This is a genomic window from Pseudomonas sp. B14(2017), from assembly GCF_002113255.1.
Taxonomy (GTDB): domain Bacteria; phylum Pseudomonadota; class Gammaproteobacteria; order Pseudomonadales; family Pseudomonadaceae; genus Aquipseudomonas; species Aquipseudomonas putida_Z.
This window is the reverse complement of record NZ_NEJY01000001.1, coordinates 55752-170147: the sequence shown is the minus strand read 5'-3', so window position 1 is coordinate 170147 and position 114396 is coordinate 55752. Positions and strand designations below refer to the sequence as shown.

Sequence of the window (114396 nt, the reverse complement as noted above, 5' to 3'; positions counted from 1 at the left end):
GGTAGTTGGTGACCGGGTGCCCCCAGCTTTTGTAGAACGGGGTAATCCCGGCCGCCAGCTTGGCCTTGCGGAACTTCAGATGGGTGATGCTGATGCTCGCCCAGTTGATCACCAGCGCCGACACCGCCAGGGCCATCAGCAAACCAAAGGCTTCACCCGGCATCAGGTAGTTGATCAGTACGCACAGCCCGGTGGCGAAAGCCGACACACCCAATGCGGTCAGCGGCACGCCGCTACGGCTTACCTTCAGCAACTGACGCGGTGCGTCGCCCTGGCTGGCCAGGCCGAACAGCATGCGGCTGTTGGCGTACACGCAGCTGTTGTACACCGACAGCGCGGCCGTCAGCACCACGATATTGAGGACGGTCGCCACCAGGTCACTGTCCAGTTCGTGGAAGATCATCACGAACGGGCTGCCACCCTGCACCACCTTCTGCCACGGGTAAAGCGACAGCAGCACCGCCAGGGCACCGATATAGAAGATGAGGATGCGGTACACCACCTGGTTGGTGGCCTTGGGGATGCTCTGACGCGGGTTGTCGGCCTCGGCGGCGGTAATGCCCACCAGCTCCAGGCCACCGAACGAAAACATGATCACTGCCAGTGCCATCACCAGGCCGGAGACGCCGTTGGGGAAGAAGCCGCCGTACTGCCAGAGGTTGGCCACGCTGGCGTCCGGGCCGCCATGGCCGCTGGTCAGCAGCCAGGCGCCGAAGCCGATCATGCTGACGATGGCCACCACCTTGACCAGGGCGAACCAGAACTCCATCTCGCCATAGACCTTCACCTGGGTCAGGTTGATCAGGTTGATCACCACGAAGAAGATCGCCGCCGTGGCCCAGGTGGGGAAGCCGGGCCACCAGTACTGCACGTAGATGCCCACGGCTGTAAGCTCGGCCATGCCGACCAGTACGTACACCACCCAGTAGTTCCAACCCGAAACAAACCCGGCAAACTCGCTCCAGTACTGGTGGGCGAAGTGGCTGAAGCTGCCGGCCACGGGCTCTTCAACAACCATTTCACCGAGCTGGCGCATGATCAGGAAGGCCATCAGGCCGGCAATGGCGTAGCCCAGCAGGACGGAGGGGCCAGCCAGCTGGATGGTCTGGGCAATGCCCAGGAACAACCCGGTACCGATGGCCCCGCCCAGCGCGATCAGCTGGATATGGCGATTCTTCAGCCCGCGCTGTAACCGCTCGGGCGTGCTCTGGTCTTGCATGAAGTGTCCTTTAGCTCAGTGAGGCTGTGTTTTTTGTGTTGTTTGCAGTCAAGGATCTAGATCCATCCGCCCCACTGCAAGATGAAAATACCAATGTTGGTGGTGATCGCCGCCATTAGCGTAGTAATCACGATGATCGACGCCGCCAGCTCATGGTTGCCGTTGGCCGCCCGCGCCATGACGTAGCTGGCCGCTGCGGTCGGGCTGCCGATGTACAGGAACAGGATGCCCAGCTCGGCCCCGCGGAAGCCGCATAGCCAGGCACCGAGGGTGCCGAGCAGCGGTAGCCAGACCATCTTCACCAGGCTGGCGTCGATGGCCAGCCTGCCACTGTCGCGCAGTGCCGCCAGCGACAGCGTGCCTCCGATGCAGATCAGCGCCAGCGGCAGGGTCATCTGCGCCAGGTAATCGCCCGAGGTCAGCAGCCAGTTGGGCAGCGGCACCTGGCCGTACGCCATGGGCGTGGCCACCAGCACACTGATGATCAGCGGGTTGCTGAAGATGCTCTTGCAGATGCTCCACGGGTCGGATTTCAGGTCCGGGCTGTAAACCGCCAGCACCACTGCCGACAGCGAGTTGTACATGAGGATGACCAGGCCGGCGAGCACCGCACCCAGGGAGATGCCGTAGTCGCCGTAGAGACTGGCGGCCAGGGCCAGGCCGATCACACCGTTGTTGCCGCGGAATGCGCCTTGGGTATAGATGCCCCGGTCGGCCAGCGGGCTGCGCCAGATGGCCAGGCCCCAGGCAATGGCGAAGCCGACCAGGGTGGCGACGATGAAATAGAGAAGGACCCCGGGTTTGACCGCCGTGGCCAGGTCGGCGTGATAGATACCGAGGAACAGCAGCGCCGGCATGCACACGTTGAACACCAGCTGCGAGGCGACGCGGTTGAAATTGTCGTCGATCAGGCGAATACGTTTGAGCAGCACGCCCATGAACAGCATGGCGAAGACCGGGGCCGTGATGTTCAGTGTCTGGATAAGAAGGGCGAGCATGCGCAAGCGATCCTGGAGGGGGTTGCCGTTAGGGGGCTAATGATACGCCAACGGCCGGGACTTGCGGGGATCGCGGGGTATTACAGAGAAATTTCTGTCAGTACCGGCCTCTTCGCGGGCTAGCCCGCTCCCACAGGTATTACACAAGCCGCAAGACCTGTGCAGTACCTGTGGGAGCGGGCAAGCCCGCGAAAGGCCGGTACAAGCCCAGCAGGAATCAACGCCGAACCGGGCGCTTCTGCAGCTTGCGCTGCAAGGTCCGCCGGTGCATGCCCAGCGCCCGCGCGGTGGCCGAGATATTGCCTTCGTGCTCGTTCAGCACCCGCTGGATGTGTTCCCACTGCAGGCGGTCGACCGACATCGGGTTTTCCGGCACCAGGGTGTCCAGGTCGGTGTGCTCCGACAGCAGCGCCGCCAGCACATCATCGGCATCGGCCGGCTTGCACAGGTAGTTGCAGGCACCGCGCTTGACCGCTTCCACCGCGGTGGCAATGCTCGAGTAACCGGTCAGGATCACCACGCGCATTTCCGGGTCCAGCTCCAGCAGCTTGGGCAACAGCACCAGCCCGGAGTCACCGTCCATCTTCAGGTCCAGCGTGGCGTAGTCCGGCAGGTCCTGCTGGGCCAGGATCAACCCTTCTTCGGCAGAGCTGGCGGTGCTCACGCGGAAACCGCGGCGGCTCATGGCACGGGCCATGACCCGGGTGAAGGTGGCATCGTCATCCACCAGCAGCAGGTGCGGCAGCTCTTCGCCTTCGACCTGGTTTTCTTCGCTCATCATTCATCTCCTCGCTTGCCATAGGGCAGGCGCAGTTCGGTCAGGGTGCCACCCTGTTCATGACTATAGAGTTTCACCGAACCGCCCGCACGGGTCACGCTGGCCTTGCTCAAGAACAGGCCCAGGCCGAAGCCTTTGCCTTTGGTGGTAATGAAGGGTTTGCCGATGGCTTCGGCGATGGCCGGCGGCACGCCGGGGCCATGGTCACGGATGCTGATGACGATGTCATGGGCGTCCCAGTCCAGGCGCACTTCAAGGTCATCGGGGCAGGCATCGGCGGCATTGTTCAACAGGTTCAACAGCGCCTGGGTCAGGTCCGGCGGCGGGGTCAGGCGCGGCACCTGGCCGTCGCGCAGGCGCTGGAAGCGGTAGCTGGCTTCCGGGCGCATCAGGTGCCAACGGTTGAGCGCCTCGTCCAGCCAGGCCGTCACATCCTGCTCCACCACGGCCAGGCGGCGGTTGGCTTCGGCGGCACGTACCAGCTGTTGCAGGGTTTCCTTGCACAGCTTCACCTGGTCCTGAAGGATCTGCAGGTCTTCCTGCAGCAGCGGGTCGGCGTGGTCCTGGCGCATTTCGTTCAGCAGCACGCTCATGGTCGCCAACGGCGTGCCCAGCTCATGGGCGGCACCGGCGGCCTGGGTAGCCACGGCCAGCAGCTGCTCGTCGCGCAGGCTTTCTTCACGCCGCTCGGAACGCAGCTGCTCCTGGCGGCGCAGCTCTTCGGCCATGCGCGCGGCAAAGAAGGTGATCACTGCGGCGGCCAGGGCAATGCTCAACCACATGCCGTACACCTGCATCTTGTCCCGCGCCATTGGCAGGCCTTCGAGCGGGTAGAACTGCACCAGCAGCAGGCTGTATGCGGTCAGGGCTATGCCGGAAAGGATCAGCGAATACAACCACGGCAAGGTCACCGCGGCGATCGCCAGCGGCACCAGGTAATACGACACGAACGGGTTGGTCGAGCCGCCGGAGTAATACAGCAAGGCACTGTGGATCAGCAGGTCGCAGGCCAGTTGCAGGGCATACTCCAGCTCGGTGACCGGCAACGACAGGCGCAGGCGCAGCGCCGTGAAGGCGCACAGCAGCGAAGACAAGGCCAAGGTGCCGGCCAGCGACAGCCAGGGCAAGGGCAGCAGTTCGGTCCAGTAGGCGACGCCCACGGAGCCGGCCTGGGCAGCCAGGACCAGGACCCGAATGACGGTCAGGCGCCAGAGGTTCTGGCGAGTAGCGGACAGCGGTTGTACGGCGGCGAGCATGAGCTCTCCTGATGAGTGCTCCAGAAAAATCGGCTGGAGTATACCGAAGCCAGGCGCCTCGCTGCAGCGATGCGGCAAAGCGCCACACTTTGTCACAGGTTGATGATGGCACTTTTGAACCCACTACACTGTTGCCGGTCTGATGGGCCATGCGTGGAATGGATGACCACAACCCACGCCTTATATTGCCAAGGAGTACCACATGCAAATCCCACGTCGCGGCACCGCCCTGATCCTGTCCTGCGGCCTGCTCGCCAGCCTGCCGGCGCTGGCTGCCGATGAGCCGCGCTACAATCAGGTCTCGCTGCGTGCCGAAGTCAGCAAGGAAGTGGCGCGTGACCTGATGGTCGTTACCCTGTACAGCGAAGCGCAGAACACCGACCCGGGCAAGCTCGCCAAGCAGATCACCGAAACCATGAACAAGGCCGTACAGCAGTCGCGCCAGGTCAAGGACGTGAAGATCAGCCAGGGCAGCCGCAACAGCTACCCGGTGTATGACAGCAAGGGCCAGAAGATCACCGGCTGGCGCGAGCGCGCCGAGCTGCGCCTGGAAAGCGCCAACTTCCCGGCCCTGTCGCAGCTGACCGCCGACCTGCTGCAAGAGCTGAAGATGGGTGGCATGGACTTCTCCATCGCCCCGGCCACGCGCAAGGCCAGCGAGGATGCACTGCTCAAGGATGCCGTGGATGCCTTCAAGGCGCGCGCCCAGCTGGCGACCGAGGCGCTGGGTGGCAAGGGCTACAAAGTGGTCAGCCTGAACCTCAACAGCAGCGGTTACCCACGCCCGTACCTGCGCAGTGCACCGATGGCGATGAAGGCCATGGGTGCTGATGAGTCGGCACCGGCGCCGGATATCGAGGCCGGGACCAGTGAAGTGAGCATGAATGCCGATGGCCTGATCGAAGTGCAGATGCCTTGAGTTCGCCGGGGGCGCGTTGCGCCCCTATCGCCGGCAAGCCAGCTCCCACAGATACACCACAGGTTTCAGCCCTTGTGTTGTACCTGTGGGAGCTGGCTTGTCGGCGATGAGGTCAGTCGAAAAACGCAGATTCAGACCTTTCCTACGCACCAAATAGGTGCTTCCTACACTAACCCCGCCTCGAAATATCCCGCAAAAAGCCATCATTTTGCCTACGCAAACGTTTAACTTCTTCGAAAGTTATATCAATGCGACATCCATGTACGACCGTACCACTTTTCTGACGTCAACTATCCCTCTGCATATTGCATTGGGAACAGCCCCTGCATAAGTATCCGCAGGTCGGCTCACGAGGCCACCTCAATCGAAAAATGACAACAATGAGGCCACCATGCTCAAACACGCAGTCATTCCGTTCCTGCTAGGCGCAGGCTTGCTCTCCGGCGCACCGTCGGCCCTCGCCGCGTCCAACCTGGTGTTCTGCTCCGAAGGCAGCCCGGCCGGCTTCGACCCGGGCCAATACACCACAGGGACTGACTTCGACGCCTCGGCCGAGACCGTGTTCAACCGCCTGACCCAGTTCGAACGTGGCGGCACTGCAGTCATCCCGGGTCTGGCGACCAAGTGGGAAGTCTCCGACGACGGAAAGACCTACACCTTCCACCTGCGCGAAGGGGTCAAGTTCCACACCACCGACTACTTCAAACCCACCCGCAACTTCAACGCCGACGACGTGCTGTTCACCTTCAACCGCATGCTCGACAAGAACCACCCGTTCCGCAAGGCCTACCCCACCGAGTTCCCGTACTTCACCGACATGGGCATGGACAAGAACATCGCCAAGCTGGAGAAGCTCGACGAGCAAACGGTCAAGTTCACCCTCAACGAAGTCGACGCCGCATTCATCCAGAACCTGGCCATGAGCTTCGCCTCGATCCAGTCCGCCGAATACGCCGACCAGCTGCTCAAGGACGGCAAGGCCGCCGACATCAACCAGAAGCCGATCGGCACCGGCCCGTTCGTGTTCAGCAAGTACCAGAAGGACGCGCAGATCCGCTTCAAGGGCAACAAGGACTACTGGCAACCCGATGACGTGAAGATCGACAACCTGATCTTCGCCATCACCACCGACGCCTCGGTGCGCATGCAGAAACTGAAGAAGAACGAGTGCCAAGTCACCCTCTTCCCGCGCCCGGCCGACATCCAGCCGCTGAAGCAGGACCCCAAGCTGCAGATGCCGCAACAAGCTGGCTTCAACCTCGGCTACATCGCCTACAACGTGATGGACAAGGTCAAGGGCAGCAACGAGGCCAACCCGCTGGCCCAGCTGAAAGTCCGCGAAGCGCTGGACATGGCCGTGGACAAGAAAAAGATCATCGAGTCGGTCTACCAGGGCGCCGGCCAACTGGCGGTCAACGCCATGCCGCCGACCCAGTGGTCCTATGACGACAGCATCAAGGACGCCTCGTTCGACCCTGAGAAAGCCAAGCAGCTGCTCAAGGAAGCCGGCATCAAGGAAGGCACCGAAATCACCCTGTGGGCGATGCCCGTGCAACGCCCGTACAACCCCAATGCCAAGCTGATGGCCGAGATGCTGCAATCCGACTGGGCCAAGGTCGGCATCAAGGCGAAGATCGTCAGCTATGAATGGGGCGAGTACATCAAGCGCTCCAAAGGCGGCGAACAAGGCGCCATGCTGATCGGCTGGAGCGGTGACAACGGTGACCCGGACAACTGGCTGGGCACCCTGTACGGCTGCGACGCCATGAGCGGCAACAACTTCTCCAAGTGGTGCTACAAGCCCTACGACGACCTGATCAAGCAGGCCAAGGCCACCTCCGACCAGGCCAAGCGCACCGAGCTGTACCAGCAGGCACAGCACATCCTCAAGGAGCAGGTGCCGATCACCCCGATCGCCCACTCCACCGTGTACCAGCCCATGAGCGCCAAGGTGAAGGACTTCAAGATCAGCCCGTTCGCGCTGAACTCCTTCTACGGCGTCAGCGTGGACAAATAGGCTAGCCAAGGCACCCGCCGAGCGGCGGGTGCCCCGCCATCCTCGTACCCTTTCATGTCGTCCCGCCGCCATCCGCAGCGGGGTCGGCGACCTGTTGCCGCCATTCGTACCCCGAGGCGGCGCAAACAGACGTAAAAGGACTTTCCATGCGCCATACCACCCGCCTTTCCGCCCTGCTGGCCCTGGGCCTGATCAGCCAGTCGCCGGCCCTGCTGGCCAACAACCTGGTGTTCTGCTCCGAAGGCAGCCCGGCCGGCTTCGACACCGCCCAGTACACCAGCGCCACCGACAACGATGCCGCCGAACCGCTCTACAACCGCCTGGTCGAGTTCGAACGCGGCGGCACTGCCGTGCACCCTGCCCTGGCGACCCGCTGGGAGGTGTCCGAGGATGGCCTGCGCTACACCTTCCACCTGCGCGAAGGGGTGAAATTCCACAGCAACAAGGCCTTTGCACCGAGCCGCGACTTCAACGCCGACGACGTGCTGTTCACCTTCAACCGCATGCTCGACAAGAACCACCCGTTCCGCCAGGCCTACCCGACCGAGTTCCCCTATTTCATCAGCATGGGCCTGGACAAGAACATCGCCCGTGTCGAAAAGACCGATCCACTGACCGTGGTGTTCACCCTGAACAGCGTCGATGCCGCGTTCATCCAGAACCTGGCCATGAGCTTCGCTTCCATCCTGTCTGCCGAATACGCCGAACAGTTGATGGCCAGCGGGCGCCCCAGCGACATCAACCAGCAACCGATCGGCACCGGCCCGTTCGTGTTCCAGCGTTATCAGAAGGATTCGCAGATCCGCTACAAGGGCAACAAGGCCTATTGGTCACCGCAGGACGTGAAGATCGACAACCTGGTGTTCTCGATCAACATCGACCCTTCGGTGCGTATCCAGAAGCTGCGCCGCAACGAATGCCAGGTCACCCTGCACCCGCGCCCCGCCGACCTGCCGGCGCTCAAGGCCGACAGCAAACTGCAGGTGCTGCAGCAACCTGGCTTCAACCTTGGCTATATCGCCTACAATACCCAGCACCCACCGTTCGACCGCCTGGAAGTGCGCCAGGCGATGGACATGGCAGTGAACAAGCAGGCGATCATCCAGGCCGTGTACCAGGATTCCGGCCAGCTGGCAGTCAACGCCATGCCGCCGACCCAGTGGTCCTATGACAACAGCCTCAAGGATGCCCCCTTCGACCCGGAAAAGGCCAAGCAGCTACTGCAGCAGGCCGGGGTCAAGCCGGGCACCGAGATCACCCTGTGGGCCATGCCGGTGCAGCGCCCGTACAACCCCAACGCCAAGCTGATGGCGGAGATGCTCCAGGCCGACTGGAGCAAGCTCGGCTTCAAGGTAAGCATTGTCAGCTACGAATGGGGCGAGTACCTCAAGCGCATGAAAAGCGGCGAGCACGATATCGCCCTGATCGGCTGGACCGGGGACAACGGTGACCCGGACAACTGGCTGGGCACCCTCTACAACTGCGATGCCATCGGCAGCAACAACTACTCGCTGTGGTGCGATCCGCAGTACGACAGCCTGGTCAAGCAGGCCAAGCAGGTCACCGACCGCACGCAGCGCACCGCCCTGTACCAGCAGGCCCAGCAGCGGCTCAAGCAACAGGTGCCGATTACCCCGGTGGCGCACTCCACGGTCAACCAACCGCTCAGCGTCAAGGTTTCCGAGTTCAAGGTCAGCCCGTTCGGGCGCAACGACTTTTCCGGTGTGAGTGTTGATTGATCTTTAGCCCTCAAGGGCCTCTTCGCGGGTAAACCCGCTCCCACAGGTACGGCGCACATGCCGAAACCTGTGGTGCCCCTGTGGGAGCGGGTTTACCCGCGAAAGGGCCGGCACAGCCAACACAACGCCCCGATTCTGCCCGGTGACCCCGGGCAACCCTGGCAACACCGCAGCAAGAAGCCCGGCCCACAAGGCCAGGCAATAACTAGAAGAACAGAAAGGGAGCTTTAACCTTGAGACTATTCACCTTGACCGCACTGGCGTTATCCATCAGTGCCTTATCCACCGTGACCCAGGCCGACCCGCAAAGCCAGGAATACGTGCCCATCACCCTCAAAGGCAGCAGCGAGCAGGAGCAGGCCAGCGGCTTCGTCGACGGCCAGAGCCTGTCCGGCAGCACCCGCAACTGGTACGCCCGCGAGCGCGCCGCACGCGCCCCGCTGTGGAAGTACTACAAGAGCGACGGCACCCGCCACGACACCCACAGCCGCGAGAACTGGGTGCAGGGCACCATCCTCAACTACAGCTCCGGCTTCACCCAGGGCACCGTCGGCTTCGCCGTCGAAGCCGCCGGCTACAATGCCATCGCCCTGCTGCAGAACCGCGAGGACGTCGCCGGCCCCAACAACCGCACCCTGACCCACAGCGACGGCGACCCGGTCGGCCAGTGGAGCAAGATGGGCCTGGCCAACGTCAAGGCGCGGGTGTCCAACACCACCCTCACCGTCGGCCGCCAATCGGTGGACACGCCGATGATTGCCTACATCGGCAACCGCGCCCTGCCCTCGAGCTTCCAGGGCGCGTTTTTGCACAGTGCCGAATTCGACAACCTGAGCTTCGACCTGGGCACCTTCGACCGCGTCTCGCCACGTACCGAACAGAGCCTCAGCAAGTTCCGCACCGAGTACAGTGCCACTGGCGTGGAAACCGACCGCGCCAGCACCGCCGGCATCAACTACCAGCCGTTCAAGAGCCTGAGCACCAGCCTGTACGCCACCAAGGTCGACGACTTCTGGAACCAGTACTACTTCGGCGCCAACCACGTGCTCGGCGACAGCGCAGTGCTCAGCCTGAGCACCGGCCTGAACTACTACAAGACCGTCGACGCCGGCAGCAAGAAGATGGGCGAGATCGACAACGACACCTACAGCCTGTCGTTCGGCCTGACCCACCAGGCCCACACCCTCAGCGCCTCCTGGCAGCAGGTCAACGGCAACGAGTACTTCGACTACCTGCACGAAACCAACGGCATCTACCTGGCCAACTCGCTGCTGTCGGACTTCAACGGCCCCAACGAAAAATCGCTGCAGATTTCCTACGTGCTGAACATGGCGCCGTACGGGGTGCCAGGCCTGAAGTTCAACCTGTACAACGCCCGCGGCTGGGGCATCGATGGTACCCATTACCGCGGCACCGCCTACGACGTGAACGGCCTGGATGGCGAAACCCACTACGAGTGGGGCTTCGGCACCAGCTACGCGGTACAGAGCGGGCCGCTGAAAGACACCAGCATCCGTGCCACCTACACCGCGCACCGCGCCAGCAAGGCCCAGGGCGATGGCAGCCTGGATGAGTTCCGGGTGGTTACCACCATTCCATTCAACATTCTCTGACCGCCGGCGCCACGGCCTGCTTCGCTGCGGGTCGTGGCGGCTACGCTGGAATCAATGCAAGCAGGGAGTCCACCCATGCAGAGAGCTTTCATGAAATCGCTACCGCTACGCCTCGCCCTGGCAGCGCTGGTACTGGGCAGCGCCACGCAGCTGGCAGCCAAGCCGCTGGTAGTGTGCACCGAGGCCAGCCCGGAAGGGTTCGACGTTGTCCAGTACACAACAGCAGTCACTTTCGATGCTGCTTCCGAAACGCTGTTCAACCGCCTGGTCGACTTCAAGCCTGGTACCACCGACGTCCAGCCGGCCCTGGCCGAAGGCTGGGACATCTCGCCGGACGGACTGACCTACACCTTCCACCTGCGCCGAGGAGTGAAATTCCACAGCACCGACTACTTCAAGCCCACTCGCGAATTCAACGCCGATGACGTGCTGTGGAGCCTGCGCCGCCAGCTCGACCCGGCGCACCCATGGCACGACAAGACCAGTGTCGGCTACCCGTACTTCGAAAGCATGGCATTCAAGAGCCTGCTCAAGTCGGTGGACAAGACCGACGATCACACCGTAGTGATCACCCTAACCCGCCCCGAGGCACCGTTCCTGCGGGACATGGCCATGGGCTTCACCTCGATCTACTCCGCCGAATACGGCGACCAGTTGCTCAAGGCCGGCAAGACCGCCGAGCTGAACAGCAAACCGATCGGCACCGGCCCGTTCATCTTCCAGCGCTATAACAAAGACGCCCAGGTCCGCTTCAAGCCCAACCCGGACTACTTCCGCGGCAAGCCACCAGCCGACGCCCTGATATTCGCTATTGCCACCGACAGCAATGTGCGCTTGCAGAAGCTTCGTGCCAATGAATGCCAGGTCGCGTTGTACCCAAAGCCGGAGGATGTGCCGTCGATCAAGGCAGACCCCACGCTAAAGGTGGCCGAGACCGAAGCTCTGGTCACCGGCTACATCTCGATGAATACCCAGCACAAGTACCTGAGCGATGTGCGTGTGCGCAAAGCCATCAACATGGCCTTCGACCGCCAGACCCATGTCGACCAGCTGTTCGGCAAAGGTAACGCTCAGGTGGGGGTGAACCCGTACCCCCCGAGCATGATCGGTTACAACAGAGAGAACAGGAACCCGCCCCGCGACTTGGCCAAGGCCCGTGAACTGCTCAAGGAAGCCGGGGTGCCGGAAGGCACAGTGATCACCCTGTTCACCCGCAACGGTGGCGGCCCGACCAACCCCAATCCGCGGTTGTCCGCCGAGATGCTGCAAGCCGACCTCAAGCAGATAGGCCTGAAGCTGGATATCCGCGTGATGGAATGGGCCGAAATGCTGCGCCGGGCCAAGAAGGGCGAAGCCGACCTGGTGTCCACGGGCTGGGCGGGTGACAACGGCGACCCGGACAACTTCCTCAGCCCCCTGCTCAGTTGCGATGCCGTCAAGAGCGGCGAGAACTACGCCCGCTGGTGCAACCCGCAATTCCAGGACCTGATCAGCCGGGCCCGCGAGGTGATCGACAACGACGAGCGCGCAAGGCTCTATAGCGAGGCATTGAAGGTGTACGATGATGACCAACCCTGGATCAGCATGGCTCACCCGAAGGTGTTCACGGCCATGCGTGACAACGTGGAGGGCTACATAGTCAGCCCTCTGACCAACAACAACTTCGCCACCACCAAGGTGAAGTAGAACAACAACGACCGCCGGCAACCCACACGGGGACCGGCGGCACCCCGTAGCGTGCTGCTAGCCGCACGGCCTGATGAGGTAACCCAGACAATGTTGAGCTTTATTGCCCGGCGCCTTGGCCTGCTGATACCGACCTTTTTCGGTATCACCTTGCTGACCTTCGCGCTCATACGCCTGATCCCCGGCGACCCGGTGGAAGTGATGATGGGCGAGCGCAGGGTCGACCCCGAAATGCATGCCCAGGCCATGGAGCGCCTGGGCCTGAACAAGCCGCTGCCGGTCCAGTACCTGGACTACGTCGGCAAGCTGGCCCAGGGTGACCTCGGTGAATCGCTGCGCACCCGCGAGAGCGTGTGGAGCGAGTTCCTCACCCTGTTCCCGGCCACCCTCGAACTGGCCTTTGCCGCCCTGTTGTTCGCCGGCATCGTCGGCCTGCTGGCCGGGGTGATCGCCGCGCTCAAGCGCGGATCGCTGTTCGACCACGGGGTGATGGGCATTTCCCTGGCCGGTTACTCGATGCCGATCTTCTGGTGGGGCCTGATCCTGATCATGTTCTTCTCGGTAAGCCTGGGCTGGACCCCGGTGTCCGGGCGCATCGACCTGCTCTACGACATCGAGCCGAAGACCGGCTTCATGCTCATCGACACCCTGCTCAGCGACGAGGAAGGCGCGTTCAAGGACGCGGTGATGCACCTGATCCTGCCGGCCATCGTGCTGGGCACCATCCCGCTGGCGGTGATTGCCCGCATGACCCGCTCGTCGATGCTCGAAGTGCTGCGCGAGGACTACATCCGCACCGCCCGCGCCAAAGGCCTGTCGCCGGCCCGCGTGGTGTTCGTGCACGGCCTGCGCAACGCGCTGATCCCGGTACTGACCGTATTCGGCCTGCAGGTCGGCACGTTGCTGGCCGGTGCGGTGCTGACCGAAACCATCTTTTCCTGGCCGGGCATCGGCAAGTGGCTGATCGAAGCCATCGGTGCCCGTGACTACCCCGTGGTCCAGAACGGCATCCTGTTGATCGCCTGCCTGGTGATCCTGGTCAACTTCGTCGTGGATATCCTCTACGGCCTGGCCAACCCACGCATCCGTCATCAGCGCTGAGGCCTTCGCCATGACTAGCCCGATTCCGAAATCCGTCACACCGGTCAGCCCGGTGGACCAGAGCCTGCTCTACCCCTCGCCATACAAAGAATTCTGGCAAGCCTTCGCCCGCAACAAAGGCGCGGTGATGGGCCTGGCCTTCATGTGCCTGGTAGTGTTCTGCGCGCTGTTCGCGCCATGGGTCGCCCCGCATGACCCGAGCGAGCAGTACCGTGAATTCCTGCTGACCCCACCGGTGTGGCTCGAAGGTGGCAGCTGGCAGTTCATCCTCGGCACCGACGAACTGGGCCGCGACCTGCTTTCGCGGCTGATCCAGGGCGCGCGGCTGTCGCTGCTGATCGGCCTGTCGTCGGTGGTGATGTCGCTGATCCCTGGCATCCTGCTGGGCCTGCTGGCCGGTTTCTTCCCACAACTGCTCGGCCCGTCGATCATGCGCCTGATGGACGTGATGCTGGCCCTGCCCTCGCTGCTGCTGGCAGTGGCCATCGTCGCCATCCTCGGCCCAGGCCTGATCAACACCGTGATCGCCATCGCCATTGTGTCGTTGCCATCCTACGTGCGCCTGACCCGCGCCGCCGTGATGGGCGAGCTGAACCGCGACTACGTCACCGCCGCACGCCTGGCCGGTGCCGGGCTGCCACGGCTGATGTTCGTCACCGTGCTGCCCAACTGCATGGCACCGCTGATCGTGCAGGCCACCCTCAGCTTCTCCTCGGCCATCCTCGACGCCGCCGCCCTGGGCTTCCTTGGCCTTGGCGTACAGCCGCCGACCCCGGAGTGGGGCACCATGCTGGCTTCGGCCCGTGACTACATCGAGCGCGCCTGGTGGGTGGTGAGCCTGCCCGGCCTGACCATTCTGCTCAGTGTGCTGGCAATCAACCTGATGGGCGACGGCCTGCGCGATGCGCTGGACCCGAAACTCAAGAACGCCGCCTGAGGAGAACGCCATGTCACTGTTGCAGATCAACAACCTGAACGTGCGCTTCGGCGACGCCAATGCGGTACCGGTGGTCGATGGCCTGGACCTTACGGTGGAGGCCGGCGAGATCCTGGCCATCGTCGGCGAATCCGGCTCGGGCAAGTCCGTGACCATGATGGCCCTGATGGGCCTGATCGACGCCCCCGGGCGCATCACCGCCGACTCGCTCACCTTCGACGGCACCGACATGCTCAAGCTCAGCGGTCGCCAGCGACGCAAGGTGGTGGGCAAGGACATCGCCATGGTCTTCCAGGACCCGATGACCGCGCTCAACCCCAGCTACACCGTGGGCTACCAGATCGAGGAAGTGCTGCGCCAGCACCTGGGCCTGAAGGGCAAGGCCGCGCGCCAGCGTGCCCTGGAGCTGCTGAAAAAGGTCGAGATCCCGGCTGCGGAAAGCCGCCTGGACGCCTACCCGCACCAGCTGTCCGGCGGCATGAGCCAGCGCGTGGCGATTGCCATGGCGATTGCCGGCGAGCCCAAGCTGCTGATTGCCGACGAACCCACCACTGCGCTGGACGTGACCATCCAGGCGCAGATCATGGAGCTGCTGGTCAACCTGCAGAAGGAGCGCAACATGGCGCTCATCCTGATCACCCACGACCTCGCCGTGGTCGCCGAAACGGCCAGGCGGGTGTGCGTGATGTACGCCGGCCAGGCCGTTGAAGTGGGCCAGGTGCCGGAGCTGTTCGACGTGCCCGCCCACCCCTACAGCGAAGCGTTGCTGGCGGCGATCCCCGAGCACAGCATCGGTGCCGAACGCCTGGCCACCCTGCCCGGCATCGTCCCCGGCCGCTACGACCGCCCCGTGGGTTGCCTGCTGTCACCGCGCTGCCCGTACGTGCAGGACAACTGCCGGCGCCAGCGCCCGCCCCTCGATCCCCAGGCCCATGGCTTGGTGCGTTGCTTCTACCCGCTGAACCAGGAGGTGGCGTGATGGCCGTCGTTCTATCCGCCCGGGAGCTGACCCGGCATTACGAAGTCTCCCGCGGGCTGTTCAAGGGCCACGCCCTGGTCCGCGCGCTGAATGGCGTGTCGTTCGAACTGGAGGCCGGCAAGACCCTGGCCGTGGTCGGCGAGTCCGGCTGCGGCAAGTCGACCCTGGCCCGCGCACTGACCCTGATCGAAGAGCCGTCGTCCGGCTCGCTGCAAATTGCCGGCACCGAAGTGAAAGGCGCCAGCAAGAGCGAGCGCAAGCAACTGCGCCGCGACGTACAGATGGTGTTCCAGAGCCCCTACGCCTCGCTCAACCCACGGCAGAAGATTGGTGACCAGCTGGCCGAGCCGCTGCTGATCAACACCTCGCTGAGCAAGGCCGAGCGGCGAGAAAAGGTGCAGAAGATGATGGAACAGGTCGGCCTGCGCCCCGAGCATTACCAGCGCTACCCGCACATGTTCTCCGGTGGCCAGCGCCAGCGTATCGCCCTGGCCCGGGCAATGATGCTGCAGCCCAAGGTGCTGGTGGCGGACGAGCCGACCTCGGCACTGGACGTGTCGATCCAGGCCCAGGTGCTGAACCTGTTCATGGATTTGCAGAAGGAGTTCAACACCGCCTACGTGTTCATCTCGCACAACCTGGCGGTGGTGCGGCATGTGGCCGATCAGGTGCTGGTGATGTACCTCGGCCGGCCTGCGGAGATGGGGCCGAAAGAAGATATCTACGAAAGGCCGTTGCACCCGTATACCCAGGCGCTGCTGTCGGCGACGCCGGCGATTCACCCGGACCCTTTGAAGCCGAAGATCCGTATTGCCGGGGAGTTGCCCAACCCGCTGAACCCGCCGGATGGGTGTGCGTTTCACAAGCGCTGCCCGTATGCGACCGAGCGGTGTGCCAAGGAGGTGCCGGCGTTGCGGCAGGTGAGTACGCGGCAAGTGGCTTGTCACTATGCCGAGCAGTTTCTTTAGCCTTTAGATAGCCGGGGCTGCGTTGCAGCCCATCGCGACACAAGGCCGCTCCTACAAGGGACCGCGATCTCCTGAGCGGCCTTGTGTCGCGATGGGCCGCAAAGCGGCCCCAAAAATCTCAATGCATGAAGAACCAGATCAGGATAATCACCGGAATCGGCACCCCAATCATCCAGAGCAGTATCGAGCGCATGGCCTTTCTCCTTGTTCGATGTTGAACAGACCGGTGCACTCGCCATGCCATCCCTGTCAAAAAATCACTCTCAACCGAATCAACGGCTTACTCCCCAAGCCGCTTGAAAAAACCGTGCAATATGCCGGATCCGCACCCTTGCAGCTGGGTGTTCTGCAATGCACTATCAGGCTCATGACCGCCACCACCCTCCCCGACGGCCCCGAGCAGACCCCGCTCACCGCCGACACCGTGCTGCGCTACCACCTGTGCTGGAAGCACCGCGACCTCGACGGCGTCATGGCGCTCTACCACCCCGACATCCAGTACCACGACTTCTTCCAGAACCGCGTGCTCGGCTACCAGGAACTGCGTGACTACGTACGCGCCTGCCTGCCCCATGAAGCCGGCGAAGATATCGTGCACAGCGACCGCATCCGCGTCGACGGCTGTACCGCGTTCATCCAGTACCAGGTCACGGTCCAAGGCGGCGACGGTCTGGTGGCGTTCCAGTCCAGCGAGGCGATTACCGTGAAGGGCGGCCTGATCTGGCAGGTCAACGAATACGCCACGCTGGTCCGCCGGAGCAGCAGTGGCCATGCCAGCAGCGGCCCGCGCCCGGCCACCAGCCGCCTGGGCCTGTCACCCCGACAGCTGTCGACCATGGCCCAGGACCTGGAACACTACTTCCAGCGCCAGCGCCCCTACCTGGACCCGGAGCTGGACCTGCAGCAGGTGGCCGACGCCAGCGGCTACAGCCGCAACCAGATCTCCTACCTGCTCAACCAGGTGCTCGGGCAAAGCTTCTACCGCTACGTCAACCAGGCCCGCCTGCAGCACCTGATGGCCAGCCTCGACGACGACAGCATCGAAGCCACGATCGACGAGCTGGCGTTCAATGCCGGTTTCAACTCGTTGTCGGCGTTCTACAAGTGTTTTCGCGAACACACCGGGCTTACGCCCAAGGCGTACCTGAAGCAAATTTCCCTGCGTGCACGCACGTAGGACAGCCGCCCGTCGACACCACTAGGATCGCCCACAGACCTTGACGGATGTGGAGCCGAACCCGATGCAACCCCTGCGCACGCTCAGCCTGTGGATGGACCAGCTCGACGAGCCGTTGTGCGCCCGCCCGGCCCTGCGCGAGGACCTGGACGCGGATGTGTGCATCATCGGCGCTGGCTACACCGGCCTGTGGAGCGCCTACTACCTCAAGCGCCAGGCGCCACAGTTGAACATCGCGGTAATCGACGCCAACATCGCCGGCTTCGGCGCCTCGGGGCGCAACGGCGGCTGGCTGATGGGCAACCTGCTCGGCGAAGACCGCCTGCTGGCCACCCTGTCGCCGCAACAGCGCCGCGCCAGCATCGACCTGCTGCATGGCATTCCCGATGAAGTACACCGCGTGCTGCATCGCGAGAGCATCGACTGCGACTACCGCAAAGGCGGCGTGCTGTACTGCGCCGCGCGCTACCCGGAACAGGAGCGCAGCCTGCGCGCCTACCTCGACGACCTTTATCGCCAAGGCATGACCGAGGACGACTACCGCTGGCTACGCCCCGAACAGCTTGACGCTCAGTTGCGGGTCAGCAATGCCTATGGCGCCATCTACAGCCCGCACACCGCAACCATCCAACCCGCCAAGCTGGCGCGTGGCCTGGCCCGGGCGGTAGAGGCGCTGGGCGTACCCATCTACGAAAACACCCCAGCCATCGACTGGCAGCCGGGTGAGGTGCGTACCCCGTTGGCGCGCATCCGTTGCCAATGGATGGTACCCGCCGTGGAGGGCTACGCCGCCAGCCTGCCGCCACTGGGCAAACATCAGCTGCCGGTACAGAGCCTGTTGGTGGCCACCGAACCACTGCCGGAGGCCACCTGGGAACAGATCGGCCTGAACCAGGGCCAGGCGTTCAGCGAAAGCAGCCGCCAGGTCACTTACGGCCAGCGCACCGCCGACAACCGCCTGGTATTCGGCGCCCGTGGCGGCTACCGCTTCGGTGGCCGCCTGCGCGAAAACTTCAACCTCGACGAACAGGAAATCGAGCTGCGCCGCTACCTGTTCAGCGAGTTGTTCCCGCAGCTGAAGCACGTGCGTATCACCCATTCCTGGGGCGGCAACCTGGGCATGGCTCGGCGCTTCCGCCCACACATGCTCTGCGACCGCCAGCGCGGCATCGCCCTGGCGGGCGGCTATGGCGGCGAAGGCGTCGGCGCCACCAACCTGGGCGGACGCACCCTGGCGGCGCTGATCCTCAATCAGCACAACGAACTGACCGCGCAACCCTGGGTGCTCGACAACCGCCCGCTTTCAAGCCTGGCCAGTTGGCCACCCGAGCCCTGCCGCTGGCTGGGCTACAACGCGATCATCCAGAGCTTCGTCCACGAGGACCGGACCCTCGCCAACCCCGCCAGCGCGCCTTGGAGGCGGCGCCTGGCCAGCAATCTTGCGGACTTCATGGAAGGCTTCATGCACTGACTTCCCTTTCCCCGACACAGGATTTACCGGTCATGAGCATCACCCATTTCAAGAACACCGACAGCGCCGTGCTCGATAGCTCCAACCCCGTTGCGGTACCACTCGGCGAGCCCGTGGCGGTAACGTCGGTCACCTGCGTGGAACGCAGCGACGACGTCGAAACCGGCATCTGGGAGTGCACCCCCGGGCGCTGGCGGCGGCAGATCGTGCAGCAGGAGTTCTGCCATTTCACCAAGGGCCGCTGCACCTTCACCCCAGACGGTGGCGAGCCGCTGCTCATAGAAGCCGGAGACGCACTGATGCTACCGGCCAACAGCACGGGCGTCTGGGACATCCAGGAGACCGTGCGCAAGACCTACGTCCTTATTTTCTGATCCGCTGATCGCCTGCCTTCGATAACAACACACAAAGCAAGGTAACCCCGACATGCGCACGCTCCTTCTCGCCCCCCTGATGCTGGCCGCCAGCGTGGCCGGCGCCGCCGAAACGGTGAAGATCTACAACTGGTCCAGCTACGTTGCCCCCGACACACTGAAGAACTTCCAGCAAGCCAGCGGTATCGTGCCCACCTACGACGTTTACGACAGCAACGAAACCCTCGACGGCAAGCTGATGACCGGCAACTCCGGCTATGACGTGGTGTTCCCGTCCAACCACTTCATGGCCCGGCAAATCCAGGGCAAAGCCCTGAAGCAGCTGGACAAGTCGCAGTTGCCCAACTGGCACAACCTCAACCCGGTGTTGCTCAAGGCACTGGAGGTCAATGACCCGGGTAACCAATACGGCTTCCCGTACCTGTGGGGCAGCACCGGCATCGGCTACAACGTCGACAAGGTCAAGGCGGTGCTCGGCGACAGCGCGCCAATAAACTCGTGGGACCTGATCTTCAAGCCTGAGTACATGAGCAAGCTGAAAAGCTGCGGCGTCGCCGTGCTGGACAACGGCCCCGAGCTGTTACCGATCGCCCTGCACTACCTGGGCCTGCCGCACCACAGCCAGAACCCGGCGGACTACGACAAGGCCAAGGCGCTGCTGATGCAGGTGCGGCCATACATCAGCTACTTCCACTCATCGAAGTACACCGGCGATCTGGCTAACGGCGATATCTGCGTGGTGGTGGGTTTCTCGGGGGATGTGTTGCAGGCGAAGAATCGTGCCGAGGAGGCGAAGAACGGGGTGAAGGTGGGGTATTCGATACCCAGGGAAGGCGCACCGATGTGGTTCGACATGGTTGCCATGCCGGCCGATGCACCGGATGAGAAGGCCGGGTATGCCTACATGAACTACCTGCTGCAGCCGGAGGTGATGGCCAACATCAGCAACCATGTGCAGTACGCCAACGGCAACCTCGAGGCGGACGGGCTGGTGGAACCAGCGATGAAGGGTAATACGATGATTTACCCGAGCGAGGAAGTAATGGGCAAGCTGTATGCGCTGGAGGCGATGCCGGCCAAGATCGACCGCATTCGGACGAGGATCTGGACCAGTATCAAGGCAGGGAATTGAGACCTGTGTCGTTTCACTGGCCTCATCGCCGGCAAGCCAGCTCCCACAGGGACTGCACAAGCCTTGATAGCTGTGGACATCCATTTGGAATGGAACACCACAAAGCTTCAGGGCTGTGGAGATTCCTGTGGGAGCTGGCTTGCCGGCGATAGGGCCAGATCAGACAACACAAAGTTCTGATCTGGCCTCGAGGATCAGTGGTGCTCGCGGGTAGCGCGGAACTTGATGTCTGGCCAGCGCTCTTCCATCAGCGACAGGTTGACCCGGGTCGGCGCCAGGTAGGTCAGATGCCCGCCACCGTCGATGGCCAGGTTCTCCATGGCCTTGTTCTGGAATTCCTCGAGCTTCTTCTTGTCGTCACAGCCGATCCAGCGGGCCGACCATACGGTGATCGGCTCGTAGGCGCACTCGACCTTGTACTCTTCCTTCAGGCGGCTGGCGACCACGTCGAACTGCAGCACACCGACTGCACCGAGGATGATGTCGTTGCTGCGCTCTGGGAAGAACACCTGGGTAGCACCTTCTTCGGCCAGCTGTTGCAGGCCCTGGCGCAGCTGCTTGGATTTCAGCGGGTCCTTCAGGCGCACGCGGCGGAACAGCTCCGGGGCGAAGTGCGGGATACCGGTGAAGCCCAGCGCCTCGCCTTCGGTGAAGGTGTCGCCGATCTGGATGGTGCCGTGGTTGTGCAGGCCGATGATGTCGCCGGCATAGGCCTCTTCCAGCTGCTCACGCTCGGAGGAGAAGAAGGTCAGCGCATCGCCGATACGCAGGTCCTTGTTGATCCGCACGTGGCGCATCTTCATGCCCTTCTCGTACTTGCCCGAGCAGATACGCATGAAGGCGATGCGGTCGCGGTGTTTCGGGTCCATGTTCGCCTGGATCTTGAACACGAAACCGGTGAACTTCTCTTCCACAGGCTCCACGGTGCGCTCGTGAGCCACACGGCCCAGCGGGCGCGGCGCCCAGTCGACGACGGCGTCAAGCACATGGTCGACACCGAAGTTGCCCAGCGCGGTACCGAAGAACACCGGGGTCAGCTGGCCGTTGATGAACTCTTCCTGGTTGAACTCGTGGCAGGCGCCCTGCACCAGCTCCAGCTGTTCGACGAACGAATCGTACTGGTCGCCCAGGTGGGCACGGGCTTCGTCCGAGTCCAGCTTCTGGATGATCTTGGCTTCGGTGCGCTCGTGGCCGTGGCCCGGGGTGTACACCACGATGTAGTCACCGGTCAGGTGGTACACGCCCTTGAAGTCGCGGTAGCAACCGATCGGCCAGGTGATCGGCGCGGCCTTGATCTTCAGCACGGCTTCGATCTCGTCCAGCAGCTCGATCGGGTCGCGGATGTCGCGGTCGAGTTTGTTGATGAAGCTGACGATCGGCGTGTCGCGCAGGCGGCACACGTCCATCAGGGCGATGGTACGCGGCTCTACACCTTTACCGCCGTCGAGCACCATCAGCGCCGAGTCCACCGCGGTCAGGGTGCGGTAGGTGTCTTCCGAGAAGTCTTCGTGGCCGGGGGTGTCGAGCAGGTTGATCATGTGCTCGCGGTACGGGAACTGCATCACCGAGGTGGTGATGGAGATGCCGCGCTGCTTCTCCATTTCCATCCAGTCGGAGGTGGCGTGGCGGTCGGACTTGCGCGACTTCACGGTACCGGCGACGGCAATGGCCTTGCCCATCAGCAGCAGCTTCTCGGTGATGGTGGTCTTACCGGCGTCGGGGTGGGAAATGATTGCGAAAGTGCGGCGCTTCGCGACTTCGGCGGCCTGGTTGGTCATGGGAAATCGCCTGACTGGGGGATTTAAAAGGGGCGATATCATACCTGAAGTTGGGCCGGGACCAAAACTTGCTGAACCGGCGGTGCCTGTTCCGGCCTCTTCGCGGGTAAACCCGCTCCCACAGGTATCACACCGTCTTTGAAACCTGTGCAGGACCTGTGGGAGCGGGTTTACCCGCGAAAGGGCCCGCCCAGAGGCCACAAATTCGCCAGGCAATCGCTTTATCACGACAAATGGCCAAAGAGCAGTTATTTCAACGCCTACAGCACATTAACCCGCTGCTTTTTCTCGTCAATTTTCCAACCAACCAGTGATTAACGCTGGCCAAATGCCGCCCCAGATGGGAACCTTTACACCCACGGAGACGTCCACTCCCCTGCAACCCGCTTCGGTTGGGGAGCTGGTTTCATCAGCTTTTTCGGGCCCGACGGGGTTCGGCTCATGGCCTGATCGCAGCCTTCGGCGTGCGTCACGCTGCTACTCGCGAACACACCACCCGCCGCCAGGACTGGCCGGCAACCAAGAAGTGTGCTCGCCGACTACACAAGGAGTCCGCCTGTGGCTGAACGCTACGGAAAAGGGCTGTTGGGATGGGCCGCCGTGCTCGTCATCCTGGCCCTGCTGGTCCACTGGATCGGCATCGACACGATCGCGCGGTATCGCGACGATCTTGGGTTCTACCTGCAAGCGCACCTGGTACTGGTGCTGGCTTCGATGGCGGCGGCGCTGGCCGTGGGCATCCCCGCCGGCATTGCGTTAAGTCGACCGCACCGGGTCGACGAAGCCGAGCGCTTCATGCAGTTGTTCAACGTTGGTAACACCATCCCTCCCCTGGCCGTTCTGGCCATCGCCCTGAGTATCCTGGGCATCGGCGCCGGGCCCGCGATCTTCGCGCTGTTCCTCGCCTCCCTCCTGCCTATCGTGCGCAACACCTACGAGGGCCTGAAAAACGTCCCCGCCTCGCTCAAGGAAGCCGCCACCGGCATCGGCATGACCCCGCGCCAGCAACTGTGGCAGGTGGAGCTGCCCAACGCCGTGCCGATCATCGTTGGCGGTGTGCGCGTGGCCCTGGCGCTGAACGTCGGCACCGCACCGCTGGCGTTCCTGATTGGCGCCAACAGCCTGGGCAGCCTGATCTTCCCCGGCATCGCCCTGAACAACCAGCCACAGCTGCTGCTGGGTGCCGCCTGCACCGCACTGCTGGCGCTGGCGCTGGACGCGGCGGTGAGTTTCTCCAGCAAGCGCTGGCTGGAACGTGGCCTGGCCCAATAAAGATAGGGAACGTATGAACAAGAGAATCGCCTTGCTGCTGGGCGCGGCCCTGCTGTTCGCAGGATTTGCCCAGGCGGCGGACAAACCACTGATCCGCATCGGCGCGCGGGTGTTCACCGAACAGACCGTACTCGCCGAAATCACCGCGCAATACCTGCGCGCCAACGGCTATGACGTGCGTGTCACCACCGGCCTTGGCAGCAATATCGCGCGCCAGGCCCAGGAAACCGGCCAGCTCGACCTGATGTGGGAATACACCGGCGTGTCGCTGGTGTCGTACAACCATATCGACGAGCGCATGCCCAGTGCCGAGGCAACCTTCGCCAGGGTGAAGGCGCTGGATGCGAAGAAGGACCTGATCTGGCTGACCCCATCGAAGTTCAGCAACACCTACGCCCTGGGCTTGCCCAAGCAGGTAGCCGAGGCCTATCCGCAGGTCAACACCATCAGCGACCTCAACCAGGTACTGCGTGACGAAAGCCACCGCAACCACCTGGTGGCACTGGACACCGAGTTCGCCAACCGCCCCGATGGCCTGGTCGGCCTGCGCGAGATGTACGGCCTGCCACTGGACCGCCGCAATATCCGTCAGATGGACGGCGGCCTGGTGTACACCGCGATGCGCAACAACCAGGTGTTCGCCGGGCTGGTGTACACCACCGACGGCCGCCTGAACGCCTTCGACCTCAAGCTGCTGGAGGACGACAAGCACTACTTCCCCGACTACACCGCCGCGCCGGTGGTGCGCAAAGCCGTGCTCGACGCCAACCCGCAGCTGGCCGGCCTGCTCAAGCCACTGGCCGAACAGCTGGATGACGCAACCATGCGCCAGCTCAACGCCAAGGTCGATGTCGAGCACCAGAACCCGACTGCCGTGGCCGCCACCTTCCTGCGTGAGCACCCACTGAACAGCGAGGGCCAGCCATGAACCTGATCGATACCTTCAACCACCTGGACTGGGCCCAGGTGCTGCAACTGACCTGGCAGCACATCATGCTGGTCGGCGTCGCCGTGGGCCTGGCGATCATCGTCGGCGTACCGCTGGGCATCCTCATGACCCGCTTCCCGGCCGTCGCCGGCCCATTGCAGGCCAGCGCCACGGTGTTGCTGACCATCCCCTCGATCGCCCTGTTCGGCCTGCTTCTGCCGTTCTACTCCAAGTTCGGCCAGGGCCTCGGGCCGCTGCCGGCGATCACTGCGGTGTTTCTCTACTCACTGCTACCGATCATGCGCAACACCTACCTGGCCCTGACCAACGTCGAGCCCGGCATCCGTGAAGCCGCGCGCGGCATCGGCATGACCTTCGGCCAGCGCCTGCGCATGGTCGAACTGCCCATCGCCGTGCCGGTGATCCTCGCCGGCGTGCGCACCGCCGTGGTGATGAACATCGGCGTGATGACCATCGCCGCCACCATCGGCGCCGGCGGCCTTGGCGTACTCATCCTCACCTCCATCAGCCGCAGCGACATGTCGATGCTGCTGGTCGGCGCCGTGCTGGTCAGCCTGCTGGCAATCATCGCCGACCTGCTCCTGCAAACCCTGCAACGTGCCCTGACTCCAGAAGGACTGCGCTCATGATCGAACTGAAGAACCTCAGCAAAACCTTCAACGTCAACGGCAAGGACGTCAAAGCCGTCGACTCGGTAAGCCTCACCGTCAACGAAGGGGAAATCTGCGTGTTCCTCGGCCCCTCGGGCTGCGGCAAGAGCACTACCCTGAAAATGATCAACCGCCTGATCACGCCCACTTCCGGCCAGGTGTTCATCAATGGCGAAGACACCACCGGGCTGGACGAGGTCACCCTGCGCCGGCACATCGGCTATGTGATCCAGCAGATCGGCCTGTTCCCCAACATGACCATCGAGGAGAACATCACCGTGGTGCCGCGCCTGCTCGGCTGGGACAAACAGAAGTGCCATGAACGCGCCCGCGAACTGATGCACATGATCAAGCTGGAGCCCAAGCAGTACCTGCAGCGCTACCCGCGCGAGCTGTCCGGCGGCCAGCAGCAGCGTATCGGCGTGATCCGCGCCTTGGCGGCGGAAGCGCCGGTGCTGCTGATGGACGAGCCATTCGGCGCGGTCGACCCGATCAACCGCGAGATGATCCAGAACGAGTTCTTCGAGATGCAGCGGGCCTTGAACAAGACCGTGATCATGGTCAGCCATGACATCGACGAAGCGATCAAGCTGGGCGACAAGATCGCCATCTTCCGCGCCGGCAAGCTGTTGCAGCTGGACCACCCGGACACCTTGCTGGCGCACCCGGCGGATGATTTCGTCAGCAACTTCGTCGGCCAGGACAGCACCCTCAAGCGCCTGCTGCTGGTACGTGCGGAGGATGCGGCAGACAACGCGCCATCGGTGAGCCCGCAGACGCCGGTGAGCGATGCGCTGGAGCTGCTGGACGAGCACGACCGCCGCTACGTGGTGGTGACCGATGCGCAGAACAAGGCGCTGGGCTACGTGCGCCGGCGTGACATGCATCGCCAGCAAGGGACTTGTGGCGACTTCCTGCGGCCGTTCAATGCCACGGCGTCGCATGATGAGCATTTGCGCATCCTGTTGTCGCGGATGTACGAGTTCAACCGGGCGTGGCTGCCGGTGTTGGATGCCGAGCAGGTGTTCTTGGGCGAGGTGACGCAGGAGTCGATTGCGGCTTATTTGAGTTCGGGGCGTTCGCGAGGGGCGAAGACCAGCATCGTGTCGCCGGCTGAGGCGGTGGTTTCTTGATCCCTGGGGGCGCTTTGCGCCCCATCGCCGGCAAGCGCGGCTCCCACAGGTCCTCTACAAGCCTACGGGGTGGCGCTGTACCTGTGGGAGCCGCGCTTGCCGGCGATGGGCCGCATAGCGGCCCCGACGATTTCGGCTCAGAACCCTACACTGGCCTGCACATAGAAGGTCCGCGGCTCACCCACATAGATGCCGGCATTGTTGTCGCTGGAGCGGGTGAAGTACTGCTTGTCGAACAGGTTCTTCACCCCTGCCGCCAGCTTCAGGTTGGACATCTGGGGCCCGAATTCATATCCGCCACGGGCATGCCAGGTCACGTAACCCGGAATATCACCGTACTGCCCATCCGCACTCGGCTCGGTGATGTAGTCGCCGTTGAAGCTGCCATCGGCATTGATCCCGGTACCCGGCGCGCGCTGCTTGGATTGGGCGTAGGCATCCAGGTTCCAGGTCCAGTGGTTGACCGCGTAACGCACCCCGGCAGTGGCCACCTGGCGTGAATAGAACGGCAAGTCACGGCCCTCGAAGCCAGGAATGTCCCCTTCATAAGTAGCGCGGGTATAGGTGTAGCCAGCGCTCACCGACAGCCCTTCCAGGCGCGGGTCCAACCCGTCCAGGTCATAGCGCACCGAGGCCTCGATACCCTGGTGCTTGGTCGCGCCGAGGTTGGTCCAGCCCACGTCGTTGCTGATGTACTGCAGTTCGTCATCGAAGTCGATGTAGAACGCCGTCAGCTCACCGGCAAAGCCGCCATTGTCATAGCGGGTACCGATCTCGTAGGTCTTGGCCTTTTCCGGCTCCAGGCCATTGGCCGTGCTGTTGCCAGTACCACCCTGGCCCAGCTGGAAGTACTGCAGGCTACCGAACGAGGTCTCGTAGTTGGCGAACACCTTCCACGCATCGGAGATGTGGTACATCACGCTCAGCGCCGGCAGTGGCTCGTTGCTGGTGATGCTGCGTTTCTTCTCCGGCACCGGCTGGCCGTTGGCACCGAGCACCGGGCGGTCGCGCCAGTCGGTGTTGATATGCTCGAAGCGGATACCTGGGGTGATGGTCCAGTTACCCACGTCGATCTTGTCGTCGATGTAGTAGGCGCTGGCCTCGGTACCACCGCTGCGGTCCTGGAACACATGGCCGTCGGAGGTCGGGGTCGGCGTCGGCACGTTGTCGATCAGCGCCAGGCGGGTCGACTGCTCACGCATCGCTTCCTTCAGGTAGCGGTAGCCCACGCTGACTTCCTGGGTGGTCGGGCCGGCGAAGAAGATCCGCGACAGCCGCGGTTCGATGGCAAAGGTGTGGTAGTTGCGCGGGTACGACGACAGGGTCTTCATGTCGCGCGAGGCAATGGAGCTGCCGCGGAAGCTGTCGGTGTAGTAGGTCAGCACTTCGAACTGGGTGGCGTCGTCGAGCTGGCGCTGCCACTTGAACGACACGTCCTTGCGTCGGCCGGCAAAATAGTCGTAGTCGCGCAGCGACTGGTACGGGTTGCTGTCGTATTGCGCCTGGGTCAGGCCGCCAGGCATGTCGGCGCGGCCGTCGTAGTAGTGGAAGTTGAGCCAGAACTCGTCAACGTCGGTCGGCGCCCAGTGGGTCTTGAGGATGACGTCGTCAATGTCGTTGCCGTTGTTGCTTTCACGGTAGCCGTTGCCATTCACCCCGGTGTACAGCAGCGCCACGCCCATGCCGTTGTCCGCCGTGCCGCCGACGAAGGCCGACTCGGTGTGTTTCCAGCCACCATGCTGGGAGGTTTCCAGGGTGGTGGACAGCTCGGCCGAGGCCTTCTCCGGGATCGCCCGGGTAACGAAGTTGATCACCCCGCCGACGTTCTGCGGGCCATAGCGCACGGAACCGGCGCCACGCACCACGTCGATGCTGTCGAGGTTGCCCGAGGAAATCGGCGCCATCGACAGCTGCGGCTGGCCATAGGGCGCGAAGGCGGCCGGGATGCCGTCGATCAGCACCGTGGAGCGTGGCGACAGGCGCGAAGTCAGGCCGCGAACACCCACGTTCAGCGACAGGTCGCTGCCGCCGGTGCCGTTGGAGTCCTGCACCTGCACGCCCGGGATGCCGCGCAGCACGTCGCGCACGTTCATTGCGCCCTTCTCCACCATCGCCTCGCGGCGTACCACGGTGCGCGCGCCGGGGTGGTTCTGCACCACGCTCTGCTGGGCATCGCCCAGCCAGTCACCCACCACCTTGATGTCGGTGGGCGCCAGCTCCAGGCTGCCGGTGGTGAGGGTGCCATCGGCCTGGGCCGGCTTGACCACCACGGTGCCCTGGGACATCTCGTAGGTCAGGCCGCTGCCTTGCAGCAGCTGCTGCAGCGCCTGCTCGGGCGCCAGCTGGCCGGACACCGCCGGGGCCTGCTTGCCGGCCACCAGCTCGGGGCTGAAGAACAGCTGCAGGTTGGTCTGCTGGCCCAGCTGGTTCAGCGCCGAAGCCAAGGGTTGGGCCTGGATCTGGATGGTGCTGCCGGCCTCTGCGGCCTGGCTGTTGACGGCCACGGCGCTGACCGCCAGGGCCAGCGCCAGGGCGCGGAAGCGTGGGAAGGGCTTGTTGTTGTTCACGTCGTCGAAACTTCCTGGAATACGGAATAAACGCCAACCGCATGCAAATGGAAATGCTTGGCAGTTGCAGCTGGCGGGGAAGACGAACGAGCGGAAAAAAACCTGAATCTATTTCGCGATTATTTCGCGCGAGCCATCTTCATGGGCCTTGATGGCCACCGGCAGGATGCTCGGCAAGGCACGCAGCAGCGCGTCGGTGTCGTCGCTGCTGAAGGTGCTGGACAGCCGCAGCTGGGCGACTTTGCCGGGGGCGACCCGCAGCGGCTGGCTGCGGTAACGCGAGGCTTCGGCCACCACCTCGGCCAGGGTGGCGTTGTCGAACACCAGCCTGCCTTGGCGCCAGGCAGTCAGGGCGCCGGTATTCACCGCATAGGGCGCCGCCACCTGGCCTTGTGCATCTATATGCGAGCCCTGGCCCGCCGTGAGCTGCGCCAGCGAGGCGCCCTTGCCCTGCACACGCACCGAGCCCTGCTCCACCGCCACGCGGGTGCTGGCCGGGTCCAGGCGGACGTCGAAACGGGTACCGGTGACAGTCACGCTGCCCTGGGCGGTGTCGACCACGAACGGCCTGTCACTGTCGTGGGCGACGGTGAACATCACCTCACCCGCCATCAGCCGGACATACCGCTGGCCGGCGCTGAAAGCGACCTGCACTTGCGTGCTGCCGTTGAGTTCAAGGTGCGAACCATCCGGCAGTTCGACCTGGCGGCGTTCGTTGAAGGCAGTCTGCAAGCTGCCCTGGTGATTCAGTTGCTGGTAGTGCCAGCCGCCCCAGCCCAGGCCCAACGCCAGTGCGGCCACGCTGGCGGCCAAGGCCTGGCGCACGAAGCGCCGACGTGGCAACTGGCGTACCGGGGCCGGCTGGCACAGCGCTTCCAGGCGCTGGCGCGGGATGAAATCGGTGGCCTGCCACAGGCGGGCGAGCTGCTGGTACTCATCACGGTGCCGTGCATCGCCTTCCAGCCAGGCGTGCAGCTGCGCCTGCAGCCCGGCATCGCGAGGCGCATCCTGCACCCGGGCGAACCACGCGGCCGCCTGCTCGCGGACGGTATCGGTACCGTGCTGTTTCATCGAAAAGGTCTCCTGACTCATCATGCCGACACATCCAGGTGCTCACGCAGATGCCGGAGCGTGCGGATCATATACTTTTCGACCATGTTCTTGCTCAACCCCATGCGCTCGGCGATCTCGGCCTGGGTCAGGCCTTCGAGCTTCTGCCAGATGAACACCTGCCGGCAATTGAGCGGCAGTTCGGCCAGCGCCCGCTCGACACTGTCGGCCAGCTCCAGCGCATGCACGTAGGCCTCGGGGTCGCCACTGGCGGCCACGCCTTCGTCGAAGGCTTCCAGCTCCAGGGCCTGGCGGCGGTCCTCGCGCCGGAAACCATCCACGGCAATATTGCGTGCGGTCTGGTGCAGGTAGGCGCGTGGCTGCTCGACCTGCTCGCGCGGGTTTTCCAGTACCCGGACAAAGGCATCGTGGGTGAGGTCCTCGGCCTGCTGTCGACTGCGCAACTTGCGCGTCCAGGTGCCGATCAGCTCATGGTAGTGGTCGAGGAAGCCTTTGGGTCCGGACACGGTCGGGGTCATCAGGGAGGCAGACAAGGGTGCGAATAGTAATGTTTCTCATCAAACACGGCAATTCCGCCAGTCGGTAACAAAAAATTTATCGTCTTTTTCATGCACGGCGGTGCCAGGGAAATGTGGCCATAAATATGAACACCTGAGGCCCTTTCGCGGGCACGCCCGCTCCCACAGGAACCGCGAGATGCCTGTGGGAGCGGGCGTGCCCGCGAAGGAGCCAACGCGCTCCATTCCACTATTTTTTACGCTTGAAACACTCCGGGGAACATCAGCCGGTCACATGGGTCGGTTATTCAAATGGCAGGTCGTCGATCCGCGTCGATCACGCCCGGATTGCCTGTTGATTCTGCATTCTTCACGCCCTAAAGTGCGCGCCGAACGTCCATGCTGGAAACGATCCATCCGGCTCAAGTACTGAGTAGGCGAACCAAAGTGGGGATACGGAGGACGTTCAGTTTGCAGCCACTTAAATTTTCAGTTTGCCCATGGAGTCCCTGAGCATGTCGATCCAGGTCGAAGACTATTTCGCGCGTGACACCTTCCAGAAAATGAAGGCGTTCGCCGACAAGCAGGAAACCCCGTTCGTACTCATCGACACCCAGATGATCAGCCAGGCCTACGACGACCTGCGTGCTGGATTCGAATTCGCCAAGGTGTACTACGCGGTCAAGGCCAACCCGGCCGTGGAAATCATCGACCTGCTCAAAGAGAAAGGTTCGAGCTTCGACATCGCCTCGATCTACGAGCTGGACAAGGTGCTGGGCCGCGGCGTCAGCGCCGACCGTATCAGCTACGGCAACACCATCAAGAAGTCCAAGGACATCCGCTACTTCTACGAGAAGGGCGTGCGCCTGTATGCCACCGACTCGGAAGCCGACCTGCGCAACATCGCCAAGGCCGCACCGGGTTCGAAAGTGTACGTACGTATTCTCACCGAAGGCTCGACCACTGCCGACTGGCCGCTGTCGCGCAAGTTCGGCTGCCAGACCGACATGGCCATGGACCTGCTGATCCTCGCCCGCGACCTGGGCCTGGTGCCTTACGGCATTTCCTTCCATGTCGGCTCGCAGCAGCGCGACATCAGCGTGTGGGACGCAGCCATCGCCAAGGTCAAGGTGATCTTCGAGCGCCTGAAGGAAGAAGACGGCATCGAGCTCAAGCTGATCAACATGGGTGGCGGCTTCCCGGCCAACTACATCACCCGGACCAACAGCCTGGAAACCTACGCCGAAGAGATCATCCGCTTCCTGAAGGAAGACTTCGGTGACGACCTGCCGGAAATCATCCTCGAGCCGGGCCGTTCGCTGATTGCCAACGCCGGTATCCTGGTCAGCGAAGTGGTCCTGGTTGCACGCAAGTCGCGCACCGCCGTCGAGCGCTGGATCTACACCGACGTGGGCAAGTTCTCCGGCCTGATCGAAACCATGGACGAAGCCATCAAGTTCCCGATCTGGACCGAGAAGAAAGGCGAGGCCGAAGAAGTGGTCATCGCCGGCCCGACCTGCGACAGCGCCGACATCATGTACGAAAACTACAAGTACGGCCTGCCGCTGAACCTGGCCATCGGCGACCGCCTGTACTGGTTGTCGACCGGTGCCTACACCACCAGCTACAGCGCAGTGGAATTCAACGGCTTCCCGCCGCTGAAGGCTTACTACCTGTAATGCGAAACGGGGCCGAAAGGCCCCGTTTTCATTTGTGCTTTCCTGTACCGGCCCTATCGCCGGCAAGCCGGCTCCCACAGGTACAGCACAGGCCTGGAGGGCATTGATATCCCTGTGGGAACCGGCAAGCCAGCTCCTGCAGGTACAGCACAGGTCTGGAGGACAGTGATATCCCTGTGAGAGCCGGCAAGCCAGCTACTACAGGTACAGCACAGGTCTGGAGGACAGTGATATCCCTGTGAGAGCCGGCAAGCCAGCTCCTGCAGGTACAGCACAGGTCTGGAGGACAGTGATATCTCTGTGGGAGCTGGCTTGCCGGCGATAGGGCCAGCACAGGCAACCTCAGTTCCCTCGCCGTTCGATCTCCTCGGCATACCGCGCCGCAAAGGCCATCAACACCGGCCCCGCCCCCTGCAAGGTCACCAGCGCACTGCGCAGGAAATTCATGTTCCCCTCGACCCGCGCCCGTTCCAGCCAAGGCCCGGCTTCCGCCACCTGCCCACGCTCGACCAGCACCAGCCCCAGGCTGAACATGCCTCGAAAGTCCCCCGCCTCGGCCGAACGCCGATACCAGCGCACCGCCCGTGCAGGGTTGGGCGCCGTGGCGATGCCTTGCTCCAGGTAACGCCCGTACAGGTTCATCGACTTGGCATGCCCCATGTGCGCGGCCTTCTCGTAGCACATCAGCGCCTGCGCCTGGTTGGCCGGTATGCCGCGCCCGGTGGCCAGCAGGTTGCCCAGGTTGTACAGCCCCCAGTCCAGCCCGGCATCTGCCGCACGCGCATAGTGGATGGCCGCCTGTGCCTGGCTTGGCTCACCGCCCCAGCCATGCTCCAGGCAACGCCCCAGCATGTTGTGCGCCATGGCACTGCCGCCCTGCGCGGCGATGCCGAACCAGCGCCTGGCGACGGCGGCATCCGCCTGAATGCCGCGCCCGTCGAGCAGGATCTGCCCCAGCAGCAACTGTGCCTCCACCGCGCCCTGCCCGGCCGCCGCCAGGATCGCCTGGGCGGCCTTGCCAGGGCTTTCTTCCAGCATGGCCTGCAAACCGGCCACATCCACCACTTCCTCACGCCGCAACTGATAGGACACGGTTCAGACCTCGGCCCAGCGGCGCAGCAGGTTGTGGTAGGTGCCGGTCAGCTGTAGCAGTGATGGATGCTCCGGCACATCGGCAGTCAGTTGCTGAATGGCATTGTCCATCTCGAACAGCAATGCCCGCTGGCTGTCCTCGCGCACCAGGCTCTGGGTCCAGAAGAACGCGGCGTAACGCTGGCCACGGGTAACCGGGTTGACCTTGTGCAGGCTGGTGCCGGGGTACAGCACCAGGTCACCGGCGGCCAGCTTGACCTGCTGCACGCCATAGGTGTCCTGGATCACCAGCTCGCCGCCGTCGTAGCTGTCCGGATCGCTGAGGAACAGCGTGGAAGACAGGTCGGTGCGCACCCGCTCCGGGCTGCCCTTGGGCTGGCGCAGGGCGTTGTCGATGTGGAAGCCGAAATTGCCGCCTTCGCGGTAGCAGTTGATCAGCGGCGGGAACACCTTGTGCGGCAAGGCTGCAGACATGAAGCGCGGGGTCTGCCACAGGCGGTCGATCAGCGCACTGCCGATCTCCTTGGCCAGCGGGTGACCTTCCGGCAACTGCAGGTTGTGCTTGGCCTTGGCCGACTGGTAGCCGGCCGTGATCTTGCCGTCGGCCCAGTCGGCCTGCTCCAGCGCCTCGCGGATACGGGCCAGTTCATCGGCGTGAAACAGGCCGGGGATGTGAAGCAGCATGGCGGCAGCACCGTTGGAAAATGTAAAGGCGCCAATGATATTGATTCCCTTTTGCGCTTCACAAGCCCCATTCGCCGCTTAAGACGTTTCAGCTTGATGAAACCGTAAAGGCAAATTGTAAAGATTGTAAATTCTTCACGAATGGTAACGACTCTCAATTGTGAGTCACAATTGCTTACATTAAGATCCGCGGCCTTAACACCTTGGGGAAGGTCCTTAGCAATGCGCCAGTACGTACCATCTGCAGTGAGTTCACCACGCCTGATCGTGTCTGCCATCGGCGTCGCCCTCAGCGCTTCGTCGGCCTATGCCGCCGACCCGGCCGCCAGCAGCGCTATTACCCTCGACGCCACCAGCGTCAACGGCAAGGCTGAACAGGCCAGCACCGATTACAAGGTCGACAAGGCCTCTTCGCAGAAGTACACCGCGCCGCTGGTAGATACCCCGCGCTCGATCACCGTGATCCCGCAGCAGGTGATCAAGGACACCAGCGCCTTGACCCTGCAGGATGCACTGCGCACCGTGCCAGGCATCACCTTTGGTGCAGGCGAAGGCGGCAACCCGCAAGGCGACCGCCCGTTCATCCGTGGCTTCGACGCCCAGGGCGACACCTATCTGGACGGCGTGCGCGACACTGGTGCGCAAACCCGCGAAATCTTCGCCATCGAATCGGTAGAAGTAGCCAAGGGCCCGAACTCGGCCATCGGCGGCCGTGGTGCCGCCGGCGGCACCATCAACCTTGTGAGCAAACGTGCACACCTGGGCAACTCGCTCGATGGCGCCTGGACTTGGGGCAGCGACCAGACCCAGCGCTACACCTTCGATGGTAACTACCAGTTCAGCGATACCGTTGCCGGCCGCTTGAACCTGATGACCCACGAAAGCAACGTCGCCGGCCGCGACAAGGTCAACTACGACCGTTGGGGTATTGCACCATCGCTGGCCTTCGGCCTGGGCACCCCGACCCGCGTGAACCTCGACTACTACCATCTGGAAAGCGACGACCTTCCAGATTCGGGCATCCCATACACCATCCCGACCGGTGGCAACACCGCACGCACCTCGGCGCACCCGAGCAAGCCGACTGACGGCGGCGACAGCGACAACTTCTATGGCCTGACCGGTCGCGATTTCCGCAAGACCCGCGTTGACATCGCAACCATTGGCATCGAGCACGACCTGACGGACTCGCTGACCATCAAAAACACCCTGCGTCACGGCAACAGCATGCAGGACTACATCCTGACTCAGCCTGACGACAGTGTTGGCAACGTCAACAACAATGGGGTCTGGCGTCGCGCCAACACCCGTGTTGGCAACACCGCTACCACAACCAACCAGACCGACCTGTTCGGTGAGTTCTTCGTCGGCGGTTTCAAGAACAATTTCTCCACCGGTATCGAGCTCACCAAGGAAGAGTCCGACCGCCAGAGTTACACCGTCACGCCAAACAGCAAACTCAGCTGCACTGGGCCTGGCAACGGCGGTAGCTGCACCTCGCTGAGCGACCCGAACCCGGATGACGCTTGGGACGGCACGGTCTCGCGCAACTACGCCGGTACCAAAACCAGCGGCAAGACACGTGCGATCTATGCTTTCGATACACTGGAGCTCACGCCCCAGTGGCTGCTGAACATGGGCCTGCGTTACGACCATTTCGATACCAAGTTCCGTACCTACGACGCCAGCGGCGCAACCGTCGTGAACAAGAACGGCGTACCTACCAAAGGTCGCGACAAGAGTGAATTCTTCACAGGCCAGTTGGGTCTGGTCTGGAAGCCTGCCGAGAACGGCAGCATCTATGTTTCCTACGCCACGTCCGCGACCCCACCAGGCGCCATGCTCGGTGAAGGTACCGAAACCAACACTCTGCCAGGCACCACTGACCGCAGCGGCAATATCTTGGGCAGTGACCTGGAGCCGGAAGAGACCACCAACTACGAAGTAGGTACCAAGTGGGACTTGCTGGACGAACGCCTGTCGCTGGCAGCAGCGATCTTCCGCACAGAGAAGGAAAACGCCCGCGTTCAGGTGGACACCACCACCTATGAGAACGTCGGCGAAACTCGTGTACAGGGCATCGAGCTGTCGGCCAGCGGCAAGCTCACCGACAAGTGGCAGGTATTCGCCGGCTACACCTACCTCCAGGCGCGTCAGATCGACGGAGGCCCACTGAACAAGGCTAACGACGGCAACCAGCTGCCAAACACGCCGAACAACAGCGCCAGCCTATGGACCACGTACTCCATTACGCCGAAGCTGACCATCGGTGGCGGTGCGTTCTACGTTGATGACGTGTATGGCAACGTAGCCAATACCACAATGGTCGACAGCTACGTGCGCTACGACGCCATGGCCGCCTACAAGCTGACCAAGAATATCGATCTGCAACTGAACGTGCAGAACCTGACCAACGAGGTGTACTACGACAAGGCCTTCTCCACCCACTTCGCCAACCAGGCGGCGGGGCGGACGGCTCTGTTGACCACCAGCGTCCACTTCTGATGCCGGGATCGGGTTGATCTGTTGAATGGGCTGCGCCTGTGCCGGCCCTTTCGCGGGTGAACCCGCTCCCACAGAGATATCACCGGACCTGAGGTCAGTGCAGTACCTGTGGGAGCGGGTTCACCCGCGAAGAGGCCGGTACAGACAACACAAGCCTGACTGACGAGCCCACCCTGCCCCGTTCATTCCCGTGAGCGGGGCTTTTGCGTATCAAGGCATAATGCACGCCGCGCAGTGTGCGGCAGAAACACAAGGTGATCATGTGGTGAAGAAGACGCTGTTCCAATTGCACTGGTTCTTTGGCATCACCGCTGGCCTGGTGCTGGCCTTGATGGGTATCACCGGGGCCTTGTACTCGTTTCAGGAAGAACTGCTGCGCGCGCTGAATGCCGATGTCCTGAAGGTCCAGGTGCGCCCGGAGGGCGTGCTGCCCCCGGCCGAACTGGTCCAGCGGGTCGAGGCCCAGCAGCACGACAAGGTGGCGATGCTGTGGGTCGATGTACGCGAAGGCAACGCCGCACGCGTCTTCTTTACCCCACCGCCAGGCGAGCGCCGTGGCCAGCTGCGCTATGCCGACCCGTACACCGGCGAACTCAAGGGAGAAGTGGCCGGGCAAGGCTTCTTCAACCTCATGCTCAACCTGCACCGCTTCCTGGCCATGGGCGACAGCGGCCGGCAGATCACCGGTGCCTGCACCCTGATGCTGGTGTTCTTCTGCCTCTCCGGCCTGTACCTGCGCTGGCCGCGCAAGGCGCTGGACTGGCGCACCTGGCTGACCTTCGACTGGGCCAAGAAAGGCCGCGCCTTCAACTGGGACCTGCACGCGGTGGCCGGCACCTGGTGCCTGCTGTTCTACCTGCTGTTCGCCCTGACCGGGCTGTTCTGGTCCTACGAGTGGTACCGCGAGGGCCTGAACAAGCTGCTGGCCGACGCGCCGGCCGCCGGCCAGCAGCAAAAGCGCGGCGAAGGCCGGGGCCGCCACGGGCCGCAGAAAATCGACAAGAACGCCCCGCCGCTGGTGGTCGACTACGACGCGATCTGGGCCAACCTCAAGGACGCTGCCGGCCCGGGCCTGGCCATGTACAACCTGCGCCTGCCACCGGTAGGCGGCCAGCCGGCCAACCTGTTCTACCTGCTGGATAACGCCGACCACCCACGTGCCTTCAACACCCTGGTACTGGACCCGGCCAGCGGCCAGGTGAAAAGGCATGACCGCTACACCGACAAGTCCTTCAAGGCCCAGTTGCTGCAGAGCGTCTACGCCCTGCACGTGGGCGAATACTTCGGCCTGCCGGGGCGCATCATCGTCACCATCGCCAGCCTGACCATGCCGCTGTTCTTCGTCACCGGCTGGCTGCTGTACCTCGACCGCCGTCGCAAGAAGCGCCAGGTACGTGCCGCCCGTGGCAACGTCACCAGCAACACTGCCAGCGGCGACAGCTGGCTGATCGGCTTTGCCAGCCAGAGCGGGCTTGCCGAACAACTGGCCTGGCAGAGCGCCGGGCAGCTTCAGGCCGCCGGCCTGCCAGTGCAGGTACGCGCCCTGGCAGAACTGGGTGAAAGCGACCTGCGCCAGGCCCGCCGTGCGCTGTTCGTGGTCAGCACCTTCGGCGACGGCGAAGCCCCCGACAGCGCCCGCGCCTTCGAGCGCAAGGTGCTCGGCCAGCCTTGGGCGCTGGACAACCTCAGCTATGCCCTGCTCGCCCTCGGTGACCGCCAGTATCCGCACTTCTGCGGCTTCGCACGTCGCCTGCAGGCATGGCTGGGTGAACGCGGTGCCAGCAGTGCGTTCAGCCCGGTGGAAGTGGACAACGCCGACCAGGCCGCGCTGCAGCAGTGGCAGCAGGAACTGGCGCAACTGACCGGCGCCCAGCCAGTGGCCGCCTGGCAGCCGCCGAGCTTCGGCAACTGGTCGCTGGTGCGCCGCGAACTGCTCAACCCGGGCAGCCAGGGCCAGCCGGTGTACCTGCTGGGCCTGCGACCGGAACAGCCCGCCAGCTGGGAAGCCGGCGACCTGGTGGAGATCCTGCCGCTCAACGGCCAGCCGAGGATCGACGCCTTCCTCGGTGGCATGGCGCTGGACGCCGGGGCCAAGGTGCAAGTGAATGGCCTGGGCGAAACCCTCGCCCAGGCCCTGGCCGGCCGCCAGTTGCCGACCCGTCGCGATCACCTGATCGGCCTACAGCCGCAAGCACTGGTCGACGCACTGGTGCCGATCGGCAGCCGCGAGTACTCGATTGCCTCGATCGCCAGCGATGGCGTGCTGGAGCTGATCGTGCGCCAGGAACGCCATGCCGATGGCAACCTGGGCCTGGGTTCCGGCTGGCTGACCGAATACCTGCCGCTTGACGGTACGCTGAGCCTGCGTTTGCGGCGCAACAGCAGCTTCCACCTGCCGGAAACGGCTGCACCGCTGGTGTTGATTGGCAACGGCACCGGCCTGGCCGGCCTGCGCAGCCTGCTCCGCGCGCGGGTGAATGCTGGCGAGCAGCGCAACTGGCTGCTGTTCGGCGAGCGTAACCGGGCGCATGACCTGCTGTGCGGCAACGAGCTGCAAGGCTGGCTGGACAACGGCGACCTGGCACGCCTGGACCTCGCATTTTCGCGGGATCAGGCCGACAAGGTGTATGTGCAGGATGTGTTGCTGCAGCAGGCTGAAGAGTTCAAGCGCTGGGTCGCGGATGGTGCCTGTGTGTATGTATGTGGCAGCCTGCAAGGCATGGCTGCCGGGGTGGATGCGGCGCTCAACGGCATCCTTGGGGAAGCGGTAGTCCAGCAGCTGATCGAGGATGGGCGGTATCGGCGGGATGTGTACTGATCGGAAACTGATGTAACCAGCACCGGCCTCTTCGCGGGTAAACCCGCTCCCACAGGGTCCTCACAGATTTTGAATACTGTGCGGTACCTGTGGGAGCGGGTTTACCCGCGAAGAGGCCGGTACAGACTGTCAGTGCAGCTCGAAGGTGTCAGCATCCAGGTTGGCCGGGAACTTGGTCCGGTAGGCCGCCAGCTCCGCCGCGCTCAACACCACGGTGAACACCCCGTCGGCCTCCCCGGCACTGAGCAGGCTCTCGCCCTGGAAGTCCAGCACTTGGCTGTCACCAGAGTAGGCAAAGCCCTTGCCGTCGGTGCCCACCCGGTTCACCGCCGCCACATAGCACAGGTTCTCGATACCCCGCGCCGGCAACAGGCGGTTCCAGTGCTGGCGGCGCGCAGCCGGCCAGTTGGCGGTGTATAGCAACAGGTCGGTGTCCTGGGCATCACGGCTCCACACCGGGAAGCGCAGGTCGTAGCAGATCAGCGGGCGAATCCGCCAGCCCTTGAGCTCGAACTGCACCTGGCGCTCACCCGGGGTGTAATGCTTGTGCTCACCGGCCATTCGGAACAGGTGGCGCTTGTCGTAGTGCAGGATCTCGCCATCCGGCCGGGCCCACAGCAGGCGGTTGCGGTGGCTGCCATCGGCGGCCTGGATAATCACGCTGCCGGTAATCACCGTGTTGTACTTCTTCGCCTGGGCCTTCAGCCATTTGTAGGTCGGGCCGTTTTCCGGCTCGCACAGGCTTTCCGATTGCATGGAAAAACCGGTAGTGAACATTTCCGGCAGGATCACCAGGTCCACTTCGCCCACCTGCTCCAGCAGCACTTCGAAGTGCGCATAGTTGGCCTCGCGGTCGTGCCAGGCCAGGGTGGTCTGCACCAGGGCGACTTTCAGGTTCGGCAGTGTACTCAGATCGCGCATAGTTTTTCCGCTGCCTGACGCAGCGTCTCCTCTCGTTTGGCAAAGCACAGGCGAACCAGGCGTTGCTCGGGGATGGGTTGCTGGTAGAACACCGACACCGGGATGGTCGCCACGCCGTGCTCACGGGTCAGCCACAGCGACATGTCGACATCGTTCAGGTCCGGGCGGATCTGCGAATAGTCCACCAGCTGGAAATAGGTACCCGCCGTGCGGGTGAAACGGAACCGCGAGCCCTCCAGCAAGCCGCAGAACAAGTCTCGCTTGGCCTGGTAGAAGGCCGGCAGTTCATCGATATGCTCGGGGTGCTCGGCCATGAAATCGGCCAGGGCGCACTGCAGCGGGGTCACACCGCAGAAGTTGACGTACTGGTGCACCTTGCGCAGCTCGGCACTCAGCGCCGGCGGGGCGATCACATAGCCGGTCTTCCAGCCGGTGACGTGATAAGTCTTGCCGAACGAGCTGACCACGAAGGCGCGTTGATACAGTTGCTCGTGGGCCAACACGCTGGCATGGCGCACGCCGTCGTAGACCAGGTGTTCATACACTTCATCGCTGACCAGGTAGATATCGCGATCAGCGATAAGCCGGGCCAATTGGTCGAGGTCTTCCCGGGTAATCAGCGCACCGCTGGGGTTGTGCGGTGAATTGAGGATCACCATGCGCGTGCGCGGGCTGAGGGCATCGCTGAACTTCTGCCAGTCGATGCGGAAATCGCCGTCGCTCAGCTGTACATGCACGCAGCGCCCACCGGCCAGTTCCACGGACGGCTCGTAGCTGTCGTAGCAAGGATCGAAGACGATTACCTCGTCACCGGCATGCACCACTGCCTGGATGGCGCAGAAGATCGCCTCGGTGGCGCCTGGGGTGATGGTCACTTCCTGGTCGGCATCCACCTGCGCGCCATACAGCCGCGCGACCTTGGCCGCCACCTGCTGGCGCAGGGCCGGCAAGCCGGTCATCGGCGAATACTGGTTATGCCCGGCGGCCACATGCCGGCCGACTGCATCGAGCAGCGCCTGCGGGCCATTGAAGTCGGGAAAACCTTGCGACAGGTTGAGCGCGCCCGTCTGCACGGCGAGCTGGGACATGGTGGTGAAGATGGTCGTGCCGACATTCGGCAGTTTGCTGCGGATCATGGAGCCCTCTTTCCTGGGGTGTATCCGGCACGGGGTGGAGTCCGAGCATAGCGGATCGAGCGGTCAGGAAAAAGGTTGAAACAATAGGGGGATTTGCGCTGGATCAAAGGGCCTCTTCGCGGGTAAACCCGCTCCCACAGGTACTGCACAGAATTCGAAAACTGTGGAGACCTGTGGGAGCGGGCAAGCCCGCGAAGAAGACGACGCGGAATCAGCGCTTGTCGCGGCGCTTCTTCTCGGCCTTCTTGTGGTGCGACATCAGGCGGCGCTTCTTGTTGACCTGGCGATCAGTGAGGGTGTTCTTCTTGCCCTCGTACGGGTTCTCACCGCCCTTGTACTCGATGCGGATCGGCGTACCGACCAGCTTCAGCACACGCCGGTAGGTGTTCTCCAGGTAACGCGAGTACGACTTTGGAATCTTGTCGGTCTGGTTGCCGTGGATCACGATCAGCGGCGGGTTGGCACCACCAAGGTGGGCATAGCGCAGCTTGATGCGGCGGCCGTTGACCAGCGGCGGCTGGTGCTCGCTCACGGCATCTTCGAGGATCTGCGTCAGGCGGCTGGTCGGCCAGCGGGTTACCGCCGACTTGAACGCGGCCTGCACCGACTTGTACAGGTGGCCCACGCCGGTGCCATGCAGGGCGGAGATGAAGTGGATGTCGGCGAAATCGACGAAGAACAGCCGGCGCTCCAGCTCCGTCTTTACGTAGTCACGCTCGCCCGGCTCCATGCCGTCCCACTTGTTCAGGGCGATGACGATGGCACGGCCGGCTTCCAGGGCGAAGCCCAGCAGGTTCAGGTCGTGGTCCACCACGCCTTCGCGGGCGTCCATGACGAAGATCACCACGTTGGCGTCCTTGATCGCCTGCAGCGTCTTCACCACCGAGAACTTCTCGACTTCCTCGTGGATCTTGCCGCGCTTGCGCACGCCGGCGGTGTCGATGAAGGTGTACTTCTCGTCATCGCGCTCGAACGGGATGTAGATACTGTCGCGGGTGGTGCCCGGCTGGTCGTACACCACCACGCGCTCTTCGCCGAGCATGCGGTTGACCAGGGTCGACTTGCCGACGTTGGGGCGGCCGATGATGGCGATCTTGATGCCATCCTTCTCACTCGGGCCCGGGATGCGCACCGCTTCCTCGCCTTCGGCGACTTCGGCGTCCAGCGCTTCCTCGACCTGGTCGCGTGGCAGGTGGCCGAGCACGGCCTCCATCAGCGCGTTGATGCCGCGGCCCTGGGAGCCGGCCACCGGGATGGCGTTGCCCATGCCCAGCGGCGAGAACTCGGCGCGTGCCACATCGGCATCGATGTTGTCGATCTTGTTGGCAACCAGGATCGCTTCCTTGTTCCGCTTGCGCAGGTGCTCGGCGATCATCTGGTCGGCAGCGGTCATGCCGGCACGGGCATCGACCAGGAACAGCACATAGTCGGCTTCTTCGATGGCCATGAGCGACTGCTCGGCCATCTTCTCGTCCATGCCCACTTCGTCACCGGTGATACCGCCGGTGTCGATCAGGATGAAGGAGCGACCCTGCCAGCTGGCATCACCATACTGGCGGTCACGGGTCAGGCCCGACAGGTCACCGACGATGGCATCGCGGGTCTTGGTCAGGCGGTTGAACATGGTGGATTTGCCGACGTTCGGGCGGCCCACCAGGGCGATTACGGGAACCATTCGGCTCTCCACTCTTGAATTCTTGAAAATGCAAAGGCCGCTGCAAGGCAGCGGCCGGAGTTCGGGCGGCGTGTCCTACGCCGCGGCTTGAAGCCCGCCAAGGCTTCAAGCATAGCTTCAGCGGATGGTCAGTGCCTCGAGCTTGCCGCTGTTGCCGAAGACGTAGATGGTGTCGCCGACCACAAGTGGGCGGGCACGCAGGCCATCACTGTCGATACGCTCACGGCCGACGAAGCGGCCATCGACCTGGCTCAGCAGGTGCAGGTAACCCTCGAAGTCGCCCACCGCCACGTAGCTGGAGAACACTTCAGGCGCGGTCAGCTGGCGGCGAGCCATGGTGTCGTTGGTCCACAGGGCGCTGGACGAGCGCTCGTCGACGCTTTCGACAGTACCGGAAGCTTCGCTGACATAGACGTTACCGTAGCCCTGGGCGACACCCACGTAGCTGGAGGCATCACGCTGCCACAGCACGCGGCCGCTTTCCAGGTCCAGGCCCGCGACGCGGCCCTGGTAGGTGCTGACGTACAGGGTACCACCCGACAGCAGCAGGCCGCCGTCGATATCGACCACGCGGTCCAGCTCGGAACGGCCCTGCGGGATTGCCACACGGCTTTCCCACACCGGCACGCCGTTGTTGATATCCACCGCCACCACCTTGCCGGTGGACAGGCCGGCGACGGCCAGGCGGTTGGTGGCGATCGGCGCGCCGGTGCCACGCAGGGTCAGCACGGCCGGGGTGTTTTCGTAGATCCAGCGACGGTCGCCAGTGGCGGCATCCAGGCCGATCAGGCGATCGTCCTGGGTCTGCACCACCACCACCTCACCGTTGTTGGCAGGCGGGGCCAGCACTTCGCTGGTCACGCGGGAGCGCCAGCGCTCCTCACCGGTGCTGGAGTCCAGGGCGATGACTTCACCCTTGAGGGTACCGATCATGACCAGGCCGTAGCCCACGCCTACAGCGCCGGATACCGGCAGCTCGAGGTCCTTCTTCCACACCACGTCGCCGGTGATGCGGTCGAGGGCGAAGACTTCGCCGTTGACGTCGGAGGCGTAGATACGGTCGTTCTCGATGGCGGGTACCAGGGTGTTGTAGGTCTCGCCCTGGCCGTCACCGATCGAACGGCTCCACTGCTTCTTCAGCACCACTTCCTCGGTGAACTTGGTCAGCTCGGCCGGAGGCAGTTCCTTCTTGCTGTTGCTGCTGCAACCTGCGGCCAGTACGGCCAGGGTCAGCACTGCTGCATGTTTCCAACCGATCACTTACGCGTCCCCTTTGGCCAAGTCATCCAGCTTCAATTGCAGGCCACCGACCGCCGCCTCATCGGACAACGCAGCCTTGGCTTTCTCGTAAGCGCTGTGCGCGTCGTCGGCGCGACCCAGTTGCACCAGCAGGTCACCTTTCAACTCTTCGCGGCTGGCCAGGAAGGCTTTGTCGGCGTCGCCGTCGAGCAGCTTGAGGGCGTCCTCGGCCTTGTTCTGGGCGGCCAGCACACGAGCCAGGCGCTGACGCGAAATTTCGCCCAGGGTGGCATCGGCCGGCTTGTCCAGCACGCTCTTCAGCTCGGCAGCAGCGTCGTCGAGCTTGCCGGTCTCGACCGCGACCTTGGCCACGAACAGGCTGCCGTACTGGGCGTAGGCGGTACCGCCGAACTCGCTCTTGAGCTTGCCGGCCAGTTCCGCGACCTTGGTCGCGTCAGGCTGGCCAGTCGGCGTCAGGCTGGTCTCCAGCAAGGCCTGGTACAGCTGCGAGGCACCTTGCGACTGATTGTTCTGGTACTTGTGCCAGGTATTCCAGCCCAACACCACCACGCCAGCCAACAGGGCACCGGTCAGCAGCGGCTTGCCGTTGCGGTTCCACCAGTCCTTGACCCCTGCCAGTTCATCATCGGTACTCGACACCCCAATACTCCTTTTCGCCTATTCGCTTGTTGAACCGCGTTACGCCTGCGCGATCGCGGTTTCCAGGTGCTCAGCCAGAGCATCCCAGGCAATGTTCTGTTGTTCGCCCTGACCACGCAGGGGCTTGAAGCCGATCTCTTGCTTGGCCAGTTCGTCGTCGCCGAGGATCAGGGCGAACAGCGCGCCGCTCTTGTCGGCTTTCTTGAACTGGCTCTTGAAGCTGCCACCGCCGGCGTTGACTGCCAGGCGCAGGCCCGGCAGGCGGTCGCGCAGGCCTTCGGACAGGCGCAGGCCGGCCAGTTCCGCCTGTTCGCCAAAGGCGCACAGATAGACGTCGATCTGGCGGCTGATGGACTCGGGCACCTTGCCCAGGGTTTCCAGCAGCAGGATCAGGCGCTCGATGCCCATGGCGAAACCGACGCCCGGGGTCGGCTTGCCGCCCATCTGTTCGACCAGGCCGTCATAACGGCCGCCGGCGCAGACGGTGCCCTGGGCGCCGAGCTTGTCGGTTACCCACTCGAACACGGTCTTGCTGTAGTAGTCCAGGCCACGCACCAGCTTGGTGTTGATCACGAACGGAATGCCGGCAGCGTCCAGGCGGGCCTTGAGGCCCTCGAAGTGCACGCGCGACTCTTCGTCCAGGTAGTCTTCCAGCTTCGGCGCACCGACCAGCACCGCCTGGGTGTTCTGGTCCTTGCTGTCGAGGATGCGCAGCGGGTTGCTCTTCAGGCGGCGCTGGCTGTCTTCGTCCAGTTGCTCCAGGCGCGCCGAGAGGAACTCGACCAGCGCGTCACGGTAGCGTGCACGGGCTTCGCTGGTGCCCAGGCTGTTGAGTTCCAGCTTGACCGCGTCCTGGATACCCAGCAGGCCCCACAGGCGCCAGGTCAGCATGATCAGCTCGGCGTCGATGTCCGGGCCGTCCAGGTTGAACACTTCCACGCCAATCTGGTGGAACTGGCGGTAGCGGCCCTTCTGCGGGCGCTCGTGGCGGAACATCTGGCCGATGTACCACAGTTTCTGCACCTGGCCGTTGCCGGTGATGCCATGTTCGAGCACGGCACGCACGCAGGCGGCGGTGCCTTCGGGGCGCAGGGTCAGCGAATCGCCGTTGCGGTCCTCGAAGGTGTACATCTCTTTTTCGACGATGTCGGTGACTTCACCGATGGAGCGCTTGAACAGCTCGGTGAACTCGACGATCGGCGTGCGGATCTGGCTGTACCCGTAGGTGTCCAGCAGGCCGGCCACGGTGCCTTCGAAGTAGCGCCACAGCGGCGACTGTTCTGGCAGGATGTCGTTCATGCCACGGATGGCTTGCAGCGATTTGCTCACGAAAAGTCCTTACGAAATCTGTGTGTCAGCCACGGACGATCAGCGCCGCGTCGGCTTCGGCCTTTTCGGCCGCTTTCTGGCGGATGAGCTTTTCCAGTTCATCGACCAGGTTGTCATTGGTCAGCTTCTGCGCCGGCTTGCCGTCGATGTAGATCAGGTTCGGCGTGCCGCCGGTCAGCCCCACATGGGCCTCCTTGGCTTCGCCCGGGCCGTTGACCACGCAACCGATCACCGCCACGTCCAGCGGCACCAGCAGGTCTTCCAGGCGCCCTTCCAGCTCGTTCATGGTCTTGACCACATCGAAGTTCTGCCGCGAGCAGCTCGGGCAGGCGATGAAGTTGATGCCGCGCGAGCGCAGGTGCAGCGACTTGAGGATGTCGTAGCCGACTTTCACTTCTTCGACCGGGTCGGCCGCCAGCGAGATACGGATGGTATCGCCAATGCCTTCGGCCAGCAGCATACCGAGGCCGACAGCGGATTTCACCGTCCCCGAACGCAGGCCACCGGCTTCGGTGATGCCCAGGTGCAGCGGCTGCACGATCTGCTTGGCCAGCAGGCGGTAGGCTTCGACGGCCATGAACACATCGGAGGCCTTGACGCTGACCTTGAAGTCCTGGAAGTCCAGGCGGTCGAGGTGCTCGACGTGGCGCAGGGCCGACTCGACCAGCGCCGCCGGGGTCGGTTCGCCGTACTTCTTCTGCAGGTCTTTTTCCAGGGAGCCGGCATTGACGCCGATACGGATCGGGATGCCCCGGTCGCGGGCGGCATCGACCACCGCGCGCACGCGGTCTTCACGGCCGATGTTGCCCGGGTTGATACGCAGGCAGTCCACGCCCAGTTCGGCCACGCGCAGGGCGATCTTGTAGTCGAAGTGGATGTCGGCAACCAGCGGCACGCTGACCTGCTGCTTGATGCGGCCGAACGCCTCGGCGGCGTCCATGTCCGGCACCGAGACGCGCACGATGTCCACGCCGGCATCGACCAGGCGCTGGATTTGCGCCACGGTGGCGGCCACATCGTTGGTGTCGGTGTTGGTCATGCTCTGCACCGCGATGGGGGCATCACCACCCACCGGCACATTGCCGACCCAGATTTTGCGGGATTCGCGACGTTTGATCGGAGATTCGCCGTGCATGATTACTGTCCCAACTTCAGGCGAGCGGTCTCGCCACTGGTGAACGGGGCAACATCGACGGCCTGGCCGTTGTAGCTGACCTGGGCGCCACGGGCAAAGCCCAGGCGTACCGAGAACGGCGGCTTGCCGGTCAGCTCGAGGTTGTCCCCCTTGCGCTTGATGGCGCTGAACAGCACCTTGCCGTTGCCGTCGGTGACCTGGGTCCAGCAATCGGCGACGAACTGGATGGCGACCTTGGCGCTGCCAGCCGGCACTGCGGCGGGGGCGGCAGGCTCGGCAGCGGCCACGGCTGCTACCGACGTAGCAGGTGCAACAGCCGCCGGAGCCGGGGCAACCGGTGCTACCGGCGCAGGCGCGGCAGCAGGGGCGGCGACGACCGGTGGCACAGGCGCCTGCTGGGCCGGTGCCGGCACTGCGGCAGCGGTAGCAGCAGGTGCCGGGCTTGCCGGTGCCTGTTCGGCGGCGGCAGGCTGCTCGGCAGCGCCCTGCTCCAGCGGCAGCGGCGCGCTCTCGGGCTGCTGCCCAGCGGAAACAGCCTGGTCTTCAGGCTCATCGAGCGGGTGAATCTGGGTGGTACCGTCGGCGCTTTCGACTTCGACGTGCTCCAGGGCGATCTTGGCCAGGTCTTTGCCACGCAGGCTGCCCTGGTCCTGCCACCAGACGAAGCCGCCACCGACCACGGCCACCAGCAGCAGCAGGCTGACGCCGCGCAGGATATTGTGAGACAGGCGCACCGGCTCTTCGATACGGCCCAGCGAGTGCACGTCGCTGCCTTTGGCGTGGGTGCCGGTGTAACGGTCGAAGGCCTCCACCAGGGCAGCCTGGTCCAGGTCCATCAGCTTGGCATAGGCGCGGATATAACCACGGGCGAAGGTATGCCCCGGCAGCTTGTCGAAGGCGCCGGTTTCCACGTGGTTCAACGAACTGACAGTGAGGTTGAGCTTGCGGGCCACCTCGGCTTGTGACCAGTCCCGGTTCTCACGGGCCTGACGCAAAAGCTCACCGGGGTTCTGGCCAGGCGCTACTGCTACTTCGGGATGCGCGGCTTTCATCGTTGCTCCGACAGGTATTGCTGATATTCCGGCGTACCGGGATAAAGTCGTTGTAATTGCTGGCCCAGCTCGGCCAGTGTGCCCTGCTCGTCGAATACCCTGGCAAGGCGGCTGCCCAGCAGCAGGCTACGGGCATCGTGGTCGCTCAACTGGCTGAAACGATCGTAGTAGTCCCGGGCCGGCACATAATGCCTGTTTTCGTAGGACAACTCAGCCATTTCCAGCAACGCTTTCGGTTGCCGCTGGTTGAGTTGCAAAGCTTTCAGCAGATACGCATGTGCCTGGTCGCGGCGCTCGAGCTTCAGAGCGGTCAGGCCCAGGTTCTCGTACACGCGTGAGCGCTCAGGATACAGGGTATCGGCGCTTGCCAGGCGAAACATCTGCTCGGCCTCGGCAAATCGGCCCTGAGCATAAAGGAAACTGCCGTAATTGTTGCGAATTCGCGTGTCGCCCGTGCGTGCCTGCAGCGCCTTGCGAAAGTGCGTTTCGGCCAGCGCCGGCTCGCCTTCGGCCTGGAAGACCAGCGCCAGGGCGGCGTGTGCATCGGCATCACCGCCATCCAGGGCCAGGGCCTTGCCCAGCGGCGCCTTGGCCTGCTCGGTCAAACCCTGTTGCAAATAACCCAGCCCAAGCTGCACATAGGCCCGCCCCGCCTCTGCCCTGCCCTGGCGGCTGGCCAGGGGGTCGCTCGCGCCGCCCGACACGCAGCCGGCCAGCAGCGAAAGCGCAAGGATCGACAGCGCGGCGCGCAGGCTCATGGGCAAGGTCCCGGTCAGTGGCTGGCGGGGCTGTCTTGCAGCTCGGCGTCCGCGGACAGCTGGCGCACAGCGATGTAGCGCTCGCTGCGGCGGGTGCGGTCGTTGACCTGGCCGACCAGCTGACCACAGGCAGCGTCGATGTCATCACCACGGGTGGTGCGGGTGGTGACGTTGAAGCCACCGTGGTGCAACAGGTCCTGGAAGCGGCGGATGGCGTTGTTGCTCGGCCGCTCGTAGCCGGAGTGCGGGAACGGGTTGAACGGGATCAGGTTGATCTTGCATGGCACATCGCGCAGCAGCTCGATCATTTGCGCAGCATGCTCCGGCTGGTCGTTTACATCCTTGAGCAAGGTGTACTCGATGGTCAGCACGCGCTTGCCACCCAGGGTGGACATGTAGCCCATGCACGATTCCAGCAGCATCTTCAGCGGGTACTTCTTGTTGATCGGTACCAGCTTGTTGCGCAGTTCGTCGTTCGGTGCGTGCAGCGACAGGGCCAGCGACACGTCGATGTGCTTGGCCAGCTCGTCGATCATCGGCACCACGCCCGAGGTGGACAGGGTGACGCGACGCTTGGAAATGCCATAGCCCAGATCTTCCATCATGATCTTCATGGCGGCGATGACATTGTCGAAATTCAGCAGGGGTTCGCCCATGCCCATCATGACCACGTTGGTAATGGCGCGGTCGATCTTGGCCGGAACGGTCCCGAAGGATTTGTTGGCAAGCCACACCTGGCCGATCACTTCGGCGGCGGTGAGGTTGCTGTTGAAGCCTTGCTTGCCGGTGGAGCAGAAGCTGCAGTCCAGGGCACAGCCGGCTTGCGACGACACGCACAGGGTGCCGCGATCGTCGGTGGGGATGTAGACGGTCTCGACGCAGCTGCCGGAGGCAACGCGGACCACCCACTTGCGGGTACCGTCGGCGGAAATGTCTTCACTGACCACTTCCGGGCCCCGAATCTCGGCAACGGCCTCGAGCTTTTCGCGCAAGACTTTGCCGACGTTCGTCATGGCGGCGAAATCATCGACGCCAAAATGGTGAATCCATTTCATCACCTGACCGGCGCGGAAGCGCTTCTCCCCGATAGAGTCGAAGAATTGTTCCATTTCCGGCAGGGTCAGACCCAGCAGGTTGATTTTGCCAGTAGATGTCGTCATGGATTCACCCTCACCCGTAAGCTTTCGCTTAGCGAGTGGTTACCTCGGTAGCAGCGAAGAAGTAAGCGATTTCGCGAGCAGCAGCAGCTTCGGAGTCCGAACCGTGAACGGCGTTGGCGTCGATCGACTCGGCGAAGTCAGCACGGATGGTGCCTGGAGCAGCTTCTTTAGGGTTGGTAGCGCCCATCAGCTCACGGTTCAGAGCGATGGCGTTTTCGCCTTCCAGAACCTGAACAACGACCGGGCCGGAAGTCATGAAGGCAACCAGGTCACCGAAGAAGCCACGAGCGCTGTGCTCGGCGTAGAAGCCTTCGGCTTCGGCTTTGGACAGTTGCTTGATTTTCGAGGCAACGATTTTCAGGCCGGCTTCTTCGAAGCGAGTGGTGATCTTGCCGATGACGTTTTTGGCAACGGCGTCAGGCTTGATGATCGAGAAAGTACGTTGAACAGCCATGGAAAACTCCAGAATATGAGTGTTACGAAAAATTAAACCCGCGAATTATACGCGGGTTCCGGGGGATTGCCTAACCTGCAGATGACGCTTAGTCGGCTTCGTCGATCCAGGCGGCCTGGATTGCCTCGAGCACCTTCTCACCGCCGCGTGACGGATCGTCGCTGAATTCTGGCAATGCCAGCACCCAGCTGTGCAGGTCGACGAAATTCACATAACGAGGATCGACTTCCGGCTTGCTTTCTGCAAGCTGGATGGCGATCTCAAGTACATCAATCCATTTCAGGCTCATGGGGCAAACCTCAGTGCGGCGCTTCGGCGGCGTGGTTGAGCGAATACTTGGGGATCTCGATGACCAGGTCCTGGTCAGCGACGACCACCTGGCAGCCGAGGCGCGATTGAGCCTCCAGGCCCCAGGCCTTGTCCAGCATGTCCTCTTCCAGCTCGTCGGCTTCTTCGAGCGAGTCGAAGCCCTTGCGCACGATGCAGTGGCAAGTGGTGCAGGCCTTGACGCCGCCGCAGGCGCTTTCCATCTCGATGTGATGGTCGTGGGCCAGCTCCAGGATGTTGGTCCCGGGCTCGACTTCCACGGTCAGCCCCTCGGGGCAGAACTTCTCGTGCGGCAGGAATGTCACCAGCGGCATCGGTTACTCCTCGATCTCATTCAGGTTGCGCCCGGCCAGTGCGGCTTTGACCGTCGAATCAAGGCGACGGGCGGCAAATGCGTCGGTCACCTGCGACAGACGCTTGGTCTGTTGCTCGATGGCTGCGCCATCGGTGCCGGCCAGCAAATCACGTAGTTCTTGCATCTGGAATTCGATGGCGTCGCGCTCGTCACTGCTGAGCAGGCGCTCGCCGTCGGCGTCCAGGGCGCCCTGTACCGCTTCGAGCAGGCGCTCGCCGTCCACCTGGTGCTCGCGCAGCTGGCGGGCCTGCTTGTCGGAACCTGCGTGTTCGAAGGAATCCTTGAGCATGCGGGCGATTTCGCCGTCGGTCAGGCCGTAGGACGGCTTGACCTGGATGCTGGCTTCCACGCCCGAGCCCAGTTCGCGGGCGGCGACGCTGAGCAGGCCGTCGGCGTCGACCTGGAAGGTGACGCGGATTTTTGCCGCACCGGCGACCATGGCCGGGATGCCACGCAGCTCGAAGCGCGCCAGCGAGCGGCAATCGCTGATCAGCTCGCGCTCGCCCTGCAGCACATGGATCATCATGGCCGACTGGCCATCTTTATAGGTGGTGAATTCCTGGGCACGCGCCACCGGGATGGTGGTGTTGCGCGGGATCACCTTCTCCATCAGCCCGCCCATGGTCTCGAGGCCAAGCGACAGCGGGATGACATCCAACAGCAGCAGTTCGCCACCTTCGCGGCGGTTGCCGGCCAAGGTATCGGCCTGGATGGCGGCACCGATGGCCACCACCTGGTCAGGGTCGATCGAGGTCAGCGGGGTGCGGCCGAACAGTGCTCCGACGGCTTCACGCACACGCGGTACGCGGGTCGAACCACCGACCATGACCACGGCGCTGACTTCTTCCAGCTCGATACCGCTGTCACGCACGGCGCGACGGCAGGCCTTGAGGCTGCGGGCAACCATGGGCTCGATCATGGCTTCGAAGCCGGCGCGGCTCAGCTCGCCCTGCCAGGTGCCATGGCTGACGCTGACCACGTCGGCGTCGGTCAGGGCTTCCTTGGCGGCGCAGGCGGCCTGCAACAGCGCGCGCTGGGTGGCCGGGTCCAGGTCGGACGACAGCCCGGCCTGCTCGATGATCCAGCCAGCGATGGCGTGGTCGAAGTCGTCACCACCCAGGGCGGTATCGCCACCGGTGGCCAGCACTTCGAATACGCCGGCAGTCAGGCGCAGGATGGAAATGTCGAAGGTACCGCCGCCCAGGTCATAGATGGCCACCACGCCTTCGGCGTTCTGGTCGAGGCCATAGGCCACGGCAGCGGCGGTCGGCTCGTTGAGCAGACGCAGCACGTTCAGGCCGGCCAGGCGCGCAGCGTCCTTGGTGGCCTGGCGCTGGGCATCGTCGAAATAGGCCGGCACGGTGATCACCGCACCCACCAGCTCACCACCGAGGGTGGCTTCGGCACGCTCGCGCAGCACCTTGAGGATATCGGCGGACACTTCCACCGGGCTTTTCGGCCCCTGCACGGTGTCGATGAACGGCATGTGCGACTCACCGCCAACGAAGCGGTACGGCAGCTGCTCGCCCAGTTGCTTGACGTCGGCCAGGCCGCGCCCCATCAGGCGCTTGACCGACAGCACGGTGTTCAGCGGGTCGCTGGAAGCGGCATCGCGTGCAGCCTGCCCCACTTCGTTGCGCCTTTCGAGGTAGCGCACCGCGGACGGCAGAATGACATTGCCCTGCGCGTCGGGCAGGGGCTCGCTACGGCCGCTGCGCAGTGCGGCGACCAGGGAGTTGGTGGTACCCAGGTCGATCCCCACCGCCAGGCGGCGCTGATGCGGCTGAGGGCTTTGACCGGGTTCGGCAATCTGCAGTAGGGCCATGCTTATCTGAATACCTTAGGTGCCATCACGGGCAGCACCGGGTTAATCGTCGAGGCGCTCTTCCAGTTGGCGCACTTCTTGGGCGAGCTTGTCGAGGAACTGCATGCGGCGCATCAGGCGTTCGGCCTTGTCGCGCTCGCCTGGGGCGTCCCAGCAGGCGGCAAAGTCCTCGTTCAGCGTGTCCTGGGCGACCTTCAGGCGCTTCTTGAACACGGCCACGCCATCGAGGTCGGCTTCGTCCTGCAGTTCTTCGAGCTCTTCACGCCACTGCATCTGCTGCAACAGGAAGTCAGGGTCGTGGACCGTGACTTCCTGAGGCACTTCGTGGCCGCCGATGGCCAGCAGGTAGCGGGCGCGACGCGGCGCACTGCGCAGTGTCTGGTAGGCGTCGTTGAGGGCCGCGGACTTTTCCAGCGCCACGCGCTGCTCGCGCTCGGAGGCGTCGGCAAAGCGGTCGGGATGGACTTCGCGGGCCAGCTCGCGATAGCGAGTGGCCAGCTTGTCGAGATCCAGGCGGAAGCTTGGCTGGAGGTCAAACAATGCGAAATGACAAGGAGTACCCACAGCCAGCCTCAAACGTTGAAGCTTTCGCCGCAGCCACACTCACCGCGCACGTTGGGGTTATTGAACTTGAAGCCTTCGTTCAACCCTTCCTTGACGAAGTCCAGTTCCGTGCCATCGAGGTAGACCAGGCTCTTGGGATCGATGATCACCTTGACGCCATGGTTCTCGAACACCTGGTCTTCGTCTGCCAGCTCGTCGACGAACTCCAGCACGTAGGCCAGGCCCGAGCAACCGGTGGTGCGCACGCCCAGGCGAATGCCTTCGCCCTTGCCGCGCCCTTCCAGGGAACGCCGCACGTGGTTGGCGGCGGCTTCTGTCATGCTGATAGCCATCAGGACTCCTTACCTCGCAACAGGCGACTTAGATCAAGCCTTTCTTCTGCTTGTAATCGCGTACGGCTGCCTTGATGGCATCTTCGGCGAGTACCGAGCAGTGGATCTTGACCGGCGGCAACGCCAGTTCTTCGGCCAGCTGGGTGTTCTTGATGGTTTCGGCTTCGTCCAGGGTCTTGCCCTTCATCCACTCGGTGGCGAGGGAGCTGGAAGCGATGGCCGAACCGCAGCCGTAGGTCTTGAACTTGGCGTCTTCGATCACGCCCTGCTCGTTGACCTTGATCTGCAGGCGCATCACGTCACCGCAGGCCGGCGCGCCGACCATGCCGGTACCGACGTCCGGGTCTTCGGCGTTCATCTTGCCGACGTTGCGCGGGTTTTCGTAGTGGTCGATGACCTTTTCACTGTATGCCATGGTGCAATTCCTTCCTCATCAGGGAGCCGCTCTTGCCGGCGACTGCTTAGTGGGCGGCCCACTCGATCTTGGAGATGTCAACGCCGTCTTTGTACATGTCCCACAGCGGCGACAGCTCACGCAGTTTGTTCACCGCCTCGCAGACTTTCTGCGCGGCGTAGTCGACTTCTTCTTCGGTGGTGAAGCGGCCGAAGGAGAAGCGGATCGAGCTGTGCGCCAGCTCGTCGTTGCGGCCCAGGGCGCGCAATACGTAGGACGGCTCGAGCGACGCGGAGGTGCAGGCCGAACCGGACGATACGGCGATGTCCTTCAGCGACATCAGCAGCGATTCGCCTTCGACGTAGTTGAAGCTCAGGTTCAGGTTGTGTGGTACGCGGGCAGTCTTGCTGCCGTTGACGTACAGCTCTTCGAGGTCCGAGACCTGCTTGAAGAAGCGGTCGCTCAGGGCCTTGATGCGTACGTTTTCCGCGGCCATTTCCTGCTTGGCGATGGCGAAGGCTTCGCCCATGCCGACGATCTGGTGGGTTGGCAGGGTGCCCGAACGCATGCCGCGCTCATGGCCACCGCCGTGAATGATGGCTTCCAGGCGTACACGCGGCTTGCGGCTGACGTACAGCGCGCCGATGCCTTTCGGGCCGTAGACCTTGTGCGCCGAGAACGACATCAGGTCGACCTTCAGCTTTTGCAGGTCGATTTCGACCTTGCCGGCCGACTGCGCGGCGTCAACGTGGAACAGCACACCGCGCGAGCGGGTCAGTTCACCGATGGCGGCGATATCGTTGATCGAGCCGACTTCGTTGTTCACGTGCATCAGCGAAACCAGGATGGTGTCGTCGCGCAGCGCCGCCTCGACCATGGCCGGGGTGACGATGCCGTCTTCGCCTGGCTCGAGGTAGGTGACTTCGAAACCTTCACGCTCCAGCTGGCGAGCGGTATCCAGGACCGCCTTGTGCTCGATCTTGGAGGTGATGATGTGCTTGCCCTTGGTCTGATAGAAGTGCGCGACGCCCTTGAGTGCGAGGTTGTCGGACTCGGTGGCACCGCTGGTCCAGACGATTTCGCGCGGATCGGCGTTGATCAGTTCGGCAACCTGGCGACGACCGTTCTCGACCGCTTCCTCGGCTTTCCAGCCAAAGACGTGGGAGCGCGAAGCCGGGTTACCGAAGTTCCCGTCGACCAGCAGGCAGTCGGCCATCTTCTGGGCCACGCGTGGGTCGACCGGAGTGGTCGCGGAGTAATCGAGGTAGATCGGCAACTTCATTTGTCTCTCCTATCAGGCGGTGGCGTCGCTCGTCGTCCCGGTGGGATCAATCGACGGCGGACGTCTCAATCTTGTCCAGCTGGGCGGTTCGGCCTGCGACACGACGCAGGTCCTGGCGCTGGGCGACTTCCTGCACCTCACGGCGCATGACGAGGTCGGCCAGGCTTATACCGCTGAGGAATTCATGGATCTGCTGGCTGAGGTCGCACCACAGGTGGTGGGTCAGGCAGGTGTCACCGGCATGGCAGTCCCCGAGGCCCTGGCAACGGGTGGCATCGACCGATTCGTTGACCGCATCGATGACCTGGGCCACCTGGATGGTTTCCATGCCCCGCGACAGCTGGTAGCCACCGCCTGGACCACGCACGCTGGAGACCAGGCTGCTGCGGCGCAGCTTGGCGAACAGCTGTTCCAGATAAGAGAGGGAAATGCCCTGGCGCTCGGAAATGTCGGCCAAAGACACCGGCCCATGCTGCGCGTGCAACGCCAGGTCGAGCATGGCGGTCACGGCGTATCGGCCTTTGGTAGTCAGTCGCATGGCTATTGGGTACCACGGGAGTTACAGGATGTGAGCGAGTATGCGATTCCCGAGCATTTAAGTCAACTATTAGACCTAGTGCTTTAGTCGGGTTTGCATCGGGGAGGCGGGCGCGATTGTAGCAGACAGGGGGCGTGAGCACACGCCCCGTATGTCACCATGATTTCAGCGCGGCGCAATCAATGCGACTGAGTGTCGCGCTGAGCCACCTGGGCAACTTCCGTGAAGTCATCTTCCGGCAGTGCTGGCAGTTCCTTGGCGCAGTAATCGCTGCCCATCTTGGTCAGGGCGCCGCACATGCCCTCCAGCCGCTCGTCGACTGCCTGCAGGTGGTCGAGCATCTGGCCGATGGCACGGGCCACCGGGTCGGGCATGTCGCCACTGACACCATAGGCATCGAAGCCGATCTTCTCGGCCATGGCCTTGCGCTTGGCCTCGACCTCATTGTCTTCGCTCTTGACGATGATTCGCCCAGGGATGCCGACCGCGGTGGCGCCGGGCGGCACTGCCTTGGTCACCACCGCATTGGAACCGATCTTGGCCCCGGCACCGACGGTGAACGGGCCCAGCACCTTGGCCCCCGCCCCTACCACCACGCCGTTTTCCAGGGTGGGGTGGCGCTTGCCTTTGTTCCAGCTGGTGCCGCCCAGGGTCACGCCCTGGTAAAGGGTGACATCGTCGCCGATCTCGGCGGTTTCGCCGATGACGATGCCCATGCCGTGGTCGATGAAGAAGCGCCGGCCGATGGTGGCGCCGGGATGGATCTCGATGCCGGTCAGCCAGCGGCCGAAGTTCGACACCAGGCGGGCCAGCCACTTGAAATCACGCTTCCACAGGGCATTGCCCAGACGGTGCAGCCAGATGGCGTGCATGCCCGGGTAGCAGGTCAGCACCTCGAAGGCGTTGCGTGCAGCCGGGTCACGGTGGAATACGCTTTGAATATCTTCACGCAGGCGTTCGAACATCTGTCAGTCCTTCCGTTTATGCGGCTCGCCCCGGACCACTTTCTGGGTCTCGGTGAGGATGCCGCGCAAAATGCTCATTTCCGAACGTTCGACCGCCACCCGCCCATACAGCCGGCGCAGGCGCGGCATCAGGTGCTTGGGCTTTTCGGGGTCGAGAAAGCCGATACCGACCAGGGTCTTTTCCAGGTGGTCGTAGAACAGCTCCATTTCGTCCATGGTCGCCAGCTCGCTGGCGTCAACCTTCTCGACCTTGCCCGGCGCTGCACCGGCGGCCAGCCAGGCCATGCGCACCTCGTAGGAGAGCACCTGGACAGCGGCGGCCAGGTTCAGCGAGCTGAAGTCGGGGTTGGAGGGAATGTGCACGTGGAAGTGACATCGCTGCAGTTCTTCGTTGGTCAGGCCGGCGTGTTCACGCCCGAACACCAGGGCGATTTCCTCGCCACCGTTGGCATGCTCCACCGCCTTTGCCCCGCACTCGCGCGGGCCGATCAGCGGCCAGGGGATGCTCCGCTCGCGGGCGCTGGTGCCCATCACCAAGTTGCAGCCGACCAGCGCCTGCTCGAGGCTGTCGACCACCTGGGCGTTGTCCAGCACATCGTCGGCACCCGAGGCTCGGGCACTGGCATCCACGGCGGGGAACTCTTTCGGCTGCACCAGCACCAGACGCGACAAGCCCATGTTTTTCATGGCACGCGCAGCGCCGCCGATGTTGCCGGGGTGGCTGGTATTGACCAGAACAACACGAATATTTTGCAGCAAGGTGTTGTGCTCACAGATGCAGGAATCAGGGCCTTCGATCTTACAGAACCGACAGACGTAACGCCATGAAAGCAAATGTGACACTTCTGCCGCCAAAGTTTTCTGCTAGAATGATCGGCTTTCTTCTTTAACATCTCCAGGTGACCCGCCCATGCAGCCTATGCTGAATATCGCCCTGCGCGCCGCTCGCAGCGCCAGTGAACTGATTTTCCGCTCCATCGAACGCCTGGATAGCATCAAGGTCGATGAGAAAGAGGCCAAGGACTACGTCTCCGAAGTCGATCGCGCCGCCGAGCAGAGCATCGTCAACGCCCTGCGCAAGGCCTACCCGAACCACTCCATCCAGGGCGAGGAAACCGGCCTGCACGCGGGTAGCGGCGAAGAAGGCAAGGATTACCTGTGGATCATCGACCCGCTGGATGGCACCACCAACTTCCTGCGTGGCATCCCGCACTTCGCGGTCAGCATCGCCTGCAAATACCGTGGCCGCCTTGAGCACGCCGTGATCGTCGACCCGGTTCGCCAGGAAGAATTCACCGCCAGCCGTGGCCGTGGCGCCCAGCTAAACGGTCGCCGCCTGCGTGTCAGCTCGCGCACCAGCCTGGAAGGCGCCCTGCTGGGTACCGGCTTCCCGTTCCGTGACAGCCAGATGGCTGACCTGGACAACTACCTGGGCATGTTCCGCGCCCTGACTGGCCAGACCGCCGGCATCCGCCGCGCCGGCTCCGCCAGCCTGGACCTGGCCTACGTGGCCGCCGGCCGTTTCGACGCCTTCTGGGAGTCGGGCCTGTCCGAATGGGACATGGCGGCCGGCGTGCTGCTGATCCAGGAAGCGGGCGGCCTGGTGAGCGACTTCAACGGTGGCCACGACTTCCTCGACAAGGGCCATATCGTTGCGGGCAACATCAAGTGCTTCAAGGCCGTGCTGACTGCTATCCAGCCGCACCTGCCAGAGAACATGAAGCGCTAAGCGCGGATTGCCGGCAAACAAAAAAGCACCCCTCGGGGTGCTTTTTTTTATGCCTGTGGCTTTGCATTATCTGTGCCGGCCTCTTCGCGGGCTTGCCCGCTCCCACAGAGATGGCACCAGCCTAGAGGGCAGCGCTATACCTGTGGGAGCGGGCAAGCCCGCGAAGAGGCCGGCTCAGGCAACACAAATCACTGCCCGGCTTCGCTCAGGATCAGCTTGCCATTCTTGTCGAGCGGAATGGTCGACCCGGGCTCGTGATCCATCTTCACCTGCCCCACCTTGTCGCCAATGGTGTACTTCACGTTGTAGCCCACCACTTTCTCACTGATGTCGTTGACCGTATTGCAGCGGGTTTGCGTGGTGGTGTAGGTGTCACGCTCCTGCATGCCTTCCTGCACCTTGTTACCGGCATAACCACCACCGACCGCACCGGCCACGGTGGCGATCTTCTTGCCGCTACCACCACCAATCTGGTTACCCAGCAGGCCACCGGCAATGGCGCCCACCACGGTACCTGCGATCTGGTGTTGGTCCTTGACCGGCGCCTGACGCGTCACGGCGACGTCCTTGCAGACCTCACGGGGGGTTTTTACCTGTTGTTTGATCGGTTGCACGTCGGTGACCTGCGCATACTCAGGCCCCTTGTTGACCAAGCTGTAGGTCGCGACAGCACCTCCGGCAGTCACACCGACAGCACCCAGTACCGCACCCACAAGCATTGATTTGTTCACATGAACCTCCTGATCATAACCCGCGGGTCCGACCCGCCTTCTCCCAGCCTTGGAGTAAAAAAAAAGGCGCGAGTTCAACACTCGCGCCTTTTGGGCCGCCAAACGGCGTGGAAAACGCCTTACGGACGGTCGTCCACACCATCGGTCTTGGCCGGCGGGATCAGGTCTTCACTGCTCAGGTTCAGCCAGATCAGTACCACGTTGGCGATATAGATCGACGAATAGGTACCGGCCATGACGCCGATGAACAGGGCCAGCGAGAAGCCGAACAGGTTGTCGCCACCGAAGAACAGCAGCGCGGCAATGGCCAGCAAGGTCGAAACCGAGGTGGCGATGGTCCGCAGCAGGGTCTGGGTGGTGGAAACGTTGATGTTCTCGATCAGCGAGGCCTTGCGCATGACGCGGAAGTTCTCGCGCACCCGGTCGAACACGACGATGGTGTCGTTCAGCGAGTAGCCGATGATCGCCAGTACCGCCGCCAGCACCGTCAGGTCGAAGGTGATCTGGAAGAACGACAGGATACCCAGGGTCACCACCACGTCGTGGATCAGCGAAACGATCGCGCCCACGGCGAACTTCCACTGGAAGCGGAATGCCAGGTAGATGAGAATGCCGCCCAGCGCCAGGAGCATGCCCATGCCACCCTGGTCGCGCAGTTCCTCACCCACCTGCGGGCCTACGAACTCGACACGCTTGACCTTGGCCGGGTTGTCGCCGCCGGCCTTCTGCAGGGCTTCAGCTACCTTGTTGCCCAGCTGCGGGTCATCGCCCGGCATGCGCACCAGCAGGTCGGTGGTGGCGCCGAAGCTCTGCACCACCGCCTCGTGGAAGCCGGAATTGACCAGCTCGCCACGCACCGCCTTGAGGTCGGCCGGGCGCTCGTAGGTCAGCTCGATCAGCGTACCGCCGGTGAAGTCCAGGCCGAAGTTCAGGCCCTTCTGCCACCAGCTGAACAGCGCCAGCACGGTGAGGAGCACGGTAACGGCGAACGCGACATTGCGCACGCCCATGAAGTTGATGGTTTTCATCGCAGCTCCCTCAAACCCACAGCTTCTTGATGTCACGCCCGCCGCAGGTCAGGTTGACCATTGCACGGGTCACCATGACGGCGGTGAACATCGAGGTGAAAATCCCGAGGGACATGGTGACCGCAAAGCCCTTGACCGGGCCGGTACCCATGGCGAACAGGATGCCGCCGACCAGCAGGCTGGTCAGGTTGGCGTCGATGATCGCGGTGTAGGCGCGGTTGAAGCCTTCGTGAATGGCGCGCTGCACCGACATGCCGGCGTTCAGCTCTTCGCGGATACGCGAGAAGATCAGCACGTTGGCGTCCACCGCCATACCCATGGTCAACACGATACCGGCAATACCCGGCAGGGTCAGGGTGGCACCCAGCAGCGACATCAGCGCCAGCAGCAGGACCATGTTGCCCGCCAGGGCAATGGTGGCGATCACACCGAAGGCGCGGTAGATGGCGATGATGAACAGCGAGACGAACAGCATGCCCCACAGCGACGCATCGATACCCTTGGTGATGTTGTCGGCACCCAGGCTTGGGCCGATGGTACGTTCTTCAGCGAAGTACATCGGCGCGGCCAGGCCACCGGCACGCAGCAGCAGGGCCAGTTCGGACGATTCGCCCTGGCCGTTCAGGCCGGTGATGCGGAACTGGCTGCCCAGCGGCGACTGGATGGTCGCCAGGCTGATGATCTTCTTCTCTTCCTGGAAGCTCTGTACGGCAACGTCCTTCTCGACGCCGTCGACGGTCTGCTTGACATAGCGGGTGACCGGCTTCTGCTCGATGAAGATCACCGCCATGCTGCGGCCGACGTTGCTGCGGGTAGCGCGGGTCATCAGCTCGCCACCGTGGCCATCCAGGCGGATGTTCACTTGCGGGCGACCTTGTTCGTCGAAGCTGGCCTGGGCGTCGGTTACCTGGTCACCGGTGATGATCAGGCCGCGCTCGACCGCAGCGGAACGGCCGCCCTCACGGAACTCGAACACCTCGGTAGTGGCCTTGGACGCGCCCGGCTCGGCACCGAAGCGGAACTCCAGGTTGGCGGTTTTACCCAGGATACGCTTGGCTTCGGCAGTGTCCTGCACGCCTGGCAGCTCGACCACGATGCGGTTGGCGCCCTGGCGCTGTACCAGCGGCTCGGCCACACCCAGCTCGTTGACCCGGTTGCGGACGGTGGTGAGGTTCTGCTTGATCGAGTATTCGCGGATCTCGGCGACTTTCGCCTGGGTCAGCGCCAGACGCAGCACGGCGAGCTCGTTGCGCTCGGTGGTGGTCAGGTCGAAGTCATTGAAATTCTTGCGGATCAGGGCACGAGCCTGTTCGCGGGTAGCATCGTCGGCGAAGCCCAGCATGATGCCGCCATCCTGCTGAGGCAGGCTGCGGTAGCGGACGCGCTCTTTGCGCAGCAAGGTCTTGACCTCGCCTTCGTAGACTTTCATGCGGGCGTTCATGGCCTTGTCCATGTCCACTTCCAGCAGGAAGTGCACACCACCGGACAGGTCCAGGCCCAGCTTCATCGGGCTTGCGCCCAGGTTGCGCAGCCATTGCGGGGTAGTCTGGGCCAGGTTCAGGGCCACGACGTAATCATCGCCCAGTGCCTTGCGCACTACATCCTTGGCTGGCAGCTGGTCTTCCTGATTGGTCAGGCGGATCAGCCCGCTGCCCTTCTCACCCAGGCTAGCGCCCTTGACGGCGATCTTGGCATCGCCCAGCGCCTTGCTGACGCGGTCGAGGTCGGCCTGGTTCACCTGCAGCGCCGAGCTGGCACCACTGATCTGTACCGCCGGATCATCCGGGTAGAGGTTGGGAGCGGAATAAATGAAACCGACCACCAGTACCAGCACGATCAGTGCATATTTCCACAGAGGGTATTTGTTCAGCATCACGCCGCCCGTTCAAGACGCGGGGCGCGTTGCGCGCCCCGACTGGAAAGAAAAACCGGTAACTCAGATAGCCTTGAGCGTACCTTTTGGCAGGGTGGCCGCGATGGCACCCTTCTGGAACTTCAGCTCGACGTTGTCGGAAACTTCCAGTACCACGAAATCATCGGAAACCTTGATGATCTTGCCGGCGATGCCGCCGTTGGTGACAACTTCGTCACCCTTCTGCAAGTTGCTCAGCAGGTTCTTCTGCTCTTTTGCACGCTTGGCCTGCGGGCGCCAGATCATCAGGTAGAAGATGACCAGGAAACCGACCAGGAAAATCCACTCGAAGCCGGTACCGGCTGGGCCGGCGGCAGGTGCTGCGGCGTCCGCGTATGCGGCGGGGATCAAGAAGCTCATTGGGCACTCCTAATGTAATTTTCTAATAATGGATGCGGACAGTCAGTCCAAAGGCGGCACAGGAAGCCCGCGCTTGGCGTAGAAGGCGTCGACAAAGGCGGCCAATTTACCCTGTTGAATAGCCTCGCGTAAACCGGCCATCAAGCGCTGGTAATGGCGCAAGTTGTGGATGGTATTCAGCATGCTGCTCAGCATTTCGCCGCACTTGTCCAGGTGATGGAGATAGGCGCGGGAGAAGTTGGTGCAGGTGTAGCAGTCACAGGTCGGATCCAGCGGCGAATCATCGTGGCGATGGAACGCATTGCGGATCTTGATCACCCCTGTATCGACGAACAGATGACCGTTGCGCGCGTTACGCGTCGGCATCACGCAGTCGAACATGTCGACGCCGCGGCGCACACCCTCAACGAGATCTTCCGGTTTGCCTACCCCCATAAGGTAACGAGGTTTGTCAGCAGGCATCTGGCCCGGCAGGTAATCCAGCACCTTGATCATTTCGTGCTTGGGCTCGCCCACCGACAGGCCACCGATGGCCAGGCCGTCGAAGCCGATGTTTTCCAGGCCTTCCAGCGAGCGCATGCGCAGGTCCTGGTACATGCCACCCTGGACGATACCGAACAGCGCCGCGGTGTTGTCGGCGTGGGCGTTCTTCGAGCGCTGGGCCCAGCGCAGCGACAGCTCCATGGACGCGCGCGCCACATCGTGCTCGGCCGGGTACGGGGTGCACTCGTCGAAGATCATCACCACGTCCGAGCCCAGGTCACGCTGCACCTGCATCGACTCTTCCGGGCCCATGAACACCTTGGCGCCATCGACCGGCGAGGCGAAGGTCACGCCCTCTTCCTTGATCTTGCGCATGGCGCCCAGGCTGAACACCTGGAAGCCACCGGAGTCGGTGAGGATCGGGCCTTTCCACTGCATGAAGTCGTGCAGGCCGTTGTGCTTCTTGATCACCTCGGTGCCCGGGCGCAGCCACAGGTGGAAGGTGTTGCCCAGGATCATCTCGGCGCCGATGGCCTCGATGTCGCGCGGCAGCATGCCCTTGACCGTGCCATAGGTACCCACCGGCATGAACGCCGGGGTTTCCACGGTGCCGCGTGGGAAGGTGATGCGGCCACGACGGGCCTTGCCGTCGGTGGCCAGCAGTTCGAAGGACATTCGACAGGTGCGACTCATGCTTGATCCTCGGGCCCGCGTGGCGCCGGATTGCGGGTGATGAACATGGCATCACCGTAACTGAAGAAGCGGTACCCCTGCTCGACCGCCGCCGCGTAGGCGGCCATGGTCTCGGGGTAGCCGGCGAAGGCCGAGACCAGCATCAGCAGCGTGGACTCCGGCAGGTGGAAATTGGTGACCAGCGCGTCGACCACATGGAACGGCCGGCCCGGGTAGATGAAGATGTCGGTGTCGCCGCTGAAGGCCTTGAGCACGCCATCGCGCGCGGCGCTCTCCAGCGAACGCACGCTGGTGGTGCCGACCGCGACCACCCGGCCGCCACGGGCGCGGCAGGCCTCGATGGCATCGACCACATCCTGGCCCACTTCGAGCCACTCTTTATGCATGTGGTGGTCTTCGATCTTGTCGACCCGCACCGGCTGGAAGGTGCCCGCGCCCACGTGCAAGGTGACGAAAGCCCGCTCGACGCCCTTGGCGGCGATCTTTTCCAGCAGCGCCTCATCGAAGTGCAAGCCTGCGGTCGGCGCGGCGACCGCACCGGCACGTTCGGCGTACACGGTCTGGTAGCGCTCACGGTCGGCGCCCTCGTCCGGGCGGTCGATGTAGGGCGGCAGCGGCATGTGGCCGACGCGGTCGAGCAGCGGCAGCACTTCTTCGGTGAAGCGCAGCTCGAACAGCGTGTCATGGCGCGCGACCATTTCGGCCTCGCCGCCGCCATCGATGAGAATGACCGCGCCTACCTTGGGCGCCTTGCTGGCGCGCACATGGGCCAGCACCCGACGGCTGTCGAGCACGCGCTCGACCAGCACTTCCAGCTTGCCGCCGGAAGCTTTCTGGCCGAACAACCGCGCCGGGATGACCCGGGTGTTGTTGAACACCATCAGGTCACCGGGGCGCAGGTACTCGAGCAAATCGGGGAATTGCCGGTGCGCCAGCGCGCCGCTCGGTCCATCGAGGACCAGCAGACGGCTGCCATGGCGCTCGGCCAGTGGGTGGCGGGCGATCAGGGAATCGGGGAGTTCGAAGGAAAAATCGGCGACGCGCATGATGATGTTCGGTTCGGCAGGGCCGGGAAGTTTAGCCCAATGTGTGAAAATTGACCATGAAAGCCGATTGACCGACCAGCGGTGGCTCTCTATACTGCGCGCCACATGCCCTGATGGCGGAATTGGTAGACGCGGCGGATTCAAAATCCGTTTTCGAAAGGAGTGGGAGTTCGAGTCTCCCTCGGGGCACCAAGATCCGGAAAAAACCGACCTTATGGTCGGTTTTTTTGTGCCTGCGATTTCCTCAAGCAGCGCCACTCCCTGTAGAAGCGGCCTTGTGTCGCGAAGGACCGCACAGCGCCCCCAAGGTCCTGACAGTCACCTCAATTCCGTAGCAAATCTTTAAGATTTCCCCACCTTCCCGTAGTCCATTTCCCAAACATACTCCCTGCCCCTTTCAAGCCATTGCGGTGCTCTGGATCGCATCCTAGTCTCGGCCTGTCGTTGCCATTTCAAGGACCGGCTTTGACAGGCGATCCAGTAACCCCCATCACTAGAGCGCAGATCACTAAAGACTCGACAGAAAGTTTCACAATGTGCAACTTTCTGTGCATCGAACAATTTATGGTTCTACACTTTATTTCAATAACCGTGACTTTTGGTAGAACCACCACCATGCGCGACCTCCAACCCTTACGTCGCCTCCATAGGGGCCTGCAGCAGCTAGCTACTGCGCAACGCTACCTGTTCACCCCCGCCGATATGCGGGCCCTGCTACCAGACCTCTCCGACAGTGCCTACCGCACCGTACTGAGCCGTGCCGCCAACGACAGCACCTTGATCCGACTCTGCCGTGGCCTTTACCTCTACACCCCGGCCAAACCCAACCAAGGGCTGGTCCTGTACCACGCTGCCGCACGCCTGCGAGCGAACAACCTGAACTACATCAGCCTGGAGTCCGCCCTCAGCGACGCCGGCGTGATCTCGCAGGTCCCCCTGAATTGGCTAACCCTCATGTCATCCGGACGCACTCAGACCATACGTTGCGGAACATTCGGCACACTTGAGTTCATCCACACCAGGCGCAAGGCCACCGACCTTCAGGGCCAGGTTGACTATGACGAGCGCTGCCGACTGTGGCGCGCCAAGCCTGCCCTTGCCCTCGCAGACATGAAACGCGCCAAGCGCAGTCTGGACCTGATTGATTGGGAAATAGCCAATGAACTTGTTTGACCAGCTCGTCCAGCAGGCCCTCACCAACACGCCCGACCTGGCCCCGTTGCAGGTGGTCGTGGAAAAGGAACTGCTGCATCACGACATCATGCGGATCCTGAGCGAAACAGGTCTGTTGCAGGACCTCTGCTTCATTGGGGGAACATGTTTGCGGACTTGCTATGGCTCCCGACGGCTCAGTGAAGACCTCGACTTTACGGGCGGTGCGGATTTCAAACGGGAGGATTTTGCTGCGCTGAAGGAGAACCTCATTGCAAGCCTGAACGACAAGTACGGGCTACAGGTGGATGTAAGCGAACCTACGCGGGAGGAAGGCAATGTGGACACATGGAAGCTACGCGTGCAAACACGTCCCGAGGCACGAAGCCTGCCAGCGCAGAAAATCCATATAGATATCTGTGCAATCCCTTCCTACCAGCCTAAGCCGATGACCTTGTTAAACCCTTATGGGGTCGACATGGGAACCGAAGGATTGATCGTCAACGCGCAAAGTCTTGAGGAAATCTTCGTTGATAAGTTGCTGGCATTTGCGCTGCGACGGGGCCGTATCAAGAATCGAGATCTTTGGGATATCGCCTGGCTCAGGCAGCGGGCGGTGACGCCCGCTTATGAACTTGCCGAAAGAAAGCTTGGTGATCATGCGACCACTGTTGAAGTATTCCTTCAGCAGGGTGAGGAGCGGGTGGCCAGTTTGGGGCAGGAGCAGACACAGCGAGATTTTCAGAAAGAGATGCGCAGGTTTCTGCCGCTGCAGGTTGTAACGCAGACTGTCGATAATCGGGCGTTCTGGGAGTACGTCGTACAGACGGTAAGGGACCATTTCAGCGAGTTGCGGACGCATCTCGGCCACAAAGGTCGCGATGGAGGCGACTTGACATTCCTGATGTGAATTTTCTGGAGATTCATATTCAGGGGCTGTGTTCAATGGCTCTCTCCCCCTTTGCACTTTATTGAGATGAAAAGCGGGCCGCCGAGAGGGGTAAGCGATCCTAGGCACTCGTTTTGATTTTGGTTTTCCTTGACGAGACGCAACGAGGCGGACCAGGATTCCTCTACCCATGCTAGGTTTGAACAGTGGAGGTTCAGAGTGCAAGGTGTCAGAGTCGAGATACCAAGAGAAACGGTGGTTCGGCGTTATATGTCGCTGAACATATTTCAGAAAAACCGACCTTATGGTCGGTTTTTTTGCCCGTCCGGTCAGCGCCAGCGATCCAGCTGCCCCTGGGCACGGCTGCTGAAAATCGTCAGCAGCTCGCTCAATGTATGCGGTGACGGTTCGGCAGTGCGGGTCACCGCATGCAAGGTAATCGGCAGCGCCGGGGTCAGCGGCCTGATCGCGGTCGCCCCAGGCGCCGCGCCAAGTGCGGTGAAGGGATCGATCACCGCCAGCCCAGCACCGGATTCGACCATCGCCCTGGCCAGGGAATAGGTTTGCACCGCGATGCTCACCTGTGGCGGCGGCTCCACCGCCTTGAGGTAGCTTTCGAGGCGCACCGACAGCGGGTCGGCGCTGGACAGCCCGATCATGGGCGCACCGGCCAGTGCCGCCAACGGCAGCGGCTTGCCTTCATCTTCCAGCGGCCAATAACCTGCCGGTGCCAATGCCACCAAAACTCCGCTGGCCAGCGCCTGCGCCTTGAGCGCTGGGTGATCTGGCTGTTGCAGGGTCAGGGCGACATCGATCTCCCGCATCAACAGGTTCTGCACCAGTTCGCGACTGTGGGCGCTGGACAGCTCGCAGGCGATGTCCGGGTACCGCTGGGTCCACTCATGAATGGCCGGCGGCAGCAGTGACAGGGCCAGCGCCGGGGTCGCACCGATCCGCAGGCTGTGGCCCGGCGCGCGACGCAGGCTTTGCGCCAGGCGTCGCACCCCTTGCAGGCTCTCCGTGACCTTGTCGACCTCACGCTCCAGCTCCAGCGCTTCGGGTGTGGGCTGCAGCTTGCCGCGCACCCGCAGGAACAACGGAAAGCCCAGTTGCTGCTCGGCGTGCTGCAGCACCTTGGTCACGGCAGGTTGGGAAACGTGCAGCAACTGCGCGGCACCGCTGACCGAGCCGGTCTGGCGGATGGCCTGGAAAATTTCGATATGACGAAGGCGCATGGCAAGTCCATAACCTTTGTTTATGGCTCAGCGATCTTTATTCATTTTTCGCCACCTGTCACCTGGCCCTAACCTCAGCCTCGCTCCAACAAAGAACAAGGACTGACATGGCTCAGCATGTATGCATCATCGGCGGTGGCGTCATTGGCCTGTCAACCGCTTACGCACTGGTACGCGACGGCTTTGATGTGACGCTGATCGAGGCTCGCGATTCGTTGGGCAGTGAAACCAGCTTCGCCAACGGCGGCCAGCTGTCCTATCGCTACGTGGCGCCCCTGGCCGACGCAGGTGTGCCATTGCAGGCCCTTGGCTGGATGCTGCGCGGTGAATCGCCGCTGCGATTGCGCCCGCGCTTCGATCGTGCGCAGTGGCGCTGGATGGCAGCATTCCTGGGTGCTTGCCGCTCCTCGGTCAACCGCGCCAACGCCGGCCATCTGCTGCGCCTCGCGCTGCTGAGCCAGTCGACCTTGCAAGCCTGGCGTGAGGAGGACGGCCTGGGTGGTTTCAACTGGCGACGCAACGGCAAGCTGGTCACCTTCCGCAAGGCCAGTAGCTTTGAACATGCGCGCAAGAATCTTGCCGCGCCCCAGCAACAACACGTGTTGTCACAAGCCGACTGTGCCCGTCTGGACCCAGCGCTGACAGAGGCGCCCTTTGTCGGCGCCATCTATACCCCGGATGAAGAGGTCGGCGATTGCCACAGCTTTTGCCAGCAACTGGCGGCGCGCTTGCAGGCGTCGGGACGCTGCAAGTTCCGCCTGGGCCAGGCGGTGTCCGGAATTCGCCATGCGCATGGCGTAGTGAATGCGATTGAACTGGACGACGAAGTGCTGCCGGTGGAGCACCTGGTGGTTGCAGCCGGCCATCGCAGTGCGTTGCTGGCGCTGCCGGGCATTGACCTGCCGCTGTATCCGCTGAAGGGTTATAGCCTGACAGTACCGATCGGCGCCCAGCATCGGGCGCCGGACCTGAGCATCACCGACTACGACCGCAAGATCGTCTACGCCCGGATCGGTGAACAGTTGCGTGTGGCGGCGATGGTCGACATTGTCGGTTTCGACCCGTCGCTGGATCCCAAGCGCCTGGCCTTGCTCAAGCGCCAGGCCCGCGAGACTTTCGCCAACGCCGGTAATTATGACTACGCCATCGAATGGGCCGGCATGCGTCCGGCCACGCCTAGCGGCGTGCCGCTGCTGGGCGCAACGGCGTATCGCAACCTGTGGCTGAACCTCGGCCATGGTGCGCTGGGCTTTACCCTGGCCTGCGCCAGCGCACGTTTGCTGAGTGAACTGATCGGCCAGCGCCGCCCCTCCATCGACCTGCAGGGTTTCACCGCCCGTGCGGCTGGTGGAAATAACCGTACTGCAGCATGTCTCTGATCCCCTCACCTACAACGGAGAATAACAATGCGAAAAATCACGTTGATCGGCTGCACCCTTGGCCTGTTGCTAGGCACCCAGGCCCATGCTGACGAAGCAGCGCTGGGGCCTACCCTGAGCAAGATTGCCAGAGCCAACAGCATTACCTTGGGCTATCGCGATGCTTCGGTACCGTTCTCTTATGTGGGCGACCATTCGGGGCAACCCATGGGCTACTCGGTAGACCTGGCGAACAAGGTCGTCGAGCGGGTACAGCAGAAGCTGGCATTGCCCCAGCTCAAGGTGAAATACAACCTGGTGACATCGCAAACCCGCATTCCGCTGGTACAGAACGGTACCGTTGACCTGGAGTGCGGCTCGACCGGCGTCACCGCAGAGCGTCAGAAACAGGTGGCGTTTTCCTATGGGTTCATCTATGTCAAAGGCCAGTTGCTGACGGCCAAAGACAGCGGGATCAAGAGTTTCGCCGACCTGCGCGGCAAGAATGTGGTGACCACCGCCGGCACCACCAACGAACGCTATCTGAAAAGCTACAACGTCGATAACAAGATGGACATGTACGTGATCAGCGCCAAGGACCACGGTGAAGCCTTCCAGATGTTGCAGTCCGGCCGAGCGGCGGCGTTCTACATGGACGATGCGCTGCTCTACGGAGAACGCGCCAAGGCTCGCGATCCGCACAACTGGGTGGTGGTCGGGGAAGAGCAGTCGCGGGAAATCTACAGCTGCATGGTGCGCAAGGATGACCCGCAGTTCCTCGCGCTGGTGAACGCGTCGCTGGGCGAGCTGTACAGCTCAGGGGAAATCAACGGGATCTACCAGCGCTGGTTCGAACAGCCGATTCCGCCTAAAGGCTTGAACCTGGAGTTCCCGATGACCAGCGAACTCAAGGCCATCTTTGCCAAGCCGGTGAGTGACCCGGTGGAGTAGCATCCAGACGACCAGCCCCTCTGGCTCACGGCCTCGCAAAGTACTGGAGGCAATGGCCTCGGCCGCTCCGACCGCGCCCCGTTGCCAGCGCAGGAATGACCTGCCATGAAGCTGACCAACCGCCCCGTTCAGCCCTCCGAAATCCCTGTTCTGCTAGCGGGGAACTACATGGGGCTGAACGAGGAGGTCGACACCCAAGGCACGAATGACTTTCAGCACAGTGTCAAAGCGTGGTTTTGCGCCTGGAGTGAGTGCCTTGTACAGACTTTCCCTTCCCAACCCACTCTCGGTGGCGATCTGCGTCATTCCCCGTGCGCGAGCGATATGGCTAAGTGCCCGAATTATTTCCTCGGTATCGCCATCTGCGAGGACCTGACTAAGGTACTCAGTGATGGCCTCATCACTACTCAACAAGGCCGCCATATCAAACGGGATCAACTTTTCGCTCATTTCATCTCCTTCAGCAGTTTTCTGGCTTTGAGGATATCGGTGGCCTGGGTGGACTTGTCTCCGCCGACCAACAGCAGAACCAGCCTCTGGCCCTTTTGCGCAAAATAGACACGATATCCAGCAGCTACATCGATGCGAAGCTCACCGATACCGCCTCCAAGCCATTTGACATCTCCAAGATTCCCCATTGCTGCTCGCTCCAATCTACGACCTATCGCAAGCTGGGCCCTCAAATCTCTCAAGCTGGATAGCCAAACTGCAAAGCTCTCCGTCTGTTCAACGAGATACATCAAGTGGTCACCCAATCGTATCCGTACGGATACACCCATTCAAGTGTTGAAGCGGCCCACTCTGTCGCCTTACCCCTTATATGGGAACTCAGGCATTTCCCATAACGGGGTCAGACTTTTCTCTTCACGGTCACAAAAAACCTTGCAACATTCAACACCCGAACCTTCGCCGAGCCTCGACGTCCGATCCTGCATCACCCGCGTTTCGAGGTACCCCGCGTGAAAGACATCATCACCCGCAAGTACCGCCTGGTCGTGAAGACCGTCGGCTACATCGGCTGGTCGCTGTTCTGGCTGCTGATCTGGGATGTGCTGGTCACCATCGATTTCATGCTGTTCTTCAACAGCAAGTTCACCCTGCCGCTAATCCCGTTGACCTTGCTGGGCTCGGCGCTGGTGGTGCTGGTGAGCTTTCGCAACAGCAGCGCCTACAACCGCTGGTGGGAGGCGCGCACATTGTGGGGGGCGTTGGTGAACAGTTCACGCAGCTTCGCGCGGCAGGCGCTGACCCTGATCGATGACCCGGATGATGGCCTGAACCCGATCAAGGCTACCCTGCTGCGTCGGCATATCGCCTATGTGAACTGCCTGGCGGCACACTTGAAGGGCGAGCGCTGCCCGGATGAACTGATGGCATTCATACCGCCTGCGGAATTCGAGCGGCGCAATCGTTCGAACAATTTCGCCAACGACATCCTGAGTGGTTCGGCGGCGTTGCTGGCGCGGGAATACCAGGCCGGGCGGCTGGACAGCATTCGCCTGGCAAGGCTGGAGTCGACGCTGGTGGACCTGTCCAACGCCCAAGGTGGCATGGAACGGATCGCCAATACGCCTCTGCCCTACCCTTACGTGTACTTTCCGCGGCTGTTCATCACCCTGTTCTGCCTGATCGTACCGGTGGGGCTGGTGGAATCGCTGGGCTGGTTCACGCCGCTGGCTTCGACGGTGGTGGGCTTCATGCTGCTGGCCATCGAGCGGATCGGGACGGATTTGCAGAGCCCGTTCAGGTTCAGTGAGCATCAGATCCAGATGGACAGCATTTGCGAGACGATCGAGCGGAATCTGGAGTCGATGCAGCGGGAGGCGCAGTGTGGGGAGTTGGCTTAGTGCCAGACCTCAACTGCCCTATCGCCGGCAAGCCAGCTCCCACAGGGGCCGTGGAATCCTGTGACCTTGCACCGTACCTGTGGGAGCTGGCTTGCCGGCGATAGGGCCGCAACGCTGCCCCGGCTATCCATCAGGCCCGCACATAGCGCTGGCGCAACACATCACTCAACGCATCCACCAGTAACACCAGCACCAGCATCCCCATGATCACCGTGCTGGCCTGAGCCTCCTGGAACAGGCTCAAGGTGGTGTACAGCATCTGCCCCAACCCACCCGCACCGACAAACCCCAGCACGCTGGCCATGCGGATATTGTTCTCCCACCGGTACAGGCTATAAGCCAGCAACTGCGGCCACAGATTGGGCAAGGTGCCAAAGCAGAATGCCGCCACCTGGCTACCGCCCTGCAAGCGGATAGCCGCGGCCGGCTCCGGCGGTGCGTTCTCCAGCGCCTCGGCAAACAGCCGCCCCAGCACGCCAGCGGTATGCAGCGCCAACGCCAGCGTACCGGCATTCGGCCCAAGCCCGGCCGCCAGCACCGTCAGCGCGGCCCACACCAGTTCCGGGATGGCCCGCAGGGCATTCAGCAACAACCGCGCACAGGCCTGCAGCGTCCAACCGAACCGGCCAGCGGCCGGCAGCGCCAACAGCATGCCCAGCAGCATGGCCAACAAGGTGCCCAAGCCCGACATGGCCAGGGTTTCCAGCGCCCCGTGCGCAACCGCGCGCAGGTGCCCGGCAGACAGGTCCGGGTGCAGGAAACGCCCGGCATATTCGCCCATCTGCCCCAGCCCGCCGTTGCCGATCAGCGCCTGCAAGTCCAGCTCCAGGTATGCGAACGAGGCCATCACCGCAGCCACGATGGCGCCTAGCACCAGCCAATTGATGACCCGGTTCATGCCAGCCTCCAACGCAGGAAGCGGCTGAGCAGGTCGGCCAGCATCACCAGGACCAGGAACGTCAGCAGCATGCTTGCCACTTCCGCTCCAGCGAACATGCGCATCGACAGGTCGATCTGCTGCCCCAGCCCACCAGCACCGACAAAGCCCATCACCACCGAGGCGCGTACCGCGCACTCCCAGCGGTACACGGTGTAGGACACCACTTCGGACACCGCACTGGGCAGGATGCCGTAGAAAAACGCAGCCAGGCGGCCACTGCCCGCCTGCAGCAAGGCATGCGCCGGGCGCTGGTCGACCGACTCGAAGATCTCGGCATAGACCTTGCCGAGCATGCCACTGTAGGTGATGGCAATGGCCAGTACGCCCGCCGTCGGCCCCAGCCCCACGGCCCGCACGAACAGCAACGCCCAGACGATTTCCGGCACACTGCGCAGAAAAATCAGCAACCAGCGCACCGGCAGGCGCAGCAACCGCGACCATAACCCGGCGCGACCGCCACGGGAGGCTGCGCGCAGCGACAGGGCACGGCTGGCCAGCAACCCGGCAGGGACCGCCAGCAGCAACGCCAACGCCATGCCGGCCGTGGCCACGGCCAGGGTCTGCAGGGTGGCTTCATACAGCAGCGAAAGGAAATCGGCATCGTGTGCCGGTGGCCAGAAGGCACTGGTGAAACTGGCGATCTGCTGGCGGTTCTCTGCCTGCAGCAGCACCCCGGGGTTCAGTTCGCTCAATCGGATGCCAGGCCATAGCACCGCCACCGCCAGCAGGGTCAGCAGCAACCGCGGCAGCAGCGCCGGGTCGCGGGCATCAAGCTTCAGCATCGCGGAATCTGCACGGTCAGGGTCGGCCCCTGGCTTGGCGGTGAAGCCAGTTGTTCGTTGGCGTACAGCGCATCCAGCAACTGCTCGGTCACCGCTTGCGCCGGGCAGTCGAACGCCACCTGCCCTTCGCGGATACCAATCACCCGCGGGAAGTGCGCCAGCGCCAGATCCACGGCATGCAGGCTCGCCACCAGGGTCACGCCATTGGCCTGGGCGTGGCGGTTGAGCAAGGCCAGGCTGTGGTCGGCCAGCACCGGGTCCATGGCCGACACCGGCTCATCGGTCAGCAACACCTGCGGCCGCTGGTACAGCGCCCGGGCAATACCCACCCGCTGCAACTGGCCACCGGACAATTGCCCGCACTGCACGAACAGTTTGTCGGCCAGGCCCAGCTCGGCCAGGGCTTGGCGCGCCCCCGGCACATCACTGGGGTATAGCAGGTTGAGCAGCCCGCGCAACACACCCCACTGCCCCAGGCGGCCGGCCAGCACCGCCGTCACCACCCGCTGGCGCGGTGGCAAGGGCGGTGCCTGGTGCACCAGGCCTACCCGAGCACGCAGGCGCTGGCGGGCCCTGGCGGACAGCGCCCAGGGCTGTTCGCCGAGCAGCTCCAGGCGCCCGCTGCTGGGCTGGACGGCGGTCGCCATCAGGTGCAGCAAGCTGGACTTGCCCGCCCCCGAAGGCCCGATGATGGCGACGCGCTCGCCCTGGCCGATGCTCAGGCTCACGGCATCAAGCGCACGCACCTGGCCATGGCGCAGCCCGGCTCCGTGCAGATGAATAGCCACGTTGGAAGCCACTGTCGATGTCACTTGAGCAGGCCGGCCTCGCGTGCAGCCTGTTCGGTGCCCACGTAGTTCTCAGGTTTGGTCTCGATGAAGCGGCTGGCGGCCTGCAGGTCGAGGATCGCCTTGTGCTCCGGGTTGGCCGGGTCGAGGCCGAGGAAGGCTTTCTTGATCTTCTCTTTCAGCGCCGGGTCCATGTTGCCGCGCACGGTCCAGTTGTAGTCGAAGTAGGTCGGGGTGGTGGCGAACACCTTCACCTTGGCGGTATCAACCTTGCCGGCATCCACCAGCTTCTGCCACACGCTGGCGTTGAGCACGCCGCCATCGACCTTGCCGGCCTGCACCCAGGCCACGGTGGCATCGTGGGCGCCGGAGTAGGCGACGCGGCCGAAGTAGTCTTCAGGCTTGATGTTGTCCTGCTTGAGCATGAAGTAACGCGGCATCAGGCTACCCGAGGTAGACGAGATGGAACCGAAGGCAAACGACTTGCCCTTGAGGTCGGCCAGGCTCTTCACATCAGGGTTGGCGGTAATGAACTTGGAAGTGAACTGCGCATCCTGTTCACGCTGCACCAGCGGCGTGGCGGCAGGGTCCTTCAGGTGCACCTGCACGAAAGTGAAGCCCCCCAGCCAGGCCAGGTCCAGGCGGTTGGAAGCCAACGATTCGACTACCGCCGGGTAATCAGCCACCGGCACGAACTTCACCTCCATGCCCAGCTGCTTGGCCAGGTACTCGCCCAAAGGCTTGAACTTGCGCTGCAGTTCGGTCGGTGCTTCGTCAGGGATGGCGCTGACCCGCAGGGTGTCGGCAGCCTGGGCGACAACGGCACAGCAAGACAGCACGAGGCCGGCGGCGAGCGCCAGAGGGCGTTTGAGCATGGGTGTTCTCCGGTTCAATAGCGGGGAAAGGCCGGCTTATGCGCCGACGACGGGAATTATAAGAGGCGCAGGCGCAAAGGCCAGCTTTGCTACAATCGCGCATCAAATTGACCTCCTGAGGTGCACATGAGCGAGCCGATTCGCCTGACCCAGTACAGCCATGGTGCCGGCTGTGGCTGCAAGATATCCCCCAAGGTGCTGGATGTGATCCTCGCTGAAAGCGGCGCCCAGGCCCTGGACCCGAAACTGTGGGTGGGCAACGCCTCGCGCGACGACGCTGCCGTGTACGCGCTGGATGACGAGCGCGGCGTGGTCTCGACCACCGACTTCTTCATGCCGATCGTCGATGACCCGTACGACTTCGGCCGCATCGCCGCCACCAACGCCATCAGCGACATCTACGCCATGGGCGGCGACCCGCTGATGGCCATTGCCATCCTCGGCTGGCCGGTCAACGTGCTGCCGCCGGAAGTGGCCCGCGAAGTGATCCGCGGTGGCCGTGCGGTATGTGCCGAAGCCGGCATCCCGCTGGCCGGCGGCCACTCCATCGACGCCCCCGAGCCGATCTTCGGCCTGGCCGTCACCGGCGTGGTCAGCAAGCGTCACCTCAAGCGCAACGACACCGCCAGCGCAGGCTGCCGCCTGTACCTGACCAAGCCGCTGGGTATCGGCATCCTCACCACCGCCGAGAAAAAGGCCAAGCTGCGCACCCAGGACCAGGGCCTGGCTCGCGACTGGATGTGCACCCTAAATACCCCCGGCAGCCGCTTCGGCAAGCTTGACGGGGTCAAGGCCATGACCGACGTCACCGGTTTCGGCCTGCTCGGCCACCTGGTGGAACTGGCCGAAGGCAGTGGCGTTACCGCACACCTGGACTATGCCGCCGTCCCGCGCCTGCCCAGCGTCGACCACTACCTGGCCGAGGGCTGCATCCCCGGCGGTACCCTGCGCAACTTCGACAGCTACGGCCACAAGATCGGCGCCCTGAGCGACGACCAGAAGCACCTGCTGTGCGACCCGCAGACCAGCGGCGGCCTGCTGGTGGCGGTTACCCCGGAAGGTGAAGCCGAGTTCCTGGCGGTGGCCGCCGAACTGGGCCTGCAGCTGGCACCGATCGGCAAGCTGGTCGAGCGACAGAGCCACGCGGTCGAGGTGATCTGATGCGCCCCGACTGCACCGACTTCCGCCAGTTGTTCCTCGACGATGTGCCGATGATGGACATGCGTGCACCTGTCGAATTTGCCAAGGGCGCCTTCCCCGGTGCCGTAAACCTGCCGCTGATGAATGACCAGGAGCGGCAAAAGGTCGGCACCTGCTACAAGCAGAAGGGCCAGGCTGAAGCCATCGTTCTGGGCCACAAGTTGGTCAGCGGTGAGATCAAGCAGGCACGTCTGGAAGCCTGGGCAAAGTTCGCCAAGGAACACCCGGAAGGCTACCTGTACTGCTTCCGTGGCGGCCTGCGCTCGCATCTTGTGCAGAAAGTACTGCGCGATGAGAAGGGCATCCACTACCCCCTCGTGGAGGGCGGCTACAAGGCCATGCGCCACTTCCTGCTGGAGACTACCCAACAGGCGGTCGCGCAATGTGATTTCGTGCTCGTGGGCGGCCTGACCGGCACCGGCAAGACCGACGTGCTGCACCTGCTGGACAACGAGTTGGACCTGGAGGGCTACGCCAACCATCGCGGTTCCAGCTTTGGCAAGCGCGCCACTGCACAGCCAGCGCAGATCGACTTCGAGAACAGGCTGGCCATAGACGTGTTGAAAAAACGCGCCCGGGGTATCGAGCAGTTCGTGCTGGAAGACGAAGGCCGAATCGTGGGCAGCTGCACCGTACCGCTGGAGTTGTACCAGGGCATGCAGCAATACCCGCTGGTGTGGCTGGAAGACAGTTTGGCCAACCGCGTGGAGCGTATCCTGCGCGACTACGTGATCGACCTGAGCGCCGAGTTCGTCAGCCTGCATGGTGAAGAAGATGGCCTTCGACTGTTTGCCGAGACGCTTCTGCAGAGCATGGCCAGGATTCACAAGCGCCTCGGCGGCGAGCGCCATCAGCGGCTGTCGGAAATCCTGCGCCAGGCGCTGGAAGAACAGCAGCGCAGTGGTTCGGTGGAGTTGCACCGGGTCTTCATCGAAAGCTTGCTGAGCGAGTATTACGACCCGATGTATGCCTACCAGCGTGCAGCGAAAGCAGAGCGTATCGAGTTTGCCGGTGATGCGGTGGAAGTGCGCGAGTACCTCAAGGCCCGGGCGCTGCGCGAACCGCGCAAGTAAAACGGGGCCGCTTCGCGCCCTATCGCCGGCAAGCCAGCTCCCACAGGTATTGCACTGCCTGACAGGGCACGCGTTCCCTGTGGGAGCTGGCTTGCCGGCGATAGGGCCAGTACAGACAACCTCACTGCCCAGGGCTGAGCACCCGCTCCAGCTCCGCCGCGCGGTCGCGGGTCATGTCCATCACACAGGTCCCACCTTCCAGCTGCGCCATGGTCCCGCCACTGGCCTGCACATGGAACCCGCAATTGCCATCGCGGTAGGCAAGCCACTTGCGCTGCACATCACGCAGGCTCTTCTGCTGCCCAGCATCCAGCTTACCCATCAATTGCTTGTACACCCGGTTCAATCGCTGGTCCTGCAACTGCGTCTCGGCCCGAATGCAGTCGCTCATGGCCACGGTACTGGACGCCTTGTCCATGCACTGCCCGTAACCCGGCGTGTAATCATCCGCCAAGGCCAGCGGCAGCACACAGGCCACTGCCAGGCCCGTCAGGTAATGCTTGGTCATCAACCCCTCCTTGTGGGTATCACAGCGTCTGTGGCTGTTCCGGCGGCATCAGTACCTTGCCCGGTTCGAAGCGCAGCGATGGCATCTGCGTTGCCGCATACGACGCCACGCCAAGCGCCGCGATCAACACCACATCCAGCCAGCTCCAGCCCGGCATGTCGTCGGCGCTGCGAGCCCTCCAGCAATGCCAGGCCTGGCCCACGCAAAACACCACCATCGCCGCCAGCCACAGGTAGAAACCGGCACCGAAACCAGCCAAGTCATGAAATTCATAGCTCTGATTGTCCGGCAGGCGGTCAATTCCAAAGCTGCTGGCCGCCAGATACACAGCCACCAGCCCGACCAGCAATGACAGCCGGCGAAAGCGTCGATGAGCAAGGACCGCCAGGGCCAGCAACGGGTTGGCAAACCACTGGTACAGACCGAAGGGCATGCCCCAGGGCCCATACAACAGCATCTGCAGGGCCGGCATATGGCGGTCGCCACTCATCAGCGCGCCATCGAAGAACAATGCGAGCAGATACAGCAGCAGGCTGGCGCTCAGGTAAAAAACTGGCAAGAGATCTACTTCCTATGCAACCGGGGGCTCTAGCAGAAGGCCATAAATACCCGAATCGGACAACTCGCCGGCAACGCACCAACGCGCACGCAATGTGCCTTCCAGCACGAAGCCCTGGCGCTCCAGAGTGCGTGCCGAACCTTGGTTGCGCGGGTCGATCTCGCCTTCCAGGCGGCGCATGTGCAGGGTGTGGGCGAGGTAGTCGATGAAGCAGGTCAGTGCTTCGTCCATGTAGCCCCTGCCCTGCACCGCGCTGGCGAGGCAGTAGCCGATTTCACCACGGCGGGATACATCGTCGATGTTGAACAGCTGGACCATGCCGATCAGTTCGCCGTTGTCACGGCGGTACATGCCAAGCTTGAGCTGGTCGCCATTGGCATAGGCTTCGCGGTCGGCGGCCAGGGCGCTTTCGGCTTCGGCCAGGTTTTGCCAAGGTGCATGGTGCCAATAGCGCATGACCTCGGGGTCGGCCATGATCGCCAACCATTGCGCGGCATCGGCATGGCGCATGGGGCGCAATTGCAGACGCGGGCTGTCGAGGCAGAGGTCACTGGGGAAACTGCGGGGTGGGGTCACGCCGGATCTCCTGTCCATTGCTGAGGAGATGACAGTTTAACGTCAAGCGATCGGTTCAAGCATCCCGGGGCTGCTGCGCAGCCCATCGCCGGCAAGCCAGGCTCCCACAGGTATAGTGCAAGGCTCCGGGCCTGTGGTGTACCTGTGGGAGCCTGGCTTGTCGTGGCGACGAACCGCGTCGATGGGCCGCAAAGCGGCCCCAAAAATCGTTCAGGCGCCCCGATTCAAGCCCATTTCCATGTCATTGATCAGCGCCTTGGCCATGGCGCTGAGAATGCGCGCCGCGCTGCCAGCGATCTTGTCGCCCTCCATCTCGGCCTCTTCGTTCAAATGCTTGATGCAGCCGATCAGGACCGACAATTCATCGAATGCCAGGTCAAGCGGTACGCCCGGTTCTACCCGGTAAAGCTCGAGGAACTTCTCCACGCCTGCGGTGGTGCGGGATTTGAGGTAATTGCTCATGATGAACTCCAAATGTGTGCTGAAGGCAACCACCTCGATCCTTCTCACAGATTTGGGCGGCAGCCGTGCGCGAGGTGAGAAGCCCGTGTTGGAGTCACCACGGTCAAGCCGAAGCCTGCACGCGCACAGCTGCCATAAGCTGACAAGAGGACTACCAACAACGAGTTCTCACACTCGCTCGCCTTCTGGGCGAACGGTGAAGTTAACGCTGTGGTATTTCCCTGCCTATCAGACGGCAACCGACTGAGCTCGTAGGATAATTCCCAATGCCCGGCCACCTGAAGCATTTGGTTTCAGTTTCAGAATCTTCTTACAGCTGATGGCCTCTTCGCGGGCACGCCCGCTCCCACAGGGACCGCACAGTGTTTGAGTCCTGTGCAGTACCTGTGGGAGCGGGCGTGCCCGCGAAGAGGCCGACAAAGGCAACCAGGATGAATCAGGCCACCTCAGCCCCATCATCCGGCCAATGCGGCTCGTTGGCCCCGGGCGGGGTCAGCGGTGGCAGGCCATACGCTGCCCGCGCATCGTCGCAGCTGGGGTTATGCACCCCACCCTCCCACGACGCCTCGAACTCGCGGCAGGGGCTGGAACGGTTGGCGTAGATGGTGCACGCCACCTCCTGGCCGATCTCGCCCTGCAGGCTGATGCAGCGGCAGGGTTTGGCATCGGTGCCGATCATGGCAACACGGGTGGGGTTGATCTGTACCACCAGGTCGTCCGGTACAAGGCCCCCGGCAGACTGGCATTCGCCCCAGAAAAAGGACACACGGAAGTACCCGCAGCAGGCGCCGCAATCAAGGCAAGGGTTGTATTCGGACATGATGGCACGAAGGGAAGGTTGTTGTTATCGGGGCTGGCCCGCGGCGCCATTTTCAATCCAAGCCGGGGCGGCTGGATAGAGGGGGAATGCAAAAATATTTGCCGCTGATCCGACGATTCAATATAGGCGACCAACGTCTTTCCCGGCCACCCGTTCAAGTTAGCGTAATGCCTTGTAGGAAGTGACATCCCAATGCTGCAGGCCAAGGCCTTCGGTCGGCTCATAGCCATTACCGCACACCTTGCTGAAGGGAATGCAGGCCTCGCCGCAATACACCAAGCGGTCGTCATCTTCGCCCTCGGTAAGCACGGTATACGACTCGCTGCGCATGGCCTTGTACTGCCCTTCGGCAGCGGCCATGACCATGTGATATCGCATCAACTGGCGGTCGCTCAGGGACAGGCGCTTGTCCAGTTGCACACCCCAGCGGGTCAGGCAGACCTCGGCAAAATGGCGAACGATCAACCCCGGCTCCGCCAGTACCTTGCCGTCACCCGCACCGTCGACGGAGGCGTTGCCCACCAGCGTGGCATGCCGGCCTGGCATGGGGTAGATGCACATCCGCGTATCCGGTTCGACCGAGGGGATCACACAGGCGAAACCTTTTGATCGTTCGTCCCGCGAATAGAAACCCACGTACTCGCGGACATTGCCCGCCAGGGTTACCCGCTGGCTTTGCAGGTTACCGATGCCAGGCACCGGGTCGATGACGAAGATATTGACGGGTATGTCCCGTAATACAGGGTCCTGCGCCATGGCGTTGGCCAGCATGTGGCAACTGATCCCTCCCCTGCTCCAGCCCACAAGGTTCACCTGGGTCGGCAAGCGAGGCTTGCGGAACAAGCTGATGATGCGCTCCTGCAACTCCTGCGGTGTTGGATGGCGCTCGCCGTAGTCGTAGGTGCGCCAGAACCAGGAGGCTGTGGAGGAAACATCCGGAATGGGTACGCCAGCATCCTTGAGGCGCTCGTACTCCTCCTCGCTCAGCTTGGTGCGCTGCCAGCTGCTTTCACCCTTGATCACCTGCAGCACATGGTTGACGTTCTCTTCCCACCCGCGGCCGAACAACTGACCGGTCCAGTTGAAGTAGCCGCCGGGCTCGACGAACAGGTTGTCGTCCTGGAGGTTGCCGCTGCCGGGGCCGTCAACGGCGATCCAGTGGGCAAACTCGCGGCCCTGGTCATTGCTGGCCAGGGTAGAGACCAGCTCGCCATTCCAGAAGTTGGGGTTGGCGTCGTCGAAGCGGTGGGAACCGGTGCCGCAGAAATAGGCGGTGAAAACACTCATTTGTGGATCTCTGTGGTGAGAAATGAGTGCAGAAAAATAGGTAGCTCAATCGGTGGGATGCAGGTGGAAAACTCGCCCTTGAGTCAGTCGGGGCTGCTTTGCAGCCCCAACAGCTTATTTGCGGGCCACCCCATCAGCCCGGAACATCTGCCGGATCCCGCGAATCGCCTGGCGAATACGGTCCTGGTTCTCGATCAGGGCAAAGCGCACATGGTCATCACCATAATCACCAAAGCCGATCCCCGGCGACACGCATACCTTGGCCTCGGCCAGCAGCTTCTTGGAGAACTCCAGCGAGCCCAGGTGCGCGTACTCCGGCGGGATCTTCGCCCACACGTACATCGAGGCCTTGGGGTTCTCGACCATCCAGCCCAGCTCGTGCAACCCTTTCACCAGCAGGTTGCGGCGCTGGCGGTATTGCTCGGCGATGTCGCGCACGCACTGCTGGTCGCCTTCCAGTGCTGCAATGGCAGCCACCTGCAGCGGAGTGAAGGTACCGTAGTCGTGGTAGCTCTTGATCCGCGCCAGGGCACTGACCAACTCGGGGTTGCCGACCATGAAACCGATCCGCCAGCCGGCCATGTTGTAGCTCTTGGACAGGGTGAAGAACTCCACCGCGATGTCCTTGGCCCCCGGCACCTGCATGATCGACGGGGCTTTCCAGCCGTCGTAGACGATGTCGGCGTAGGCCAGGTCATGCACCACCAGCACGTTGTACTGCTTGGCCAATGCCACCACGCGCTCGAAGAAGTCCAGTTCCACGCACTGAGCGGTGGGGTTGGACGGGAAGCCGAGGATCATCATCTTCGGCTTGGGGATCGACTCGCGGATGGCCCGCTCGAGTTCGTTGAAGAAGTCCACACCCGGTACCAGCGGCACCGAACGCACCTGGGCACCGGCAATCACCGCCCCGTAGATATGGATCGGGTAGCTGGGGTTGGGCACCAGCACCGTGTCGCCCTGGTCGAGGGTGGCCAGCATCAGGTGTGCCAGGCCTTCCTTCGAGCCGATGGTGACGATGGCTTCGCTTTCCGGGTCGATGTCGACCTCGTAGCGTTCCTTGTACCAGTTGGAGATGGCCCGACGCAGGCGCGGGATGCCACGGGAGGTGGAGTAGCCGTGGGTGTCTTCACGCTGGGCGACCTGCACCAGCTTCTCGACGATGTGCGGCGGGGTGGCGCCATCGGGGTTGCCCATGCTCAGGTCGATGATGTCCTCGCCACGGCGGCGGGCAGCCATCTTGAGCTCGGCAGTGATGTTGAAGACGTAAGGGGGGAGACGATCGATGCGCGCAAAGCGGCGCGGCGAACCTGGGTTGGCCATGGCTTCCTCTGAGTACGTAAGCGCCCGGAACCGTCCGAGCGACGCTGGCCGATGTAGCGGCCTGAATCAGAAGATAGTGCCGACACCGGATGCTTGTAAAGGACAATTTCCTGTTTTCATAGATCTTTTCAGATGTATTTTTTGAAAATAAGAAATTTAAATTCTGCTGTGCCGGCCTCTTCGCGGACTTGCCCGCTCCCACAGGATTACTCACCTGCCCCGAGACCTGCGCCGTACCTGTGGGAGCGGGCGAGCCCGCGAACGAGGCCAGCACAGAAAAAGCCCATAAAAAAACCCCGGCACAGTGGCCGGGGTTTTCGTGAAACAGGCAGCAGTATCAGCGTGCGTATGTCATCAGCACGTCCGCAGCGGTCTGGCTGTCCACACCCATCATCACGCTCAGGGCAGTGACGGTGAGGATGGAGAAGCCGAACACCTTGCGGGCCCACTTGCTGTCGTCCTCGGCCTTGTAGCCACCCCAGGCCATGTACAGCCAGTACAGGCCCATGGCTGCTGCCACGGCCAGGTAGCCGAGGCCGGCGTAACCGCCGAGGGTAAGCATCAAGGTCGCGAGCACGAAGGCCAGCACGTACAGCACGATCTGCTTCTTCGCCGCGAGGATGCCACGTGCCACCGGCAGGACCGGAATGTTGGCAGCGCTGTAATCCTTGAAGCGGAAGATCGCGATGGCGAAGCTGTGCGGCATCTGCCACAGGCTGAACATCACCAGCAGGGTAACCGCAGCCAGGTCGAAGCTGTTGCTCACGGCGCAATAGCCGATCACCGGAGGCATGGCACCAGACAGGCTGCCGACCAGGGTGCCGTGCACCGATTTACGCTTCAGCCACAGGCTGTAGAAACCGACGTAGACGATGAAGCCGATCAGCGCACAGAACGCCGACAGCGGGTTGGCCTGGACATACAGCAGGCTGAAACCCGCCACCCCGAGCAGGGTGGCGTAGATCAGCGCGAGGGGCAGCGACATGCCGCCCTGGACCATGACGCGGTTCTTGGTGCGCTCCATCTTGTGGTCGATGTCACGGTCGATGCAGTTGTTGAACACGCATCCGGACGCAACCACCAGCGAAGTACCGATCACCACCGCCAGGAACAGGGCGAAATCCACATGGCCCTTCGAGGCAAGGAAGAAACCGCCTGCCACGGAAAGCACGTTACCGAAAATGATCCCCGGTTTGGTGATTTGGATAAAGTGCTTAACGGACATGCAGTCTTACCTCACTTGGCCAACATTTCGAAGTGGATGCTGAACATGATCCACAGCGACAGGCCGACAAGCAGAGCGATCACCAGGGTGGTGAACAGGAACGTCGAAACGTTGTTGCGTTGCTCTTTCGAGCGGTCCATGTGCAGGAAGTACACGAGGTGCACTACTACCTGGATCACGGCCATGGCAACAATGATCAGAACGGTCAGGTTCTTCGGCAGGCTTGGCGACATGGCCAGGCCGAACGGGATCGCAGTCAGGATGATCGACAGGATGAAGCCGATCATGTACGACTTGACGCTGCCGTGGTTACCTTCGTGATGAGTGTCGTGTGCGTTAGCCATTACAGAACTCCCAGCAGGTAGACGACGGTGAATACGCAGATCCAGACCACGTCCAGGAAGTGCCAGAACAGGCTCAGGCAGCTCATGCGGGTCTTGGCGGTCGGCGTGATGCCGTGCTTGTTGATCTGGTACATCATGATTGCCATCCAGATCAGGCCGGCGGTCACGTGCAGACCGTGGGTACCTACCAGGGCGAAGAAGCCCGACAGGAAGCCACTGCGCTGCGGGCCGAAGCCCTCGGCGATCAGGTGATGGAATTCGTAGATTTCCATCGCGATGAAGCCTGCACCGAACAGGAAGGTCACAGCCAACCAGCCCAGTACGCCAGCTTTCTTGCCATCGAACATCTTCAGCATGGCGAAGCCGAAGGTGATCGAGGACAGCAGCAGGAACAGCGTTTCAACAGCTACGAAATCGAGCTGGAAGATGTCATGACCCGACGGGCCGCCGGCAAAACTGCCGGACAGCACCGCGTAGGTGGCGAAGAGCGACGCAAACAGGATGCAGTCGGTCATCAGGTACAGCCAGAAACCGAGTACGGTCATCTGGCCCGAGTCGTGGTGGTGGTCGTCATGCCCATGGTCGTGACCATGAGCAGCACCGTGCATTACTTGACTGGACATTGATTACACCCGCTCAAACGATTCGACACGTGCGCCGGCAGGCAGAGCACCTGCTTTGGCCAGCGCTTTCATACGCTCGCCTTCGATGCGCGCCACTTCTTCGGCCGGAACCATGTAGCCCTGGTCGTCACGCGCAGCGTGGCGAACGAAGACAGCGATGGTTGCGAACAGGCTCGCGCCAACCAGCCACCAGATGTGCCAGATGAAGGCGAAGCCGAAGACGGTCAGGAACAGGCCCATGAACAGACCGGTAGCGGTGTTGCTCGGCATGTGGATGGCTTCGTACTTGGCCGGAGCCTTGTATGCAACGCCGGCTTCCTTGGCTTCGTGCCAGCAGTCCAGGCCAACTTTCTCAGGCATGTGAGCGAAGTTGTAGAACGGAGGTGGCGAAGAAGTCGACCATTCCAGGGTACGGCCGCCCCATGGGTCGCCGGTCACGTCCAGGTTCTGGTTGCGATCGCGGATCGAAACGACGATCTGGATCAGCTGGCAGGCGATACCGAACAGGATCAGCACGGCGCCGGCAACGGCTACGTACAGGTAGGGTTCCCACAGTGGGTTGTCGGAGTGGTTCAGACGACGGGTCATGCCCATGAAGCCCAGGGCGTACAGCGGCATGAACGCTACGTAGAAGCCCGAGATCCAGAACCAGAAGGCAGCTTTGCCCCACTTCTCGTTCAGCTTGAAGCCGAACGCTTTCGGCCACCAGTAGGCGAAGCCGGCGATGTAGCCGAATACCGCACCACCAATGATCACGTTGTGGAAGTGAGCGATTACGAACAGGCTGTTGTGCAGTACGAAGTCAGCACCTGGAACAGCCAGCAGAACGCCAGTCATACCACCGATGGAGAAGGTGATCATGAAGCCCAGGGTCCACAGCATCGGTGCGGTGAAACGCACACGGCCCTGGTACATGGTGAACAGCCAGTTGAACAGCTTCACACCGGTCGGAATGGAGATCAGCATCGTCGCCAGGCCGAAGAAGGTGTTGACGCTGGCGCCGGCACCCATGGTGAAGAAGTGGTGCAGCCATACGGCGAAGCCCAGCACGGCGATGGCGCCCGATGCGTAGATCATCGAGTGGTGGCCGAACAGACGCTTGCCGGAGAAGGTGGAGGTAACTTCCGAGAACACACCGAAGGCCGGCAGGATCAGGATGTAGACCTCAGGGTGACCCCACGCCCAGAACAGGTTGACGTACATCATCGGGTTCCCACCAAGCTCGTTGGTGAAGATGTGGAAGTCCAGATAACGGTCAACAGTCAGCAGAGCGAGTGCAGCGGTCAGGATCGGGAAGGAAGCCACGATCAGCACGTTGGCCCAGGTGCAGGTCCAGGTGAAGATCGGCATGTCCATCAGCTTCATGCCAGGTGCGCGCATCTTCATCACGGTGACGAGGAAGTTCACGCCGGTAAGCGTCGTACCCAGGCCTGAGAGCTGTAGCGCCCAGATGTAGTAGTCGACACCCACCCCAGGGCTGTACTGAATGCCCGCGAGCGGCGGATAGGCAACCCAGCCGGTCTTGGCGAATTCACCAACGCCCAGCGAGATGTTGACCAGCAGCACGCCTGCCAGCAGCAGGTAGAAGCTCAGGGAGTTCAGGAACGGGAAGGCAACGTCACGTGCACCGATCTGCAGAGGAACCGCCAGGTTCATCAGGCCGGTGAAGAACGGCATCGCCATGAAGATGATCATGATCACACCGTGAGCGGTGAAGATCTGGTCATAGTGTTCAGGCGGCAGGTAGCCTTCGGAGCCACCGGTAGCGGCAGCCAGCTGGGTACGCATCATGATGGCGTCGGCAAAGCCGCGCAGCAGCATGACCATCGCGACGATGATGTACATCACCCCGATTTTCTTGTGGTCGACAGTCGTCAACCACTCGCTCCACAAGTAGGTCCACTTGCGGAAATAGGTGATAGCACCGACGACAGCGATACCACCGAGCGCGATCATGGCAAGCGTCACCATGACTATCGGCTCGTGATAGGGTATCGCCTCCAGGCTTAGTTTACCGAACATCTCTTACTCCTCTGCACCGGCAGCTGGTTGCATACTCGATTCCACACCCTTGGTAGTGGCCAGATCTTTGCTGCCTGCTTCTTCGTGGCTCGGACGACCGCGGTTCATGCCTTCGTACTTGTCGACGATCAGCTGGAACTGGTCAGGCGAAGCCTCGCTATACAGCGCGACTGGGTTGTTTTCGCTTGGTTTGGCCAAGGCGTCGTATTCAGCCTTGTCCAGCTTCTTCGGCGACTGCTTGACCTCGGCGACCCACTTGTCGAAGTCTTCCTGAGAGGTGGCAGTAGCCTTGAATTTCATGCCGGTGAAGCCAGCACCGCTGTAGTTGGCGCTGATACCGTCGAACTCGCCGTTTTCGTTGGCGATCAGGTGCAGCTTGGTGGTCATGCCGGCCATGGCGTAGATCTGGCCGCCCAGGCCCGGGATGAAGAACGAGTTCATCACGGCGTCGGAAGTGACGCGGAAGTTGACCGGAGTGTTAGCCGGGAAGACGATCTTGTTGACCGTGGCAATGCCCTGCTCCGGGTAGATGAACAACCACTTCCAGTCCAGCGCGACCACGTCGATCTGCACCGGCTTCACATCGGAATCCAGCGGACGGTACGGGTCCAGCTTGTGGGTGGAGTGGTAGGTGACGTAGCCCAGGGCGATGATGATCAGGATCGGGATGATCCACACCGCGGCTTCGATCTTGGTCGAGTGCGACCAGTCAGGGGTGTAGGTGGCAGCCTTGTTGGAAGCACGGTACTTCCAGGCGAAAACCACGGTCATGATAATGACAGGAATCACCACCAGCAGCATCAGGCCGGTAGCGATCAGGATCAGGTTCTTTTGCTCAATGCCGACCTGACCTTTCGGGTCGAGCAGGGTCCAGTTGCACCCACTGAGTAAAAGCATGCCTAAAAAGGGCAATATGCCAAACAGTCTGGGGTAACGCTTTTTACTCATCTCACGACCTCTAGATCAGCTTGCTTCAATGCAATTTGTGTTTTGGTAGCCAACACTTCGTCCTGCCAAGTGCGGCATTTCGCGCCCGTACTCGCTCCTGCCTGGGGTCCGACTGCAGGACCTTGGCGTCAAGCGGGTTAGCGGTGCTTATGGTTTCGTAGGCAACAGGCCTGTACTTCAGACCAAGTCCATTTGGTGCGGGAAAACGCGGAGGGGGGTCCGCCCGGTATCGCCGTTGGGCGAAACTTGACGAAGTCAGCAAAAAGGAGCGCTGGGGCTTCCTTCAATCCTGCGACTTGCAAGCAGTGCCGAACGGAAATTGGGGGCGATTGTAGATAGGTCGCCAACCCTTGACTATGACTTATTGAGCAACAGTCCTTTACAGAATTTGCAACAATACTGCTCAAAAATTCAACTTCGCGACAGTTTGTCGCACCCCGCTTGATAGGCCCCAAAGCCGCATTCTGCAAGGCCTCTGGGTTGATCTGGATCAAGCGGTGAGCGAATTTTCCCTCTTCTCATGCGGCGTAAAAGACCCCATGCCGTTCGGGACTTTTGTCTAAGCCTGGCGTCGGTTGCGATAGATCCCGAGCGGAACCAGGACGGCCGTCAGGACGAACGCCACCAGCGCCCATTGCGCCAGCGACAGACCGAGGATCGGCGGGTACGGCGTGCTGCAGAAGCCGTCGACCTGGAACACCAGCGGCCAGAGCTTGGCCAGCGGCAAGTCGTCCACGATCGGCTGCAGGGTGTCGATGCCGCAACTGACCATGGGGTTGGCGAGTATATACACATGGTTGCCGGCCGCAACGATTCCGCCAATGGCGCTGAGTACCACCAGTGCCTCGAAGAAGGTCAGGCTGCGGCGCCCGGGCATCGCTGCGGCGATGAAGGCGAACACGGCGATGAACAACAGTGCATAACGTTGCAGGATGCACAGCGGGCATGGTGCCTCGCCCAGGACTATCTGCATGTAGAGGGCGCCACCGATCAGCGAAAGGCAGATCAGGCCCAACAGTACCAGAAAGCGCCGTTCCCGATTCAGGCGCGATGTTTGTTCGTTCATTGCCGGTTCCTTCGATGGATAGTGGCAGCGTGATCCGCCTGCCTGGCGCAAGTCTACACGCTGGGCAGGGCCTTTGAGCGTGCCGAGGAAGCGGCGTGATAGCGCTGCGCAGGGCTATCCGGTGTGGCTGAGACCGGCCGCAACGACGTCGGTTCAACGCCGGGCGGCAAAAAAGCGGCTGCCCGGGTGCCGCGCAGGGGCAAGCCCCTCGACACCCGGGAGTGAAGGATACCGTGATTAAAGGAGGATTAAAGATGAAAGCTGCACAGCCGCTTTCATCTCTCCTTTATATATAGGCAGGAAGGTGAAGTGCGGCCCAGCCGCTGGCAGCCAGCCCCCAGGCGGCGAATGCGATCGACCGTTTCGTTCTCGATTACCCACGGGCGGGAGCAGTGCTGCAAGGGAGCTGGCTTGCCAGCGGCTGGGATGAATACGCTGTAAGCCTGTACCGGCCTCTTCGCGGGTAAACCCGCTTCCACAGGGATCGCGCAGATTTCAAAGCCTACGCGATCCCTGTGGGAGCGGGTTTACCCGCGAAGAGGCCAGTACAGGCGCTACATCACTCCAGCGCAGCCGCCGGCCCGAAGAACTCGTAGCGGCTCTGCTGCTCTGGCACACCCAGGCCTTTCAGCTGGCGCTTGACCGCCGCCATGAAGCCCTTGGGCCCGAGGAAGTAGGCATCCACGTCTCGCTCTTGCGGCAGCCACTCGGCCAGCAGGTCCTCGCTCAGCAGACCTACCGCATCAGCCGCGGCACCACCCTGCGGTTCTGCATAGCAGTAGAAGCGCTTGAGCTGCGGGTGACGCTCGGCCAGCTCGTCGATCCAGTCGCGGAAGGCATGCACGGCGCCGTTACGGGCGCAGTGAATGAAATGCACCTCACGCTGGGTTTGCAGTGCCGCCTGCAGCATTGGCAGGGTCGGGGTAATACCCACGCCACCGCTGATCAGCACCAGCGGCTTGTCGCTCGCTGCCAGGGTGAAATCGCCAGCCGGCGGGAACAGCTGCAGGGTATCGCCCACCGCCAGCACATCGTGCAGATAGTTGGAGACCTTGCCACCCGCCTCGCGCTTGACGCTGATGCGGTATTCCTTGCCGTCGCACAGTGCCGACAGGGAGTAGTTGCGGCGCTGCTCGGCGCCGTCGATGTCCAGCTTCAGGCCGATGTACTGGCCAGGCTCGGCCTTGAGCACCGGCTTGCCATCCACAGGGGCAAAGTAGAACGAAACGATTTCGCTGCTTTCCTGCTCACGGCGCACCAGGCGGAATTCGCGGGTACCGCGCCAGCCGCCTTCGGCTTCTTCCTTCTGTTTATAGAGGTTCTCTTCCGCGCCGATCAGGATGTCGGCCAGCTGGCCATAGGCCGCGCCCCAGGCGTCGATCACGGCGGGGGTGGCGATTTCCTTGCCCAGCACTTCTTCGATGGCGCGCAGCAGGCAGCTGCCGACGATCGGGTAGTGCTCCGGCAGAATCTGCAGGGCAACGTGCTTGTTGATGATCTGGCCGACCAGGCCGCCAAGCTGCTCAAGCTGGTCGATGTGGCGGGCATACATCAGCACGCCGTTGGCCAGGGCTCGCGGTTGGTCACCGCTGGCCTGGTGGGCCTGGTTGAACAGCGGGCGCACTTGCGGGTACTCGCTGAGCATCATCTTGTAGAAGTGGGTGGTCAGCGCTTCGCCGCCGCTTTCCAGCAGGGGGACAGTGGCCTTGATGATTGCACGTTGTTCGGCATTGAGCATTGCAACAACTCCTGAGCCTGTGGCTTCAAATGACTGCCCGAGCTATTACATCAATCATGCCAACTTTTATCTCCAGCAAAATCAGGGGTTTGACGCAGGTCATGTCAAAACGACCCACCTCGACGTATAGTCATATCGACCCACAGGAGTCCATATGACCACGAAGCCCCTGCTCACCACCCTGCTGCCCCTGGTCAGCGACCTTTCCCGCGACCTGCCCGACCAGGAACGCTATCGCCGCCTGCTGCAGGCCATGCGTGGGTTGCTGCCCTGCGATGCCGCCGCGCTGCTGCGCCTGGACGGCGAGTGGCTGGTGCCGCTGGCAGTGGACGGCCTGAGCCCCGATACCCTGGGCCGGCGCTTCCGGGTCAGCGAGCACCCTCGCTTCCAGATCCTGCTCAGCAGCGCGGAACCCACCCGCTTTGCCAGCGACTCCGAGCTGCCCGACCCTTACGACGGCCTGGTCAACGCCCCCGATGCCAATCTGGAAGTACATGACTGCATGGGCTGCCCGTTGATGGTCGACGAACGCCCTTGGGGCCTGGTTACCCTCGATGCCCTCACCCCCGGGCAGTTCCAGAGCCTGGAGCTGGGCGCCCTGCAGGCCTTCGCCAGCCTGGCCGCCGCCACGGTCACCGTGGCCGAGCGCATCGAGCACCTGGCCCTGCGCGCGGAAGACGAACACCACCGCGCGGAGATCTATCGCCAGGCCAGCGGCCAGGACAAAGAGCTGATTGGCCAGAGCCCCGCGCACAAGCGCCTGGTGGAGGAAATCCGCCTGGTCGGTGGCAGCGACCTGACCGTGCTGATCACCGGTGAGACCGGCGTCGGCAAGGAGTTGGTGGCCCAGGCCCTGCACCAGGCCAGCAACCGCGCCGACAAACCGCTGGTCAGCCTCAACTGCGCCGCCCTGCCCGACACCCTGGTGGAAAGCGAACTGTTCGGCCATGTGCGTGGCGCCTTCACCGGCGCCCATGGCGAGCGCCGCGGCAAGTTCGAGCTCGCCAATGGCGGCACACTGTTCCTCGACGAAGTCGGTGAGCTGCCACTGACCGTGCAAGCCAAGCTGTTGCGCGTGCTGCAGAGCGGCCAGTTGCAGCGCCTGGGTTCGGACCGCGAACACCGGGTGGATGTGCGCCTGATCGCAGCCACCAACCGCGACCTGGCAGCAGAAGTGCGCACTGGCAACTTCCGCGCCGACTTCTACCACCGCCTCAGCGTATACCCGCTGCATGTGCCGCCGTTGCGCGAACGTGGGCGTGATGTGCTGCTACTGGCCGGCTACTTCCTCGAACAGAACCGTTCGCGCCTGGGCCTGAACAGCCTGCGCCTTAGCAGCGAGGCCCAGGCCGCGCTGCTGGCCTACGACTGGCCAGGCAACGTGCGTGAACTGGAACACCTGATCGGCCGCTCGGCGCTCAAGGCGCTGGGCCAGCATTCCGACAGGCCACGCATCCTCACCCTGGAAGCCATCGACCTGGACCTGCGCGCAACGGCAACGCCCGGCACCCCGCCCTCCCCTGCTGTGCCCTTGCCGGCGGCACCGCTACCCGAGGGGGGCCTGCGCGAAGCCGTCGACGACTACCAGCGCCAGGTGATCGAGGCCTGCCTGCAGCGGCACGAAGAAAACTGGGCAGCGGCTGCCCGGGAACTCGGCCTGGACCGCGCCAACCTTAGCCGCCTGGCCCGTAGGCTGGGGCTGCGCTGATTGACACCAGCGCGGTACCTGTGGGAGCGGCTTTAGCCGCGAAGAATCCAACGCGGTGCACGGCACCGGCTGCGCCGGTGTTCGCGGCTAAAGCCGCTCCCACAGGGTCCAGAGCATTCCTTGGCTCGGTGCAAAATGACTAAAGCCAAGCCCGAACAGGCCGATAACCGGTTATCCCCTGTTCCCCACGAAGGTCACCATGGCCACGCAAAATGCCCGCGCGGATTCGCTGTCCCTGCTGCTGTTCACCCTGCGCAGCGGCAAGTTGATGGCAATCAACCTGCTCAAGGTCAGCGAGATAATTCCCTGCCCGCCGCTGACCAAGCTGCCCGAATCGCACCCCCACGTGAAAGGCGTGGCGACCCTGCGCGGTAATCCGCTGTCGGTCATCGACCTGTCCCGCGCCATCGGCGAACGGCCGCTGGCCGACCCGGACGGCGGCTGCCTGATCGTCACCGAGATCAGCCGCTCGCGCCAGGGTCTGCATGTGCAGGCGGTCAGCCGCATCGTGCATTGCCTGAGCACCGACATCAAACCACCACCCTACGGCTCGGGCAGCCGCTCGTTCATCACCGGCGTGACCCGGGTCGACAACACCCTGGTGCAGGTGCTGGACATCGAAAAAGTCATCCACGCCATCGCCCCGCCGGTGCCCGAGCAGCCTCACGGCAACTTGAGCGAGGAAGACGCCAGCCTGCTGGCCGCCGCCAACATCCTGGTGGTGGACGACAGCCAGGTGGCCCTGCAGCAGTCGGTGCACACCCTGCGCAACCTCGGCATCGAATGCCACACCGCGCGCAGCGCCAAGGACGCCATCAACGTGCTGCTTGAACTGCAAGGCACCGCGCAGGAAATCAACGTGATCGTCTCCGACATCGAAATGAGCGAAATGGACGGCTACGCCTTCACTCGCACCCTGCGCGAAACCCCCGATTTCCAGCACCTGTACATATTGCTGCACACCTCGCTGGACAGCGCCATGAGCAGCGAAAAGGCGACCCAGGCCGGGGCCAATGCCATCCTCACCAAGTTCTCCTCGCCGGAGCTGACCGATTGTCTGGTGGTGGCGGCGCGCGCCGTGGTGTTCGCCGAGCGCTGATATATTCGGAGACAAACTCCCCGGCTTGCCGCCGGGGTCGAGTCGGGCATAATTCGCGCCCCTCGCAAGTAACTTGCCGGAATCGCGTATGAAGTTTCTCAGCTCTATCCTGATCAGTTGCGCCCTCTTCAGCGGTATCGCCCAGGCCTCCAGCAGCCAGGCCTGGAACGAGCAGCGCCAGCAGATGCTCAAGGCCTGCCTGGCCGCCAGCCAGTTCAAGGATGCCCACGCCCGCAGCAAGCCCGCCGAGTTCGATGACCAGGTCGGCATGAGCGCGCTGCTGATCGAAGGCGTCTACCCCCAAAAGCACATGCAGCAGCGCACCGGCACCGAACTTTGCCTGTACGACCGCCAGCACCAGCGCGCCTTCGTCAGCGAGTGGAGCCCGGAAGCCAAGTGACCGACAGCCTGCGTTTCGCCTGTACCGGCTGCGGCAAGTGCTGTACCGGCCACCACGTGCCCTTGACCCTGGCCGAAGCGCGCCGCTGGGCGGACAACGGCGGTCAGGTGGTGGTGCTGATCGAAGCCTTCGTGGCAGACGGCCCTGGCATGCCGGTAGAACAGCGTGATCATGTGCTGCGTCGTTCCCATCCCGTGCCCTGCGGCGACGGCGAGGCGCGCGTTTCGGTGACCTTCGCCGCCTTCAACCCCGGGCGCTGCCGCAACCTCGACGACAACGACCTGTGCACCATCTATGACCAGCGGCCGCTGGTCTGTCGCATCTACCCGGTGGAAATAAACCCGCATATCCCGCTGCGGCCAGGCAGCAAGGACTGCCCGCCGGAAGCCTGGCAACAGGGGCCGGAGCTGATTCACGGCAAGCAACTGGTCGATGCCGGGCTGGAGGCGCTGGTGCAGGCCTCGCGCCAGGCCGACCGCGATGACATCGCCGCCAAGGTGGCGGTGTGCCAGGCGCTGGGCATGACCACCAGTGCGCTCAAGGGCAACGGGTTTACTGCCTACTTACCTGACATGGGCGCATTCAGCGCGGCCCTGGCCCAGGTACCGGAGGCTGGCCGGGCACAGTGGGCCTTGCATGTGGAGGACGCGACGCTGGTGGCGATCTTGCAGGAACATGGTTTGCGCACCACCAACGAGCCCCCGGTGTATTACGCCTTCATCGGTTTCTAGGTAAGCAGTACCGACCCTATCGCCGGCAAGCCCCACAGGGATAGCACATGGCTTCAGGTCGACGCGGTCAGGGTGGGAGCGGCCTTGTGTCGCGATGGGCTGCGAAGCAGCCCCGGGATTTTGGCCATGGTGCTGATATTGCTGGGGCTGCTCTGCAGCCCTTTCGCGACGCAAGGCCGCTCCCACAAAAGAAATCCGCGCATGACCAAAGGGCGCAAAACTGACAGCGCTGTCAGCCAGCGGTCACGCTGCCGACCCGGTTCGGGGGCTATAAGCTTGAATACAGACAACCATTCCCCTCCCCTCTGGCCAAGGTGCCCGCACCGATGCGACGTCCGTCCCGCCCTGTCATCCTCGCCGCCCTGGCACTCCTGGTCCTGGCGGTAGCGGGTATCTGGTTCGGCCAGCGCCAGCCAGCACCTGCCGCCCGTGCGCAAACCGCCATCCCGGTGCGCGTGGTCAGTGTCGTCCAGCAGAACGTGCCGCGCTATGCCAGCGCCATCGGCTCGGTGCTGTCGCTGCACAGCGTCGAGGTGCGCCCGCAAGTGGAGGGGGTACTGACCCAGGTGCTGGTCAAGGAAGGCCAGTGGGTGAAGGAAGGCGACCTGCTGGCCACCCTCGACGACCGCGCCATCCGCGCCAACCTCGACCAGGCCCGTGCCGAACTTGGCCAGAGCCAGGCGCAGATCCAGGTAGCCAACGTCGACCTGCAGCGCTACCGCCTGCTGAGTACCGACAACGGCGTTTCGAAGCAGACCCTCGACCAGCAGCAGGCCCTGGTCAATCGCCTGCAAGCCACGGTCAAGGGCAACCAGGCGGCCATCGCCAATGCCGAGGTGCAGCTGTCGTACACGCAGATCCGCTCGCCAGTGACCGGCCGGGTGGGTATTCGCAACGTCGACCCCGGCAACCTGGTGCGCACCAGCGATACCCGCAGCCTGTTCAGCGTCACCCAGATCGACCCGATCGCCGTCGAATTCGCCCTGCCGCAGCAAATGCTGCCAACCCTGCAAAGCCTGCTGAAGGCGCCCACCCCGGCACTGGTGCAGGCCTACATGGATGCCGACGGCGAACGCAGCCTGCTCGGTGAAGGCCACCTGGCACTGATCGACAACCAGATCTCCGCCACCACCGGCACCGTGCGGGTAAAAGCCGAGTTCGACAACAAGGACGGCCGCCTGTGGCCGGGCCAGCTGGTCACCATCCGCCTGCGCACCGCCGTGGAAGAAAGCGCCCTGGTGGTACCGCCGCCTGTGGTACAGCGCGGCGTCGACGGGCACTTTGTCTACCGCCTGGACGGTGACAAGGTCACCAGTGTGCCGGTCAAGGTGCTGTACCAGGACAGCGGGCTGAACATCATTGCCGGGGTCAAGCCGGGCGAGCGCCTGGTGCTCGATGGCCAGTCGCGGCTCAAGCCCGGTTCGCGGGTCGAGGTGGCCCCCGACGCCCCCGCGCCGTCGGAAATGGCCGACCGCCGGAGCCAGCCATGAACACGCGCAACGGTGTTTCGGCCTGGTGCATCGACCACCCCATCGCCACCCTGCTGCTGACCTTCGCCCTGGTGCTGCTGGGGGCCATCGCCTTCCCGCGCCTGCCGGTGGCACCACTGCCGGAAGCCGACTTCCCGACCATCCAGGTCACCGCCCAGCTGCCCGGCGCCAGCCCGGAAACCATGGCCTCGTCGGTGGCCACGCCGCTGGAAGTGCAGTTCAGCGCCATCCCCGGCATGACCCAGATGACCAGCAGCAGCGCACTGGGCTCGACCAACCTGATCCTGCAGTTCACGCTCGACAAGAACATCGACACCGCCGCCCAGGAAGTGCAGGCGGCCATCAACACCGCCACCGCGCGCTTGCCGCAAGACCTGCCCAACCCGCCGACCTGGCGCAAGGTCAACCCGGCCGACAGCCCGGTGCTGGTGCTGACGGTCAGCTCCAGCCAGATGCCTGGCAACGACCTCAGCGACTACGCCGAAACCCTGCTCGCGCGCCAGCTGAGCCAGATCGACGGGGTCGGCCTGATCAACATCACCGGGCAACTGCGCCCGGCGATCCGTGTGCAGGCGCAACCCGAGAAACTGGCCGCCATCGGCCTGACCCTGGCCGACTTGCGCCAGGCCATCCAGCAGACCAGCCTGAACCTGGCCAAGGGTGCGCTGTACGGCGAACACAGCGTGTCGACCATCGCCGCCAACGACCAGTTGTTCCACCCCGACGACTACGCCCAGCTGATCGTCTCCTACCGTGACGGTGCACCGGTGCACCTGAAGGACGTGGCCAAGGTGATCAATGGCGCCGAGAACGCCTATGTCAAAGCCTGGTCCGGCGACCAGCCCGGGCTGAACCTGGTGATTTTCCGCCAACCTGGCGCCAACATCGTCGATACCGTGGACCGGGTACTGGCTGCCCTGCCCAAGCTGCAGGAGATGCTGCCAGCCTCGGTCGAAGTGTCGGTGCTGCAGGACCGCACCCAGACCATCCGTGCCTCGCTGCATGAAGTGGAGCTGACCCTGATGATCGCCGTGGCCCTGGTGATCGGGGTGATGGCACTGTTCCTGCGCCAGTGGTCGGCGACCATGGTGGTGTCCAGCGTGCTCGGCGTATCGCTGATCGCCAGTTGCGCGCTGATGTACATCTTCGGCTTCAGCCTGAACAACCTGACCCTGGTGGCCATCGTCATCTCGGTGGGCTTCGTGGTCGACGATGCCATCGTCGTGGTGGAGAACATCCACCGCCACCTGGAGGCCGGCGACGACAGCCGCACGGCGGCGCTCAAGGGCGCCGGGGAAATCGGCTTCACCGTGGTGTCGATCAGTTTCTCGCTGGTCGCCGCGTTCATCCCGCTGCTGTTCATGGGCGGCGTGGTCGGCCGGCTGTTCAAGGAGTTCGCCCTTACCGCCACCGCCACCATCCTGATTTCGGTGGTGGTTTCGCTGACCCTGGCGCCAACCCTGTGCGCACTGTTCATGCGCCGCCCGCCCGGAGAGCACAAGGGCGGTTTCGGCGAGCGGCTGGTCAGGTGGTACGAAAAGGGCCTGGACCGCGCCCTCGCCCACCAGCGCCTGACCCTCGGCATGTTCGGCCTGACCCTGGCCCTGGCAGTGGCCGGTTACGTGGGTATCCCAAAGGGCTTTTTCCCGCTGCAGGACACTGGCTTCATCCTCGGCACCAGCGAGGCGGCGGCGGATGTGTCGTACCCGTCGATGATCGAGAAGCACCAGGCGCTGGCCAAAATCATCGAGGCCGACCCGGCGGTGCGCGCGTTCTCCCACTCGGTGGGCGTCACCGGCAGCAACCAGACCATCGCCAACGGCCGCTTCTGGATCGCCCTCAAGCCGCGTGGCGAACGCGATGTATCGGCCAGCGAACTGATCGACCGGCTGCGGCCCAAGCTGGCCCAGGTACCAGGCATCGTCCTGTACATGCGTGCCGGCCAGGACATCAACCTGAGCTCCGGCCCGTCGCGCACCCAGTACCAGTACGTGCTCAAGAGCAACGACGGCATGGCACTGAACCTGTGGACCCAGCGCCTGACCGAGCGCCTGCGGGAAAACCCGGCGTTCCGCGACCTGTCCAACGACCTGCAACTGGGCGCCAGCGTCACCCGCATCGATATCGACCGCCAGGCCGCGGCACGTTTCGGCCTGACCACCACCGACGTCGACCAGGCGTTGTACGACGCCTTCGGCCAGCGGCAGATCAGTGAATTCCAGACCGAGACCAACCAGTACAAGGTGATCCTCGAACTGGATGCCCGCCAGCGCGGCAAGGCCGAAAGCCTCAACTACTTCTACCTGCGCTCGCCGCTGACCAACGAGATGGTGCCGCTGTCGGCAGTGGCCCATGTGGCGCCGCCCGGCACCGGGCCGCTGTCGATCAGCCACGATGGCCTGTTCCCGGCAGCCAACCTGTCGTTCAACCTGGCCCCGGGCGTGGCCCTGGGCGATGCGGTGACGATCCTCGAGCGCACCCAGCGCGAACTGGGCATGCCCGACTCCATCAGCGGCAACTTCCAGGGCGCGGCCCAGGCCTTCCAGAGTTCGCTGTCGAGCCAGCCGTGGCTGATCCTGGCTGCGCTGGTGGCGGTGTACATCATCCTCGGCGTGCTGTACGAAAGCTTCGTCCACCCGCTGACGATCATCTCCACCCTGCCCTCGGCCGGCCTCGGCGCACTGATCCTGCTGTGGGCCATGGGCCAGGACTTCAGCATCATGGGGTTGATCGGCGTGGTGCTGCTGATCGGTATCGTCAAGAAAAACGGCATCCTGCTGATCGACTTCGCCCTCGAAGCCCAACGCCGCCAGGGCCTGACCCCGGAGCAGGCGATCCACCAGGCCTGCCTGACGCGCTTCCGGCCGATCATCATGACCACCCTGGCCGCCTTGCTCGGCGCGGTGCCGCTGATGTTCGGCTTCGGCACCGGTTCCGAACTGCGCCAGCCACTGGGCATCGCCGTGGTTGGCGGCCTGCTGGTGAGCCAGGCGCTGACGCTGTTCACCACCCCGGTCATATACTTGGCCCTGGAGCGCCTGTTCCACCGCCGCCAGGCCGCCCGTGCGGCGGCGCCCAGTGCCAGTTAGGACAAGACCATGCGTGTGCTGATCATCGAAGACGAAGAAAAAACCGCCGACTACCTGCATCGCGGCCTCAGCGAGCAGGGGTTTACCGTCGACCTGGCGCGGGACGGCATCGATGGCCTGCACCTGGCCCTGGAAGGCGACTACGCGGTGATCGTGCTGGATGTGATGCTGCCTGGCCTGGACGGGTATGGCGTGCTGCGCGCCCTGCGCGCGCGCAAGCAGACACCGGTCATCATGCTGACCGCCCGTGAACGGGTCGAAGACCGTATCCATGGCCTGCGCGAGGGTGCCGACGACTATCTGGGCAAGCCGTTTTCCTTCCTCGAACTGGTCGCCCGCCTGCAAGCCCTGACCCGCCGTAGCAGCAACCATGAACCGCTGCAGGTGCAGGTGGGTGACCTGTGGATCGACCTGATGGCGCGCAAGGCCACGCGCGCCGGCCAACGCCTGGAGCTGACGGCCAAGGAGTTCTCGCTGCTCAGCGTGCTGGCCCGCCGACAAGGTGAAATCCTGTCGAAGACGGCGATTGCCGAGCTGGTCTGGGACATCAATTTCGACAGCGACGCCAACGTCGTCGAAGTGGCGATCAAGCGCCTGCGCGCCAAGCTCGACGGGCCTTTCGACAACAAGTTGCTGCACACCATCCGAGGCATGGGCTATGTCCTGGAAAACCGTGCGGGGTAATTCCATCGCACTGCGCCTGTCGGCGCTGTTCATCCTGGTGGCGCTGGGCGTGTTCCTGCTGATCGGTTCGGCGCTGTACCGCCAGGTCGACCGCAGCCTCGACCTGCTGCCGCAGGCCGAGCTGGATGCGCGTTTCAGCGTGCTCGAGTCCACCCTCAACCGCTTCGGCACACCGGAGCACTGGGTCAAGATCAACAACAAGCTCAACCTGCTCAGTGAAGAGGACAAGCGCATTCGCTTCTGGGTGGTCAGCAGCAACCCGGCCTACGAATACGGCCACCCCAGCGAGCTGGTCCGCGCCTTCGCCGAAGGCGCGCAGGGCATGCGCGACCTGCGCCTGCCCGACCGGCCCTACCCTTACAAGGTGCTGGTCAGCGAACTGCCGGCCCTGGGCGAGCGGCCGCCGCTGCGCTTTCTGATCGGCATCGACACCGAAACATTCTGGCAGGCGCAGCACAGCCTGCTGGTGGCGATTGTCGGGCTGGCGGTGCTCGGCGTGCTGCTGGCCTCGCTACTGGGCTACTGGGTGGCGCGTATCGGCCTGCGCCCGCTGCTGGCATTGTCCGTTGAGGCCCAGGCCCTGGCCCCTCCGCGCCTGGACGGGCGCCTGCAGACCCACGCCCTGGCCCCGGAGCTGGCGCAGTTCGCCGGCGCCTTCAATGCGGCGCTCGACCGGGTAAGCCAGGCCTACTCGCGGCTGGAGGCGTTCAATGCCGACGTCGCCCACGAACTGCGCTCGCCGCTGACCAACCTGATCGGCCAGACCCAGGTGGCGCTGACCCGCGGGCGCAGCGCCGAGCATTACTTCGAAGTGCTGCAATCGAACCTTGAGGAGCTGGAGCGCTTGCGCAGCATCATCAACGACATGCTGTTCCTGGCCAGTGCCGACCAGGGCAGCAAGGCCACGGCCCTGACCCAGGCCTCGCTGGCCGAGGAAGTGGCGACCACCCTCGATTACCTGGACTACATTCTCGAAGACGCACAGGTCAGCGTGAGCGTGAGCGGCGATGCCCGGGCGCCCATCGAAAAGGCCCAGCTGCGCCGGGCGCTGATCAACCTGCTGAACAACGCCGTGCAGCACACCGCACCCCACCAGGTGATCAAGGTGCAGATAGATGCCGGGCCGCAGCAGGTCAGCATCGCCGTGAGCAACCCGGGGCCGGCGATCGACGATGAGCACCTGCCGTTGCTGTTCGAACGCTTCTACCGGGTGGATGCGGCACGTAGCAACAGTGGTGGGGGTAACCATGGGTTGGGGTTGGCGATCGTCAAGGCGATTGCGCTTATGCATGGTGGGGAGGTGTTCGTGCGTAGTGCCGCTGGGGCCAATACCTTTGGGATCAGGCTGCCGGCCCATATCTGACCATCCAACGCCGTCCTTGTGGGAACAATTGCCTTGCTCAGAGTCTGAAAACAGCCGCAATCTTTGTGGGAGCGGGCAAGCCCGCGAACACGGGCGAAGCCCGTGCCATCCACCGCGGTGCCTGCTTCGCGGGCTCGCCCGCTCCCACAATGAACGCGTAGCGCGTCTAGCATGGGGGTTTGCGGCGAAAGTCCAATTGCTTTTCCTGCGATAGTTACCTTTTGCGCAACAGTGCTTATCGCACTTCGCTCTGTTTCAAGTGCATTGAAAGGACTAACTTTACCCCCGTCCTCATTAGCACTTGCACCGCAAGAAGGTAGTTTCAAATGTCCAACAGTATGGGTATTGCCAGCGTCTTCGTCCTGTCTTCCCTGTTGTTGTCGCCCCTGGCCATGGCCGAAGAATCCAATGCTTTCGTCACCCGTAATGCTGAGTTCGCCGCGGTCCACCAAGAGGCCCGCGAAGCCGTAGCCGCACAGCAGGCAGACGCCGCCAAAGACGCAAACCAGACAGCTTCCAAGGTTTCTGTCGATGCCAATGCCGACAGCTGATCAAGCGCTGTTGCTGCTCCCGTTTTCCCTTGGCTACGCCATGGGCACCACCGGTGCCGATATGTTAGCCTTTTAAAGCCGCTGCCGATCAGCGGCTTTTTTTATGTGCTTCAACTATCAGCCAAGCTGTAACGTCCACCAATAAAAAAGACGCACATTCGAAAATAAAAACTGCCCCACCGCCAGACCCAAGGAGCTAGTACCGGTGCCTTCCGCGTTTCGTTTTACCCCGCTGTTCATTGCGTTGACTGCAACGATCCCTTTCGCCGCCCAGGCAGATGAAGACAAGGCTGATGGCTTCATCGAAGGCTCGTCCTTCAACCTGCATTTCCGTAATGCCTACTTCAACCGCGACAACCACAACGCCGGCGTGCGCGACACCCGCGAGTGGGGCCAGGGCGCGGTTGCACGCTTCGAATCGGGCTACACCCCAGGTGTGGTCGGCTTCGGCCTGGACGCCCACGCCATGCTGGGCCTGAAACTCGACGGTGGCGGCGGCCATGCTGGCACCAGCATCCTGCCGACCCACCAAAAAAACGAGGACGAACTGGGTGCTGCCCCGCACTCGTTCTCCACCGCCGGTGCCGCAGTCAAGCTCAAGGCGTTCGACACCGAGCTGAAAGCCGGTGACCTGTTCCTCACCAACCCGGTGATCGCCGGCGGCGAAACCCGCATGCTGCCGCAGACCTTCCGTGGTGTGAGCCTGACCAACACCAGCATCGACGGCCTGCTGCTCGAAGGCGGCCAGGTGAGCTTCACCAAGCCGTACAACCAGAGCGGCCACCGCCGCATCGACACCTACTACGGTTCGCTGGGCGAGCACGACAAGAGCAAGCACCTGAACTGGGCCGGCGCGTCGTGGAGCGGTACCCCGAACATCACCGCCAACCTGTATGCGGCCGAGCTGAAGGACATCTGGAACCAGTACTACGCCGATTTCGACTACACCTACGTGGTCAACGACCTCGTCAGCCTGAACCCGGGCGTGCACTTCTATCACACCCAGGACACCGGCCAGGCCCTGCTGGGCAAGATCGACAACAACACCTATAGCGTGCATTTCACCGTCAACGCCGGGTTCCACAGCGTCACCGCCGCCTACCAGCGGGTCAACGGCAACACGCCGTTCGACTACATCAACCTGGGCGACAGCATCTACCTGGACAACTCGCGCATGTACTCGGACTTCAACGCACCGAACGAGCGCTCGTGGAAGCTGCAGTACAACTATGACTTCGCTGGTGTGGGCATCCCTGGCCTGACCACGGTGCTGTCGTACTCGCGCGGTGAAGCCGACCTGACCAAGGCCGTCCAGGACACCACCCACTACGACTACTACCGTGCCGATGGCAAGAACGCCATGCACTGGGAGCGCGACCTGGACGTGAAGTATGTGTTCCAGGAGGGTGACCTGAAGGACCTGTCGGTGCTGGTGCGCTACGCCACCCACCGTGGCAGCCAGGGTTATGCGTCGATCGACAGCAACAGCGACAACGATGAACTGCGGGTGATCGTGGATTACCCGTTGAACGTGTTCTGATCCAGGCTTGGATGCGAGGGCTTCGCCCTCGTTTCGCCGGCAAGCCAGCTCCCACCTTGACCGCATTGACCTAAAGCCTTGTGCGGTACTTGTGGGAGCCGGCGATGGGCTGCGCAGCAGCCTCGGCGTGATTCCGTCGGACAAATCTTGTCCGACAATCCCCGCTTCCCTAGAATGTCGCCGCCGCGAATGGCCCTGCCCACGCAGTAGCGAGCATGACCACCCGATTACCGCGTTTCGCACACTACAGGTCGCACCCCGAGCTGATCCTCAATCTGGGCAGTTGCCTTGCCGTGCTCGCCATCGTGGCCATCGTCAGCTACCTGCTGGCGCGCGAGCGCGACAATGTCGAGCTGTCGGCAATTCGCTCGTCCAACAATATCGTCCAGTTGATCGAAAGCGACATCCTGCGCAACGTCGAACTCTACGACCAGTCGCTGCAGGGCCTGATCTGGGCGGTCGGGCGCAAGGAGCTGCCGGAAATCCCCGGCCCGGTGCGCCAACGCCTGCTATTCAATGAAGCCTTCGTCGACCGCAAGCGCGGTGACGTACTGTGGCTGGACAAGCAAGGCAACGTGGTGGGCGATTCCACCAGCAGCGTGCCACGCAAGGCCAACTTCGGCGACACCGGGGTATTCCAGGCGCACCTGCACAACCCCAACCTCGGCCTGCTGGTGGGCCCGCCATTCAAGGCCAAGCTGGGCGACCTGGACTGGTGCATCAGTTTCAGCCGGCGTATCTCCGACGCCAATGGCGAGTTCACCGGCCTGGCAGCGGGTGCACTGCGCCTGTCGTACTTCAGTGAGCTGTTCCAGCGCCTGGACATTGGTGATGACAGCAGCATCAACCTGCTCAACACCGACGGCCAACTGCTGGCTCGCCAGCCCAGCCGCACGCAAGACCCAGGGATCGGCAGCAACTATGCCGAGCGGCCCAATTTCAAACGCATTCTCAGCGAGCAGAGCGGCAGCTTCACCGCCCGCTCCAGCCGCAACGGCAAACCACGCATGTACACCTTCGCCCGGGTCGCGCAGCTGCCGCTGATCGTACTGGTGGTGCATTCGGCCGAAGACGTGTTCGAGTCCTGGCGCCGTACTGCGATCCTGGTCAGCGTGGCCACCGGGGTGCTCTGTGTGGGTATCCTCTCGCTGACCCTGCTGCTGGGCCGCGAACTGCGCCGCCGCCAAGAGGCCGAACAGGGCCTGGCGACCCTGGCTGCCACCGACAGCCTGACCGGCCTGGCCAACCGCCGCCGCCTGGACCAGGTACTGCGCCAGGAGTGGGCCCGCGCCCAGCGCAACCGCAAGCCGTTGGCGGTGCTGATGGTGGACGTCGACCATTTCAAGGCGTTCAACCAGCGCCACGGCCATGCCGGTGGCGACCATGCCTTGCGCGAAGTGGCCAGGACCATCGAGGAATGCATCCGCCGCCCGGCCGATCTGGCAGCGCGTTACGGTGGGGAGGAATTTCAGGTGGTGCTGCCGGAAACCGACCTGGCCGGTGCGCAGCTGCTGGCCGAGCGCATCCGCGCCAGTGTCGAGGCGCTGGCGCCGTTTGCCGATGATGCCCACTCGGTCACGGTGAGCATCGGCATCGGCCTGTCAGGCACCCAGCACGATCTGGCGAGGGTGCTGGGTGCTGCGGACGAAGCGCTCTACCGGGCCAAGGCCAAAGGCCGCAACCGGGTAGAGGGGCCTGCCGACTAGGCGCGGGCGCGGGCGGCGTTGCGCAGGGCCCTGACCTGGTCATGGTTGCGCTGTACACCTTGCAGCTGTTTTTCCACCAGGGTGTAGGTCTGGTCGCTGGCGGTGCGGCCCAGCTTCACCAGTTTCTCGCGGGCTTCCTTGTAGGCCTTGAGGGCATGGTCCTCGCCCCGCTCCACCTCGTTCAGCACCGCTTCCTCATCCTTGCCGGTGACCATCGCCTTGAGGTTGACCCAACCCCGGTGCAGGTCACCGCTGATGCTGGTGGAGGTTTCCGGGTCGCCACCCAGGCGACGCACCTCGCTCTGCAGTTCGCCGGCTGCATTGGCACACTCACCGGCACGTTGGACGAAGAACGCTTTCAGTTCGGGGTTCTTCACATCATCGGCCGAGGCCTTGAAGCCTTTCTCGCCATCCTTGCTGTACTCGATCAGGTCGTTCAGCACGTCGATCACGTCTTTGTTGGGATTGCTCATGGCACAAACTCCTTGGCAGGTGATAGTCATCTGTAATGGAGCAGCGTTCGTGCCAAGCCTTTAATCTCAATAAAATCCTTCCAAATCAATTAGATACAAATATCAGAGCACAACCTGAAAACGGCGTTCTGCATGATTGCCGCTTGGGCCTTCGTGCAGATTGCAGTATGGTCGGCGCTTTTCAACAGCCAGGTGCGCCGATGATGAAGCCGGAAACCCTCGAACTGCTGGTGACCCGCACCATGCCGTTTGGCAAGTACCAGGGGCGAATCATTGCCGACCTGCCGGGGGATTATCTGGCCTGGTTTGCGCGCAAGGGTTTCCCGGCGGGGGAATTGGGTGGGTTGCTGGCGCTGATGCACGAGATCGATCACAACGGGCTGGGTGATCTGCTTGTGCCGTTGCGGCAGAAGCATCGGCGGTGACCTGTACTGGCCCTATCGCAGGCAAGCCAGCTCCCACAGGATCGCGCTGGCCTCTGGAGCTGCGCTGTACCTGTGGGAGCTGGCTTGCCGGCGATAAGGCCAGTGGAGCCGCCCCAGATCTTTAGCCTTTTACAGGCTCTACCGCCAACTCCACCCGCTCGCTCTTCTTGATCACCGCATACACCACCGCCGTCAGCAGGCTACCCGCCACGATCGCCAACAAGTACAGCAGCGCATGGTTGATCGCATTGGGGATCAGCAGCACGAACAGGCCGCCATGCGGCGCCATCAGCTTGCAGCCGAAGTACATCGACAATGCCCCGGTCAATGCCCCGCCGGCCACGCTGGCCGGGACCACCCGCAGCGGGTCCTTGGCGGCAAACGGAATCGCCCCTTCGGAGATGAAGCACAGCCCCAGCGCCAGGGCCGCCTTGCCCGCTTCACGCTCGCTCTGGGCAAACTTGCGTCGGGCTAGGAAGGTGGCGATACCCAGGCCAATCGGCGGCACCATGCCGGCGGCCATGGTCGCGGCCATCGGCGCATAGCTCGACGAGGCCAACAGCCCCACCGAGAAGGCATAGGCGGCCTTGTTGATCGGCCCGCCCAGGTCGACACACATCATGCCGCCCAACAACAGGCCCAAGAGGATGGCATTGGTGGTACCCATGCTGTCGAGAAAATGCGTGAGCCCTTCCAGCATCGCCGCCACCGGCTGGCCGACCACGTAGATCATCACCAGGCCGGTGAACAGGCTGGCCAGCAGCGGAATGATCAGGATCGGCTTAAGTGCCTCCAGGCTGCTGGGCAGGCGCGCCCAGCGGGCAATGGCCTTGGCGCTGTAGCCGGCGAGGAAGCCGGCGACGATACCACCGATGAAACCGGCGCCCAGGGTGCTGGCCAGCAGGCCGCCGATCATGCCGGGCGCCAGCCCCGGGCGGTCAGCGATGGACCAGGCGATATAGCCCGCCAGCAGCGGCACCATCAGCTTGAATGCAGCCTCGCCGCCGATCTGCATCAACGCCGCCGGCAAGGTGCCCGGTTCTTTATAGGCCTCGATACCGAACACGAACGACAAGGCAATCAGCAAGCCGCCAGCCACCACCATCGGCAGCATGAACGACACGCCGGTGAGCAGGTGCTTGTATACCCCGGTCTTCTCGCCCTTCGCTGGCGTGCTCGCCGCTGCAGCATCGCTGCTGTTTTCCACCTTGGCTTCGGCCAAGGCCTTGTCCAGGGTGGCACGGGCCTGCTTGAGGGCGATACCGGTGCCACAACGGTAGATGCGCTTGCCGGCGAAACGCGCGGTGGGCACTTCGATGTCGGCGGCCAGCAGCACAACATCGGCTGCGGCGATGGCTTCGGCGGACAAGGGGTTGCGCGCACCGACCGAACCCTGGGTCTCGACGGTGAGCTGGTAGCCCAGTTGCTGCGCGGCCTGCTGCAAGGCTTCTGCGGCCATGAATGTATGCGCGACGCCAGTCGGGCAAGCCGTGACGGCGACGATGCGTGCGCCTGCGTTGCCAGCTTCGGCCGCAAGGCCGGGCACAGCGGCCAGCAGCCGGGCATTGGCCGCCGCCTCATCGAGGAAGCCTTCGCGGTCGGCCAAAGCCTGGGACGGCGTGCTCTGGTACACGCGCTTGCCGACGAAACGCGCCAGGTCCACCGGGCCGGTGCTGACCACCAGCACCCAGTCGGCCTCGGCGATCTGCGCGGCGCTCAGTTGCCGCTCAGGGTGGCCGGCATCCTGCACTTCGACGCTGGTGCTCCAGCCGCGCCGCTGGGCAGCGGCGGACAGCAAGCGCGCGCTCAGCACGCTCGACACCTGGCCGTTGGGGCAGGCAGTGACAATGGCAATGTTCATCGGCAACCCTCTTGTTGTTCTGTCAGTTGCACGGCGGCTTCCAGACGCGCCAGTTGCTCGCGGTCACGGATGCCGAAACCAACCTGGGTAACAGCCTGTGCTGCGATCGCGGTGGCACGGGTCAAGGTCTGCGCCGGAGCTTCGCCCTGCAGCAGGCCGTGGACCATGCCGGCCACCAGCGAATCACCTGCGCCCACCGTGCTGGCGACCTGCACCTTGGGCGGGCAAGCATGTACGGCATGGTCATGGGTAAACCAGCTGACGCCCTGCTCGCCCGCCGACACCACCACGTGTTCGACGCCACTGGCCAGCAGGCGCTCGGCAGCAGCGCGCTGCTGCGCCGGGTTATCCACAGCCAGGCCAAGCACCTCGCCCAGCTCTTCGGTATTTGGCTTGACCAGCCAGGGCGAGCTCTGCAGGCCGGCACGCAGGGCTTCGCCGCTGCTGTCCAGGGCCACCTTGAGGCCTTGCGCCTTGAGCTGTTCGAGCAACTGTCGGAACCAGTCGGCACTGATCCCACGTGGCAGGCTACCAGCCACCACCACCGCGTCGTGGCCCGGGGCAATCTGCGTCAGGCGGCGCAGCAATGCACTGCGTGCCGCTTCGTCGACTTCCGGGCCTTGGCCGTTGATGTCGGTGACACGGCCATCAGACTCGACCAGCTTGATGTTGCTGCGGGTTTCGCCCGGTACGCGGACAAAGCAATCGACGAAGCCGCGCCAGTCGATCAGCGCCTCGAAGGGCTGCAGGTTGTCACGCCCGAGGAAGCCGCCAACAGTGACGCTGTGCCCCAGGTCGGCCAGTACCTGGGCAACGTTCAGCCCCTTGCCCGCAGCGTGGCTGTGCTGCTCCTGGCTGCGGTTGACCTGCCCCGGGCGCAGGGTATCCAGGCCGATGGTGATATCCAGCGCCGGGTTCAGGGTGAGGGTGAGGATCTTGGCCATTCAGTAACGCTCCACCAGCGCGCGAACCGCTGCGGCGCTGTCCTGTTGCAGGGCCTCGCGCGCCAGGGCGCGGGCCGTCTGGTGATCGGCCTGGCGGACCAGGGCCTTGACTTCGGCAATGCTGCGCGCGGCGACGCTGAGTTCGTCCACGTCCAGGCCCAGCAGCACGGCCACCGCCTGCGGGTCGGCCGCCAGCTCGCCGCACACGCCCACCCACTTGCCACGGGCATGGGCGGCGCGCACGGTCATGTCGATCAGGCTGAGCACCGCCGGGTGCAGGCCGTCGGCCTGGGCCGAGAGGCTGGGGTGACCACGGTCGATGGCCAGGGTGTACTGGGTCAGGTCGTTGGTGCCGATGCTGAAGAAGTCCACTTCGCGCGCCAGCTGTGGTGCCAGCAGCGCTGCCGAGGGCACTTCGACCATGATGCCCAGCTGCAGGTCGGCTACCGGGATCTCGGCGCGCAGGCGCTCGACCATGGCACGCGCCTCGCGCCATTCATGCACCTGCCCGACCATCGGGAACATGATGCGCAGCGGGCGCTGATCGGCCGCGCGCAGCAAGGCGCGCAGCTGGTCCTCCATCACCTGCGGGCGCTGCAGGGTCAGGCGTACGCCGCGCACACCGAGGAACGGGTTTTCCTCGGCAGCGATCGGCCAGTACGGCAGCGGTTTGTCACCGCCGACATCCAGGGTGCGCACCACCAGCGGGCGCCCGCCGAGGCCATCGAGCACGCGGCGGTACTCGGCTTCCTGGGTCGCTACGTCCGGGGCCTGGGTGTGGGCCATGAAAATCAGCTCGGTGCGCAGCAGGCCCACGCCTTCGGCGCCCTGCTCCACTACCTTGGCAATGCCGTTGCTCTCGCCGATGTTGGCAAACACCTCGACCGCGTGACCATCACGCGTGACCGCCGGCTCGAAGCGCTTGGCCCAGGCGGCCTGCAAGCGCTGCTCGCGCAGGTCGCGTTCGGCCAGGGCCCGTTGCAGTTCATCCGCCGGCGGCGCCACGCTGACCACGCCACGCTGGCCATCGAGCAGCAATGGCGTGCCACTGTCCAACAGCAGTATCGACGCCCCCGCGCCCACTACCGCCGGAATGCCCAGGGCACGGGCGACGATGGCGCTGTGGGCGGTGGCGCCACCCTGGGCGGTGACGATACCGGCGACGCGGCTCGGGTCCAGCCGGGCGACATCGGACGGGCCGACTTCGGTCATCACCAGCACGTAGGGTTGCTCGGGTTCAGCCTGGGCCTGAACGCCACACAACTGCGCCAGCACGCGGCGGCCAATGTCACGCAGGTCGGCAGCGCGTTCGGCGAGCAAGGCATCGTGCAGCGACTCCTGCTGGCGCGCCGCCGCCTCGATCACTGCCATCCAGGCTGCCGCGGCGCTTTCGCCCTGGCCCAGGCGCTGCTCCACATCATCGGTCAGGGCCGGGTCGGCGAGCATCTCCTGATGGGTGACGAAGATTTCGCCAATGGCCTTGTCGCTGCGCTGGACCAAGGCCTGCAGCTCGCCATTGACAGTCGCAACGGCTTCACGCAGCTTCTGCCGCTCCAGGGCGCAGGACTCGCCGCGCAGGGGGTAGTCGAACTCACGCTCGACACACACATGCGCCGGGCCACTGGCAATGCCGGGCGCAGCACCCACGCCGTGGATGCGGCTACCAGCTGCGGGCGCTTGCAGCACTTCAGCCGCTGCGCCGGCTGCAGTCGCCGCGCTCTGTGGCAGTGGCTCCACCTCTTCGCCCAGGCCTTGCTCGATGGCGGCCAGCAGCACCGGCAAGGCATCGGCGGCGATGGCTGGCTCAGCCACCAGTTCCAGCGCCTGGCCACGTCGGGCGCCGAGGCTGAGCAGCTTGCTCAGGCTCTTCACCGACACCGCTGGCTGTGCACTGTCGACCAGGCGTACACGGATTTCCCCCTCGAAACCTTTGGCCAGTTGCGCCAATACCTTTGCCGGGCGGGCGTGCAAACCGTGCGGGTTGGCCAGCACGACCCGCGCGCTGGGCCAGTCCGCCGGCGCCTCACCGCCCAGCACTTCCAGCACCGCGCGGCTGCTGGTGGCCTGGTAGAGCATCTGCCCGCGGCCTTCGATCAGCACTTCGCACAGGCGTTCGAGCAAGGCCTGGTGGGCAGCACCGAGGCTGGCCAGGCAGAACAGGCCGTTGAGCGGCTGGTCGCGGTAACGCAGCGGCTGCTGCGGGGTGATGAAGGCCAGGCCCGGCTGGCGCACCTGGCGCTCGCTGTGCAGCCACCACAGGCCCTCGCCCAGCGGTAGCGGCTCGGCCTGCTGCAGCACGGCGGCAAAACCGCTGTCGACGCAGTCGGCGCGCTGCAACAGGCGGGCACCGCGCCAGGCCAACTCATCGAAGTCCTCGGCAGCCAGGTTCAGGCCGACCAGTTGTGCATCCAGCGCCAGTTCCTGCGGCGCGCCCTGCAACAGTTTCAGCAACGCCTCGGCGGAACCGGCGCGGCGCAATGCTTCGGCCAGGTCGGTCTCGCCCAGGGCGCGGGTCAGCAGTTGCAGCAGGCGCAGGTGCTCGTCGGAACGGGCGGCGATGCCGATGGCAAGGTAGACCATCTGGCCATCGCCCCAGTCCACGCCCTCGGGAAACTGCAACAGGCGTACGCCGGTGGCGTACACCAGGTCACGGGTCTGCGGCGTGCCATGGGGGATGGCAATGCCCTGCCCAAGGAAGGTGGAGCCTTGTGCCTCTCGGGCCTGCAGCCCTTGCAGGTATCCCTCGGCGACCAGGCCATCGGCGACCAGCCGGTCGGCCAGCAGGCGCAATGCCTCGGCCTTGTCGGCGGCCTTCTGGCCCATGGCTATCTGCTCCTTGGCGAGCTCGAGCATGACCTTCTCCTTTTGCAGTTCCCGGTCGGGTACTGGAGTATTGTTGTGAAATTCACTTGAACGGCCAGTTCAACAGCCTTGCACGGATGGCAGCCGAGGCAGAAAATTCGGCAGCTGAAACGATTAATCTGACCAGACGGCCACGTTACTCGATAATCTGCCGAGGAAAAAGCCCCATCCTGTCGGACAATTGCGACAATGGTCGTCTGCGCGTGGCGCCCTCGCCGGGTCAAACTACCCGGTCAGGGCTCACAGCCAGCCCCGGTAATAACAAGGAAAATTCGGTGAAACTCAGCGATATCGCCCGTCTGGCCGGTGTGTCCGTGACCACTGCCAGCTACGTCATCAATGGCAAGGCCGAACAGCAGCGCATCAGCAACAGCACTGTCGAGCGGGTACGCGCGGTGGTCGAGGCCCACGGCTTCACCCCCAACCCGCAGGCCGCTGGCCTGCGCAGCCGGCATACCCGCACCCTGGGCTTCATTCTCCCGGATCTGGAGAACCCCAGCTACGCCCGCATCGCCAAGCAGCTCGAACAAGGTGCCCGCGCCCGCGGCTACCAGTTGCTGATCGCCAGCAGCGACGACCAGCCCGACAGCGAGCGCCAGTTGCAGCAGCTGTTCCGCGCCCGCCGTTGCGATGCACTGTTCGTCGCCAGCTGCCTGCCGCCAGAGGACGACAGCTACCGCGAACTGCAGGACAAAGGCCTGCCAGTGATCGCCATCGACCGCCGCCTGGACCCTGCGCACTTCTGCTCGGTGATCAGCGACGACCGCGACGCCAGCCGGCAACTGGCCGCCAGCCTGCTGAGCGCAGCCCCGCGCAGCATCGCACTGATCGGCGCACGCCCCGAGCTGTCGGTCAGCCAGGCACGTGCCGGCGGCTTCGACGAAGCCCTGCAAGGCTATGCCGGCGAAGTTCGCCGCTATCAGGGCGAAGCGTTCAGCCGTGAGTGCGGCCAACGCCTGATGCAGCAGTTGATCGACGACCTTGGCGGCCTGCCGGATGCCCTGGTGACTACCTCCTACGTGCTGCTGCAAGGGGTGTTCGACACCCTGCAGGCGCGCCCTGCCGACTCGCGCCAGCTGCAGCTGGGTACCTTTGGCGACAACCAGTTGCTCGACTTCCTGCCGCTGCCAGTCAATGCCATGGCCCAGCAGCATGGCCTGATTGCCGCCACCGCCCTGGAACTGGCACTGGCTGCGATCGAGGACAAACGCTACGAACCTGGCGTGCATGCTGTCGGTCGAACGTTCAAGCAACGCATTACAGCGGCCTGAACATGCGCCTGATCGACACCCACACCCACCTGGACTTCCCCGACTTCGACGCCGACCGCCCGCGCCTGCTGGCCAACGCGGCGTCGCGCGGGGTGGAGCGGATGGTGGTGTTGGGGGTGTACCAGGCGAATTTCCAGCGGGTGTGGGACCTGGCCTGTGCCGACCAGCGCCTGTTCGCCGCGCTCGGCCTGCACCCGATCTACCTTGACCAGCATCGCCCGGAGCACCTGACGCAGCTGCGCGAGTGGCTGGAGCGCCTGCACGGCGACCCACGGCTATGTGCCGTGGGCGAGTTTGGCCTGGACTATTACCTCGAAGACCTGGACAAGGCCCGCCAGCAGGAGCTGTTCGAAGCGCAACTGCAGATGGCCTGCGACTTCGAACTGCCCGCCCTGCTGCACGTGCGCCGCAGCCATGCCCAGGTGATCGCCACGCTCAAGCGCTACAAGCCAGCGCGGGCGGGGGT

The 114396-nt window shown here is 63.3% G+C and carries 104 protein-coding genes and 1 tRNA gene (2 of these 105 running past the window's edge); 43 read left to right on the top strand and 62 right to left on the bottom strand.

Features of this window, described 5'->3' with window-relative positions:
- The 4 genes from CAG34_RS00805 to CAG34_RS00790 form a co-directional block, all read right to left on the bottom strand.
- Positions 1 to 1219 carry the 5' portion of an amino acid permease gene (locus CAG34_RS00805; protein ID WP_085587480.1) on the bottom strand. Its footprint begins 140 nt before the window's first position, so only the first 1219 of its 1359 coding nucleotides appear in the window; the start codon lies at positions 1217 to 1219; the stop codon falls past the left edge of the window.
- Positions 1220 to 1275: 56 nt separating this feature from the next.
- Positions 1276 to 2217 (bottom strand): AEC family transporter, encoded by a 942-nt coding sequence (locus tag CAG34_RS00800; protein WP_085587478.1) that lies wholly within the window; start codon positions 2215 to 2217, stop codon positions 1276 to 1278.
- A gap of 217 nt (positions 2218 to 2434) precedes the next feature.
- Positions 2435 to 2995 carry a response regulator transcription factor gene (locus CAG34_RS00795; protein WP_025337806.1) on the bottom strand — a complete coding sequence of 187 codons (561 nt, stop codon included), beginning with the start codon at positions 2993 to 2995 and terminating at the stop codon, positions 2435 to 2437.
- Positions 2995 to 4251, bottom strand: a complete 1257-nt coding sequence (locus CAG34_RS00790; protein ID WP_025337805.1) for an ATP-binding protein — start codon at positions 4249 to 4251, stop codon at positions 2995 to 2997. Before CAG34_RS00790 ends, CAG34_RS00795 begins: the two co-directional genes overlap by 1 nt.
- Before the next feature lie 202 nt (positions 4252 to 4453).
- Between CAG34_RS00790 and CAG34_RS00785 the strand changes: the two genes are divergently transcribed.
- The 13 genes from CAG34_RS00785 (at position 4454) to CAG34_RS00725 (ending at position 20364) form a co-directional block, all read left to right on the top strand.
- Entirely contained in the window at positions 4454 to 5170 is a 717-nt protein-coding gene (locus tag CAG34_RS00785; RefSeq protein WP_015269044.1) for an SIMPL domain-containing protein, read from the top strand.
- 391 nt (positions 5171 to 5561) lie between these two features.
- A complete protein-coding gene (locus CAG34_RS00780) occupies positions 5562 to 7187 on the top strand; it encodes an ABC transporter substrate-binding protein (RefSeq protein ID WP_085587476.1) in 1626 nt (541 codons plus the stop codon).
- 146 nt (positions 7188 to 7333) lie between these two features.
- Positions 7334 to 8926: an ABC transporter substrate-binding protein gene (locus CAG34_RS00775; protein WP_085587474.1), complete on the top strand. Its 1593-nt coding sequence runs from the start codon at positions 7334 to 7336 to the stop codon at positions 8924 to 8926.
- A gap of 233 nt (positions 8927 to 9159) precedes the next feature.
- Positions 9160 to 10539 carry an OprD family porin gene (locus tag CAG34_RS00770; RefSeq protein ID WP_025337802.1) on the top strand — a complete coding sequence of 460 codons (1380 nt, stop codon included), beginning with the start codon at positions 9160 to 9162 and terminating at the stop codon, positions 10537 to 10539.
- A 75-nt stretch (positions 10540 to 10614) separates the two neighbouring features.
- On the top strand, positions 10615 to 12225 hold the full coding sequence (locus CAG34_RS00765; protein WP_170929288.1) for an ABC transporter substrate-binding protein: 1611 nt from the start codon (positions 10615 to 10617) through the stop codon (positions 12223 to 12225).
- A gap of 90 nt (positions 12226 to 12315) precedes the next feature.
- Entirely contained in the window at positions 12316 to 13326 is a 1011-nt protein-coding gene (locus CAG34_RS00760) for an ABC transporter permease subunit (RefSeq protein ID WP_012316108.1), read from the top strand.
- A 10-nt stretch (positions 13327 to 13336) separates the two neighbouring features.
- Positions 13337 to 14263, top strand: a complete 927-nt coding sequence (locus CAG34_RS00755; RefSeq protein ID WP_025337799.1) for an ABC transporter permease subunit — start codon at positions 13337 to 13339, stop codon at positions 14261 to 14263.
- A gap of 10 nt (positions 14264 to 14273) precedes the next feature.
- Positions 14274 to 15242, top strand: a complete 969-nt coding sequence (locus CAG34_RS00750) for an ABC transporter ATP-binding protein (RefSeq protein ID WP_003257886.1) — start codon at positions 14274 to 14276, stop codon at positions 15240 to 15242.
- The gene (locus CAG34_RS00745) at positions 15242 to 16210 is read left to right on the top strand and encodes a peptide ABC transporter ATP-binding protein (protein ID WP_024086321.1); all 969 of its coding nucleotides are present in this window, start codon (positions 15242 to 15244) and stop codon (positions 16208 to 16210) included. Before CAG34_RS00750 ends, CAG34_RS00745 begins: the two co-directional genes overlap by 1 nt.
- A 367-nt stretch (positions 16211 to 16577) precedes the next feature.
- On the top strand, positions 16578 to 17387 hold the full coding sequence (locus tag CAG34_RS00740) for a nuclear transport factor 2 family protein (protein ID WP_085587470.1): 810 nt from the start codon (positions 16578 to 16580) through the stop codon (positions 17385 to 17387).
- A gap of 64 nt (positions 17388 to 17451) precedes the next feature.
- Positions 17452 to 18858, top strand: a complete 1407-nt coding sequence (locus tag CAG34_RS00735; RefSeq protein WP_085587468.1) for an FAD-binding oxidoreductase — start codon at positions 17452 to 17454, stop codon at positions 18856 to 18858.
- A 32-nt stretch (positions 18859 to 18890) separates the two neighbouring features.
- Positions 18891 to 19232: a cupin domain-containing protein gene (locus tag CAG34_RS00730; RefSeq protein WP_085587466.1), complete on the top strand. Its 342-nt coding sequence runs from the start codon at positions 18891 to 18893 to the stop codon at positions 19230 to 19232.
- Positions 19233 to 19284: 52 nt separating this feature from the next.
- Entirely contained in the window at positions 19285 to 20364 is a 1080-nt protein-coding gene (locus tag CAG34_RS00725) for a polyamine ABC transporter substrate-binding protein (RefSeq protein WP_085587464.1), read from the top strand.
- A gap of 194 nt (positions 20365 to 20558) precedes the next feature.
- On the opposite strand, the gene CAG34_RS00720 is transcribed toward CAG34_RS00725, so the two are convergent.
- Positions 20559 to 22142 carry a peptide chain release factor 3 gene (locus tag CAG34_RS00720; protein WP_003257876.1) on the bottom strand — a complete coding sequence of 528 codons (1584 nt, stop codon included), beginning with the start codon at positions 22140 to 22142 and terminating at the stop codon, positions 20559 to 20561.
- A 558-nt stretch (positions 22143 to 22700) separates the two neighbouring features.
- Between CAG34_RS00720 and CAG34_RS00715 the strand changes: the two genes are divergently transcribed.
- Genes CAG34_RS00715 through CAG34_RS00700 form a run of 4 tightly spaced genes read left to right on the top strand, consistent with a single transcriptional unit; the run spans position 22701 to position 26146 of the window.
- Positions 22701 to 23414 carry an ABC transporter permease gene (locus tag CAG34_RS00715; protein WP_085587462.1) on the top strand — a complete coding sequence of 238 codons (714 nt, stop codon included), beginning with the start codon at positions 22701 to 22703 and terminating at the stop codon, positions 23412 to 23414.
- Between the two features lie 13 nt (positions 23415 to 23427).
- The gene (locus CAG34_RS00710) at positions 23428 to 24342 is read left to right on the top strand and encodes a glycine betaine ABC transporter substrate-binding protein (protein WP_025337793.1); all 915 of its coding nucleotides are present in this window, start codon (positions 23428 to 23430) and stop codon (positions 24340 to 24342) included.
- Positions 24339 to 24992, top strand: coding sequence for an ABC transporter permease (locus CAG34_RS00705; protein ID WP_025337792.1), 654 nt, complete (start codon positions 24339 to 24341; stop codon positions 24990 to 24992). The genes CAG34_RS00710 and CAG34_RS00705 overlap by 4 nt, the downstream gene beginning before the upstream one ends.
- Positions 24989 to 26146, top strand: a complete 1158-nt coding sequence (locus tag CAG34_RS00700) for a betaine/proline/choline family ABC transporter ATP-binding protein (RefSeq protein WP_047594687.1) — start codon at positions 24989 to 24991, stop codon at positions 26144 to 26146. Before CAG34_RS00705 ends, CAG34_RS00700 begins: the two co-directional genes overlap by 4 nt.
- Positions 26147 to 26283: 137 nt before the next feature.
- Here the strand turns inward: CAG34_RS00700 and CAG34_RS00695 are convergent, their stop codons facing one another.
- The 3 genes from CAG34_RS00695 to CAG34_RS00685 form a co-directional block, all read right to left on the bottom strand.
- On the bottom strand, positions 26284 to 28713 hold the full coding sequence (locus CAG34_RS00695) for a TonB-dependent siderophore receptor (protein WP_085587460.1): 2430 nt from the start codon (positions 28711 to 28713) through the stop codon (positions 26284 to 26286).
- Between the two features lie 108 nt (positions 28714 to 28821).
- Positions 28822 to 29784 carry a FecR family protein gene (locus CAG34_RS00690; protein ID WP_085587458.1) on the bottom strand — a complete coding sequence of 321 codons (963 nt, stop codon included), beginning with the start codon at positions 29782 to 29784 and terminating at the stop codon, positions 28822 to 28824.
- Positions 29785 to 29804: 20 nt separating this feature from the next.
- Complete coding sequence (locus CAG34_RS00685; RefSeq protein WP_025337788.1) at positions 29805 to 30302, bottom strand: sigma-70 family RNA polymerase sigma factor; 498 nt, start codon at positions 30300 to 30302, stop codon at positions 29805 to 29807.
- 494 nt (positions 30303 to 30796) lie between these two features.
- On the opposite strand from CAG34_RS00685, the gene CAG34_RS00680 reads away from it, so the two are divergent.
- Positions 30797 to 31960 carry a type III PLP-dependent enzyme gene (locus tag CAG34_RS00680; protein WP_025337787.1) on the top strand — a complete coding sequence of 388 codons (1164 nt, stop codon included), beginning with the start codon at positions 30797 to 30799 and terminating at the stop codon, positions 31958 to 31960.
- Between the two features lie 342 nt (positions 31961 to 32302).
- Here CAG34_RS00680 and CAG34_RS00675 read toward each other — a convergent pair whose 3' ends face one another.
- Positions 32303 to 33052 carry a tetratricopeptide repeat protein gene (locus CAG34_RS00675; RefSeq protein WP_085587456.1) on the bottom strand — a complete coding sequence of 250 codons (750 nt, stop codon included), beginning with the start codon at positions 33050 to 33052 and terminating at the stop codon, positions 32303 to 32305.
- Between the two features lie 3 nt (positions 33053 to 33055).
- Complete coding sequence (locus CAG34_RS00670) at positions 33056 to 33736, bottom strand: Fe2+-dependent dioxygenase (RefSeq protein WP_085587454.1); 681 nt, start codon at positions 33734 to 33736, stop codon at positions 33056 to 33058.
- A gap of 222 nt (positions 33737 to 33958) precedes the next feature.
- Between CAG34_RS00670 and CAG34_RS00665 the strand changes: the two genes are divergently transcribed.
- Together CAG34_RS00665 and CAG34_RS00660 are read left to right on the top strand one after the other, a co-directional pair.
- Positions 33959 to 36241, top strand: coding sequence for a TonB-dependent siderophore receptor (locus tag CAG34_RS00665; RefSeq protein ID WP_085587452.1), 2283 nt, complete (start codon positions 33959 to 33961; stop codon positions 36239 to 36241).
- A gap of 262 nt (positions 36242 to 36503) precedes the next feature.
- On the top strand, positions 36504 to 39059 hold the full coding sequence (locus tag CAG34_RS00660; protein WP_085587450.1) for a sulfite reductase flavoprotein subunit alpha: 2556 nt from the start codon (positions 36504 to 36506) through the stop codon (positions 39057 to 39059).
- Positions 39060 to 39188: 129 nt separating this feature from the next.
- On the opposite strand, the gene CAG34_RS00655 is transcribed toward CAG34_RS00660, so the two are convergent.
- The 21 genes from CAG34_RS00655 to trmJ all read right to left on the bottom strand — a co-directional run bounded on the left by CAG34_RS00655 (position 39189) and on the right by trmJ (position 57919).
- Positions 39189 to 39980, bottom strand: a complete 792-nt coding sequence (locus tag CAG34_RS00655; protein WP_061551927.1) for an amidohydrolase — start codon at positions 39978 to 39980, stop codon at positions 39189 to 39191.
- Complete coding sequence (locus CAG34_RS00650; RefSeq protein ID WP_085587448.1) at positions 39968 to 41116, bottom strand: pyridoxal phosphate-dependent aminotransferase; 1149 nt, start codon at positions 41114 to 41116, stop codon at positions 39968 to 39970. The genes CAG34_RS00655 and CAG34_RS00650 overlap by 13 nt, the downstream gene beginning before the upstream one ends.
- A gap of 211 nt (positions 41117 to 41327) precedes the next feature.
- Positions 41328 to 42791, bottom strand: a complete 1464-nt coding sequence (der, locus tag CAG34_RS00645; protein WP_025337780.1) for a ribosome biogenesis GTPase Der — start codon at positions 42789 to 42791, stop codon at positions 41328 to 41330.
- 117 nt (positions 42792 to 42908) lie between these two features.
- Entirely contained in the window at positions 42909 to 44051 is a 1143-nt protein-coding gene (gene bamB, locus CAG34_RS00640; RefSeq protein WP_025337779.1) for an outer membrane protein assembly factor BamB, read from the bottom strand.
- The gene (locus CAG34_RS00635) at positions 44052 to 44690 is read right to left on the bottom strand and encodes a tetratricopeptide repeat protein (protein WP_015269019.1); all 639 of its coding nucleotides are present in this window, start codon (positions 44688 to 44690) and stop codon (positions 44052 to 44054) included.
- Positions 44691 to 44729: 39 nt separating this feature from the next.
- Positions 44730 to 46019, bottom strand: coding sequence for a histidine--tRNA ligase (gene hisS / locus CAG34_RS00630; RefSeq protein WP_075043833.1), 1290 nt, complete (start codon positions 46017 to 46019; stop codon positions 44730 to 44732).
- Positions 46020 to 46044: 25 nt separating this feature from the next.
- Positions 46045 to 47154 carry a flavodoxin-dependent (E)-4-hydroxy-3-methylbut-2-enyl-diphosphate synthase gene (gene ispG, locus CAG34_RS00625; protein ID WP_003257869.1) on the bottom strand — a complete coding sequence of 370 codons (1110 nt, stop codon included), beginning with the start codon at positions 47152 to 47154 and terminating at the stop codon, positions 46045 to 46047.
- A gap of 2 nt (positions 47155 to 47156) precedes the next feature.
- Complete coding sequence (locus CAG34_RS00620) at positions 47157 to 48206, bottom strand: RodZ domain-containing protein (RefSeq protein ID WP_085587446.1); 1050 nt, start codon at positions 48204 to 48206, stop codon at positions 47157 to 47159.
- Entirely contained in the window at positions 48203 to 48964 is a 762-nt protein-coding gene (gene pilW, locus CAG34_RS00615) for a type IV pilus biogenesis/stability protein PilW (protein ID WP_025337776.1), read from the bottom strand. Before pilW ends, CAG34_RS00620 begins: the two co-directional genes overlap by 4 nt.
- 14 nt (positions 48965 to 48978) lie before the next feature.
- On the bottom strand, positions 48979 to 50124 hold the full coding sequence (gene rlmN / locus CAG34_RS00610) for a 23S rRNA (adenine(2503)-C(2))-methyltransferase RlmN (RefSeq protein WP_075043830.1): 1146 nt from the start codon (positions 50122 to 50124) through the stop codon (positions 48979 to 48981).
- A gap of 28 nt (positions 50125 to 50152) precedes the next feature.
- Positions 50153 to 50578 (bottom strand): nucleoside-diphosphate kinase, encoded by a 426-nt coding sequence (gene ndk, locus CAG34_RS00605; RefSeq protein ID WP_011532343.1) that lies wholly within the window; start codon positions 50576 to 50578, stop codon positions 50153 to 50155.
- An 88-nt stretch (positions 50579 to 50666) separates the two neighbouring features.
- The gene (gene iscX, locus CAG34_RS00600; RefSeq protein ID WP_025337774.1) at positions 50667 to 50867 is read right to left on the bottom strand and encodes a Fe-S cluster assembly protein IscX; all 201 of its coding nucleotides are present in this window, start codon (positions 50865 to 50867) and stop codon (positions 50667 to 50669) included.
- A 10-nt stretch (positions 50868 to 50877) separates the two neighbouring features.
- On the bottom strand, positions 50878 to 51219 hold the full coding sequence (gene fdx, locus CAG34_RS00595) for an ISC system 2Fe-2S type ferredoxin (protein ID WP_025337773.1): 342 nt from the start codon (positions 51217 to 51219) through the stop codon (positions 50878 to 50880).
- A 3-nt stretch (positions 51220 to 51222) separates the two neighbouring features.
- Complete coding sequence (gene hscA / locus CAG34_RS00590; RefSeq protein ID WP_085587444.1) at positions 51223 to 53085, bottom strand: Fe-S protein assembly chaperone HscA; 1863 nt, start codon at positions 53083 to 53085, stop codon at positions 51223 to 51225.
- Between the two features lie 42 nt (positions 53086 to 53127).
- Positions 53128 to 53649 (bottom strand): co-chaperone HscB, encoded by a 522-nt coding sequence (gene hscB / locus CAG34_RS00585; RefSeq protein ID WP_015269012.1) that lies wholly within the window; start codon positions 53647 to 53649, stop codon positions 53128 to 53130.
- Positions 53650 to 53657: 8 nt separating this feature from the next.
- Positions 53658 to 53981, bottom strand: a complete 324-nt coding sequence (gene iscA, locus CAG34_RS00580; RefSeq protein ID WP_003257854.1) for an iron-sulfur cluster assembly protein IscA — start codon at positions 53979 to 53981, stop codon at positions 53658 to 53660.
- Positions 53982 to 54009: 28 nt separating this feature from the next.
- Positions 54010 to 54396, bottom strand: coding sequence for a Fe-S cluster assembly scaffold IscU (gene iscU / locus CAG34_RS00575; RefSeq protein ID WP_003248539.1), 387 nt, complete (start codon positions 54394 to 54396; stop codon positions 54010 to 54012).
- 46 nt (positions 54397 to 54442) lie between these two features.
- Positions 54443 to 55657 carry an IscS subfamily cysteine desulfurase gene (locus CAG34_RS00570; protein ID WP_013971017.1) on the bottom strand — a complete coding sequence of 405 codons (1215 nt, stop codon included), beginning with the start codon at positions 55655 to 55657 and terminating at the stop codon, positions 54443 to 54445.
- Between the two features lie 46 nt (positions 55658 to 55703).
- Complete coding sequence (gene iscR, locus CAG34_RS00565) at positions 55704 to 56195, bottom strand: Fe-S cluster assembly transcriptional regulator IscR (RefSeq protein WP_008092572.1); 492 nt, start codon at positions 56193 to 56195, stop codon at positions 55704 to 55706.
- Between the two features lie 179 nt (positions 56196 to 56374).
- Entirely contained in the window at positions 56375 to 57160 is a 786-nt protein-coding gene (gene cysE, locus CAG34_RS00560) for a serine O-acetyltransferase (protein ID WP_025337771.1), read from the bottom strand.
- Positions 57161 to 57163: 3 nt separating this feature from the next.
- Entirely contained in the window at positions 57164 to 57919 is a 756-nt protein-coding gene (trmJ, locus tag CAG34_RS00555; RefSeq protein ID WP_031325634.1) for a tRNA (cytosine(32)/uridine(32)-2'-O)-methyltransferase TrmJ, read from the bottom strand.
- Positions 57920 to 58070: 151 nt separating this feature from the next.
- Between trmJ and suhB the strand changes: the two genes are divergently transcribed.
- Positions 58071 to 58889 (top strand): inositol-phosphate phosphatase, encoded by an 819-nt coding sequence (gene suhB / locus CAG34_RS00550; RefSeq protein WP_025337769.1) that lies wholly within the window; start codon positions 58071 to 58073, stop codon positions 58887 to 58889.
- A 188-nt stretch (positions 58890 to 59077) separates the two neighbouring features.
- On the opposite strand, the gene CAG34_RS00545 is transcribed toward suhB, so the two are convergent.
- The 6 genes from CAG34_RS00545 to queA form a co-directional block, all read right to left on the bottom strand.
- Positions 59078 to 59620, bottom strand: a complete 543-nt coding sequence (locus tag CAG34_RS00545) for a glycine zipper 2TM domain-containing protein (RefSeq protein ID WP_013971012.1) — start codon at positions 59618 to 59620, stop codon at positions 59078 to 59080.
- 119 nt (positions 59621 to 59739) lie between these two features.
- Positions 59740 to 60648 carry a protein translocase subunit SecF gene (gene secF, locus CAG34_RS00540; protein ID WP_085587442.1) on the bottom strand — a complete coding sequence of 303 codons (909 nt, stop codon included), beginning with the start codon at positions 60646 to 60648 and terminating at the stop codon, positions 59740 to 59742.
- 10 nt (positions 60649 to 60658) lie between these two features.
- A complete protein-coding gene (secD, locus tag CAG34_RS00535) occupies positions 60659 to 62521 on the bottom strand; it encodes a protein translocase subunit SecD (protein WP_025337767.1) in 1863 nt (620 codons plus the stop codon).
- 63 nt (positions 62522 to 62584) lie between these two features.
- A complete protein-coding gene (yajC, locus tag CAG34_RS00530) occupies positions 62585 to 62920 on the bottom strand; it encodes a preprotein translocase subunit YajC (RefSeq protein WP_016713216.1) in 336 nt (111 codons plus the stop codon).
- A gap of 42 nt (positions 62921 to 62962) precedes the next feature.
- On the bottom strand, positions 62963 to 64078 hold the full coding sequence (tgt, locus tag CAG34_RS00525; RefSeq protein ID WP_013971009.1) for a tRNA guanosine(34) transglycosylase Tgt: 1116 nt from the start codon (positions 64076 to 64078) through the stop codon (positions 62963 to 62965).
- 14 nt (positions 64079 to 64092) lie between these two features.
- Positions 64093 to 65142 carry a tRNA preQ1(34) S-adenosylmethionine ribosyltransferase-isomerase QueA gene (gene queA / locus CAG34_RS00520; RefSeq protein WP_085587439.1) on the bottom strand — a complete coding sequence of 350 codons (1050 nt, stop codon included), beginning with the start codon at positions 65140 to 65142 and terminating at the stop codon, positions 64093 to 64095.
- Between the two features lie 107 nt (positions 65143 to 65249).
- Between queA and CAG34_RS00515 the strand changes: the two genes are divergently transcribed.
- The 3 genes from CAG34_RS00515 (at position 65250) to CAG34_RS00505 (ending at position 67204) form a co-directional block, all read left to right on the top strand.
- Positions 65250 to 65334, top strand: a tRNA-Leu gene (locus CAG34_RS00515).
- A gap of 423 nt (positions 65335 to 65757) precedes the next feature.
- Positions 65758 to 66315, top strand: a complete 558-nt coding sequence (abiEi, locus tag CAG34_RS00510; RefSeq protein ID WP_075046883.1) for a type IV toxin-antitoxin system AbiEi family antitoxin — start codon at positions 65758 to 65760, stop codon at positions 66313 to 66315.
- The gene (locus tag CAG34_RS00505) at positions 66302 to 67204 is read left to right on the top strand and encodes a nucleotidyl transferase AbiEii/AbiGii toxin family protein (RefSeq protein ID WP_085587437.1); all 903 of its coding nucleotides are present in this window, start codon (positions 66302 to 66304) and stop codon (positions 67202 to 67204) included. The genes abiEi and CAG34_RS00505 overlap by 14 nt, the downstream gene beginning before the upstream one ends.
- 308 nt (positions 67205 to 67512) lie before the next feature.
- Here the strand turns inward: CAG34_RS00505 and CAG34_RS00500 are convergent, their stop codons facing one another.
- Positions 67513 to 68418 (bottom strand): LysR family transcriptional regulator, encoded by a 906-nt coding sequence (locus CAG34_RS00500; protein WP_085587435.1) that lies wholly within the window; start codon positions 68416 to 68418, stop codon positions 67513 to 67515.
- Between the two features lie 107 nt (positions 68419 to 68525).
- On the opposite strand from CAG34_RS00500, the gene CAG34_RS00495 reads away from it, so the two are divergent.
- Positions 68526 to 69797, top strand: coding sequence for a D-amino acid dehydrogenase (locus CAG34_RS00495; RefSeq protein ID WP_085587433.1), 1272 nt, complete (start codon positions 68526 to 68528; stop codon positions 69795 to 69797).
- A 27-nt stretch (positions 69798 to 69824) separates the two neighbouring features.
- Positions 69825 to 70727 carry a transporter substrate-binding domain-containing protein gene (locus tag CAG34_RS00490; protein WP_085587431.1) on the top strand — a complete coding sequence of 301 codons (903 nt, stop codon included), beginning with the start codon at positions 69825 to 69827 and terminating at the stop codon, positions 70725 to 70727.
- A gap of 153 nt (positions 70728 to 70880) precedes the next feature.
- Here the strand turns inward: CAG34_RS00490 and CAG34_RS00485 are convergent, their stop codons facing one another.
- On the bottom strand, positions 70881 to 71177 hold the full coding sequence (locus CAG34_RS00485) for an addiction module antidote protein (RefSeq protein ID WP_085587429.1): 297 nt from the start codon (positions 71175 to 71177) through the stop codon (positions 70881 to 70883).
- The gene (locus CAG34_RS00480) at positions 71174 to 71467 is read right to left on the bottom strand and encodes a type II toxin-antitoxin system RelE/ParE family toxin (RefSeq protein WP_080604915.1); all 294 of its coding nucleotides are present in this window, start codon (positions 71465 to 71467) and stop codon (positions 71174 to 71176) included. Before CAG34_RS00480 ends, CAG34_RS00485 begins: the two co-directional genes overlap by 4 nt.
- A gap of 219 nt (positions 71468 to 71686) precedes the next feature.
- Here CAG34_RS00480 and CAG34_RS00475 point away from each other — a divergent pair, with 219 nt between their 5' ends.
- Positions 71687 to 72574 (top strand): bestrophin family protein, encoded by an 888-nt coding sequence (locus CAG34_RS00475; protein ID WP_075043821.1) that lies wholly within the window; start codon positions 71687 to 71689, stop codon positions 72572 to 72574.
- A 130-nt stretch (positions 72575 to 72704) separates the two neighbouring features.
- On the opposite strand, the gene phnE is transcribed toward CAG34_RS00475, so the two are convergent.
- The 4 genes from phnE to CAG34_RS00455 are packed head-to-tail and all read right to left on the bottom strand — an operon-like array spanning position 72705 to position 75959.
- Entirely contained in the window at positions 72705 to 73472 is a 768-nt protein-coding gene (gene phnE / locus CAG34_RS00470) for a phosphonate ABC transporter, permease protein PhnE (RefSeq protein ID WP_085587427.1), read from the bottom strand.
- A complete protein-coding gene (locus tag CAG34_RS00465; protein ID WP_075043819.1) occupies positions 73469 to 74296 on the bottom strand; it encodes an ABC transporter permease in 828 nt (275 codons plus the stop codon). Before CAG34_RS00465 ends, phnE begins: the two co-directional genes overlap by 4 nt.
- Positions 74290 to 75084, bottom strand: a complete 795-nt coding sequence (locus tag CAG34_RS00460; RefSeq protein WP_085587682.1) for a phosphonate ABC transporter ATP-binding protein — start codon at positions 75082 to 75084, stop codon at positions 74290 to 74292. Before CAG34_RS00460 ends, CAG34_RS00465 begins: the two co-directional genes overlap by 7 nt.
- Before the next feature lie 20 nt (positions 75085 to 75104).
- Positions 75105 to 75959 carry a putative selenate ABC transporter substrate-binding protein gene (locus CAG34_RS00455; protein ID WP_025337756.1) on the bottom strand — a complete coding sequence of 285 codons (855 nt, stop codon included), beginning with the start codon at positions 75957 to 75959 and terminating at the stop codon, positions 75105 to 75107.
- Positions 75960 to 76085: 126 nt separating this feature from the next.
- Between CAG34_RS00455 and selD the strand changes: the two genes are divergently transcribed.
- Positions 76086 to 77120, top strand: a complete 1035-nt coding sequence (selD, locus tag CAG34_RS00450; RefSeq protein ID WP_085587425.1) for a selenide, water dikinase SelD — start codon at positions 76086 to 76088, stop codon at positions 77118 to 77120.
- A complete protein-coding gene (gene mnmH, locus CAG34_RS00445; protein WP_085587422.1) occupies positions 77120 to 78232 on the top strand; it encodes a tRNA 2-selenouridine(34) synthase MnmH in 1113 nt (370 codons plus the stop codon). The genes selD and mnmH overlap by 1 nt, the downstream gene beginning before the upstream one ends.
- Positions 78233 to 78353: 121 nt before the next feature.
- Here the strand turns inward: mnmH and CAG34_RS00440 are convergent, their stop codons facing one another.
- The 14 genes from CAG34_RS00440 to hmpA all read right to left on the bottom strand — a co-directional run bounded on the left by CAG34_RS00440 (position 78354) and on the right by hmpA (position 91733).
- Positions 78354 to 78740, bottom strand: coding sequence for a lysozyme inhibitor LprI family protein (locus CAG34_RS00440; RefSeq protein WP_085587420.1), 387 nt, complete (start codon positions 78738 to 78740; stop codon positions 78354 to 78356).
- A 19-nt stretch (positions 78741 to 78759) separates the two neighbouring features.
- Complete coding sequence (locus CAG34_RS00435; RefSeq protein WP_085587418.1) at positions 78760 to 79299, bottom strand: hypothetical protein; 540 nt, start codon at positions 79297 to 79299, stop codon at positions 78760 to 78762.
- 12 nt (positions 79300 to 79311) lie between these two features.
- Positions 79312 to 79875 (bottom strand): GNAT family N-acetyltransferase, encoded by a 564-nt coding sequence (locus tag CAG34_RS00430; protein WP_008093840.1) that lies wholly within the window; start codon positions 79873 to 79875, stop codon positions 79312 to 79314.
- A 210-nt stretch (positions 79876 to 80085) separates the two neighbouring features.
- On the bottom strand, positions 80086 to 80337 hold the full coding sequence (locus tag CAG34_RS00425; RefSeq protein ID WP_085587680.1) for a DUF3077 domain-containing protein: 252 nt from the start codon (positions 80335 to 80337) through the stop codon (positions 80086 to 80088).
- Positions 80338 to 80773: 436 nt separating this feature from the next.
- On the bottom strand, positions 80774 to 81157 hold the full coding sequence (locus CAG34_RS00420) for a YkgJ family cysteine cluster protein (RefSeq protein ID WP_003259127.1): 384 nt from the start codon (positions 81155 to 81157) through the stop codon (positions 80774 to 80776).
- Between the two features lie 159 nt (positions 81158 to 81316).
- The gene (locus CAG34_RS00415; protein WP_085587416.1) at positions 81317 to 82444 is read right to left on the bottom strand and encodes a hypothetical protein; all 1128 of its coding nucleotides are present in this window, start codon (positions 82442 to 82444) and stop codon (positions 81317 to 81319) included.
- Positions 82445 to 82558: 114 nt separating this feature from the next.
- Positions 82559 to 83767, bottom strand: a complete 1209-nt coding sequence (gene alaC, locus CAG34_RS00410; protein ID WP_025337748.1) for an alanine transaminase — start codon at positions 83765 to 83767, stop codon at positions 82559 to 82561.
- Between the two features lie 337 nt (positions 83768 to 84104).
- Positions 84105 to 84992: a heme o synthase gene (cyoE, locus tag CAG34_RS00405; RefSeq protein ID WP_025337747.1), complete on the bottom strand. Its 888-nt coding sequence runs from the start codon at positions 84990 to 84992 to the stop codon at positions 84105 to 84107.
- A gap of 11 nt (positions 84993 to 85003) precedes the next feature.
- Complete coding sequence (cyoD, locus tag CAG34_RS00400) at positions 85004 to 85336, bottom strand: cytochrome o ubiquinol oxidase subunit IV (protein ID WP_003259128.1); 333 nt, start codon at positions 85334 to 85336, stop codon at positions 85004 to 85006.
- Entirely contained in the window at positions 85336 to 85959 is a 624-nt protein-coding gene (gene cyoC / locus CAG34_RS00395) for a cytochrome o ubiquinol oxidase subunit III (protein ID WP_025337745.1), read from the bottom strand. The genes cyoD and cyoC overlap by 1 nt, the downstream gene beginning before the upstream one ends.
- A gap of 3 nt (positions 85960 to 85962) precedes the next feature.
- Complete coding sequence (gene cyoB, locus CAG34_RS00390) at positions 85963 to 87981, bottom strand: cytochrome o ubiquinol oxidase subunit I (RefSeq protein ID WP_085587414.1); 2019 nt, start codon at positions 87979 to 87981, stop codon at positions 85963 to 85965.
- A gap of 3 nt (positions 87982 to 87984) precedes the next feature.
- Positions 87985 to 88929, bottom strand: a complete 945-nt coding sequence (cyoA, locus tag CAG34_RS00385) for a ubiquinol oxidase subunit II (protein WP_085587412.1) — start codon at positions 88927 to 88929, stop codon at positions 87985 to 87987.
- Between the two features lie 559 nt (positions 88930 to 89488).
- Entirely contained in the window at positions 89489 to 89995 is a 507-nt protein-coding gene (locus tag CAG34_RS00375) for a disulfide bond formation protein B (protein WP_025337743.1), read from the bottom strand.
- A gap of 559 nt (positions 89996 to 90554) precedes the next feature.
- The gene (gene hmpA, locus CAG34_RS00370; RefSeq protein ID WP_075043809.1) at positions 90555 to 91733 is read right to left on the bottom strand and encodes an NO-inducible flavohemoprotein; all 1179 of its coding nucleotides are present in this window, start codon (positions 91731 to 91733) and stop codon (positions 90555 to 90557) included.
- Between the two features lie 154 nt (positions 91734 to 91887).
- On the opposite strand from hmpA, the gene norR reads away from it, so the two are divergent.
- From norR to CAG34_RS00315, 11 genes are all read left to right on the top strand, one after another.
- Positions 91888 to 93441, top strand: coding sequence for a nitric oxide reductase transcriptional regulator NorR (gene norR / locus CAG34_RS00365; protein ID WP_025337741.1), 1554 nt, complete (start codon positions 91888 to 91890; stop codon positions 93439 to 93441).
- Between the two features lie 199 nt (positions 93442 to 93640).
- A complete protein-coding gene (locus CAG34_RS00360) occupies positions 93641 to 94540 on the top strand; it encodes a chemotaxis protein (RefSeq protein WP_085587408.1) in 900 nt (299 codons plus the stop codon).
- Positions 94541 to 94628: 88 nt separating this feature from the next.
- Positions 94629 to 94940 carry a hypothetical protein gene (locus tag CAG34_RS00355; protein WP_025337739.1) on the top strand — a complete coding sequence of 104 codons (312 nt, stop codon included), beginning with the start codon at positions 94629 to 94631 and terminating at the stop codon, positions 94938 to 94940.
- Positions 94937 to 95671, top strand: coding sequence for a YkgJ family cysteine cluster protein (locus CAG34_RS00350; RefSeq protein ID WP_085587406.1), 735 nt, complete (start codon positions 94937 to 94939; stop codon positions 95669 to 95671). Before CAG34_RS00355 ends, CAG34_RS00350 begins: the two co-directional genes overlap by 4 nt.
- Before the next feature lie 326 nt (positions 95672 to 95997).
- Positions 95998 to 97161 (top strand): efflux RND transporter periplasmic adaptor subunit, encoded by a 1164-nt coding sequence (locus CAG34_RS00345; protein WP_085587404.1) that lies wholly within the window; start codon positions 95998 to 96000, stop codon positions 97159 to 97161.
- Positions 97158 to 100250, top strand: a complete 3093-nt coding sequence (locus CAG34_RS00340) for a multidrug efflux RND transporter permease subunit (RefSeq protein ID WP_085587402.1) — start codon at positions 97158 to 97160, stop codon at positions 100248 to 100250. Before CAG34_RS00345 ends, CAG34_RS00340 begins: the two co-directional genes overlap by 4 nt.
- Positions 100251 to 100259: 9 nt before the next feature.
- Positions 100260 to 100934, top strand: coding sequence for a heavy metal response regulator transcription factor (locus CAG34_RS00335; RefSeq protein ID WP_025337735.1), 675 nt, complete (start codon positions 100260 to 100262; stop codon positions 100932 to 100934).
- Positions 100909 to 102297, top strand: coding sequence for a heavy metal sensor histidine kinase (locus CAG34_RS00330; RefSeq protein ID WP_085587400.1), 1389 nt, complete (start codon positions 100909 to 100911; stop codon positions 102295 to 102297). The genes CAG34_RS00335 and CAG34_RS00330 overlap by 26 nt, the downstream gene beginning before the upstream one ends.
- Positions 102298 to 102623: 326 nt before the next feature.
- A complete protein-coding gene (locus CAG34_RS00325; protein ID WP_085587397.1) occupies positions 102624 to 102848 on the top strand; it encodes a hypothetical protein in 225 nt (74 codons plus the stop codon).
- A 205-nt stretch (positions 102849 to 103053) separates the two neighbouring features.
- On the top strand, positions 103054 to 104388 hold the full coding sequence (locus CAG34_RS00320) for an OprD family porin (RefSeq protein WP_085587395.1): 1335 nt from the start codon (positions 103054 to 103056) through the stop codon (positions 104386 to 104388).
- Positions 104389 to 104603: 215 nt separating this feature from the next.
- Positions 104604 to 106094, top strand: coding sequence for a GGDEF domain-containing protein (locus CAG34_RS00315; protein ID WP_085587393.1), 1491 nt, complete (start codon positions 104604 to 104606; stop codon positions 106092 to 106094).
- Here the strand turns inward: CAG34_RS00315 and CAG34_RS00310 are convergent.
- Entirely contained in the window at positions 106091 to 106567 is a 477-nt protein-coding gene (locus CAG34_RS00310; RefSeq protein ID WP_025337730.1) for a PA2169 family four-helix-bundle protein, read from the bottom strand. The genes CAG34_RS00315 and CAG34_RS00310 overlap by 4 nt on opposite strands.
- Positions 106568 to 106770: 203 nt before the next feature.
- Here CAG34_RS00310 and CAG34_RS00305 point away from each other — a divergent pair, with 203 nt between their 5' ends.
- Positions 106771 to 106992, top strand: coding sequence for a DUF3820 family protein (locus tag CAG34_RS00305; protein ID WP_016713256.1), 222 nt, complete (start codon positions 106771 to 106773; stop codon positions 106990 to 106992).
- A 121-nt stretch (positions 106993 to 107113) separates the two neighbouring features.
- Here the strand turns inward: CAG34_RS00305 and CAG34_RS00300 are convergent, their stop codons facing one another.
- From CAG34_RS00300 to ptsP, 3 genes are read right to left on the bottom strand one after another with little or no spacing between them, the layout of a single operon-like run.
- Positions 107114 to 108853 carry a PTS fructose-like transporter subunit IIB gene (locus CAG34_RS00300; RefSeq protein WP_085587391.1) on the bottom strand — a complete coding sequence of 580 codons (1740 nt, stop codon included), beginning with the start codon at positions 108851 to 108853 and terminating at the stop codon, positions 107114 to 107116.
- Positions 108850 to 109797, bottom strand: coding sequence for a 1-phosphofructokinase (gene pfkB, locus CAG34_RS00295; protein ID WP_085587389.1), 948 nt, complete (start codon positions 109795 to 109797; stop codon positions 108850 to 108852). Before pfkB ends, CAG34_RS00300 begins: the two co-directional genes overlap by 4 nt.
- Complete coding sequence (ptsP, locus tag CAG34_RS00290) at positions 109798 to 112650, bottom strand: phosphoenolpyruvate--protein phosphotransferase (protein WP_085587387.1); 2853 nt, start codon at positions 112648 to 112650, stop codon at positions 109798 to 109800. It lies immediately after the preceding gene.
- Between the two features lie 284 nt (positions 112651 to 112934).
- Between ptsP and cra the strand changes: the two genes are divergently transcribed.
- Positions 112935 to 113930, top strand: a complete 996-nt coding sequence (gene cra, locus CAG34_RS00285; RefSeq protein WP_025337726.1) for a catabolite repressor/activator — start codon at positions 112935 to 112937, stop codon at positions 113928 to 113930.
- 2 nt (positions 113931 to 113932) lie between these two features.
- Positions 113933 to 114396: the 5' portion of a TatD family hydrolase gene (locus tag CAG34_RS00280; protein WP_085587385.1), read on the top strand. 313 nt of this gene lie beyond the right edge of the window; the window shows 464 of its 777 coding nt (coding positions 1-464); it begins with the start codon at positions 113933 to 113935; its stop codon lies beyond the right edge, outside the window.

What these genes read in the sequence shown, in the direction of transcription:
- CAG34_RS00800 (WP_085587478.1), bottom strand. Translation starts at nt 2,217, where the DNA reads ATGCTCGCCCTTCTTATCCAGACACTGAACATCACGGCCCCGGTCTTC.
- CAG34_RS00795 (WP_025337806.1), bottom strand. Translation starts at nt 2,995, where the DNA reads ATGAGCGAAGAAAACCAGGTCGAAGGCGAAGAGCTGCCGCACCTGCTG.
- CAG34_RS00790 (WP_025337805.1), bottom strand. Translation starts at nt 4,251, where the DNA reads ATGCTCGCCGCCGTACAACCGCTGTCCGCTACTCGCCAGAACCTCTGG.
- CAG34_RS00785 (WP_015269044.1), top strand. Translation starts at nt 4,454, where the DNA reads ATGCAAATCCCACGTCGCGGCACCGCCCTGATCCTGTCCTGCGGCCTG.
- CAG34_RS00780 (WP_085587476.1), top strand. Translation starts at nt 5,562, where the DNA reads ATGCTCAAACACGCAGTCATTCCGTTCCTGCTAGGCGCAGGCTTGCTC.
- CAG34_RS00775 (WP_085587474.1), top strand. Translation starts at nt 7,334, where the DNA reads ATGCGCCATACCACCCGCCTTTCCGCCCTGCTGGCCCTGGGCCTGATC.
- CAG34_RS00765 (WP_170929288.1), top strand. Translation starts at nt 10,615, where the DNA reads ATGCAGAGAGCTTTCATGAAATCGCTACCGCTACGCCTCGCCCTGGCA.
- CAG34_RS00760 (WP_012316108.1), top strand. Translation starts at nt 12,316, where the DNA reads ATGTTGAGCTTTATTGCCCGGCGCCTTGGCCTGCTGATACCGACCTTT.
- CAG34_RS00755 (WP_025337799.1), top strand. Translation starts at nt 13,337, where the DNA reads ATGACTAGCCCGATTCCGAAATCCGTCACACCGGTCAGCCCGGTGGAC.
- CAG34_RS00750 (WP_003257886.1), top strand. Translation starts at nt 14,274, where the DNA reads ATGTCACTGTTGCAGATCAACAACCTGAACGTGCGCTTCGGCGACGCC.
- CAG34_RS00745 (WP_024086321.1), top strand. Translation starts at nt 15,242, where the DNA reads ATGGCCGTCGTTCTATCCGCCCGGGAGCTGACCCGGCATTACGAAGTC.
- CAG34_RS00740 (WP_085587470.1), top strand. Translation starts at nt 16,578, where the DNA reads ATGACCGCCACCACCCTCCCCGACGGCCCCGAGCAGACCCCGCTCACC.
- CAG34_RS00735 (WP_085587468.1), top strand. Translation starts at nt 17,452, where the DNA reads ATGCAACCCCTGCGCACGCTCAGCCTGTGGATGGACCAGCTCGACGAG.
- CAG34_RS00730 (WP_085587466.1), top strand. Translation starts at nt 18,891, where the DNA reads ATGAGCATCACCCATTTCAAGAACACCGACAGCGCCGTGCTCGATAGC.
- CAG34_RS00725 (WP_085587464.1), top strand. Translation starts at nt 19,285, where the DNA reads ATGCGCACGCTCCTTCTCGCCCCCCTGATGCTGGCCGCCAGCGTGGCC.
- CAG34_RS00720 (WP_003257876.1), bottom strand. Translation starts at nt 22,142, where the DNA reads ATGACCAACCAGGCCGCCGAAGTCGCGAAGCGCCGCACTTTCGCAATC.
- CAG34_RS00710 (WP_025337793.1), top strand. Translation starts at nt 23,428, where the DNA reads ATGAACAAGAGAATCGCCTTGCTGCTGGGCGCGGCCCTGCTGTTCGCA.
- CAG34_RS00705 (WP_025337792.1), top strand. Translation starts at nt 24,339, where the DNA reads ATGAACCTGATCGATACCTTCAACCACCTGGACTGGGCCCAGGTGCTG.
- CAG34_RS00700 (WP_047594687.1), top strand. Translation starts at nt 24,989, where the DNA reads ATGATCGAACTGAAGAACCTCAGCAAAACCTTCAACGTCAACGGCAAG.
- CAG34_RS00690 (WP_085587458.1), bottom strand. Translation starts at nt 29,784, where the DNA reads ATGAAACAGCACGGTACCGATACCGTCCGCGAGCAGGCGGCCGCGTGG.
- CAG34_RS00685 (WP_025337788.1), bottom strand. Translation starts at nt 30,302, where the DNA reads ATGACCCCGACCGTGTCCGGACCCAAAGGCTTCCTCGACCACTACCAT.
- CAG34_RS00680 (WP_025337787.1), top strand. Translation starts at nt 30,797, where the DNA reads ATGTCGATCCAGGTCGAAGACTATTTCGCGCGTGACACCTTCCAGAAA.
- CAG34_RS00670 (WP_085587454.1), bottom strand. Translation starts at nt 33,736, where the DNA reads ATGCTGCTTCACATCCCCGGCCTGTTTCACGCCGATGAACTGGCCCGT.
- CAG34_RS00665 (WP_085587452.1), top strand. Translation starts at nt 33,959, where the DNA reads ATGCGCCAGTACGTACCATCTGCAGTGAGTTCACCACGCCTGATCGTG.
- CAG34_RS00655 (WP_061551927.1), bottom strand. Translation starts at nt 39,980, where the DNA reads ATGCGCGATCTGAGTACACTGCCGAACCTGAAAGTCGCCCTGGTGCAG.
- CAG34_RS00650 (WP_085587448.1), bottom strand. Translation starts at nt 41,116, where the DNA reads ATGATCCGCAGCAAACTGCCGAATGTCGGCACGACCATCTTCACCACC.
- der (WP_025337780.1), bottom strand. Translation starts at nt 42,791, where the DNA reads ATGGTTCCCGTAATCGCCCTGGTGGGCCGCCCGAACGTCGGCAAATCC.
- ispG (WP_003257869.1), bottom strand. Translation starts at nt 47,154, where the DNA reads ATGCACGGCGAATCTCCGATCAAACGTCGCGAATCCCGCAAAATCTGG.
- CAG34_RS00620 (WP_085587446.1), bottom strand. Translation starts at nt 48,206, where the DNA reads ATGAAAGCCGCGCATCCCGAAGTAGCAGTAGCGCCTGGCCAGAACCCC.
- pilW (WP_025337776.1), bottom strand. Translation starts at nt 48,964, where the DNA reads ATGAGCCTGCGCGCCGCGCTGTCGATCCTTGCGCTTTCGCTGCTGGCC.
- rlmN (WP_075043830.1), bottom strand. Translation starts at nt 50,124, where the DNA reads ATGACGACATCTACTGGCAAAATCAACCTGCTGGGTCTGACCCTGCCG.
- ndk (WP_011532343.1), bottom strand. Translation starts at nt 50,578, where the DNA reads ATGGCTGTTCAACGTACTTTCTCGATCATCAAGCCTGACGCCGTTGCC.
- iscX (WP_025337774.1), bottom strand. Translation starts at nt 50,867, where the DNA reads ATGAGCCTGAAATGGATTGATGTACTTGAGATCGCCATCCAGCTTGCA.
- fdx (WP_025337773.1), bottom strand. Translation starts at nt 51,219, where the DNA reads ATGCCGCTGGTGACATTCCTGCCGCACGAGAAGTTCTGCCCCGAGGGG.
- hscA (WP_085587444.1), bottom strand. Translation starts at nt 53,085, where the DNA reads ATGGCCCTACTGCAGATTGCCGAACCCGGTCAAAGCCCTCAGCCGCAT.
- iscA (WP_003257854.1), bottom strand. Translation starts at nt 53,981, where the DNA reads ATGGCTATCAGCATGACAGAAGCCGCCGCCAACCACGTGCGGCGTTCC.
- iscU (WP_003248539.1), bottom strand. Translation starts at nt 54,396, where the DNA reads ATGGCATACAGTGAAAAGGTCATCGACCACTACGAAAACCCGCGCAAC.
- CAG34_RS00570 (WP_013971017.1), bottom strand. Translation starts at nt 55,657, where the DNA reads ATGAAGTTGCCGATCTACCTCGATTACTCCGCGACCACTCCGGTCGAC.
- iscR (WP_008092572.1), bottom strand. Translation starts at nt 56,195, where the DNA reads ATGCGACTGACTACCAAAGGCCGATACGCCGTGACCGCCATGCTCGAC.
- cysE (WP_025337771.1), bottom strand. Translation starts at nt 57,160, where the DNA reads ATGTTCGAACGCCTGCGTGAAGATATTCAAAGCGTATTCCACCGTGAC.
- suhB (WP_025337769.1), top strand. Translation starts at nt 58,071, where the DNA reads ATGCAGCCTATGCTGAATATCGCCCTGCGCGCCGCTCGCAGCGCCAGT.
- secF (WP_085587442.1), bottom strand. Translation starts at nt 60,648, where the DNA reads ATGAAAACCATCAACTTCATGGGCGTGCGCAATGTCGCGTTCGCCGTT.
- secD (WP_025337767.1), bottom strand. Translation starts at nt 62,521, where the DNA reads ATGCTGAACAAATACCCTCTGTGGAAATATGCACTGATCGTGCTGGTA.
- yajC (WP_016713216.1), bottom strand. Translation starts at nt 62,920, where the DNA reads ATGAGCTTCTTGATCCCCGCCGCATACGCGGACGCCGCAGCACCTGCC.
- tgt (WP_013971009.1), bottom strand. Translation starts at nt 64,078, where the DNA reads ATGTCCTTCGAACTGCTGGCCACCGACGGCAAGGCCCGTCGTGGCCGC.
- queA (WP_085587439.1), bottom strand. Translation starts at nt 65,142, where the DNA reads ATGCGCGTCGCCGATTTTTCCTTCGAACTCCCCGATTCCCTGATCGCC.
- abiEi (WP_075046883.1), top strand. Translation starts at nt 65,758, where the DNA reads ATGCGCGACCTCCAACCCTTACGTCGCCTCCATAGGGGCCTGCAGCAG.
- CAG34_RS00505 (WP_085587437.1), top strand. Translation starts at nt 66,302, where the DNA reads ATGAACTTGTTTGACCAGCTCGTCCAGCAGGCCCTCACCAACACGCCC.
- CAG34_RS00500 (WP_085587435.1), bottom strand. Translation starts at nt 68,418, where the DNA reads ATGCGCCTTCGTCATATCGAAATTTTCCAGGCCATCCGCCAGACCGGC.
- CAG34_RS00495 (WP_085587433.1), top strand. Translation starts at nt 68,526, where the DNA reads ATGGCTCAGCATGTATGCATCATCGGCGGTGGCGTCATTGGCCTGTCA.
- CAG34_RS00490 (WP_085587431.1), top strand. Translation starts at nt 69,825, where the DNA reads ATGCGAAAAATCACGTTGATCGGCTGCACCCTTGGCCTGTTGCTAGGC.
- CAG34_RS00485 (WP_085587429.1), bottom strand. Translation starts at nt 71,177, where the DNA reads ATGAGCGAAAAGTTGATCCCGTTTGATATGGCGGCCTTGTTGAGTAGT.
- CAG34_RS00480 (WP_080604915.1), bottom strand. Translation starts at nt 71,467, where the DNA reads ATGTATCTCGTTGAACAGACGGAGAGCTTTGCAGTTTGGCTATCCAGC.
- phnE (WP_085587427.1), bottom strand. Translation starts at nt 73,472, where the DNA reads ATGAACCGGGTCATCAATTGGCTGGTGCTAGGCGCCATCGTGGCTGCG.
- CAG34_RS00465 (WP_075043819.1), bottom strand. Translation starts at nt 74,296, where the DNA reads ATGCTGAAGCTTGATGCCCGCGACCCGGCGCTGCTGCCGCGGTTGCTG.
- CAG34_RS00455 (WP_025337756.1), bottom strand. Translation starts at nt 75,959, where the DNA reads ATGCTCAAACGCCCTCTGGCGCTCGCCGCCGGCCTCGTGCTGTCTTGC.
- selD (WP_085587425.1), top strand. Translation starts at nt 76,086, where the DNA reads ATGAGCGAGCCGATTCGCCTGACCCAGTACAGCCATGGTGCCGGCTGT.
- mnmH (WP_085587422.1), top strand. Translation starts at nt 77,120, where the DNA reads ATGCGCCCCGACTGCACCGACTTCCGCCAGTTGTTCCTCGACGATGTG.
- CAG34_RS00440 (WP_085587420.1), bottom strand. Translation starts at nt 78,740, where the DNA reads ATGACCAAGCATTACCTGACGGGCCTGGCAGTGGCCTGTGTGCTGCCG.
- CAG34_RS00425 (WP_085587680.1), bottom strand. Translation starts at nt 80,337, where the DNA reads ATGAGCAATTACCTCAAATCCCGCACCACCGCAGGCGTGGAGAAGTTC.
- CAG34_RS00420 (WP_003259127.1), bottom strand. Translation starts at nt 81,157, where the DNA reads ATGTCCGAATACAACCCTTGCCTTGATTGCGGCGCCTGCTGCGGGTAC.
- CAG34_RS00415 (WP_085587416.1), bottom strand. Translation starts at nt 82,444, where the DNA reads ATGAGTGTTTTCACCGCCTATTTCTGCGGCACCGGTTCCCACCGCTTC.
- alaC (WP_025337748.1), bottom strand. Translation starts at nt 83,767, where the DNA reads ATGGCCAACCCAGGTTCGCCGCGCCGCTTTGCGCGCATCGATCGTCTC.
- cyoE (WP_025337747.1), bottom strand. Translation starts at nt 84,992, where the DNA reads ATGTCCGTTAAGCACTTTATCCAAATCACCAAACCGGGGATCATTTTC.
- cyoD (WP_003259128.1), bottom strand. Translation starts at nt 85,336, where the DNA reads ATGGCTAACGCACACGACACTCATCACGAAGGTAACCACGGCAGCGTC.
- cyoC (WP_025337745.1), bottom strand. Translation starts at nt 85,959, where the DNA reads ATGTCCAGTCAAGTAATGCACGGTGCTGCTCATGGTCACGACCATGGG.
- cyoB (WP_085587414.1), bottom strand. Translation starts at nt 87,981, where the DNA reads ATGTTCGGTAAACTAAGCCTGGAGGCGATACCCTATCACGAGCCGATA.
- cyoA (WP_085587412.1), bottom strand. Translation starts at nt 88,929, where the DNA reads ATGAGTAAAAAGCGTTACCCCAGACTGTTTGGCATATTGCCCTTTTTA.
- CAG34_RS00375 (WP_025337743.1), bottom strand. Translation starts at nt 89,995, where the DNA reads ATGAACGAACAAACATCGCGCCTGAATCGGGAACGGCGCTTTCTGGTA.
- hmpA (WP_075043809.1), bottom strand. Translation starts at nt 91,733, where the DNA reads ATGCTCAATGCCGAACAACGTGCAATCATCAAGGCCACTGTCCCCCTG.
- norR (WP_025337741.1), top strand. Translation starts at nt 91,888, where the DNA reads ATGACCACGAAGCCCCTGCTCACCACCCTGCTGCCCCTGGTCAGCGAC.
- CAG34_RS00360 (WP_085587408.1), top strand. Translation starts at nt 93,641, where the DNA reads ATGGCCACGCAAAATGCCCGCGCGGATTCGCTGTCCCTGCTGCTGTTC.
- CAG34_RS00355 (WP_025337739.1), top strand. Translation starts at nt 94,629, where the DNA reads ATGAAGTTTCTCAGCTCTATCCTGATCAGTTGCGCCCTCTTCAGCGGT.
- CAG34_RS00345 (WP_085587404.1), top strand. Translation starts at nt 95,998, where the DNA reads ATGCGACGTCCGTCCCGCCCTGTCATCCTCGCCGCCCTGGCACTCCTG.
- CAG34_RS00340 (WP_085587402.1), top strand. Translation starts at nt 97,158, where the DNA reads ATGAACACGCGCAACGGTGTTTCGGCCTGGTGCATCGACCACCCCATC.
- CAG34_RS00335 (WP_025337735.1), top strand. Translation starts at nt 100,260, where the DNA reads ATGCGTGTGCTGATCATCGAAGACGAAGAAAAAACCGCCGACTACCTG.
- CAG34_RS00330 (WP_085587400.1), top strand. Translation starts at nt 100,909, where the DNA reads ATGTCCTGGAAAACCGTGCGGGGTAATTCCATCGCACTGCGCCTGTCG.
- CAG34_RS00325 (WP_085587397.1), top strand. Translation starts at nt 102,624, where the DNA reads ATGTCCAACAGTATGGGTATTGCCAGCGTCTTCGTCCTGTCTTCCCTG.
- CAG34_RS00315 (WP_085587393.1), top strand. Translation starts at nt 104,604, where the DNA reads ATGACCACCCGATTACCGCGTTTCGCACACTACAGGTCGCACCCCGAG.
- CAG34_RS00310 (WP_025337730.1), bottom strand. Translation starts at nt 106,567, where the DNA reads ATGAGCAATCCCAACAAAGACGTGATCGACGTGCTGAACGACCTGATC.
- CAG34_RS00305 (WP_016713256.1), top strand. Translation starts at nt 106,771, where the DNA reads ATGAAGCCGGAAACCCTCGAACTGCTGGTGACCCGCACCATGCCGTTT.
- CAG34_RS00300 (WP_085587391.1), bottom strand. Translation starts at nt 108,853, where the DNA reads ATGAACATTGCCATTGTCACTGCCTGCCCCAACGGCCAGGTGTCGAGC.
- pfkB (WP_085587389.1), bottom strand. Translation starts at nt 109,797, where the DNA reads ATGGCCAAGATCCTCACCCTCACCCTGAACCCGGCGCTGGATATCACC.
- ptsP (WP_085587387.1), bottom strand. Translation starts at nt 112,650, where the DNA reads ATGCTCGAGCTCGCCAAGGAGCAGATAGCCATGGGCCAGAAGGCCGCC.